Annotated in this window: 82 protein-coding genes and 3 pseudogenes; 42 read left to right on the top strand and 43 right to left on the bottom strand. The window is 64.9% G+C overall.

Annotated features, from left to right (window positions below; all coding sequences use genetic code 11):
• Positions 1–211: hypothetical protein (locus tag QYL93_RS27975; RefSeq protein WP_305746734.1), on the top strand; the 211-nt coding region annotated here is incomplete at its 5' end.
• A gap of 58 nt (positions 212–269) precedes the next feature.
• Here the strand turns inward: QYL93_RS27975 and QYL93_RS27970 are convergent.
• Both QYL93_RS27970 and QYL93_RS27965 read right to left on the bottom strand, forming a co-directional pair.
• The gene (locus QYL93_RS27970) at positions 270–1,913 is read right to left on the bottom strand and encodes a PAS domain-containing methyl-accepting chemotaxis protein (RefSeq protein ID WP_305746733.1); all 1,644 of its coding nucleotides are present in this window, start codon (positions 1,911–1,913) and stop codon (positions 270–272) included.
• A 136-nt stretch (positions 1,914–2,049) separates the two neighbouring features.
• Complete coding sequence (locus QYL93_RS27965; RefSeq protein WP_305746732.1) at positions 2,050–2,349, bottom strand: hypothetical protein; 300 nt, start codon at positions 2,347–2,349, stop codon at positions 2,050–2,052.
• Positions 2,350–2,536: 187 nt separating this feature from the next.
• On the opposite strand from QYL93_RS27965, the gene yjjJ reads away from it, so the two are divergent.
• The 9 genes from yjjJ to pgaD all read left to right on the top strand — a co-directional run bounded on the left by yjjJ (position 2,537) and on the right by pgaD (position 17,590).
• On the top strand, positions 2,537–3,946 hold the full coding sequence (yjjJ, locus tag QYL93_RS27960; RefSeq protein WP_305746731.1) for a type II toxin-antitoxin system HipA family toxin YjjJ: 1,410 nt from the start codon (positions 2,537–2,539) through the stop codon (positions 3,944–3,946).
• A 444-nt stretch (positions 3,947–4,390) separates the two neighbouring features.
• Positions 4,391–4,861 carry a prepilin-type N-terminal cleavage/methylation domain-containing protein gene (locus tag QYL93_RS27955; RefSeq protein WP_305746730.1) on the top strand — a complete coding sequence of 157 codons (471 nt, stop codon included), beginning with the start codon at positions 4,391–4,393 and terminating at the stop codon, positions 4,859–4,861.
• The gene (locus tag QYL93_RS27950; RefSeq protein WP_305746729.1) at positions 4,862–7,501 is read left to right on the top strand and encodes a bifunctional diguanylate cyclase/phosphodiesterase; all 2,640 of its coding nucleotides are present in this window, start codon (positions 4,862–4,864) and stop codon (positions 7,499–7,501) included.
• Between the two features lie 230 nt (positions 7,502–7,731).
• Positions 7,732–9,864 carry a hybrid sensor histidine kinase/response regulator gene (locus QYL93_RS27945; protein WP_305746728.1) on the top strand — a complete coding sequence of 711 codons (2,133 nt, stop codon included), beginning with the start codon at positions 7,732–7,734 and terminating at the stop codon, positions 9,862–9,864.
• Between the two features lie 160 nt (positions 9,865–10,024).
• Positions 10,025–11,050, top strand: a complete 1,026-nt coding sequence (locus tag QYL93_RS27940) for a hypothetical protein (protein WP_305746727.1) — start codon at positions 10,025–10,027, stop codon at positions 11,048–11,050.
• A 212-nt stretch (positions 11,051–11,262) separates the two neighbouring features.
• Entirely contained in the window at positions 11,263–13,722 is a 2,460-nt protein-coding gene (pgaA, locus tag QYL93_RS27935) for a poly-beta-1,6 N-acetyl-D-glucosamine export porin PgaA (protein WP_305746726.1), read from the top strand.
• A gap of 12 nt (positions 13,723–13,734) precedes the next feature.
• A complete protein-coding gene (gene pgaB / locus QYL93_RS27930; protein ID WP_305746725.1) occupies positions 13,735–15,732 on the top strand; it encodes a poly-beta-1,6-N-acetyl-D-glucosamine N-deacetylase PgaB in 1,998 nt (665 codons plus the stop codon).
• Entirely contained in the window at positions 15,732–17,072 is a 1,341-nt protein-coding gene (gene pgaC / locus QYL93_RS27925) for a poly-beta-1,6-N-acetyl-D-glucosamine synthase (RefSeq protein WP_305746738.1), read from the top strand. The genes pgaB and pgaC overlap by 1 nt, the downstream gene beginning before the upstream one ends.
• Positions 17,069–17,590 (top strand): poly-beta-1,6-N-acetyl-D-glucosamine biosynthesis protein PgaD, encoded by a 522-nt coding sequence (pgaD, locus tag QYL93_RS27920; protein ID WP_305746724.1) that lies wholly within the window; start codon positions 17,069–17,071, stop codon positions 17,588–17,590. The genes pgaC and pgaD overlap by 4 nt, the downstream gene beginning before the upstream one ends.
• A gap of 71 nt (positions 17,591–17,661) precedes the next feature.
• On the opposite strand, the gene QYL93_RS27915 is transcribed toward pgaD, so the two are convergent.
• From QYL93_RS27915 to QYL93_RS27900, 4 genes are all read right to left on the bottom strand, one after another.
• Complete coding sequence (locus QYL93_RS27915) at positions 17,662–18,117, bottom strand: hypothetical protein (RefSeq protein WP_305746723.1); 456 nt, start codon at positions 18,115–18,117, stop codon at positions 17,662–17,664.
• Positions 18,114–18,716 carry a hypothetical protein gene (locus tag QYL93_RS27910; protein ID WP_305746722.1) on the bottom strand — a complete coding sequence of 201 codons (603 nt, stop codon included), beginning with the start codon at positions 18,714–18,716 and terminating at the stop codon, positions 18,114–18,116. The genes QYL93_RS27915 and QYL93_RS27910 overlap by 4 nt, the downstream gene beginning before the upstream one ends.
• 605 nt (positions 18,717–19,321) lie before the next feature.
• A complete protein-coding gene (locus QYL93_RS27905) occupies positions 19,322–20,326 on the bottom strand; it encodes a GNAT family N-acetyltransferase (protein ID WP_305746721.1) in 1,005 nt (334 codons plus the stop codon).
• Positions 20,327–20,555: 229 nt separating this feature from the next.
• The gene (locus QYL93_RS27900) at positions 20,556–21,476 is read right to left on the bottom strand and encodes a LysR family transcriptional regulator (RefSeq protein WP_305746720.1); all 921 of its coding nucleotides are present in this window, start codon (positions 21,474–21,476) and stop codon (positions 20,556–20,558) included.
• An 86-nt stretch (positions 21,477–21,562) separates the two neighbouring features.
• Between QYL93_RS27900 and QYL93_RS27895 the strand changes: the two genes are divergently transcribed.
• The 4 genes from QYL93_RS27895 to QYL93_RS27880 all read left to right on the top strand — a co-directional run bounded on the left by QYL93_RS27895 (position 21,563) and on the right by QYL93_RS27880 (position 26,584).
• Positions 21,563–21,943 (top strand): carboxymuconolactone decarboxylase family protein, encoded by a 381-nt coding sequence (locus tag QYL93_RS27895; RefSeq protein ID WP_305746719.1) that lies wholly within the window; start codon positions 21,563–21,565, stop codon positions 21,941–21,943.
• The gene (locus QYL93_RS27890) at positions 21,940–22,761 is read left to right on the top strand and encodes an NHL repeat-containing protein (RefSeq protein ID WP_305746718.1); all 822 of its coding nucleotides are present in this window, start codon (positions 21,940–21,942) and stop codon (positions 22,759–22,761) included. The genes QYL93_RS27895 and QYL93_RS27890 overlap by 4 nt, the downstream gene beginning before the upstream one ends.
• Before the next feature lie 490 nt (positions 22,762–23,251).
• Positions 23,252–24,448, top strand: coding sequence for a hypothetical protein (locus tag QYL93_RS27885; protein WP_305746717.1), 1,197 nt, complete (start codon positions 23,252–23,254; stop codon positions 24,446–24,448).
• Positions 24,449–24,598: 150 nt separating this feature from the next.
• Positions 24,599–26,584: a hypothetical protein gene (locus tag QYL93_RS27880; RefSeq protein WP_305746716.1), complete on the top strand. Its 1,986-nt coding sequence runs from the start codon at positions 24,599–24,601 to the stop codon at positions 26,582–26,584.
• A gap of 462 nt (positions 26,585–27,046) precedes the next feature.
• Here the strand turns inward: QYL93_RS27880 and QYL93_RS27875 are convergent, their stop codons facing one another.
• The 11 genes and pseudogenes from QYL93_RS27875 to QYL93_RS27825 all read right to left on the bottom strand — a co-directional run bounded on the left by QYL93_RS27875 (position 27,047) and on the right by QYL93_RS27825 (position 43,010).
• A complete protein-coding gene (locus QYL93_RS27875) occupies positions 27,047–27,451 on the bottom strand; it encodes a ribonucleotide reductase subunit alpha (RefSeq protein ID WP_305746715.1) in 405 nt (134 codons plus the stop codon).
• Positions 27,452–27,620: 169 nt separating this feature from the next.
• Positions 27,621–28,319, bottom strand: a complete 699-nt coding sequence (locus QYL93_RS27870) for a carbonic anhydrase (RefSeq protein ID WP_305746714.1) — start codon at positions 28,317–28,319, stop codon at positions 27,621–27,623.
• Positions 28,316–29,167: a peptidylprolyl isomerase gene (locus tag QYL93_RS27865; protein ID WP_305746713.1), complete on the bottom strand. Its 852-nt coding sequence runs from the start codon at positions 29,165–29,167 to the stop codon at positions 28,316–28,318. The genes QYL93_RS27870 and QYL93_RS27865 overlap by 4 nt, the downstream gene beginning before the upstream one ends.
• A 24-nt stretch (positions 29,168–29,191) precedes the next feature.
• Positions 29,192–29,923 (bottom strand): respiratory nitrate reductase subunit gamma, encoded by a 732-nt coding sequence (gene narI, locus QYL93_RS27860; protein ID WP_305746712.1) that lies wholly within the window; start codon positions 29,921–29,923, stop codon positions 29,192–29,194.
• Positions 29,920–30,627 carry a nitrate reductase molybdenum cofactor assembly chaperone gene (gene narJ / locus QYL93_RS27855; protein WP_370877053.1) on the bottom strand — a complete coding sequence of 236 codons (708 nt, stop codon included), beginning with the start codon at positions 30,625–30,627 and terminating at the stop codon, positions 29,920–29,922. Before narJ ends, narI begins: the two co-directional genes overlap by 4 nt.
• 7 nt (positions 30,628–30,634) lie before the next feature.
• Positions 30,635–32,167 carry a nitrate reductase subunit beta gene (narH, locus tag QYL93_RS27850; protein WP_305746710.1) on the bottom strand — a complete coding sequence of 511 codons (1,533 nt, stop codon included), beginning with the start codon at positions 32,165–32,167 and terminating at the stop codon, positions 30,635–30,637.
• A gap of 76 nt (positions 32,168–32,243) precedes the next feature.
• A complete protein-coding gene (locus QYL93_RS27845; RefSeq protein WP_305746709.1) occupies positions 32,244–36,062 on the bottom strand; it encodes a nitrate reductase subunit alpha in 3,819 nt (1,272 codons plus the stop codon).
• Positions 36,063–36,106: 44 nt separating this feature from the next.
• Positions 36,107–39,028, bottom strand: a pseudogene (locus tag QYL93_RS27840) (nitrate/nitrite transporter).
• 263 nt (positions 39,029–39,291) lie between these two features.
• Positions 39,292–39,984 carry a response regulator gene (locus tag QYL93_RS27835; protein WP_305746708.1) on the bottom strand — a complete coding sequence of 231 codons (693 nt, stop codon included), beginning with the start codon at positions 39,982–39,984 and terminating at the stop codon, positions 39,292–39,294.
• Positions 39,981–41,915 carry a type IV pili methyl-accepting chemotaxis transducer N-terminal domain-containing protein gene (locus tag QYL93_RS27830; protein ID WP_370877050.1) on the bottom strand — a complete coding sequence of 645 codons (1,935 nt, stop codon included), beginning with the start codon at positions 41,913–41,915 and terminating at the stop codon, positions 39,981–39,983. Before QYL93_RS27830 ends, QYL93_RS27835 begins: the two co-directional genes overlap by 4 nt.
• A gap of 126 nt (positions 41,916–42,041) precedes the next feature.
• A complete protein-coding gene (locus QYL93_RS27825) occupies positions 42,042–43,010 on the bottom strand; it encodes an IS30 family transposase (protein WP_305746707.1) in 969 nt (322 codons plus the stop codon).
• A gap of 536 nt (positions 43,011–43,546) precedes the next feature.
• Between QYL93_RS27825 and QYL93_RS27820 the strand changes: the two genes are divergently transcribed.
• Both QYL93_RS27820 and QYL93_RS27815 read left to right on the top strand, forming a co-directional pair.
• Positions 43,547–44,065 (top strand): DUF2059 domain-containing protein, encoded by a 519-nt coding sequence (locus QYL93_RS27820; RefSeq protein ID WP_305746706.1) that lies wholly within the window; start codon positions 43,547–43,549, stop codon positions 44,063–44,065.
• Between the two features lie 137 nt (positions 44,066–44,202).
• Entirely contained in the window at positions 44,203–44,631 is a 429-nt protein-coding gene (locus QYL93_RS27815) for a hypothetical protein (protein ID WP_305746705.1), read from the top strand.
• A gap of 52 nt (positions 44,632–44,683) precedes the next feature.
• On the opposite strand, the gene QYL93_RS27810 is transcribed toward QYL93_RS27815, so the two are convergent.
• Positions 44,684–44,875 carry a hypothetical protein gene (locus QYL93_RS27810; RefSeq protein ID WP_305746739.1) on the bottom strand — a complete coding sequence of 64 codons (192 nt, stop codon included), beginning with the start codon at positions 44,873–44,875 and terminating at the stop codon, positions 44,684–44,686.
• Positions 44,876–45,000: 125 nt separating this feature from the next.
• Between QYL93_RS27810 and QYL93_RS27805 the strand changes: the two genes are divergently transcribed.
• Both QYL93_RS27805 and QYL93_RS27800 read left to right on the top strand, forming a co-directional pair.
• Positions 45,001–45,282, top strand: a complete 282-nt coding sequence (locus QYL93_RS27805) for a hypothetical protein (protein WP_305746704.1) — start codon at positions 45,001–45,003, stop codon at positions 45,280–45,282.
• A gap of 1,042 nt (positions 45,283–46,324) precedes the next feature.
• Positions 46,325–46,723, top strand: coding sequence for a hypothetical protein (locus QYL93_RS27800; RefSeq protein ID WP_305746703.1), 399 nt, complete (start codon positions 46,325–46,327; stop codon positions 46,721–46,723).
• A 102-nt stretch (positions 46,724–46,825) separates the two neighbouring features.
• Here the strand turns inward: QYL93_RS27800 and QYL93_RS27795 are convergent, their stop codons facing one another.
• Together QYL93_RS27795 and QYL93_RS27790 are read right to left on the bottom strand one after the other, a co-directional pair.
• Entirely contained in the window at positions 46,826–47,245 is a 420-nt protein-coding gene (locus tag QYL93_RS27795) for an SMI1/KNR4 family protein (RefSeq protein ID WP_305746702.1), read from the bottom strand.
• A gap of 200 nt (positions 47,246–47,445) precedes the next feature.
• Positions 47,446–47,706, bottom strand: coding sequence for a hypothetical protein (locus QYL93_RS27790; protein ID WP_305746701.1), 261 nt, complete (start codon positions 47,704–47,706; stop codon positions 47,446–47,448).
• A 124-nt stretch (positions 47,707–47,830) separates the two neighbouring features.
• On the opposite strand from QYL93_RS27790, the gene QYL93_RS27785 reads away from it, so the two are divergent.
• Positions 47,831–48,106 carry a hypothetical protein gene (locus QYL93_RS27785; RefSeq protein WP_305746700.1) on the top strand — a complete coding sequence of 92 codons (276 nt, stop codon included), beginning with the start codon at positions 47,831–47,833 and terminating at the stop codon, positions 48,104–48,106.
• A 66-nt stretch (positions 48,107–48,172) separates the two neighbouring features.
• Here QYL93_RS27785 and QYL93_RS27780 read toward each other — a convergent pair whose 3' ends face one another.
• A complete protein-coding gene (locus QYL93_RS27780) occupies positions 48,173–48,616 on the bottom strand; it encodes a hypothetical protein (protein ID WP_305746699.1) in 444 nt (147 codons plus the stop codon).
• A gap of 131 nt (positions 48,617–48,747) precedes the next feature.
• Here QYL93_RS27780 and QYL93_RS27775 point away from each other — a divergent pair, with 131 nt between their 5' ends.
• A complete protein-coding gene (locus QYL93_RS27775; protein ID WP_305746698.1) occupies positions 48,748–49,008 on the top strand; it encodes a hypothetical protein in 261 nt (86 codons plus the stop codon).
• A gap of 111 nt (positions 49,009–49,119) precedes the next feature.
• On the opposite strand, the gene QYL93_RS27770 is transcribed toward QYL93_RS27775, so the two are convergent.
• From QYL93_RS27770 to QYL93_RS27760, 3 genes are all read right to left on the bottom strand, one after another.
• Complete coding sequence (locus tag QYL93_RS27770) at positions 49,120–49,392, bottom strand: DUF3253 domain-containing protein (RefSeq protein WP_305746697.1); 273 nt, start codon at positions 49,390–49,392, stop codon at positions 49,120–49,122.
• 22 nt (positions 49,393–49,414) lie between these two features.
• On the bottom strand, positions 49,415–50,260 hold the full coding sequence (locus tag QYL93_RS27765; RefSeq protein WP_305746696.1) for a hypothetical protein: 846 nt from the start codon (positions 50,258–50,260) through the stop codon (positions 49,415–49,417).
• A 278-nt stretch (positions 50,261–50,538) separates the two neighbouring features.
• Entirely contained in the window at positions 50,539–50,676 is a 138-nt protein-coding gene (locus tag QYL93_RS27760) for a hypothetical protein (RefSeq protein WP_305746695.1), read from the bottom strand.
• 153 nt (positions 50,677–50,829) lie between these two features.
• Here QYL93_RS27760 and QYL93_RS27755 point away from each other — a divergent pair, with 153 nt between their 5' ends.
• The 4 genes from QYL93_RS27755 to tnpB all read left to right on the top strand — a co-directional run bounded on the left by QYL93_RS27755 (position 50,830) and on the right by tnpB (position 52,264).
• Positions 50,830–51,258, top strand: coding sequence for a DUF1810 domain-containing protein (locus QYL93_RS27755; RefSeq protein ID WP_305746694.1), 429 nt, complete (start codon positions 50,830–50,832; stop codon positions 51,256–51,258).
• A 54-nt stretch (positions 51,259–51,312) separates the two neighbouring features.
• Positions 51,313–51,456, top strand: coding sequence for a hypothetical protein (locus QYL93_RS27750; protein ID WP_305746693.1), 144 nt, complete (start codon positions 51,313–51,315; stop codon positions 51,454–51,456).
• Between the two features lie 286 nt (positions 51,457–51,742).
• Positions 51,743–51,937 (top strand): hypothetical protein, encoded by a 195-nt coding sequence (locus tag QYL93_RS27745; protein ID WP_305746692.1) that lies wholly within the window; start codon positions 51,743–51,745, stop codon positions 51,935–51,937.
• A 111-nt stretch (positions 51,938–52,048) separates the two neighbouring features.
• Entirely contained in the window at positions 52,049–52,264 is a 216-nt protein-coding gene (tnpB, locus tag QYL93_RS32025) for an IS66 family insertion sequence element accessory protein TnpB (RefSeq protein WP_370877049.1), read from the top strand.
• A gap of 113 nt (positions 52,265–52,377) precedes the next feature.
• Here the strand turns inward: tnpB and QYL93_RS27735 are convergent, their stop codons facing one another.
• Both QYL93_RS27735 and QYL93_RS27730 read right to left on the bottom strand, forming a co-directional pair.
• Positions 52,378–53,856, bottom strand: coding sequence for a hypothetical protein (locus QYL93_RS27735; protein ID WP_305746690.1), 1,479 nt, complete (start codon positions 53,854–53,856; stop codon positions 52,378–52,380).
• Between the two features lie 378 nt (positions 53,857–54,234).
• On the bottom strand, positions 54,235–54,372 hold the full coding sequence (locus tag QYL93_RS27730; protein WP_305746689.1) for a hypothetical protein: 138 nt from the start codon (positions 54,370–54,372) through the stop codon (positions 54,235–54,237).
• Positions 54,373–54,523: 151 nt separating this feature from the next.
• On the opposite strand from QYL93_RS27730, the gene QYL93_RS27725 reads away from it, so the two are divergent.
• On the top strand, positions 54,524–55,186 hold the full coding sequence (locus QYL93_RS27725; protein ID WP_305746688.1) for an FMN-dependent NADH-azoreductase: 663 nt from the start codon (positions 54,524–54,526) through the stop codon (positions 55,184–55,186).
• Positions 55,187–55,324: 138 nt separating this feature from the next.
• Here QYL93_RS27725 and QYL93_RS27720 read toward each other — a convergent pair whose 3' ends face one another.
• Entirely contained in the window at positions 55,325–55,663 is a 339-nt protein-coding gene (locus QYL93_RS27720) for a hypothetical protein (protein ID WP_305746687.1), read from the bottom strand.
• A 145-nt stretch (positions 55,664–55,808) separates the two neighbouring features.
• Positions 55,809–56,276: an Lrp/AsnC family transcriptional regulator gene (locus QYL93_RS27715; RefSeq protein ID WP_305746736.1), complete on the bottom strand. Its 468-nt coding sequence runs from the start codon at positions 56,274–56,276 to the stop codon at positions 55,809–55,811.
• 170 nt (positions 56,277–56,446) lie between these two features.
• On the opposite strand from QYL93_RS27715, the gene QYL93_RS27710 reads away from it, so the two are divergent.
• The gene (locus QYL93_RS27710) at positions 56,447–57,541 is read left to right on the top strand and encodes a saccharopine dehydrogenase family protein (protein ID WP_305746686.1); all 1,095 of its coding nucleotides are present in this window, start codon (positions 56,447–56,449) and stop codon (positions 57,539–57,541) included.
• A gap of 102 nt (positions 57,542–57,643) precedes the next feature.
• On the opposite strand, the gene QYL93_RS27705 is transcribed toward QYL93_RS27710, so the two are convergent.
• Positions 57,644–58,294: a GntR family transcriptional regulator gene (locus QYL93_RS27705; protein ID WP_305746735.1), complete on the bottom strand. Its 651-nt coding sequence runs from the start codon at positions 58,292–58,294 to the stop codon at positions 57,644–57,646.
• A 44-nt stretch (positions 58,295–58,338) separates the two neighbouring features.
• Here QYL93_RS27705 and ggt point away from each other — a divergent pair, with 44 nt between their 5' ends.
• Together ggt and QYL93_RS27695 are read left to right on the top strand one after the other, a co-directional pair.
• Positions 58,339–59,931: a gamma-glutamyltransferase gene (ggt, locus tag QYL93_RS27700; protein ID WP_305746685.1), complete on the top strand. Its 1,593-nt coding sequence runs from the start codon at positions 58,339–58,341 to the stop codon at positions 59,929–59,931.
• 130 nt (positions 59,932–60,061) lie between these two features.
• Complete coding sequence (locus QYL93_RS27695; RefSeq protein ID WP_305746684.1) at positions 60,062–61,021, top strand: tripartite tricarboxylate transporter substrate binding protein; 960 nt, start codon at positions 60,062–60,064, stop codon at positions 61,019–61,021.
• Positions 61,022–61,128: 107 nt separating this feature from the next.
• Here QYL93_RS27695 and QYL93_RS27690 read toward each other — a convergent pair whose 3' ends face one another.
• On the bottom strand, positions 61,129–62,037 hold the full coding sequence (locus QYL93_RS27690) for a LysR family transcriptional regulator (protein WP_305746683.1): 909 nt from the start codon (positions 62,035–62,037) through the stop codon (positions 61,129–61,131).
• A 137-nt stretch (positions 62,038–62,174) separates the two neighbouring features.
• On the opposite strand from QYL93_RS27690, the gene QYL93_RS27685 reads away from it, so the two are divergent.
• From QYL93_RS27685 to QYL93_RS27670, 4 genes are all read left to right on the top strand, one after another.
• Positions 62,175–62,366 carry a 4-oxalocrotonate tautomerase family protein gene (locus tag QYL93_RS27685; protein ID WP_305746682.1) on the top strand — a complete coding sequence of 64 codons (192 nt, stop codon included), beginning with the start codon at positions 62,175–62,177 and terminating at the stop codon, positions 62,364–62,366.
• A gap of 36 nt (positions 62,367–62,402) precedes the next feature.
• The gene (locus QYL93_RS27680) at positions 62,403–63,389 is read left to right on the top strand and encodes a zinc-binding alcohol dehydrogenase family protein (RefSeq protein WP_305746681.1); all 987 of its coding nucleotides are present in this window, start codon (positions 62,403–62,405) and stop codon (positions 63,387–63,389) included.
• A gap of 350 nt (positions 63,390–63,739) precedes the next feature.
• Entirely contained in the window at positions 63,740–64,081 is a 342-nt protein-coding gene (locus QYL93_RS27675; protein WP_305746680.1) for a hypothetical protein, read from the top strand.
• Positions 64,042–64,554 (top strand): hypothetical protein, encoded by a 513-nt coding sequence (locus QYL93_RS27670; RefSeq protein ID WP_305746679.1) that lies wholly within the window; start codon positions 64,042–64,044, stop codon positions 64,552–64,554. Before QYL93_RS27675 ends, QYL93_RS27670 begins: the two co-directional genes overlap by 40 nt.
• Positions 64,555–64,702: 148 nt before the next feature.
• On the opposite strand, the gene QYL93_RS27665 is transcribed toward QYL93_RS27670, so the two are convergent.
• Together QYL93_RS27665 and QYL93_RS27660 are read right to left on the bottom strand one after the other, a co-directional pair.
• Complete coding sequence (locus QYL93_RS27665; RefSeq protein ID WP_305746678.1) at positions 64,703–66,394, bottom strand: response regulator; 1,692 nt, start codon at positions 66,392–66,394, stop codon at positions 64,703–64,705.
• Positions 66,391–67,920: an ATPase domain-containing protein gene (locus QYL93_RS27660; protein WP_305746677.1), complete on the bottom strand. Its 1,530-nt coding sequence runs from the start codon at positions 67,918–67,920 to the stop codon at positions 66,391–66,393. The genes QYL93_RS27665 and QYL93_RS27660 overlap by 4 nt, the downstream gene beginning before the upstream one ends.
• A gap of 325 nt (positions 67,921–68,245) precedes the next feature.
• On the opposite strand from QYL93_RS27660, the gene QYL93_RS27655 reads away from it, so the two are divergent.
• Positions 68,246–68,560 (top strand): hypothetical protein, encoded by a 315-nt coding sequence (locus QYL93_RS27655; protein WP_305746676.1) that lies wholly within the window; start codon positions 68,246–68,248, stop codon positions 68,558–68,560.
• 131 nt (positions 68,561–68,691) lie between these two features.
• On the opposite strand, the gene QYL93_RS27650 is transcribed toward QYL93_RS27655, so the two are convergent.
• Positions 68,692–68,907, bottom strand: a complete 216-nt coding sequence (locus tag QYL93_RS27650) for a hypothetical protein (RefSeq protein ID WP_305746675.1) — start codon at positions 68,905–68,907, stop codon at positions 68,692–68,694.
• Between the two features lie 143 nt (positions 68,908–69,050).
• Positions 69,051–69,356, bottom strand: a complete 306-nt coding sequence (locus tag QYL93_RS27645) for a hypothetical protein (RefSeq protein WP_305746674.1) — start codon at positions 69,354–69,356, stop codon at positions 69,051–69,053.
• A 221-nt stretch (positions 69,357–69,577) separates the two neighbouring features.
• Here QYL93_RS27645 and QYL93_RS27640 point away from each other — a divergent pair, with 221 nt between their 5' ends.
• Positions 69,578–69,787 carry a hypothetical protein gene (locus tag QYL93_RS27640; protein ID WP_057202824.1) on the top strand — a complete coding sequence of 70 codons (210 nt, stop codon included), beginning with the start codon at positions 69,578–69,580 and terminating at the stop codon, positions 69,785–69,787.
• A gap of 16 nt (positions 69,788–69,803) precedes the next feature.
• On the opposite strand, the gene QYL93_RS27635 is transcribed toward QYL93_RS27640, so the two are convergent.
• A complete protein-coding gene (locus QYL93_RS27635) occupies positions 69,804–70,178 on the bottom strand; it encodes a MerR family transcriptional regulator (protein ID WP_305746673.1) in 375 nt (124 codons plus the stop codon).
• A gap of 65 nt (positions 70,179–70,243) precedes the next feature.
• Here QYL93_RS27635 and QYL93_RS27630 point away from each other — a divergent pair, with 65 nt between their 5' ends.
• Both QYL93_RS27630 and QYL93_RS27625 read left to right on the top strand, forming a co-directional pair.
• Positions 70,244–70,705 (top strand): SRPBCC family protein, encoded by a 462-nt coding sequence (locus QYL93_RS27630; RefSeq protein WP_305746672.1) that lies wholly within the window; start codon positions 70,244–70,246, stop codon positions 70,703–70,705.
• Between the two features lie 290 nt (positions 70,706–70,995).
• Entirely contained in the window at positions 70,996–72,441 is a 1,446-nt protein-coding gene (locus QYL93_RS27625; RefSeq protein WP_305746671.1) for an IS1182 family transposase, read from the top strand.
• 402 nt (positions 72,442–72,843) lie between these two features.
• Here QYL93_RS27625 and QYL93_RS27620 read toward each other — a convergent pair whose 3' ends face one another.
• The 4 genes from QYL93_RS27620 to QYL93_RS27605 all read right to left on the bottom strand — a co-directional run bounded on the left by QYL93_RS27620 (position 72,844) and on the right by QYL93_RS27605 (position 77,609).
• On the bottom strand, positions 72,844–73,938 hold the full coding sequence (locus QYL93_RS27620; RefSeq protein WP_305746670.1) for an acyltransferase: 1,095 nt from the start codon (positions 73,936–73,938) through the stop codon (positions 72,844–72,846).
• A gap of 264 nt (positions 73,939–74,202) precedes the next feature.
• Positions 74,203–75,357, bottom strand: coding sequence for a hypothetical protein (locus QYL93_RS27615; RefSeq protein WP_305746669.1), 1,155 nt, complete (start codon positions 75,355–75,357; stop codon positions 74,203–74,205).
• Between the two features lie 525 nt (positions 75,358–75,882).
• Positions 75,883–76,488 carry a hypothetical protein gene (locus tag QYL93_RS27610; RefSeq protein ID WP_305746668.1) on the bottom strand — a complete coding sequence of 202 codons (606 nt, stop codon included), beginning with the start codon at positions 76,486–76,488 and terminating at the stop codon, positions 75,883–75,885.
• 167 nt (positions 76,489–76,655) lie between these two features.
• Positions 76,656–77,609, bottom strand: coding sequence for an aromatic alcohol reductase (locus QYL93_RS27605; RefSeq protein ID WP_305746667.1), 954 nt, complete (start codon positions 77,607–77,609; stop codon positions 76,656–76,658).
• 94 nt (positions 77,610–77,703) lie between these two features.
• Here QYL93_RS27605 and QYL93_RS27600 point away from each other — a divergent pair, with 94 nt between their 5' ends.
• Positions 77,704–78,117, top strand: a complete 414-nt coding sequence (locus QYL93_RS27600) for a helix-turn-helix domain-containing protein (protein WP_305746666.1) — start codon at positions 77,704–77,706, stop codon at positions 78,115–78,117.
• A 237-nt stretch (positions 78,118–78,354) separates the two neighbouring features.
• Here QYL93_RS27600 and QYL93_RS27595 read toward each other — a convergent pair.
• From QYL93_RS27595 to QYL93_RS27590, 3 genes and pseudogenes are all read right to left on the bottom strand, one after another.
• Positions 78,355–78,640: pseudogene (locus QYL93_RS27595) on the bottom strand (IS5/IS1182 family transposase); the annotation flags it as partial.
• A complete protein-coding gene (locus QYL93_RS32020; protein ID WP_370877052.1) occupies positions 78,546–79,082 on the bottom strand; it encodes a biliverdin-producing heme oxygenase in 537 nt (178 codons plus the stop codon). The gene QYL93_RS32020 and the pseudogene QYL93_RS27595, both read right to left, overlap by 95 nt.
• A gap of 86 nt (positions 79,083–79,168) precedes the next feature.
• Positions 79,169–79,318: a hypothetical protein gene (locus tag QYL93_RS27590; protein ID WP_305746665.1), complete on the bottom strand. Its 150-nt coding sequence runs from the start codon at positions 79,316–79,318 to the stop codon at positions 79,169–79,171.
• Between the two features lie 277 nt (positions 79,319–79,595).
• Here QYL93_RS27590 and QYL93_RS27585 point away from each other — a divergent pair, with 277 nt between their 5' ends.
• From QYL93_RS27585 to QYL93_RS27565, 5 genes are all read left to right on the top strand, one after another.
• Positions 79,596–81,956, top strand: coding sequence for an ATP-binding protein (locus tag QYL93_RS27585; RefSeq protein WP_305746664.1), 2,361 nt, complete (start codon positions 79,596–79,598; stop codon positions 81,954–81,956).
• Entirely contained in the window at positions 81,956–82,390 is a 435-nt protein-coding gene (locus tag QYL93_RS27580; protein ID WP_305746663.1) for a response regulator, read from the top strand. The genes QYL93_RS27585 and QYL93_RS27580 overlap by 1 nt, the downstream gene beginning before the upstream one ends.
• Before the next feature lie 16 nt (positions 82,391–82,406).
• Positions 82,407–83,975, top strand: a complete 1,569-nt coding sequence (locus QYL93_RS27575; protein ID WP_305746662.1) for an ATP-binding protein — start codon at positions 82,407–82,409, stop codon at positions 83,973–83,975.
• A 12-nt stretch (positions 83,976–83,987) separates the two neighbouring features.
• On the top strand, positions 83,988–84,923 hold the full coding sequence (locus tag QYL93_RS27570; RefSeq protein ID WP_305746661.1) for a response regulator: 936 nt from the start codon (positions 83,988–83,990) through the stop codon (positions 84,921–84,923).
• A gap of 92 nt (positions 84,924–85,015) precedes the next feature.
• The gene (locus QYL93_RS27565; RefSeq protein WP_305746660.1) at positions 85,016–85,732 is read left to right on the top strand and encodes a Crp/Fnr family transcriptional regulator; all 717 of its coding nucleotides are present in this window, start codon (positions 85,016–85,018) and stop codon (positions 85,730–85,732) included.
• Between the two features lie 291 nt (positions 85,733–86,023).
• Here QYL93_RS27565 and QYL93_RS27560 read toward each other — a convergent pair.
• Positions 86,024–86,318 (bottom strand): annotated as a pseudogene (locus QYL93_RS27560) (DDE-type integrase/transposase/recombinase); the annotation flags it as partial.

Genomic DNA, 86,318 nt, shown 5'->3' with positions numbered 1-86,318 from the left:
GGGCCGCCTTCTCTTTGGTGACTTTCTCTTGGCGGCCAAGAGAAAGTTACTGCGCCGCCGGGCGCACACCCCGGCCTCCGCTTTTGGCAAAAGCACGCAGCAACCACACGCACACTCCAGCGAGCAATCAGACACGTTGGCGCGATCTCCGGGTCTCCGCATGTTCGCCGCGCATCAATGTTCACGCCACATGAACATCGCGAAAAAATGAACATCACCGCACTGGCGCACCAGCGGCCGAGGCCCCCATGGAGGCCCGGCCCATCACATCACACCACCCTCAATGCCTTGCCACGCGGCTGCACCACGGGTCTGGCGCTCCGCTGACCCGGTACCGCAGGCCGCGCTGCCGGTGCCAGCACCCCCGCCTCCAGCCGAAACACCTGCACCGAATCCGCCACCGCCCCCGCAGTGCGCGTCAACCCCTGCGCCGCAGCCGCCACCTGCTCCACCAGCGCCGCGTTTTCCTGGGTGATGGTGTCCAGCTGTCCCACGGCGGTATTGACCTCGGAGATGCCAGCCAGCTGCTCCTGGCTGGCGTGGCTGATCTCGCCGACCACAGCGCTCACGCGCTGCACGCCTTCGACCACCTCGACCATGGTGGCCTGGGCCACCCGGGTGCGCTGCTGGCCTTGCTCCACGCGGTGGGCAGACTGGTCGATGAGCTGCTTGATCTCCCGGGCGGCCTCGGCGCTGCGGCCGGCCAAGCTGCGCACCTCGCTGGCCACCACGGCAAAGCCCCGGCCCTGTTCGCCGGCGCGGGCGGCCTCTACCGCCGCGTTCAGCGCCAGGATGTTGGTCTGGAAGGCGATGGAGTCGATCACCTGCGTGATCTCGCCGATGCGATCAGAGTCGCCCTGGATGTCGCGCATGGTCTGGCCCACGCTGTCCACCGCCTCGCGGCTGCGCGTGGCGGCCGCGTTGGCCTGGCCTGCCAGGGCCGTGGCCTGGCGGGCCGCGTCAGCGCTCTGGCGCACGGTGCCGGTGATCTGCTCCATGGAAGCCGCCGTCTGCTCCAGGCTGGCGGCCTGCGACTCGGTGCGTGCCGACAGGTCCAGGTTGCCCTGCGCGATCTCCTGCGCGCCCAGGCGCATGGATTCGCTTTCGTCGCGGGCATCGCGCACGATGGCGCAGAGGTTGAACGAAAGCTGGCCCAGCGCCTGCTCCAGGTCACCCAGTTCATCGTTGCGGCCCCGGCGCACAGTCGCCGTCAGGTCGCCGGCCGCGACCCGGTTGGCCGCCAGGGTCAGCGCCGCGATGGGCCCCACCAGCAGCCGCGCCAGGTACCACCAGGCCGCGCCGAACAGCGCCAGCTGCAGCGCCCCGCCAGCGGCACCGGGCAGCAGCATTCCGGTGGCCAGCGAGGCCGCCAGCAGCGCGAGCAGCACCAGCCCCAGCCGGGCCGACAGGCCCAGTGTGGCCAGCCCGTGCGCCACGCGCCCCACCAGCGTGTGCCGCACCACGCGGCCCGAGCGCAGCACGTGCACGCGCCGCCCGGCCTGCTTTTCTGCGCGCATGGTGGCGTACAGCTGCTCGGCCGCAGCGATCTGCGCGCGCGTGGCCTCGGTGCGCACCGACATGTAGCCCACGGGCCGGCCGTCCTGCATCAGCGGCGTGGCGTTGGCCATCACCCAGTAGTGGTCGCCGTCCTTGCGCCGGTTCTTCACCGGGGCCGACCAGGGCCGGCCCGAGGCGATGGTGGCCCACATGTCGCGAAACGCCTCCTCGGGCATGTCGGGGTGGCGGATCATGTTGTGGGGCTGGCCCACGAGCTCATCGCGCGTGTACCCGCTCACGGCCACGAAGGCCGCGTTGCAGTGGGTGATGCGCCCCTGCGTGTCGGTGGTGGAGACAAGGGTCTGCCCCTTGGGGACAGCATATTCCTGTCCGGTGGTTGGCAGGTTCAGGCGCATGGTGTTGGGCTCCGCTGGACGATGCAGTCGATTGTCTGGACACCACCGCAAGGGCGCCTTGATGAAGGTCAACGTTTGCTTGACGGGGCTCAATCCGGTGGCGCACGCGGCGCTGGGGCGGGGTCAGGTGGTCTTGTCACTGCTTGATCTTCCAAACACTGCACGCCACAAGCCAGTACAGCGGGATGGCCATGAAAGACTGAAACCAATAACTCATGTTGACGTCGCCCTGGTCGGCGCACCACCGCGCTCCAATGCAGGCGCCATGCAAGACCACCTGGACGAATGTAAGGAGGACGCCGGTGACGATGGCAACCCACAATGCACTGCCCCAGATGGACTGGGCCCCGGCTTCGGCGCGGCCATGGCCGTATAGGGCCGCCAGCAGGCAGCCTGCCACAGGAACGGACCATGCCACCGTTGAAGAGAGATCCATGCTGTTTGACCTTGGCGTTCGTTCTGTGGAGTTCGCCCTCGCCAGGGCGGGGCAGGGGCACATTGTGCAGTGCGTGCGCAGGCATGGCGCCATGCCGCCAAGGGGGCAAGCCTCTTGCCCTGCTGATCTCCTAGTTACTATTCAGCTATCTATTCATCAATCTATTCAATTGAACTAAGATGCCTGCATGCCAACCCCCACCCGCCGCCACGCCGACCAGATTCGTGACCTGCTGCGCAGCGGGCTGAAGACTGCGCGAGCATTGGCGGATGCCCTGGGAACAAGCCAGCCCACAGTGTCCCGGGCGCTGCAGGCGCTGGGGCCGGATGTGCTGCGTCTAGGGGCTTCGCGATCTATTCAGTATGCGCTGCGCGATGCCTCGCGGGCGGACCTGGTGGCGCCGATCTACCGGGTGACTGCCGAAGGCCGGTTGCAGGGGCTGGGCACCCTGGTGCCGGTGTACCCCGAAGGCTTCGTGATGGCGCAGGCCGATGGTGCCGTGCACGGTCACACGGATGGCCTGCCGTGGTGGCTTTTCGACATGCGGCCGCAGGGGTACCTGGGGCGGGCCTACAACCAGCGGCATGGGCCCGCGCTGGGGCTGCCAGAGCGGCTGGCCGACTGGAACGACTCGCACGTGATGCGCGCGCTGCTGCGTGAGGGGGGGGATCTGCCCGGCAACCTGCTGGTGGGCGATGCGGCGCAGCAGGCGTTCGTCAACATGGGCGTGCCGGTGCCGATTGCGCTGGCCGGCAAGGCGCGGGCCTATGCGGCGCTGGCGCTGGCCGCAGCGCGCGGTGAGCAGGCGGGGTCGTCGGCGGGGGGCGAGCAGCCCAAGTTCACGGCCTATGCGCAGTGGGGGGGCAGCAGCCGGGGGAGCGCTGCGGCGATGGCTGAGCCTGCACATGTGATCGTCAAGTTCAGCGCTGCGGTGCAAAGCCCGGTGAGCGAGCGCTGGCGCGACCTGTTGCTGGCGGAGCACCTGGCGCTGCGGGTGCTGCGTGCCCATGGCATCGCGGCGGCGCGCACGCAGGTCATCGACCATGGCGGGCAGCGGTTTCTGGAGGTGGAGCGCTTTGACCGGGTGGGCGCGCTGGGGCGGCGCGCGCTGCACTCGTTGACCGCCCTGGATGCAGAGTTTGTCGGCCACAGCGGGCGCTGGCCCGAGATGGTGGCGGCCCTGGCGCGCGAGGGGGTGGTACAGCCCGAGGCGGTGGACGCGGCCAGCCTGCTGTGGGCCTTTGGCTCCCTGATCGGCAACACCGATATGCACAGCGGCAATTTGTCGTTCATGGCCGGGCAGGGCCGGCCGTACCAGTTGGCGCCGGCCTATGACATGACGCCCATGGCCTTTGCGCCCACGGCGGCGGGCGAGGTGCCGGTGCGCCCGCTGGCGCTGGTCATCGGCCCGCAGGTGGCGCCGCACACCTGGCGGCAGGCCCTGGCGCTGGCGCAGGATTTCGTGGGCCGGCTCGCGGGCCTGGGTCGCAAGGGCGACGCAAAGGGCGGTTTCAGCGAGGGCTTTGCTGCATGCATTGGTGCGCTGTCGGCGCATGTGGCGCAGGCCGGGGAGCGGATCGACCGGCTGGGTGCATAGGGTGGCGGGTGAGCGACAAGATGGCGGCGCGGCAGGCGCCGGTGGAGTTCACCGTCGCCATGCCCGGCGGCCAGACGACCACCGCCACGGCCCAGCCCCAGGGCGGCGGCGAGCGGGCCGGCACCGTGACTACCCCAGCGACTTTGGCAACGCCGGCACCCGCGTGGGCGACTACACCTGGGCCGCGCGCGTGGGCGGCAAGGTGGTGCAGACGGGGCGCTTTGCCTACCGGCCGGCGCAGGGTGGGCAACTGCTGTTCGTGCCTGGGTAGCCGATTCGCCGAATCCGTCCTACGCAGGCGAGAACACGGCGTGGAATATCATGCGCCATGAAACAAAATGTTAGCGAGACTGGTGCCTTGGCGCGTCCGGGCACGCCATGCACGGTCTGCGTTGCGGCCCTGTTTCCTGTGTCGGGCACCGCATTTTGCGAAGGTGCCGGGTCATGAGACTGGGCAGCGCCCATCGAAGGGCCCTGCGTGCGCTGGGGGTGACGCTGCTGGAGCTGCTGATCACGGTCACGCTGATCGGGGTGCTTTCGGCAGTGGCCATGCCCAGCTACAAGGCGTACATCGAACGCGCCAAGGTCGCCGCTGCCAAAAAAGACATCCTGGAAATCAGCGCCATGCTGGACCGGTACGTCAACTTCAAGCACGTATTCCCGGCAAGCCTGGCCGATCTGCCCTTTACCCGGCTGGACCCATGGGGCAACCCCTATCGCTACCTGTCGATGGATGGCGCCAAGGTCGGCCAAAAGCGAAAGGACAAGTCGCTGCACCCGCTCAACAGCGACTATGACCTGTACAGCATGGGGCCTGATGGCGCGAGCCAGACGCCGTTGACCGCCAAGGCCAGCCGCGATGACATCATCCGCGCCAACAACGGGAGCTTCATCGGCGTCGCCGAGGATTACTGAATGCGCCTGAGTCCGGCCCATGCCATCCTGCACAGCCGCGTGGGTCGCCAGCTGCTGGCCACGTTCTTCGTGCTGGTGGCGGTGCCGGTGGGGGCCATGACGCTGCTGGCCTACCAGCTCACGGAGTACGTCGTGCAGCAGTCTGCAGCGCAGCTCAGTGGCGAGCTGGCCAAGGCCGTGGGCATCAACCTCATCGACCGGCTGCGCGCCGCAGAAAGCCTGCTGCATGTGCACGGCCTGCCCTCCGGCCAGGGCCCCGGGCCGGTGCCGCTGGACCAGCCGCTCGAGAGCGTCTTTGCCAGTGTGGACCGGCTTTTCCCGGCGGAGCTTGCGCCGATGCCACAGGGCCGCAGCACCTTGCGCGTGGTGGGCGCCCCACAGCCCGGGGTGGCGCCCACCGTGGAATTGATCGTGCCCTTTGCAGGCGCCGTGGTGCGCGGCCGGTTCACCGCAGACTACCTGTGGGAGAACGCGCAGTCGGGCACGCATCGCATCTGCTTTTCGGGCCCGCAGTTGTCTGCACCCTTCTGCCAGGGGGTAGAGGGGCAGGCCGCCAACGAGGTGCGCACGCAGCGCGAGATCTTCTTCACGCCCTATTTCGATGCGCCGGCCTGGACCATCACCACCACCTTGCAGCCGGACGTGCGGCGCTACCTGCCCATTGGCGTGGCGGCCTTGGTGGGCAATGTGGCCGCCATCGCATTTTTGCTCGCGCTGGTGAGCAGCTCGGTGGTACTGCGCAGGCTGACCCGCCCGCTGGATGCGCTCACCTCGGGCACGCGCGCGGTGCTGGAGGGCGATTTCACGCGCAGGGTGCAGATCGCCGGCAGGCGCAACGAATTCACCGACCTGGCCGACTCCTTCAACGCCATGACCGAAGAGGTGGGGCGCGACCTTGCGCTCGTGCGCGTGCTCGCGCAGATGGACCAGGCCATCATCGGGCAGCGCCCGTTCACCGAGGTGGTGCACCTGATGCTCGCGCACCTGAACGCCCAGGCGGGTGGCGCGCCGGTGGGTGTGGTGCAGTGGCCGGCCGGTGCGCCCCGGCCGCTGGTGCTGTCCCTGGCGGCCGATGGAACGCTGGCGCAGCGCGAGGCTGGTGCGCCGCGCGACGCGGGCTTGCTGCAGGCAGGGGAGGGGCTCGACCCGGCGGGGGGCGAAGGGCCCAGGCACGACCTGCCCGTTGCGCACACCGGCACCCAGCGGGTGTGGCTGCGCCTGGAGCGCCCGCCGGCACCCGAGGGGCGCGCCGGGCGCGAGCTGGCCGCACTGGGCCAGCGGCTGGCCGTGGCCCTGCACGCCGAGCAGCACGAGCAGCAACTGCGTGAACGCGCCACGCGCGACAGCCTGACGGGCCTGCTCAACCGCTTCGGGCTGGTCGAGGCTGTTGACCGGCTGGTGCAGGCGCAAGCCGCAACGCCCTTTGCTGTGGTGTACATGGACCTCGATGGTTTCAAGGAGATCAACGATGCCTATGGGCACGACGTGGGGGACTGCGTGCTGCGCGAGGTGGCGGTCCGCCTGCGCAACTGCATAGGCCCCCGCGCACTGGCCGTGGCCCGCCCAGGGGGCGACGAGTTCGTCTTCGTGCTGCCCGCAGACGCGCAGGCTGCGCTGCGCGCCGATATCGAATCGGTCATGCAGGCCGTGCGGGTGCCGTACAGCGTGCCCCCGCGCCTGCTGCCCCTGGCGGCCAGCCTGGGCATGGCGCAGTACCCCGCGCATGGCACCTCGCAGGACGAACTGCTCAAGCACGCCGACCTGGCCATGTACACCGCCAAGGGCACGGGCCGCAATGTGCTGGTGGAGTTCGAGCCCGCGCTGGCCGCAGAGCAGGCCGGGCGGCTGGCGCTGCGCCACGACCTGCGCCACGCGCTGGCCGGGCAGCAGATGTTCGTGGTGTTCCAGCCGCGCGTGCGGGCGAATGACCGCCAGATCGCCTCGGTCGAGGCACTGCTGCGCTGGCGCCACCCCGACAAGGGGCTGGTCTCGCCCGACACCTTCATTGCGCTGGCCGAAGAGTCCGGCTTCATCATCGAGCTGGGCCTGTGGGTGCTGCGCCAGGCGCTGCAGCAGTTTGCGCTGTGGCGTGCCGACCCGCTGGTGCCCGTGCGGCATATGTCGGTCAACCTCTCGCCCGTGCAACTGGCCGACCCGGCGTTTCCCGCAGCGCTGCACGCGCTGCTGCAGGAGTTCGGCATCCGCCCCGGCGAGCTGGAGCTGGAGATCACCGAGGGCGCGCTGATCCAGGACGTGGATGCCGCCGTCACGCGTCTGGCGGCGCTACGCGCCCACGGCGTGGCGATTGCGCTGGACGACTTCGGCGTGGGCTACTCGGCCATGCGCTACCTCAACCGCCTGCCGTTCGATACGCTCAAGATCGACAAGAGCTTCGTGTTTGCCTTTGGCGTCGAGCGCCCCGCATTGGCCATTGCCACCGCCATTGTGGCCCTGGCCAAGGCGCTGGACAAGCGCGTGGTGGCCGAGGGGGTCGAGACGCCCACGCAGGCCGACCTGCTGCAGGGCCTGGGCGTGAACGAGCTGCAGGGCTACCTGTACGGCAAGCCGCAGACGGCTGCAGAACTCGCAAGCCTGTGGGCCCGCGCCGAGAGCGCTGAAAGACCTTCTGGCGCCGCATAGGCTTGTGCCATGCGGGCGGCAAAAATGCGACCTTCAAGTTATTATTCATACCCGCCGGTCGCCATGCGGTACGCAGCAATGTTGGACCAATGGCGCAAGGCAACAGGGATCTGCGTGGCCGATGCACTTTTGCGGCGGCCTCTTGCGCGTGGAGCATGGCGTTGGCGCCGGGCGCATCCACCGGTGGTGAATTTCATGGACCCGATCCCCAGGAACAAGCTATGTGGACAATGAAAAGAGCCAGCAACAAGGGCTCCAAAGAGGCGGCAGAATCGGTGCGCTGGCTTCGCCGGATGGCGGTTCTGAGCGTGGCGGTTCCCCTGGTGATCTATGCCATCTTCGGGGTCGTCGGGTTCCTGCGGGCCACGGACGAAACCGACGCCCGGGTGTCCCGCTCCCTTCGCGTTGCGCACGAGCATGCCTCCAAGGTCATGGCCACGTCCGAGGCGGTCGCGGAAAAGGCCTTCTCGCTGGTCAACGGCAAGAACCCGCTGGCTTTGCGCAGCATCGAGGCCTTCCTGCACGAAGAGCTGCGCAAGCGCAGCGTGGACCAGCCCCAGATCCAGTCCATCCTCATCCTGGATGCGCGAGGCCGCCCCATCGCAAGCAGCCGCCTGTTCCCGTTTCCGCGGGTCGATATGTCCGACGGGGAGTATTTTCAGCACCACCTGCAGGGCCGCACGGGGCCCCATCTGTCCAGGCCGATCGTGACCCGCACGTCCAACGAGCGGGTGCTGAATGTCAGTATCCCCTTCGAGGACGACACTGGCAAGTTTGGCGGGGTCATCAACGTGGCGCTGCTCACTTCCTACTTCCACGATTTCTATGGCGACCTGGTGGCGGACGAGCCGAACCTGGCGGTCACGCTTTTCCGGGATGACGGCTCGGTCTATACCCGCTGGCCCTATAGCGCCACAATGCCTGGCAAGCTGCAGCCCGATGCGCCGGTGATGCAGCGACTGCGTGCCGGCGATGAGGTGGGACGCCTGCAGGGCATATCGACGCTAGACCTCAAGGAACGGGTCATTGCGTTTCGCAAAGTGGGCACCTACCCTTTGTACGTTGCCACGGCGATGCGACTGAATGTGCCGCTGCGCGAGCTCTTTCAACAGTTGGCGCTGCTGTTCGCCATGGGGGCGCTGCCGGTGGCCGCGCTGGTCATCACGGCGAGGACGGCGCTGCAAAGCGCCCTTGCTGCGCACAACACGCTGCAGGACCTGGAGCGTGAGACCGAAAGCCGCCAGCGTGCCGAAGAGGCGCTGCGCCAGGCGCAAAAGCTCGAGGCGCTGGGCCGGTTGACCGGTGGCGTGGCGCACGACTTCAACAACGCGCTGATGGTGATCAGCAACAACCTGCACCTGCTCAAGCGCACGGCGCCAGAGTCGGCCCTGCGGCAGATCGAATCCATTGCCCGGGCCGTGAAGTCGGCCACCAACCTCACCCGCCAGTTGCTGGCCTTCTCGCGGCGCCAGCCCCTGGTGGCCGAGTATGTGCAGCTGCAGCACAAGCTCCCGGCGATCCAGGATCTGCTGGTTCCGGTCATGGGCAGCCGCGTGCAGCTGGATGTCCAGGTGGACCCTTCGACCGCGCCCGTGTTTCTGGACATGAGCGAGCTGGAGCTGGCGCTGCTCAACCTGGGCATCAATGCGCGCGACGCGATGCCCACGGGCGGTGCCCTGTCCATCCACGTGCGCAATGCCGGGCGCCAGCGGGTCGGGGCGCAGGACCAGGAGACCGAGATGGTCGTCATCGAAGTGTCCGACACGGGCAGCGGCATTGCTCCGGACGATCTGGACAAGGTGTTCGAACCCTTCTTCACCACCAAGCCCGTGGGCGAAGGCACAGGCCTTGGCCTGAGCCAGGTGTACGGCTTTTGCCAGGGGGTGGGCGGCTACGCGCAAATAGCCAGCGAGCTGGGCAAGGGCACCACGATCAGCCTGTACCTGCCCAGCACGGCCCCCAGGGCGCCTGGGGACGAGCCCGCCGCAGACACCTCGTTCAAGCCGCTGGGCATGCGCCTGCTGGTGGTGGAAGACAACGACGAGGTGGCCGAGTCGCTGGTGCCCCTGCTGCAGTCGCTGGGCTGCACCGTCACCCGGGTCGACCGCGCCGACAAGGCCATCTACCTGCTGGATGAGGGCCAGCGCCCGGACCTGGTGCTGACCGATGTGATGATGCCCGGCGAGCTCAACGGCGAGGGGCTGGCCAGGCACATCCGCGAGAAGTGGCCTGCGCAGCGGGTGCTGCTGATGACAGGGTATGCCGAGCAACTGGCCAGCATCTCGCAGCTGGGCTTTGACGTGCTGCCCAAGCCCTGCACGCCGCAGATGCTGCATGCCGCCATCGGCAAGGCTGGCGGCTAGCAAAACTCGTGTGGAGTGGTTGGCGCGTCTTGTTGGCCGCTCTTGGCGCCGAGCGCGTGGAGCCCTGACACGCTCTGCGCACGCCGCGCCGGGCTTGCCGCAGGCGGCTGCGTGTGCAAACATGCGTCCCTCCCACCACCACCGATGACGAAGGAGCTCCATGGCGCTATCCAACCTGCGGATCTTTTTTGATGGCCTGGAAGAGGCAACGCCCGGCATGCCGTGCTACGACCCCGAGCAGCCCTGGTTTGCCCACGTCACGGTGGTCAACGCCAATGCCGACACCAAGTGGGACCCCAAGTTGCGCGCGCTCGATCCGCAAAAACCGACGGCAGCGGCGGGGCCGTTCAAGGTGTCATTTCAGGTGTTCCCGGGGCCCACAGCGGCTTCTGCATCGGGGTCTACGCCGTTCACGCTCTACGAGGTTGACGGCTTGGGCGCATACCCGGCCTCGGAAGCGTTCGTCAAGGGCTTCTCGATGCAGCTGCCCAAAGACATCAGCAAGGCGGATCTCGGGGTGAAGCGGGGCTTTCGGTTCAAGGCCGATCCGTACTTCGCCGTGCCAGAGTCCAACGAAGACGACAACAGCTTCGTCTGGGAAAGTGCCCAGGCACCCAACATGGCGCCGCAGTGGCAGGAGGGCGACGCCAGCCCCTTCTCGAACCTGAAGTTCATGGATTTCCGGGCGATTGCGGGCTCCAAACGCGATATCGAGGTGCTGGTGAAGAACCAGGGCAGCGAGACCTCGCTCCAGCTGGAGCTGCGGCTGAACATCATCGGCCCGCCCACGCCCCGCAGCCCGCTGGGCAGCGTGCTGGAGTCGGTCAGCGTCAACTCCACCGCCATCCCTACCGGCGGCTCCGTCTGGGTGCGCTTTACGGCCAAGCGCGATTTTGTGCAGCCGCGCACGGGTCTGCCCGCGCGCGAGCTCAGGCGCCTTCAGGCCGCCAACCCGGCCAGCCGGCGCTTTCGCCAGGTGCAGATGGGCAGCAGCGCCCTGCTGGGCGGCCAGAACATTCCGCGCTACCTGGTGATGGAGAAGGATTTCGACTTCATGCCGCTCAAGCCCTTCACCATCGCTGTGATGAACTCCTCGAGCAGCGAGAAGGTGGCGTTTGGTGAAAACCCCGTGGGTGACGGTAAGAAGCCCGGCGGGGGCGGGCCGATTGCGATACCGCAAAAATAGCCCTGTGCAGCGGGTGCGGGGCCATGGCCTGTTTCCTGACAAGGGTGCGGCCCGCCCAGCTACAGCACCCCATCCCCTCATCGGCCACCATGGCTGATGCTATTCATCTCCCTGCTTTCAGCATGTGCAGCGCGGGCCCCTGTGCCTGCCACGTCTGCGCCTGGCTGCTGCCTCCTTCGATCCCTTCAAGACTTCGCCCCTGAAGCCGGTTGGTGCTAGCCGCTGCGCGCTATGTGCCCGGTCCCGCCGGGATGGCGTTGAAGGCCGCCCTGGCCTCCTGCGCCATTCTTTGTGCGCTGGCGCACGCATCTCCGCTGTTGGACGCCGACTACGACGCCATGGTTCGGCGCGCGCGCGAGGGTGACACGACGCCTGCCCTGGCTTTCCTGCGCGGGCAGCCTGTTCTGGCGGCCGATGGCGCGCGCCGGGTTGCCGACTGGATCGACATCGCCGGCTGGGCCGGGCTCGACGGCGAGGTGGTGCAGGTGTACCGCCAGCATGGCCTGCAGCGCGTGCTGCCGGTGAGCACGCTGGGCACCGTGGCACGCGCCCACCGCAACCTGCGCGAATGGGATGAGGCACTGGCCGTGTACGCCCGCGCGCTGGCCCTGGCGCCGGGCGATGCGCAGCTGCGCATTGGCGAGGTGCAGGTGCTGGCCGACGCGGGGCGCGACGAGCAGGCGCTGGCCCAGGCCCTGGCCCTGGTGGCCGATGCGCCCATGGTGGCGCAGCGCCGCCTGGCCCTGGCCTATGTGCACACCGCCGCGCGCCGCTTTTACGCCGCACTCGCCGAAGTGAGCCGCGCCCGCTCGCTGGCCCCTGACGACAACGCCGTGCAGGTGGCCTATGCCGATGCGCTGCAGTCGGCCGGCCTGCCAACGCAGGCACAGCAGCTGGTGGATGCGCGCCCCGCGCTCATGAACACCGCGCAGCAGCGCCGGCTGCAGGCCGACATCGGGGCCGAGCTGGTGAGGCTGTCATTTTCGCCCACGCGCAGCGAGGGCGAGCGCTTTGCGCTGGCCGACCGGGCGCTGCTGCACTACGAACGCGCGCTGACCACCTGGCGCGCTGACCCCGACGCTGCCCGCGATGTGCAGCGCATGCGTGTGGACCGCATCGGCGCGCTCACCGTGCGCGCCCGCATGGCCGATGCCGTGGCCGAGTACGAGGCCCTGCGGCGCGAAGGCGTGCCCGTGCCCGACTATGCGTTGCGCTGGGCCGCCGGTGCCTACCTGTACCTGCGCCAGGCCGAGGCCGCGCGCCTGCTCTACAGCGAGCTGCTGGCGCGCAGCCAGGCCGACCCGGCCACCCCTGCGGGCAGCGTGATCGATACCACCGGCCTGTTCTACGCACTGGTGGAAACCGAGGCCATGGACCAGGCCGTGGCCCTGGCCGACCGCACGGCGCAGGCACTTGCCCGGCTGCCGGCGGGGCAGGGGGCCTGGCCCGGCGCCGCCATGATGGCGGCGCAGGCGCACAGCTTTGCAGACGACACGCCCGAGGCGCAGCTGCGCTTCGAGCGCATGGTGGCCATGGCCCCCGGCCACCTGGGTGCACGCATCGCTTTGGCGGGCGTGTACCGGGGCCGCGCCTGGCCGCGCCGGGCCGAAGAAGAACTCAAGCTGGTCGAGGCCATGGAGCCTCGCGCGCTGGGGCTCGCGCTGCAGCAGGGCTTTACCGCGCTGGACCTGCAGGAGTGGGGGCAGGCCGATGCGCTGGCCGACGACGTGATGGCGCGCTACCCCGAAAACCGCCAGGCGCAGCGGCTGGACCGCCTGCGCCGCGTCTACCGCATGCCCGAGCTGCGCATCTCGGGCTACCGCGGCCTGTCGTCCAGCCCCAACCCCACCATCGGCAATGGCGACTACGGCATCGACACCGTGGGCTACAGCGCGCCTCTCGCCGACGACTGGCGCCTGTTTGCCGGCCACGGCTTTGGCAGCGGCGACTTTGCCGAGGGGCGCGGCCTGCACCGCAGCCTGCGCGCAGGGGCCGAGTGGCGGGTGCGCGACAACACGCTGGAGGGCGAGCTCTCCACCCACGACATTGGCCACGGCCAGCGCACGGGCCTGCGGTTGGAGGGGCGCCACGATTTCAGCGACCACTGGCAGGTGAGCGGCGCGGCCGAGCGCCTGTCGCGCGACACGCCGCTGCGCGCGCTGCGCAGCGACATTACGGCCAACAGCGCCACGGCAGGCCTGCGCTGGCGCGCCAACGAGCGGCGCGAGTGGAACCTGTCGCTGGGCGCGCTCGACTACTCCGACGGCAACCGCCGCACGGCCGTGGGCGTGGTGGGGCGCGAGCGCCTCTTCACGCGCTACGGCGTGGTTGCCGATGCTGTGCTGGAGCTCTCGCACTCGCGCAACAGCCAGCCCGGCGGGCCGTACTTCGCGCCCGAGTCCGACCTGTTCGTGCTGCCCACGCTGGATGTGTCGCACGTGCTGTACCGCCACTACCAGACCGAATGGCGCCAGCGCCTGCAGCTGGGCGTGGGCGCGTACACGCAGCGCGGCTACGGCACCGGCGACGTGGCCACCGTGGGCTACGGCCAGCGCCTGCGCATGAACGACACCTTCGAGCTGGGGCTGGCCGTGTCCGTCACCCGCCGCCCCTACGACGGGGTGAACGAGCGCATCGTGCGCACCGCGTTCGACCTGCTCTACAAATTCTGAGGTGCTGTTGCCATGATCCCCGTGTTTCTGCGGCTTTTATCCCTGCTCGCCATCGCGGCACTCGTCTCCGCCTGCGCCAGCCAGGCGCCGCCCTTCATGCACCCGCGCGACCGCGCATTGCCCCATGCCGAGCGCCCCTGGCCGGCCAACAGCTTCGTCACCGTGGCCTACCACGACGTGCAGGATGCGGATGTCGATGCCCGCTACCTCGCGGTGCGCACCGAGCGCCTGGTGGCGCACTTCGGCTGGCTGCGCGAGAACGGCTACCAGCCCGTGTCGGTCGACCAGATCCTGGCCGCGCGCGACGGCGGCACGCCCCTGCCGCCCAAGGCCGTGCTGCTGACCTTTGACGACGGCTACCGCAGCTTTTACGACCGGGTGTACCCGCTGCTGCAGGCCACCGGCTGGCCGGCCGTGCTGGCGCCCGTGGGCGCGTGGCTGGATGCCCCCGCCGGGCAGACGGTGGACTTTGGCGGGCAGCCCACGCCGCGCGAGCGCTTTGCCACCTGGGCCCAGGTGGCCGAGATGGCCACATCGGGCCTGGTGGAGGTGGGCGCGCACACCAACGACCTGCACCGGGGCGTGCTGGCCAACCCCCAGGGCAACCTGCAGCCCGCAGCGGCGGCGCGGCAGTACGACTCGGCCAGCGCGACCTACGAGGGCGACGAGGCCTTCACCGCGCGGGTGGACGCCGACGCGGCCGCCATCACCGCGCGCATCCGCCAGGTCACCGGCAAGGCCCCGCGGGTCTGGGTGTGGCCCTATGGCACGGCCAGCGGCACGGCCCTGGCAGTGGTCAAGCGCCATGGCTACCAGATGGCGGTGACGCTGGACGAGGGCCTGGGCCACACCGGTACGCTGTTCAACACGCCGCGCCTGCTGGTGACGGGCGACCCCTCGGTGGACCAGTTTGCCGCCGCCGTGGTGGCCACGCAGGAGCCGCGCGTGCTGCGCGTGGCCCATGTGGACCTCGATTACCTGTACGACGCCGACCCGGCGCAGCAGACGCGCAATTTCGACCACCTGGTGCAGCGCATCTCGGACCTGGGGGTCAACACCGTGTTCCTGCAGGCCTTTGCGGATGTGCAGGGCGATGGCACGGTGCACAGCGTGTACTTTCCCAACCGCTGGCTGCCCATGCGTGCCGACCTGTTCAACCGCGTAGCCTGGCAGCTGCGCACGCGCAGCCGGGTAGCGGTGTATGCGTGGATGCCGGTGCTGGCCTTCGACCTCGACCCGGCTCTGCCGCGCGTGCAGGCGCTGGCGCCCCCGGGGCGGACTGCAGAGCCCGGCCAGTACCGCCGCCTGTCGCCGTTTGATGCCACGGCGCGTGCGCGCATCACCGACATCTACGAAGACCTGGCGCGCAGTGCCTGGTTCGACGGCGTGTTGTTCCACGACGATGCGCTGCTGTCGGACTATGAAGACGCCAGCCCCGCCGCCCTGGCCGCCTACCGCCAGGCCGGGCTGCCCGGCACAGTGGCCGAGCTGCGCGCCGACCCGGCCGTGCACCAGCGCTGGACGCGGTTCAAGACCCGCGCGCTGACCGACTTCACCCTGCACCTGGCCGAGCGCGTGCGCGCCATCCGTGGCCCGCAGGTGAAAACGGCGCGCAACATCTTCGCCATGCCCATGCTGGCGCCCGAGAGCGAGGCCTGGTTCGCGCAGAACCTGGACGACTTTCTGGCCGCCTACGACTGGACGGCCCCCATGGCCATGCCGCTGATGGAGCAGGTGCCCGAGGGCGAGACCGACGCCTGGCTCGACCGCGTGGTGGACACCATCACCCGCCGCCCCGGCGCGGTGGAGCGCACCATCTTCGAGCTGCAGGCCGTGGACTGGCGCACCGGCCAGCCGGTGGCCAGCGAGCGCCTGGCGCACTGGATGCGCCGGCTGCAGGTGCGCGGTGCGCGCAGCTTTGGTTACTACCCCGACAACTTCATCAGCGGGCACCCGGCCATCCCGGCGGTGCGCCCCGTGCTCTCCAACAGTGGGGTCTTGCAGCCATGATCATTCAACGTGCCATTGCGCTCTCGGTGCTGGTGTTCATCATTGCCGGCCCGCTGGCGCTGCAGGCGGCCTTCACCAGCGATGTGATCCTGGACTTCGTGTTTCTGTACCCGCTGTTCATGTCCGGCATCTGGATCGCGGGCGGCCTGTACTACTGGATGCACTGGGAGCGCCACTGGGCCTGGGGGCCCGATGTGCCGGCGCCCGAGCTTGCGGGCCAGCCGCTGGTGTCCATCCTCGTGCCCTGCCACAACGAGGGCGACAACGCCGGCGATGCCCTGCGTGCCGCCCTGGCGCAGCGCTACCCGAACATCGAGGTCATCGCCATCAACGACGGGTCGAGCGACCACACCGGCAAGGTGCTGGACGCGCTGGCCGCCGAGCACCCGCGCCTGCGCGTGGTTCACCTGGCGCAGAACCAGGGCAAGGCCATTGCCCTGCGCATGGGCGCGGCGGCTGCGCGCAGCGAGTACCTGGTGTGCATCGACGGCGATGCGCTGCTCGACCGCGATGCGGTGGCCTACCTGGTGGCGCCGCTGATCGACAACCCGCGCGTGGGCGCCGTCACCGGCAACCCGCGCATCCGCACCCGCTCCACGCTGGTGGGGCGCATCCAGGTGGGGGAGTTCTCGTCCATCATCGGGCTCATCAAGCGCACCCAGCGCGTGTACGGGCAGGTGTTCACGGTGTCGGGCGTGGTGGCGGCGTTTCGCCGGCGCGCGCTCGACGACGTGGGCTACTGGAGCCCGGACATGATCACCGAAGACATCGACATCAGCTGGAAGCTGCAAAAGCGCCACTGGTCGATCTTCTTCGAGCCGCGCGCGCTGTGCTGGATTTTGATGCCCGAAACGCTGCGCGGCCTGTGGCAGCAGCGCCTGCGCTGGTCGCAGGGCGGGGCCGAGGTGTTCCTCAAGAACCTGCGCGGCATGTGGCACTGGCGCAACCGGCGCATGTGGCTGCTGATGCTGGAGTTCTGCATGTCCACCGCATGGGCCTTCATGTTCGGGCTGACCATCATCCTGTACCTGCTGGGCAAGTTCTTCGACATGCCCGAGCACCTGTATGTGCCCACCATCATGCCGCCATCGTTCACCGGGCTGGTGCTGTCGGTCACCTGCCTCATGCAGTTCGCGGTCAGCGTGTCCATCGAGCGGCGCTACGAGCCCACCATCCGCAGCACGCTGCTGTGGATGATCTGGTACCCGGTGGTGTACTGGATGCTGAGCCTCTTCACCACCCTGGTGAGCTTTCCGCTGGTCATGCTCAAGGCGCGCCAGTCGCGCGCCCGCTGGACCAGCCCCGACCGTGGCATCCCCAGGAGCAACAACACCCCATGAAAAACCCATTGATCCGCACCCGCCAGGGCCGCCTGATGCGCGTGATAGACCTGCTGGCCACCCTGCTGGCCTGGACCGGCTTCTTCTACCTGGTGGGCCGCGGCGTCTTCGAGATGGTGCGCTACCAGGGGCCGGGCCTGGCCGCGCGCCTGGAGCCCGTGATCGCCACCGCCGACACACTGGCCGGCTACGTCGCCATTGCCGGGCTGAATGCCTGCGTGCTGGCCGCCTGGGCGCTCTACAACCAGATGCGCCGCCGCGTGGAGCGGCGCGGCAAGATCCCCGCGCTGGACGACGCCGGCCTGTCCGCCAGCTTCGACCTCACGCCGCAGCTGCTGCGCGCACTGCGCTCGGGTCAGATCGTGCAGGTGCGCAACGACGAACATGGCGGCATTGCCGACGTGCTGGCATGGGGCCACCCGGCCATGCCGGGACACCCATCGCCCAGCGGCTATCCGTGGCTGCAGCGGCGTGCTGCGGTGGGGGGTAGGGCGATTGCGACACGTCCGGAAACATGAAGGTGCCATGCATGTCGAAGAAGGCTGCTTGGTAGTTCTCAAGAATGGCCCGTTGTAGCGGGCGCATCGCTTCAGGCGGCCCCAGCGGGCGGATAGCTGGTTATCACTTCATGCCTGACGCCGGACGCCAGCACCCAGCCTGTCATGCCATAGGACGATGAAATCTCGAAGCACTTCGCCTGTTTGCCGCTGAGGTGCGCCAAGGTCTCGTCGAAGCTGCCGCGCCAAAAGAGCGGCCAACCCCATTTCTTTTTGGCTTCGAAGTGGGCGGCATGCTGGGCGAGAAATTCGGCAAGGGGCTCTTCTGTGATCGTGTACACGACGTTGACCCCGAGGTCATTTTCAAGGAAGTAGCCTTCCACGCCGTGGAAGATGATCCATGCGTGTGGGATGTCTGGGTGTGTCCCGTATAGCCATGCGACATGGAGCGTGAGCTGCTGCCGCTGTCCGTCAACCGCATAGCCAGTAAGGTGGTAATCGTGCCAGGAGCGCATGCGGTTGCCGTTGCCGCCGCAGTTGTCACTCATGGCTGGTTGATGGTGTGCTCGACGGCATCCACGATGTCTGCCACATCGATGGTGAAGATGCCGGCCTTACCCTGATCGAAGGCATTTTTCCAGGTCTCATAGCCCTCTCGATAGTTTGGGTTGGGCGCGCTCTTGCCGCGAAGGCGGGTGAGGCTCTTCTTCAGGGTCTCTTGCGAGACCGGAAAGTGGGGCAGGTCGGTCGACAAACCGCCGTCGATGCGCGGGTTCTTCACCTTCACATTTAAGACGCTGATGTGGAAAATCTTGCCGAGTCTGGGACTGGTCTCGACCTTGTTGATGAGCACGCGCGAGTTCTCTTCGCCCTTGCGCGTGTGGTAGCCCCACAGTTGGCCCTCGGCGAAGTCGTCGGCCGAGGCAAGGCCCAGAAATGACAGCAGGGACATGGTCAGTAGAAGTTGCTTCATGGTGGAATACGGCTTGGCGTAATGTAGACCACTCCGGGCCGCAGGCCCTGCTGTCCTGGGGCCTGGGCGGGGGGCGAATAGAACATCGCGCCCTTGACCGGGTGCTTCCATGCCGGGTTGGCACGGCACGATCACCACGACGATTTCCAGGCTGGCAAGCTGGAGATCGAGCACCCCATGCTCATGCGACCGGCGCGCCGCAAATGGTGGTGCCCATCATCGACCTGTCGCGATTCGAGCTGCGCACCTCGGCGGCGATGTCGCCCACGTGAAAATGCTATTCAATGCCATCGGCCAGTTGGGCAGCCATGCTGCCGCCGTGCTGTGCTGGCCAGCCGCTTCGACAATGGCAGCCGAAGCCCAGCCCGATGTGGTGCAAGCGTACGAAGCCACCATGTCGCGGCTCTGCAGGTAGAAGGCCTGACGGCAGCGCCTGCCTGCTTGCGGGCCTTTGGCCAGTGCGGTGGGGCGTGGGGGCGTTCAGGCCACAGATAGGCTCCACAACGCCAGCCCGAGCGCAGTGAGCAGCGCCAGCCCAACCAGTATCTGGCCCGTGGTTGTCACGACCTTGCGGCCATCGCGAGCATACCAAAGGGCTCCAGATGCTCCGTGCATGCGATGGTCCCCGCTCCCAATGTCATCGCACTGGCAGCGGCCCAGCGTTGCACCCCAGACCACGAGTCGCCCAGTCAGGGTGAGTAGAAGTTCGAACGCCATATCCCCGTTTCTCTCTGCAAGCCGTTGGGCCGATGGCACCCATCGTACTCGCTGCCCCGGGGTCAATCGCGGTTGCCCAGTACCAGCGGCTTGCGGTACACGCAGTCGCGCCGATCCACCACAAAGCCGCAGTCTGCGTACACGCGGTTGGCGCCGCTCAGGTTCTGGCTGTCCACGCGCAGGCCTGATTCGGCCATGCCCGCTGCTGCCTGGGCGCGCAGGCTGTGCGAGATGAGGGCACGCGCCAGGCCACGGCGGCGCCAGGGCTCGCCCACGCTGATGAACTCGGTCCAGCCGCGCTGGCGGCCGTTGTTGCGGTTCCACGCGGCGTCGATGTAGGTGCGCACCTGCCCGGCGACCTGGTGGGTCTGCACGTCCCAGGCCACTTGCCACAGGTGGGGCTGGAAGACCGGGCTCGTCAGCCACTTCACGTAGTCGGTCTCATCGGGAGGGCAATGGCCCCAGTGGCTTCGGAAGGCCCGCCAATGCGCGTCCCAGATGGCGCGGTAGTGCTCGGGCTGCACGGGCCGCAGCTCCAGGCCCTGGGGCAGGGGGAAGTCGGCCACGTTGTCGAGCGTGGGGCGCACCATGGCGAAGAAGTAGCGCTCGGGCGTGTAGCCGGCTTTTTCGAGCAGGGCCGCACGCGCAGTCTCACCGTGGGTGATGTAGGCGTGGTGGGCGTGGCGCGGCGCGCCCGGGTGTTCGGCAGCAGCCTGGGTGCGCTGGCGTTGCTCCAGCCAGGCATGCAGCGCCGTACCGATGCCCTGGCGGCGCCATTGGGGCGCGACCACGGCGAATTGCGAATACAACTGAAGCCCGTCGGCCTGCGCCCACGCCCATGAGCGCACGTAGCCCGCGATCTCACTGCCGGCCTGGGCGATCCACACATCGCGCTCGGGCACGCAACTGGTGAAGGCGGCGTAGTCGCGCGCGACCTCTTGCACTGTGCGAACGAAGCCGGTTTCGTCAGCCGCAAAACTCGCGTTGGCGCACGCGACCATGGCCTCGTAGTCGGCAGGTCCCGCAAAGGGCCGGAAGGTCACGTGCGCGGGCGGGCTGGTGGGCATCGGGGTTCTTTCCTTTCCTTGTGGTTGTCCTGGGGCTCAAGTCGCTGCGCATTTCGGCGCTGCGGGACATCCAGCTTGGCTCCGCTGGCATGGAGTTCGGCAGCGCGGACAGCGACCTCTGTAGGTGGCTGACCAGACCTCGTTCTATGGATGCGTTGTTGACTTGCTGGGCGAGTGTCCCGTCCCGCAAATAAAGGCCAATAAAGCCTCGATAGGCGGGGAGATTCTCTCACTGACTCCGTCCAGGAGGAGGCCGCGCCTGCGACCTCGCAAGCTCAAGAAACCGAGTCAAGACGGCTGACGCGTTGCTTTGCGAGTAAGCCATGGCGATGCCGCTGGTCAGCTTCTGTTTCTCTTGCTTGAGCGGTCGAAAGACAACTCCCTGCCGCTTGACGTTCTGCAAGGACGCAGAGATCAGCCCGATGCCTTGTCCTTCGGCGATGAGCCCGAGCAGGATGTGGTGGTCGTCGGGTTCCACAACCGTGCGAGGCTTGAAGTCGATCCTTTCGAAGAACGCCTGGCAGTGGTCGTAGAAGCCCGGATTCAGCCGACGTTCAAACCGGAATACCGATTCTTCGCGCAGGTCATCGAAGCCGATCCTGCGCTTGCGCGCAAGCGCATGCTTGGCGGGCAGGGCAACCATGAGCGGTTCCTCCCGCAGCGTCTCCACCTTGAGGCCCTTGGCCTCGGTGTGCAAGCCGATGAAGGCAACGTCCATCGTTCCATTCTTGATGTCGCGAACGAGGCTGATCGAATGCTTTCCCTTGGTGACGATCCTCCAGTTCGGAAAGCACTTCTTGAGGGGCCCTGAAACATCGGGAATGGCACTTCGGTCGAACACCGTCGTGTAGCCAAGGACGAACTGGCCGCTCTCGGCCGCTCGTGCTGCCTGCGCGGCCGCCACGGCCTTACCGGCCTGAGCCAGGGTCCGCCTGGCCTCCGGCAGGAATGCCGCCCCTGCCTCTGTCAGCGTTACGCCGACCTTGGTGCGTACGAACAACGCGACGCCAAGCTGCTCTTCCAACTGGCGAATCTGCCGGCTCAAGGGAGGTTGGGAAATGTACAGGCGCTGCGCCGCCCGCCCGAAGTTGAGCTCCTCACTGACGGCTACGAAATAGCGGAACTGTCGCAGATCAATCGCTTCATTCATACCGAAAAGGTATCACAAAAAAGGTATTGGGCAGGCCTTCTGGCCACCCATAGAGTCACCTTACCAACTCATGCGAAGGCAAATTTATGAATGACGACAGGTATGTGCGAGGTTGGGCGAAGCTCAAGGAGATCGATGGTCAGGCCGGCGAGAACGTGATCGAAAGCCTGCAAGACATCGCGCCTGACTTTGCGCGGCTGCTGATCGAGTTTCCGTTCGGCGACATCTATTCAAGGCCGGGTCTGGACCTCAAGATGCGGGAACTGGCGGTGGTGGCGGCACTCACCGCCATGGGAAATGCCGCGCCGCAACTCAAGGTGCACATCCACGGCGCCCGCAATGTCGGCTGCTCCCGGCAAGAGATCGTCGAAGTCATCATGCAGATGGCCGTTTACGCCGGCTTCCCCGCGGCGCTCAACGGGCTGTTCGCCGCCAAGGAAATCTTCTCTCAAGAGGGCGCAGCATGAAGAAACTTTGCTACTCCACGTGCCTGGTGCTCCTCATGGCGAGTTCGCTGGACCAGCCTGTCTTCGCCCAACTGCAATCGGCGGGCATGTGGAAGCTGGACCGCACAGCAAGCCATGAAGGACTCAGCTCGCCTGTCGGTATGGCCTACGACGCGGGCGGCAACCTCTACGTGGCCAATTGGTCTGCGGGCACCGTGATGCGCCTGACCCCCAAGGGCGAGCGGACGGTCTTTGCCAGCGGCCTCAGCGGGCCGTCAGGGCTGGCCATCTCGGCCAAAGGAGATGTCTACGTCGCCTCTTACAACGAAGACCTCGTGTGGCGTTTCACGCCGAATGGCGACAAGGCTGTTTTCGTGCGGGGGCTGGCAACACCTGCCGGACTGTCCTTCGATGCGCGCGGTCGCTTGCTGATCGCCAATCGCAGGACCCATCAGATTCTCGCTGCGTCACCAGACGGGAAGGTCGAGATCGCAGCGGAGGGCTTGCAAACACCGGTAGGTGCCGCTGAACTGGCCAATGGCGATTTGCTCGTGAGCAACATCGCAGGTGGTATCTCTCTCGTGTCGGGTGGGAAGAAGGCCAGGACGATCAATACCGAGCTGGGCAGTCCCGGCCCCGGCATCGTTGCCGCCGGGGCGGACGCCGCCTATGTCGTGGACTATGGCGGTACCACGGTCAGCCGCGTCGACCGCCAAGGCGTTCGCACGGTGATTGCGGACGGTCTGAGCAGCCCGGTGGGTCTGGCGGTCGCTCCGGATGGCAGCCTGATGGTGGCGACGTGGGGCGCCAACGCCGCATTCCAGATCCGCCGGCCATGACCTGTGCTGAAAGACCGCATTGGAGCAATCCGTACGGCTGGTGGGCAAGAGCGACCGGCAGCGTTGGGCCCACAGCGGTCTTCGGCCAACCCACCGCCATTGTTCCGCGCGCGCGATCTCCCCGTCCCTCACCTGATCATCTTGCGCACGCTGGCGCGCTTGAGCACGCCGCACGATGCCACGCGCGATGGTTGGGGCAGGGCGCTGCGCTCTGGGGCCGACGCGCAAGGCAACCAGGGGTGCACCCGCTGGCCCCCGTCCCCACGGCGGGGCACTGCAGTGGGACGGCGGCAGTACCCGCGCGGTGGATGAACGGGCCCTGCAGCGGCATGCGGTGGAGCGCCGGGCTCTGGCAAAGGTGGTGACCGGCGTCACGTGCTGTGAGAACCATTCGCATGCACACTGGCCCTCCACACCAACCAGGTGGAGCCAGGGCATGCCATGCATCGGAATGCACCGTGAGCCTCCATCCCATAGAGAGGAGCCTTGCATGTCCGTTCCATCCCTGGCGCCGCGCGCCGCCCCGCGTCCCCTGCCACTGTCTGCCCGGGCTTTGCGGCGCATTGCGCCCCTGGGCCTGAGCCTGGGCCTTACGGCCGCCCTGCTGGGCGGCTGCGGTGGGGGTGGCGGTGACGACCCGGCACCTGCGCCAGCCCCCGCACCGGCACCGGCACCTGCGCCTGCGCCTGCGCCAGCTCCTACACCCGCACCGGCCCCGACGCCTGCGCCTTCACCAGCGCCAGCCCCCACGCCCGACCCGACCTACCAGACGCTGGGCGTGTCGGTCACCGGGCTGGCGGCGGGCCAGAGCGTGGCGCTGCAGAACAACGGGGCGGATGACTTCACCTTGGGCGCCAACGGCATCGTGCGCACGGCGGCCAGCTGGCCGCTGGGCAGCAGCTATGCCGTCACCGTCAAGACCCAGCCCACGGGCCAGCGCTGCACGGTGGCGCTGGGCACGGGCACGCTGGCCGCCAACAACCCCTTGGTGCAGGTCGAATGCGTGCAGCTGCCGGGCGACCGCAACACGCTGGGCGGCACCATCGGCGGTGTGCCGGCCGGTGTCACCGTGGTGCTGACCAGCGGCGGCCAGGACCTGGCCCTCAGCGCGGATGGCGGCTTCACCTTTGCCACGCCACTGGCCGCTGGCGCGGCCTATGCCGTCACGGTCAAGTCCACCCCCGTGGGCACGGGCTGCGTGGTGCGCAATGGCACCGGCGTGGTCGCTGCCGCCGCGGTGGACACGGTGCAGGTGAGCTGCGCAGTCTCTGGCTCGGTCACCGGCTTCTGGGAGCAGGACCAGTGCACCGCAAGGCCGGATGGCATCGGCCTGAAGAACGGCTGGCGCATCACGCAAGGCAGGCCCGTCTTCATCTACGTGGGCGCGGGCGGTGTGAGCTACCGCAATGCGCAGTGGACCGGCGTGGGCACCACCATGGCGGGCCCGCTGGTGGGCGCGTTCACGGTGACGCAGACGCGCCAGGAGATCACCAACGACATTTCGGCCTACTGGGGCGTGCGCGATGGCATGAACTTCCCCACCATGCCGGTGGTGATGGTGCGCAGGGGCACCCATCTGTGCCTGCTTGAGGACACGGCCACCCCCTCGGCCTACCCCGACGGGGCCAGCACGGCAAATGCGATGGCGGCGGCCATCGCCGCGGGCACCTGCTACCAGCCCCGCTGACCCTACGGCCAGGCGCGCGCATCCAGTGCTCCGCGCGCCCGCACGATCCCGCTGCTGTTCGCAGCGGGGCGTGCGTCGCGGCTGCGCCGCTCTCGCAAGCCAGAAGGCTGCAGCCAGGCCCCCAAAATCTCAGCCACTTGATCAAGTCCGATGAATGAAGCCAAAAACAATGCAGGGCTCGCACGTGGCGCGGAGTCGATGAAATCTCACCACGCAACGCAGCGGTTGATGGCCGGCATGCTCTTGTTCCAGACGCTTGGCGCCGGCGCCATGCAAACGGTTGCCCGCGCGTTTGGCGTCACCCCTACAAGGCGTTGGACTTGGCTGACGCTTGGCGTTTGGGCGACACTGCCCGCACTGTCCTTGCTGCCGCTTTGGTCAAACCTGCTGAACCCGGTCCTGCCAGACGCCCACGAGCACGTCCGGTACGCCGTGTTGTCGAGTCACTTTCAGGAGGCGATGGCCGCTGGCATTTGGTATCCGCGCTGGCTACCCGACTTCAATGCCGGATACGGCTATCCCGAGTTCGTCTTTTATCAACCCGGTTATTTCTTCCTCAACAGCTGGCTGGCCGTACTGACTGACGACTTGCTGTGGCGTCAGTTGCTGACACTGGGTGCGCTGTGCCTCATTGGCGGGCTTGGTGTGTACCGACTTGCACGGACTTTTGTGGACCGCCTCTCCGCTCTGGCCCTTGTGGTGTTGTTTCAGGCGGCGCCCTATGTTCACATCAACCTGTATGAGCGCGGTGATTTGAGTGAATGGATGGTCATTCAACTGTTGCCGTGGGTGCTGCACTGGAGTTGGTGCCTGCTGGCGCCAGTGCAGCGCTCAACAATGGGTATGGGGGGACGGGCGCTGTGCTGGAGCGGACTGACGCTGGTGCTTGCGGCAAGCTTTTATAGCCACCCGATGGCAGTACTGTTTTTGCCATTGGTCGTCGCTCTGCTGGGTATGCTGACGCTGGCCGGCACCGAGCACCAGGCACCGCTGGCGGTCAGACTGCGCAGCGTCCTTGAACTGGCAGGTGCCCTGTTGCTGGCATTGGCACTGGCCTCGCCATATTGGCTCCCGGTTGCGCAACTCAAGCCTCTGGTCAATGCGCAGGTCGCTTTGACCGGCGGTTTTGAGGCCTGGCGCAACGTCGCCTCTCTATCTGGCGTGCTGTTCGACCCCCAGGCATTTCTGGCCGCACCCTTTGTGGCTTTGGCATTGTCAGGTGCCTGGCAAGGTCGTGGACACCCTTTCATCCGGGCCGCAGGCCTGGTCTACCTTGTACTTTTTCTCGCCATGCTGCCGACCGGCCGCTGGTTCTGGCATCTTTACCCCTTTTCATTGATGCAGTTTCCCTGGCGGCTGGCGGTGTTTGCGCCCGCGTTACAGGTAGTTTGTACGCTTGGCTATTGGCATGGCAGCAATCGCCACTCGGTCCTGCGGCGGTTGGGCTTGACGCTCGGACTGCTGGCGCTGACCTGGTCGGCATGGAATTATCATGACTTTCGCGCACTGCAAGTGTTGGGCGAGCCCGTTGCCGGTGCGCAACTCGACTGCGTCAAGACCTATCCAAGCCTGGCCCGACCCAACATGGCGTTGGCCACTCTGGATGGTGGGGAATGGTTGCCGGCAAGATTCGCCAAAAATCCGCCCGAAACGGCACGATACACGCCTATCAGTCAAACATGCGAAGCACAACTGGCGCGGCATCGGGCGGCCTTGACTGGACATTTAGGAGTTGACCAATTTTCAAACCGGTCCACATTGAATTGGATGACCAGTGACTCAGCGCATTGGCAGGGGCACCCACAGCCCGGGCATTCGCCGCACGCGCTCAACTACCGCTTCGCAGGCGCGAATCCGGGTGTGGTGGTGATCCAGCAAATCTACCTGCCAGGCTGGTCAGTGCACGTGAATGGTTTGGCGTTGACCGCAACGACCATCGAAGAGCAGTTGTTGCCGGATGGCCGAATGCAGGTTCGATTGGCTGCTGGCGAACACACGATTACTGCTCGCTACGATGGTCCGCCCGGTGCAAAGCAGCGCAACGTAGCAATTGGGTTGGCACTTTTGCTGGCTGCGGCCTATTGGCTGCGGCGGCTGCGCAAGCAGGGCGGGCTCAAATTTGAAGTGGGTTACTAGTGTCCCGAGTTAGAAATTCGTTGAATAAATCTACCGACAATCACCGCCATGCGTCGTTGCAAATGCTCGCCATGCGCCCGGCATGTCTGCGCTTTGCGCCTAGCTTGGCAGCGATTTCGGCAGATTTCTTTCTTCAACGAACTTCCAACTCAGGACACTAGATTTCAGTGAAAGAGGCCGGAGTGCTGCGAGATCCGCTGAGCCCTCTGCGTGCTTCAACTTCAGTCCCTGCAGGACTACCAATTCGGTTTCAAATTGACAGGGGACGTCAGGAATACATGGTATTTCGCGTCCTCGCGGTGCGGCGGCATGGCCCTGACCGAAGGGCTGCATCACGTCACGCACGGCGCTGGCTACGCCCTCGTTCCAACCGCGCACCTGCACATATTGCTGCGGCCGCCAGAACCCATCGCAGGTTAGCCTGGCAGGCTGATAACGGACGACGGCATTGAGCGGCCCATCTCAGTTCAAGACCACGGCATGGCCTTGAGGGTCAAAGGGAATGAACGCGCCCAACCTACCCTGGCGGATCGCCTCCACCATGTCGTGCAGCGGCTGATCGGCCTCGGCACTGCCAGGCTCGCGGCCCGGCTTGCCTGCAAGCGCGGCAGCGAACACCATGCCCCAGGGTTTGCCAAAGGCCTCGGCTTCGTGCACCAGTTGGTCGAAAGATTGGAGTTCGTCCAGTCCCTTGTCCACACATATCTGAGGCACCAGCGCGCCACCTTCACCCCGCTCGAATTCGAGCCGCTGGGCCGGCGTGGCGTCCTGCGGCAGCTCGACACCTGCGAACACGAACAGCAGGCGCTGCGGCAGAGGTTGCATGCGTGCCGCGCTCAACAGGTCGTCAAAATTTTGAATGGTCATCGTGTATCCAGGTTCTGACGGTGAGGGTTTGTAGGGTCTGGCGCGCGTGAATCAGGTCGGCGGTGGCGCGTGAGCACTCGCGCTCCGTCGTATCCGCCGAGAGCACAGCAAGCGACGGTCGAATGCGCAGTGCCGTGTTCATTCGCACGCCCCAGGAGCCTCGGCGGTCTCAAAAACTGATGACTTGTCCATCGTATTCCACATAAGGTTGGTACGGCCCGGTGCCGCTGTTGGTTGCTACCGAGGCTGCGAAGAAATCGCCCTCCTGTGCGTCAAACACATGCACCTCGCCTTCTTCGATCACGTAGTGCCAGCCGTGCAGGGTGAGCCGGCCGGCCTCGACCTCGCGCCGCACCATGGGGTAGCCCATGAGGCGTTCGAGCTGCAGCACCACCGCGCGCTGCTCGGTGCGGCGCATCGATTCTGCGCAAGGCTGCACTGGCAGCAGTGCCTCGTCGACCAGCTTGAGCCACGCGGTGAGGGCTACCGCCTCGTCGGGCGCTCCCTCATAGGCGGTGCGGATCGCGCCACAGTGGCTGTGGCCGCAGATCACGATCCGCTCAACGTGCAGGCTGAGCACGGCGAACTCGATCGCGGCCATCGTTCCATGGAGTCCGTGCGATTGGTCGTGGGGTGGAACCAGCGCGCCCACGTTGCGCACGATGAAGAGTTCGCCCGGGCCAGCCCCGGTGAGCAAGTAGGGCACAAGTCGCGAGTCCGAGCAGCCGATAAACAGCGTCTTGGGGTGCTGGCCTTCGGCTACCAGGTCCTGAAAGCGCTGCTGATGGCGCGGAAAATAGTCGGAGCGGAAATGCCGCAGGCGCAACAGCAGCTCGTCCGCTGATGCGCTTGCGGCGGCCTCACTCATTGAACAAGAGGGGTGTCCGCCCCTTCCAATTCCACGCCTTCAACGTCTGCTTGACCCACCAGCAGCTGCATATACTGGCGCAGCGCCGTGGCCTGCGACTGAAGGGCCAGCCGCGCTCCGATTTGCGCCTGCAGCTCGGCGAACTCGGGCAGGCGCCCCGCCTCGCGTTCGAGCACCTCCACGATGTGCAGGCCGAAGCGGCTGTGCACCAGGCGCGGGTGCAGACCCAGGGCCTGGATGGCGTCGTTCTGCAGGAACAGCGCCTTGGCCAGTTCAGGCGCGCAGTCCTGCGGAGTGATCCAGCCGAGGTCGCCGCCCTGGGCGCTCGACGGGCAGTTGGAGAGCTCGTTCGCAAGCTGCGCAAAACGATCGATTGACACCCCCTGGCGCGATAGCTCCAGCAGCGCGGCTTCGGCGCGCTGGGCCAGCGCGTTCACCGGCACACCCGGCGTGACCGCGAACAGGATATGCCGCACATGCAGTGCCTGGCCCACCACAAAACGCGGCTTGTGGGCCTCGTAGTGGCGCCGGCATTCCTCAAGGCCCGGCTCGGGCGAATGCACCTCGGCTTCGAGCAGGGCCTCGATCGCGCGGCGCATGTCGTCATCCGGCTCGGGCGCGTTCAAACCCGTGAATCGCGGCAGCAGGCCGGCGCTAACCGCCTGCTGGCGTAGCAGCTCGGTGCAGGCGCGTTCGCGCAGGGTCTGCTCGCCCAGCACCTCACCGGCGTCGTGCAGGTGGATGCCGTTGATGCTGGCGATCTCGACCGGGGCCTCAGCGACCTCAGGGGCTTTGCAGGCGCAGGCGCTGCTGCCGCAGCCCGAAGATGTGGAAAGGTCTTGGCTCATGGAAGCTTCCGTGGGTGGGTTGGATCAGCGGGGCTTGGAAGGATGGGCCGGGTTGGTCGGGTTGGCCGGCACGCCCAGGCGGCGGCTGCGCACCACCTGGTAAGGCCGCACCAGGTAGGCAACGCTCGCGAAGCCGCTCCACACATGCACCAGCCGCGAGAACGGGAACAGCAGGAAGATCGTCATGCCCAGCACCAGGTGTACCTTGTAGGGCCAGTCCATGTTGACCAGCGCGGCCGCGTCGGGGCGGAAGGTGACGATGCGCTGCGCCCACTCGGCCAGCACCAGCATGGCGCTGCCATCGGCGTGCGAATAGGAATACGGCAGTGTGATCAGGCCCAGCGTGAGTTGCACCCACAGAATCACCAGAATGGCGATGTCGGTGCGGTGGCTGGTCAGGCGGATGCGCGGGTCGAAGATGCGCCGGTGCAGCAGCATCGACAGGCCCACGAAGCAGATCGCACCGGCGGTACCACCCGCGTAGATGGCCATGCGCTGCTTGAACGCGGCATCCATGAAGCCTTCGTAGAAAAAATGCGGGGTGAGCAAGCCCACGGCGTGGCCGAAGAACAGGAACAGGATGCCGACGTGAAACAGGTTGCTGCCCCAGCGCAGCTGGCCCTTGCGCAGCAGCTGCGAGGAATCGCTTTTCCAGGTGTACTGGTCGCGGTCGAAGCGGGCCAGGCTGCCCATGAGGAAGACCGCCAGGCAGATGTAGGGATAGACGCCGAAAAGGAAGTGGTGCAGTGAGGTCATGCCTGTGCTCCTGGTGGTGGGGGGGTATGACGGCTGGTGGCCGCCTTCACGATGCGGATGGGTTGCGGCTGGCCGGGTCGGGCCTGACCTTCGGTGGAGCAGCCGCCGAACACTGCAGGTTCGGCCCAGCTCTCGTCGATGCCGGGGTCAGCCGCCACCGGCACCGGATCGGCCTTCTCGCCTGCGATCTCGAGCACGGCGGCCAGCACGCTGGCGTACGGGCTCTGGCGCTTGAGCAGCGCGCTGAAGATCACGCGCACGATGTGCGCGCTTTCGCCGAGGAACTCGCGTGCCACCGCGGCGGGCTGGGTGGAGGCGAACTCCAGCAGCACGCTCAGGTGGTCGGGAAGCTCGGCCGGGCCGAAGAAAAGGCCGGCTTTCTCGTAGGTCTGGATCAGGTCGATCATGGCCGGGCCACGCTCGCGCGAGTCCCCGAGCACGTGTTCGAACAGGTGCAGCGCGGTGCTGCGCCCGCGGTCGAACAGTTCGACATAAGCGGCCTCGACGTCGAGCGCCGGCTGCTGGCTCAGGTGCACCAGCAGCGCGTCCAGTTCGACCAGGCGTGTGGCCGGCAAGGCGGCTTCGGCGCGCAATGCGTCGCGCAGTTCACCGGCGTGCTCGCGCAGTTCGGCGCTGGGGTAACGCAGGAGGTGAGCGAGCACGCGCAAGGTGTGCACGACGGGCTTGGGGGTGGTGGAAAACAGGCCCATCTCAAACCCCTGCCTTGATCGGGATGGTGCGCTTCTTCTCGCTGCCAAACAGGCTGGTTTCGGTCTGCCCTTCCGAGCAGCCGTTGCCAAACGTGAAGCCGCAGCCGCCCTTGATGTTGAAGGTGTTCTCGGCGTATTCGCGGTGGGTGGTGGGAATCACGAAACGGTCCTCGTAGTTGGCAATCGCCATGGTCTGGTACATGTCCTCGACCTCGCGCACACTGAGCTGCACCTGGTCGAGCACGTCCTGGTTGATGACGCCGTCCACGTGTTTGGCACGCTGGTAGCTGCGCATGGCCAGCATGCGTTCTAGCGCGCGCACCACCGGCACGGTGTCACCGGCGGTCAGCAGGTTGGCGAGGTACTTCACCGGGATGCGCAGTTGGCTCACGTCCGGGATCTCGCCGTTACCGCCCAGGTGACCAGCGTTGGCCGCGGCGGTGATGGGCGAGAGCGGTGGCACGTACCAGACCATGGGCAGCGTGCGGTACTCCGGGTGCAGTGGCAGCGCCACCTTCCAGTCCACGGCCATCTTGTAGACCGGGCTGTGGCGCGCGGCCTCCAGCCAGTTCTCGGGGATGCCGTCGGCGCGCGCCTGCGCGATCACCGCCGGGTCGTGCGGGTCCAGGAACAGGTCGATCTGCGCCTTGTAGAGGTCCATCTCGTTGGGCACGCTCGCCGCTTCCTGAATGCGGTCCGCGTCGTACAGCAGCACGCCCAGGTAGCGGATGCGGCCCACGCAGGTCTCGCTGCACACGGTGGGCTGGCCGGCCTCGATGCGCGGGTAGCAGAAGATGCACTTCTCGGCCTTGCCGCTCTTCCAGTTGTAGTAAATCTTCTTGTAGGGGCAGCCGCTCACGCACATGCGCCAGCCGCGGCACTTGTCCTGGTCGATCAGCACGATGCCGTCTTCCTCGCGCTTGTAGATCGATCCCGAGGGGCACGAAGCCACGCAGGCCGGGTTCAGGCAGTGCTCGCACAGGCGCGGCAGGTACATCATGAAGGTGTTCTCGAACTCCCCCACCATGGCCTTCTGCGCGGCTTCGAAGCCGTTGAAATTGGCATCCTTGCTGCGTTTGGCAAACTCGCCGCCCAGGATTTCCTCCCAGTTCGGGCCCCACTCGATCTTCTCCATCCGCTTGCCCGTGATAAGGCTGCGCGGGCGGGCGGTCGGCGTGTTCTTCATCTCGGGGGCCGACTGCAGGTGGTCGTAGTCGAAAGTGAACGGTTCGTAGTAGTCGTCGATCTCCGGCATGTGTGGGTTGGCGAAGATCTTCATCAGCAGCTGCCATTTGCCCCCCTGCTTGGGCACGATGGAGCCGTCGGCGCGGCGCGTCCAGCCGCCCTGCCACTTCTCCTGGTTCTCCCACTCCTTCGGGTAGCCGATGCCGGGCTTGGTCTCGACGTTGTTGAACCAGGCGTATTCCACCCCAGGGCGGTTGGTCCAGACGTTCTTGCAGGTGACCGAACAGGTGTGGCAACCGATGCACTTGTCCAGGTTGAGCACCATGCCGATTTGTGCGCGGATCTTCATGATGCCTCCAGCAAAGCTGCCTCAAGGCAGGCATGCGTTCCCATGGGGGGCAGCGAACGAACGTGAGCGTGGGGGTTCATGGATTCTCTCCTTCTGACTGATATGCGCGGATGAGATGGTCGTCGGCCGGTGTGTCGAGCCAGTCCACCTTGTCCATCTTCCGAACCACGACGAACTCGTCGCGGTTGGTGCCGATCGTTCCGTAGTAGTTGAAGCCGTAGCTGAGCTGCGCGTAGCCGCCGATCATGTGGGTCGGCTTGAGCACGATGCGCGTGACCGAGTTGTGGATGCCGCCGCGCACGCCGGTGATCTCCGAGCCCGGGGTGTTGATGATCTTTTCCTGCGAGTGGTACATCATCACCATGCCCGGGTTCACACGCTGGCTCACCACCGCACGCGCGGCCACCGCGCCGTTGATGTTGAACAGCTCGACCCAGTCGTTGTCCTCGATGCCGGCACTCTTGGCGTCGTCTTCGCTGAGCCAGACCACGGTGCCGCCCCGGTTGAGGGTGAGCATCATCAGGTTGTCGCTGTAGGTCGAGTGGATGCCCCACTTCTGGTGCGGCGTGATGAAGTTCAGCACGATCTCCGCGTTGCCGTTGGACTTGATGTTGTGAATGCCGGAGGTCGCCTTCATGTCCACCGGCGGGCGGTAGCTGCCCAGGCCTTCACCAAAGGCAATCATCCAGGGGTGGTCCTGGTAGAACTGCTGGCGGCCGGTGAGGGTGCGCCATGGAATGAGTTCGTGCACATTGGTGTAGCCGGCGTTGTAGCTCACCGTCTCGCTCTCGATGCCGCTCCAGGTGGGGCTGCTGATGATCTTGCGCGGCTGCGCCTGGATGTCGCGAAAGCGGATCTTCTCGTCCTCGCGGTGGATCGCCAGGTGGGTGTGGTCGATGCCGGTCTGTTTGCCAAGCGCTTCCCAGGCCTTCACCGCCACGTGGCCGTTGGTCTCGGGGGCGAGCTGCAGGATGACTTCGCAGGCGTCGATGTCGGTCACGATCTTCGGCATGCCCTTGGTCACGCCTTCGTCCATCGTGGTGCCGTTGAGCTGGCCGAGCTGTTCCACCTCGGTGCCGGTTTTCCAGCCGATGCCCTTGCCGCCATTGCCCAGCTTGTCGAGCAAGGGGCCCAGCGCCGTGAAGCGTTTGAAGGTGTTGGGGTAGTCGCGCTCGACCACGGTGATCTGCGGCGCGGTCTTGCCGGGGATGAGTTCACAGTGGCCCTTGCGCCATTCCTTCACCTCAAACGGCTGCGCGAGTTCGCCGGGGGTGTCGTGCATGATGGGTGTCAGCACCACTTCTTTTTCCACCCCCAGGTGGCCCACGCAGACTTCGCTGAAGGCTTTCGCAAAACCCTTGTAGATCTCCCAGTCGCTGCGGCTTTGCCACACCGGGTCAACCGCCGCCGAGAGCGGGTGGATGAAGGGGTGCATGTCGCTGGTGTTGAGGTCGTTCTTCTCATACCAGCTGGCGGTGGGCAGCACCACGTCGGAGTACATGCAGGTGGTGCTCATGCGAAAGTCGAGCGTGACCAGCAGGTCCAGCTTGCCTTTCGGTGCGTGTTCGTGCCACACCACCTCTTGGGGCTTCGCTTCGTCCTTGCCCAGGTCTTTTCCCTGCACACCGTTCTCGGTGCCCAGCAGGTGCTTGCAGAAATACTCGTGGCCCTTGCCGCTGGAGCCCAGCAGGTTGCTGCGCCACACGAACATGTTGCGCGGCCAGTTCTGCGGCGCGTCCGGGTCTTCGCAGCTCATGGCCAGCGTGCCGTCTTTCAGCGCGCGCACCACGTAGTCCTTGGCATCGAGCCCGGCGGCGGCGGCGTCTTTCACCACCTGCAGCGGGTTGGTCTTGAGCTGCGGGGCAATGGGCAACCAGCCCATGCGCTCGGCGCGGACGTTGAAATCGATCATGCTGCCACTGAACGCGGCCTTGTCGGCCAACGGGCTCACGATCTCCTCCATGCCAAGCTTCTCGTAGCGCCACTGGTCGGTGTGCGCGTAGAAGAAGCTGGTGCTGTTCATCTGGCGTGGCGGGCGTGCCCAGTCGGTGGCAAAGGCCAAGGGCAACCAGCCGGTCTGCGGGCGCAGCTTTTCCTGGCCCACGTAGTGCGCCCAGCCGCCACCGCTCTGGCCGATGCAGCCGCACATCATCAACAGGTTGATCACGCCGCGGTAGTTCATGTCGGCGTGGTACCAGTGGTTCATGGCCGCGCCGATGATCACCATCGACTTGCCACGCGTCTTGTCGGCGTTGTCGGCAAATTGCTGCGCGACGGTGATCACCTGGTCGCGCGGTACGCCGGTGATGCTCTCCTGCCAGGCCGGCGTGTAGGCGGCGTTGTCATCAAAGTTCCTGGCGCCACTGCCCAGACCACGGTCGATGCCGTACTGCGCGACTTGCAGGTCGAACACGGTAGCCACCATGGCGTGGCGCTCTTCGCCGGCCTTGCCCAGGCGCAGGCGCACAGCCGGCACACGTGCGTGGTTGATGCTGCCGTTCTGCGCGTTCGCGGTGAAGTGCGGGGAGGCCTCGCCACCGAAGTAGGGGAAGGCTACGTTCACCACCTCGGTGCCCTGCTCGCCGTCTTCGATCACCGAGAGCTTGAGCTTCACATTTGTGTCGCTGCGTGCTTCCTTGGCCTGTAGATTCCACTTGCCCTCGTCGCTGCGGCCGGCTTCGCCCCAGCGGAAACCGATCGAGCCGTTGGGCAACACGGCCTTGCCATCGGTATCGAAGGCGACGGTTTTCCACTCCGGGTTGTTCTGCTGGCCGAGCTGGCCGTTGAAATCGCTGGCGCGCAGGTAACGGTCGGGCACGAGGGTGGTGGTGCCGTCGGCCAACACGTGTTCCTTGAGCATCACGAGCAGCGGCAGGTCGGTGTAGCGGCGCGCGTAGTCGTCGAAGTAGCTGCTGCGTGGCTTGCCGTCATCGGGGAAATAGAAGTTCTTCAGCACCACGTGGCCCATGGCCATGGCGAGTGCTGCATCTGTACCCTGCTTGGGGTGCAGCCAGAGGTCGGAGAGCTTGGCCACCTCCGAGTAGTCAGGTGTCACTGCCACCGTCTTGGCGCCCTTGTAGCGCACCTCGGTGAAGAAGTGGGCATCGGGTGTGCGCGTCTGCGGTACGTTGGACCCCCAGGCGATGATGAACGAGCTGTTGTACCAGTCGGCCGATTCGGGCACGTCGGTCTGCTCGCCCCAGACCTGCGGGCTGGCCGGCGGCAGGTCGCAGTACCAGTCGTAGAAGCTCATGCACACGCCGCCGATGAGCGAGAGGTAGCGCGAGCCGGCGGCGTAGCTCACCATGCTCATGGCAGGGATGGGGCTGAAGCCAATGATGCGATCGGGTCCGTGCTGCTTGATGGTGTAGACGTTGGCTGCGGCGATCAGCTGGTTGACTTCGTCCCAGGTGCTGCGCACGAAGCCGCCCATGCCACGCACCTGCTGGTAGTCGCGACGGGCTTCGGGGTTCTCGACGATGGTGGCCCAGGCGTCCACCGGGGTCTTGGCCACGCTGAGCGCGGCACGCCAGCGCTCCAGCAGGCGCCCGCGCACCATGGGGTATTTCACGCGGTTGGCGCTGTAGAGGTACCAGCTGTAGGACGCCCCGCGGGCGCAGCCGCGCGGCTCGTGGTTGGGCATGTCCCAGCGTGTGCGCGGGTAGTCGGTCTGCTGGGTTTCCCAGGTGACGATGCCGCCCTTGACGTAGATCTTCCACGAGCAAGAGCCGGTGCAGTTCACGCCGTGGGTGCTGCGCACGATCTTGTCGTGCGCCCAGCGGTTGCGGTAGGCATCTTCCCAGGTGCGGTCTTCACCGGTGGTCTGACCGTGGTTGCCCGAGAAGTTTTCGCGCGGCAGCGAGAAGTAGGAAAGGCGGTCGAGAAAATGGCTCATGAATGTCTCCGGAAATGGGGGCGTGGCATCTGAGGTGCGCGGGGTCAGGGGTTTTTGATCTCTGCGCCCTTGCGCAGGTAGAACCACCAGTTCAAGACCAGGCAGACGGCGTAAAAAATGGCGAAGCCGTACATGGCGAACTGCGGGGTCCCGGCCTTGATCTGCGCGCCGATCACCACCGGGGCGATGAAGGCGCCGTAGGCGGCCACGGCCGAGGTCCAGCCCAGCACGGGGCCGGCCTGCTGGCGGTCGAAAATGACGCCGATGGTGCGGAAGGTCGAGCCGTTGCCGATGCCGCTGGCAAAGAACAGCACGATGAACAGGCCGATGAAGGCGGGGAAGTACTGCTCGGGTGTGGCCGAGGTGTAGGCCTGCATCATCACGTAGCCCACCGCAGCGGAAGCCAGCACCATCACCGCCGAGATGACCTGGGTGACGATGGAGCCGCCGACCTTGTCGGAGATCCAGCCACCGATGGGCCGCACCGCGGCACCGACGAAGGGACCGATCCAGGCATATGTCAGGGCCGAGGGTGCGTTCGGATTTTTCAGCGTGTGTGTCATCACACCGGCGGCGTCCGCCACGTGCTGGAAGCCGAAGATCACCGTGATGGCCAACGGCAGCACCATCGAGAAGCCGATGAAGGAGCCGAAGGTGACGATGTAGAGCGCGGTGAGCGACCAGGTGTGCTTGTTGCGGAAAATGGCGAACTGCTTTGCCACGTTCTCCTTCATGGCACCGAAGGCGGCCACGCGCATCATGAGCAGCGCGAGGATGATGTCCAGCGGGATGGCGATCCACATGTTCAGGACGCCCAGCCCGGTGGGGGCCGGCAGATACAGCCAGAGCATGAAGATGGCAGGGATGAAGGCCAGGGTGTAGAGGTAGGTGACTTTGGCGAACGCGGCGATGGGGTGACCGGCGTCGGGCGACACGGTCTTCAGGTTGTTCATGCCGAACCACGCCAGGATCGACAGTGGCACGAGCGAGATCACCCAGGCGAAGCCAGCGTTCTGGATCCAGGTGGGCGTGCCGGCGGCGATCTTGCCGAAGATCCAGCCGCTGTCCTTCACCAGCGTCATCGACTCACCACCGAAGGCGCCCAGCAAGGGCAGCGTCATCACCAGCGGGATGACGATCTGCATCGTGGTCACGCCGAAGTTGCCCAGGCCGGCGTTCAGACCCAGTGCCGTACCCTGCAGCCGCTTCGGAAAGAAGGTGCTGATGTTGGACATGCTGGAGGCGAAGTTGCCGCCACCCACGCCGGACCACAGCGCCAGCAGCTGGAACGACCACAGCGGCCACTCGGGGTGCTGCAGTGCAAAGCCGGTGCCGATGGCCGGGGCCAGCAGCATCGCCGTGGTGAGGAAGATGGTGTTGCGCCCACCGGCCAGCCGCACCAGGAAGGACGCCGGGATGCGCATGGTGGCGCCCGAGATGCCGGAGATGGCGGTAAGCGTGAACAGCTCGGCCTGGGTGAAGGGAAAGCCCAGGTTGAGCATCTGCACCGTGATGATTCCCCACATGCCCCATACGGCGAAGCCGCACAGCAGGGCCGGCACGGAAATCCAGAGGTTGCGGTAGGCGATGCGCTTGCCGGTGGCGTTCCAGAAGGTCTGGTCTTCCGGGCGCCAATCGACGATGTCAGGTTCGACTTTGGATGTGTTGTTCATGAGAGTGGCAAGCAACGCGGAGCGTCAGTTCTGAAGGGAAAAGGGTTTGGCGTTGGCGCCCATGACTTCGGTCTTGCGCACCTCGGTCCAGTACATCCAGATGAGCGAGACCCACACCACGCCGTACATCAACATGAATGCGCTTGATCGGATGCCGGTGAGGTCCATCAACACGCCGAAAAGGATGGGCAGCACGAAGCCGCCCAGGCCACCGGCCAGTCCCACGATGCCGCTGATGGCGCCGATGTTCTTCGGGTAGTCGTCGCTGATGTACTTGAAGACGCTGGCCTTGCCGAAGGCCCAGGCGATGCCCAGGATGAACATCAGTGCGGTAAAGAGGTACACGTTGAGGCCAATGTGGAAGGTCTTGGGGCCATCCACCGTTGCCACTGTGAAATCGGTCTGCGGGTAAGACAGCAGAAACAGGCAGATCCAGCTCACCCACAGTACCCACCAGGTGACCTTGTGCGCGCCAAACTTGTCCGACATCACGCCGCCCACCGCGCGCAACACGCCACCGGGCAGCGAGAAGCAGGCCGCCAGCAGCGCGGCCACGCGGATGTCCAGACCGAACTCGCCCACGTAGTACTGCACCATCCACAGCGAGAGAGCCACGTAGCCGCCGAAGACGATGCTGTAGTACTGGCAGTACTTGAGCACCTTGGGGTCTTTCAGCGCCGTGAGCTGATCCATGAAGGACACGTTGCTGGGCACCAGGTGGTCGGGGTTGCTGTAGGTGAAGAGCCAGAACAGCACCACCGTGCCCAGCATGATGGCCGCGTACACCTGCGGCACCATGGTCCAGCCGAAGGCGACCAGCAGCACCGGGGCCACGAACTTGTTGACCGCCGCGCCCGAGTTGCCCGCGCCGTACACGCCCATGGCCATGCCCTGGCGGTGCTTGGGGAACCAGCGCGCCACATAGGGAGTGCCGACCGAGAACGAACCGCCCGCGAGACCCACGAACAGGCCGATGGTGAGGAAGTGCCAGTAGGCGGTGGCGTAGCTCATGAGCCAGATTGCCGGCACGGTGATGGCCATGAGCAGGGCCATCACGATGCGGCCACCAAAGCGGTCGGTCCAAATGCCCAGGGGCACTCGCACCAGCGAGCCAGTGAGCACTGGTGTGGCCATGAGCAGGCCGAACTGGGTGGAGTTGAGGTCGAGCGCCTTCTTGATCGGGATGCCTATGACGCCGAACATCATCCAGACCATGAAGCACACGGTGAACGCCAGGGTGCTGACGATCAGCACCGACCAAGCTTTTTTGTCGTTGTTCAATTCAGAGGCCATGTTGTCTTTCTCCACGCGGGGCATGGCAAGACTGTCGGCGATGGGCACGCTGGTGGCTATCCGTCACCTGGGTGGCCAGGGCGGCTCTGAAGAACGATGGTGGAAGGACTCAGGGCGTCCAGAAGAACTACCTCAACCGGTTTGTGGCCACCGGTTGACCTGGATCAATGCGCGAGAGCGTTATTGCCCTGCGCGCTGTCGACATCCACCGCGAGCGAGCTGGGCGGCACTCCTGCACTCGAGAAGGGCAATTGGCGGGCCTGCTATGAAGCGTGTCGGGCGGCGAATACCGCCGCCTGCACACGCGAGGTGAGGTGGAGTTTTCGCAGGATGTGCTGCACGTGTATCTTTACCGTGGTCTCGGCAATGTCGAGCTGACGGGCGATGTGTTTGTTGCTGTCGCCGCGCGCGATCAGGTGCAGGATTTCGAGTTCTCGCACCGACAGCGACGCGAGTTCGACATCCGAATTATTCACGGGTGCCACAATAGAAGTGCCAGGACCGTCGGCGGCGGGCTGCGAGCGCAAGGCCGATACCAGCTTGGTCGTCATCTCCGGGCTCACCACCGATTCACCGTCCATCACCTTGACAATGGCCTCACACAGGTGGTGCGACTCCACCGTCTTCAGCAAATACCCGTCGGCGCCGGCTTTGAGCGCGGCCACCAGGTCGGCCTCGTTTTCGCTCACAGTGAGCATGAGCACGCGGCTGCCAGGCGCGGCCTCGCGCAGCGCGGGGATGGCGTCCACGCCCAACACACCGGGGAGGTGGTTGTCGAGCAGGATCACGTCAGGTCGCTGGCGCGCAACGCAGCGCAGTGCCTCGCCCACGTCACCCGCTTCGCAAGTCACCTCGAAGCGTGTGTCCTGCGAAAGCAGGGCCATGAGCCCGCGACGGAACAGGGAGTGGTCGTCCACCACGAGTAGCTGTATCGGGTGGGTGGGTGTGACGTTCATGGAAGGGGGTGTTCGGTGGTGATTGCTGCAATAGGGCTGGCCGCCACAGGGTGGGGTGGCAGCGTCAGGGTCACGGTGGTGCCGTCGCCGGGCTCGGAGCTTACGTCGACCCGCGCGCCAATGAGCGCGGCGCGCTCGCGCATGATCTTCAGGCCCACGTGGGAATCATCGGGCGTGTCCAGCACGTCGAATCCCGCACCGTCGTCGCGCACACGAAAGCGCCAGCGCGCGCCCTTGATCACATCAAGCTGAATGTGGCGCGCCCCCGCGTGCTTGCGCACGTTGGAGAGCGACTCCTGCAACACGTGCAGCACCTGCACCTGCACATCGGCAGGCAGAGGAAGGCCGTGGCCTTCGACGTGCAACTTGGCTGGCAAGCCCGTCTGGTGCTGAAACTTCTGCAGCGTCTCCTGCAGGGCGCGTTCGATGTCGTCGGTGTTGGTGCGGGTGCGAAAGTGCACCAGCAGTTCGCGCACGTCGTTGATGCTCTCGCGCAGACCTTCGTCGAGTTCGTCGAGCGTGCTCATCACTCGCGCGTCTTGGCCTTTGGTTGCCGCAGTGCGCAGCAGTTGCACCTGGATCTTTAGAAAGGCCAGCGACTGCGCGATGGAGTCATGCAGCTCGCGAGCAATCAATGCCCGTTCCTCGCCCACCGCAGCCTCGCGTTCCAGCGCGGCCGCGCGCAGGCTCTCCAGCGCATTGGCAAGGTGGCTTGCCAGGGCATCCAACAGCTCGGACTCGCCTGCGCTCAGGTTGGTCTGCGACCGGTAGAACAGGTTGATCTCGCCGATGAGGCGCTGCTGCAGGCGCACCGGCACGCTCACCAGCGTCTCGAAACCGGCGCGCACGCAGTGCCGTACCTCCAGCTCGTCGTGGCTGCGGATGGGGATCACCCGGGTGCGGGCATCGGGCTGCAGGTTGCCGCAAGCACACGCTCCCGCCAGCAGACTGCGCTCGGCTTCCACCATGTCCTGCGGAAAGCAGTCGGTGGCCAGCATCAGGTAGCGCTGGCTGGCTTCATCGCTCCAGCGCACCGCCACTGCGTCCGCCTTCACCACTGCGCGCACGCGCTGGGAAAAGCCGCGAGAAAGTTCTTCGATGCTGCCAGCCTGGGCCATGAAGGCGCTGACCTCATACAGCGTCTCCAGCCGCGCGCGCTGCGCTTCGATGTGGCGCGTCTTGGCCTCTACCTGGCTCTCTAGGCCAGCGTACATCGTCTGCAGCGTGGAGGCCATGCGGTTGAAACCCCCCGCCACCTGACCAAATTCGTCGAGTGTGTCGACCTCTACGCGCGCCTTGAAGTCGCCCGATTCCAGCCGGCGCAAGCTCTCGCGCAGGTGGGCCAGCGGGTTGATGACGTACATGTAGCCTGTGTAGAGCATCACCACCGCGCCGAGGATGGCCAGCGCCATCATGAGGAACTGGAACAGGTTAAGGATGGCAGTCAAACCCGATAGCTGGTGCTCGATGGCGAGCACCAGTGCGTCGATGGCATCGACGAAGGCGTCGGCCGCGGCCAGGGCTTGTGTCGGATCGGGCGGCGACCCTTGTGACCACAGCGGGCGCTGGCTTTGCCACAGCGCCTCCACTGTGGCGAATTTAGTGGCAACCGTTTCGTCCCAGGGCACGAAGAGCGGCCGGCCAGCGTCGCCCCGGCGCAGCAACTCCAAGCTCTGGTCGAACTGCTGCACCAGCGCCGCCACCTCGGTCGGCGCCTGATCGGACTGCGCCACGCTGTTGATCCGCCAGGTTTGCATGCGCATTCGTCCGGCCTCGTTCACCGCTGCGGCTCCACCTTCGAGCTGCCAGGTCACCCATAGCGTGAGACCGATGGAAGCGAGCGCGACGAGCAGCAAGCCCGCGCCGATGCGTACCAGCTTGGTTGACAGGGATGCGGTGGAGGCCATCACGTGGTGGTTACCGGGTTTCAAGGTTTGCAAATACCTGCTTGCGACAGGCTGCTGTCTCAGGCAGTTGTGCCTGGCTGAGAAAATAATGCACTTGCAGTCCCATTTCATGTGATGCGGATTCAAAAGCGATGCGCAACACCCTGGATTTCAATGAACAAGAGTGGAGTGCTGCGGGTTGTTGATCAGCAACTCGCGGTACACCGCCAACGGTGATCGTACCCCCAGCCCCTTTCTGGGGCGGTCGTTGATCTCATCGGCTATCGCATCGAGTTGCTGCTGGCTGTAGATGCTCAGGTCCTTCCCCTTGGGCAGGTACTGGCGCATCAGGCCATTCATGTTCTCGCTGAAGCCCCCCTGGTCGTACGTCATGCTCAGGCGCATCGGTTGGGCAATGCCCAGCAGCTTGTCCGTGAAGCCCTGCAAGACGTTGGCAGCACTGGCCGGCTTGAACTCGGGGAGCTTGACCAGCATGACCAGTCGGCTGGTGCGCTCCACCAAGGTCCCCACCGCACTGGCATTGGCCTCGCCTTTGATCAGGTCACCTTCCCAGTGCCCGGGGAACTGGCGGTCTTCGATCTCTGGAGGGCGCACATGGATGCTCAGCATGTCCGGGATCTGGCCCCTGCGGTCCTTGCCTTTGCTGCGCGGCACTCGCTTGTTGTGGGCGTGGCGCAAGGTGGCGATCAGTTCTTTGCGCAGCTCGCCCACGGGCATGGCATAGATGCAGTTGTAGATGGTCTCGTATGACACGCGGTGCTCATGGCCTGGTGGATGCAAGCGTGCCAGTGTCAGGGCAATCTGCTCGGGCGACCAGTGAAGCCGCAGCAAATGGCTCACCAGGCCCCACAGGATGGAGTCAGGATGCAGCTTGACTGCGGGCCTGCCACAGCGCCTGCGCTGCAGGCAAAGGCGCTGCGCCTTGACGCTGCCATAGTCCGATGGATGGCCCGATGGGTGAGCATTGCGCACCAGCTCCCGGCTGATGGTGGCGGGTGAGCGCAGCAGTTGCCTTGCGATGGCCCGCACGCTGTAGTTCTGCTGCTTCAGGCTGGCAATGGTGACTCGGTCTTCGGGCTGCAGCTGGCTGTAGTGGCTGGAACGGGAGGGGTTGTGCATCTGCGGACCTTACAGGTTGGCAGGTGTTGCACTTCAGATTTGAATCCGCCGTACTTAAAACATAGCTCGCATCGAGATCGTGCGCTATGGGCCGATCTGAGCGGTCGATGTCTGAGTCGACTGGCAGGTCAAGGGCGCAACGCGCGTGTTCACACAGCTTCGGCCGATAGCGGAAGTCTGGCTTGCCGCGCCTGTACCCTGAATCACCCAAGAAGGCGACTCAGCGAAACTCAGGTGAAGCCTTTGCGCAGCGGCTCGGGCGTGTCCATGAGAGCCGATCCGGATGTCCAGCTCCCGACGTTCTTGCTGTCCAAGAAAACCGAGCTCGGTGTCCAGCAGCGACCTGAATAGGCAGGTCGCTGCAGTGCTGCGGATGGGTGCCGGGGGGGCGCGGGCCTTGGGCATGTTGCCGCAGCGCATGCGGAGCAGCCTCACCCATTCGGGGGGTGGGCGCGACCCGAATCGGTCCGGTTGGCGGGATACATTAGTTCGGCTTCCACCGGGGCGCCGCAGGTATGTACCACCAAGAGAGACCCATGCACCACCACCATCGCCTTGCCCACTTCGCCATTGCGGCCCTCATCTGCGCCAGCGCGCCAGCGGCCTTTGCCCAGGAAACCCGGCAGGAGCTGGTGCAAAAGATCGCGGTGGCGCAGGGTCTGCAGGACCAGTTCGAGCAGCAGCTGGCGGATCAGCGCGAGTCCGTGAAGGGCTATGGCGCCAAGATGCTGGCCGATGTAGTGGCCGAGAACGGTGGCAAGGCCACCGCCCGGGAGAAAGCCGCTTTCGACAAATTCCTGGCCCGCAGCGCGCAGATGTTCTCTGCCAAGGAGCTGGCGGCGAAGTGGGTGGCTAGCTATGGCGCCGATCTGTCCGTCAGCGACCTGCGCGAGATCCTCAAGCACTACGAGTCGCCCATCGGCAAGAAAGAGGTGGCCGCCAACAAGGCGGCCATGGCGACGTTCTCGGTGTGGATGAACCGCGAGGCGCAGTCCCGGGCCGAAGTGCTGATCGCCGGGCTCATGAAGGACCTGCAGCCGCCGGCAAAGCGCTGAACCGCCGGCCATTGCGGGCACGGGTGCCCTGCCGTGAATCCGCCGCGCAAGGGGCTGTGCCGAGCGCGGCGCGGTCACTGGCAGGCTCGTCACTGGCAACGGCAAGCGATAAAAAAGATAAAGAGAGGGAAGCACCCATGGAACTGACTGTCGACCCGGCCCAGCCGCCGCTGTACTCCCCCCGCCAGGTGTTCTGGGCGGGCTTTTGCGGCGGGCCTTTTGCCCTGGTCTATCTGCTGTCGCGCAACTTCCAAAGCCTGGGCCAGGCCGAAGAAGAGCGCCGCTACCTGCTGATCGGGCTGGCGCTGAGCCTCATCATCCTGGTCGTGCTGGTGATGGTGCCCGCCAGGCTGAGCACGGGCGTGTTCATCGGGGGCGCTTTTGCCGGCAGCACGCTTGCGCGGCAACAGCATTTCGGAGGCGAGAAGGTGCCGCCGCAAGGCACGCCGCTGCACTCCAACTGGCGCGTGTTCTTCAACACCCTTGCCTCTTTCGCGGCATGGGCGGCGGCCGTTGTGTCGCTGATGCTGCTGCTCCCCGCCGTGGGGGTCCGGCTGCCGGGATGAATGGGCCGGAACTGCGCACCTGTCAACATTGCAGTGCGGGCCCGTACCAAGCTCAATCCCGCAGCCGCCCGTCGCTGCCGATCACACCGATGTCTACATAGCGGCTGCCCACATTGCCTTTGGAAAAATCCACCCGGAAGCCGCCGAAGTCGATCTCGCCCATCGAGGTGAGTGGGGCGGCCAGGCTGGCAAGCGTGGTGCCGCGGTGATGAGCCTGATTCAGAGCGCCAGGCTCAATGGTCACGACCAGGACCGCTTTGTAGATGTCGCGACCGGCAGGTATGGGCCCGAAGCCGACGTTTCGTTCATCTGATAGCTGTCATTCGTTCGCACCAGAGCTATGCTCTCCGTAAACTCTAGAACGCACAAATGCCTCAAGACCTCGACAAGCTCCTCGGTCGTGTAAATGACGAAGAATCGTTCCGGACGTTCGTCGACGCTTTGGCTGTTGACTTCGCGGAGGCACGAGAAATTGAGGCAATCACGCCGAGCAAGCCATATGGCGCTGGTGCATTAGGCTGGGAACACAGCACTGTAGACGGATTTCTTGGTGCGGCAGCTGCTTGTGGGGTGGCTGTTGTAGAGGGGGACTTGAACAACCCCTGGCTTCGTTGCGCTGCCATTTTGTATGGCGGCAAGTTCTACGAGTAGCTACGCAATCGAATGGCCGGTCCTGGCCGATGGCAGCCATCGTACCAGCGGCAGCCACGGGCCCAAAGCGAGCACCTTCCTATTCTTCTGCGTGTCCGCATACAGGGCATTTTTTTAGGCCAAGGACCCATGAGAGCCATGCTCCGGCTGGCTGCGTGCGAATGGCCAGCCAAAATAGTTTCAGCCCGCATTGCGAGCACCGCACCGTCAGCAGAGCAACAACAAAAACTGCCACGATAAAAAGTGGTGTCGCTAGCACTATTGCCGTGCGCGATGTGCTGAAGAGCGTGGAAAAAAATCCCGGCGCGAGATATACACCGCCAGCGAACAGAAGCAGTACGCCAAGGCAAATCAGCAGCCAACGTTGGCGGTAAATCAAGCTCTTGGGTTCGCTATACATGCTTATTGATACCTCGCTTTCAGACAATGAGTGTCTGCTCTTGGCCGATGGCAGCCATCGTAGCAGCGGCAGCCACGGGCCCGAAACAGCCAGTCGCTCCGAACCAATCATGTGGCCAGGAAATGAGCGCGGTAGATAGAGGCTCTCTCCGCTTGGTTCAATGCCTTTGCGGCGCGTTCCATATTTCGCCAAAACCCACCTCGTGGAGATTCATTGAGACCACATGTCGCAAGCAGGTCCATGCAAGCGACGAGCTTTTCTACGGACAGAATCTGCTCAACCTCGGAAAGGTCGACGGTGTCATGGGGCACGTTCCACTGTGGAGACGAGGATAGATGCGGTCTGGCAAATCGCAAATAAGCGTGCGCCGACGCCAGCTGGATAGCTCGGGGCGGATAGCTCATTATTCATTCCGGTTGAACTTGAACGACGGCTCTTGGCCGATGGCAGCCATCGTAGCAGCGGCAGCCAGGGGCCCACAGCCGACAATGAGCCGGCCCTCCCAAAAGCAGTCATTGATTCAAAACACATTGATCGGCGCTCTAAGCATTCAGTTGGCGGACTCGGTTCGGCTACGGGCACGCTATAAATGCAATCTCATCTTGTATTGCAGCCGTTCCTGGTCAGCTGAATTCAATCGTTATGACTCGTGACATACCACGCCGCTATCTCAGTTTCGCCGAAGCACATGCTGCACTTTGCCGTGGCAAGGCCGTCGAAGTGTTTCTCGGGGGGTGTTCGCGCTCGGATTCTCAGGGCATTCGCTGGGTGCAGATTCGAGGTCTGCCGAATGGGTGTGAACTGCGTCTGTATGAGACGGCGGACCTCGGGTCTGAGGACTATACCGACGTGTATGAGTTTGGTCCGCTGGACCCGGAACTGGAGCAAGAAGAAGCTGATGAAGTGCGGGCCTTTTCGAGCTTTGAAGAGTGCGTGAAAACGCTCGAAACTCGCTGGCCTGGCGCCCTATCGCGATTGACAAATGAGTCCATGGTCCAAGATGAGTACGCCGACTATTTGCGGAGAGGTCGCGATGCATAACCTGTCACTTAAGCGTTGAACGTCCGCTTTCACCTGCCGCCATAGACTGCTCCTGGCCGAAAGCTGCGATTCCATCTGCTGGATAGTTGATCTTAAAAACCGTCAAGAAGGAGTTGAAGACAAGAGCTCGCAGAACTCACCAAACGAATCGCTGATGCGCTCGTAAGACGGAGCGTCCTCTACCGAATTCTCGTTGCTCCAGAGGAAAACTGCCGAAGACTTTGAACTGCAGTCGAAGCAAAGTGCGTCGTTGTTTCCAAGCACTGCGAATGGCAAAAGCTTCCCGAGGCGGTCATCAAGAGCCGACCAGAAGACGTTTGCATGGAAAAAGGCCAGGCTACGATCCGTCAGGCTTGAGAGCTGCGCATAGTGTAGAAAGCGCTCAATCGGAGGAGCCAGGAGCCCAGAGGGAGCGCGAAAATACTTCGTGACGGGCTCGCCGCCATTGCATCGTTGCAAAAGATGAACGTATTCGGGGTCAAAGCGAAAGCCAAGATAGTCGTTCTGAATCATGGATTTCATTCGGTCCAGCTCAGCGGGCGAGACAGGACCTACGCATGAGGAATCGACGAATTGCAGTGACATGAACCTTGCTCGCTTCAATGATCTGGAATGGCCGCTTCTGGCCGGTAGCCGCCATGGTAGGCGCGTCCGCTCCTGGCCGAATTCTGCTGATGCGACTGGATACGCATGCCCGCAGCAGTCAGCCATGCAGTCATCGCTTATCGCCCCATGAAAATGAACGAGCAGAAAACCAAAGCAATGCAAAAGAGTCCGCCAACGACTGCGGCGGCCCGGTCGGTGAAGACCAGTTGCCCATGGCGCACAAAAGTCATTGCTCCCGCCGCTCCGTGAATTCGGCCTTCGTCTCCACGCTCGCCACGCCATCGCCCCAAGGTCAGCGAATAGATCACCAGCTTGCCTGTCAAGACGAAAACAAGGTCCACCAGTATCCAGACAACAATTCCTCCAATTGCTTCCATCAATGCCCATGCTCCTGTTGCAGATGTACGAGGCGACCAGGGGCCGCTCCTGGCCTAAAGCAGAAGTCTAGCGTGCCGCGCCCGTACCCTGAATCACCCAAGAAGGCGACCCAGCGAAACTCAGATGCAACCTTTCCGCAGCGGCCTGGGCGTGTCCATGAGAGCCGATGCGGATGCTCGGTTTCCGCCGTTCCCGCTGTCTCAGAAAATCCAACTGGGTGTGCAGCAGCAACCGAAATACACAGGCCGCTACAGGCTTGTCATCGGCAAGGAAGAGCTGGCCGCGAACAAGGCGGCCATGGCGAACTTTTCGGTGTGGATGAACCGCGAGGCGCAGGCCCGGGCGGATGTGCTGATTGCCGGGCTGCTGAAGTATCTGCCGCCGCCGGCAAAGCGCTGAGCCACCTGCTTGCACCGACGTCCCGACTGGCTTCACCGCGCGAGGGGCGGTGCCGGGCGGGGGCGGTCACTTGCCCGGGCACACCTCTTTGGGTTCTCCACGCACATAGTTCTCCCAGGCGTCCAGGACTATGTGGTTGCGGCCCACCCAGGTCTGCACCTTGAGCGTGGCGGTGCTGCCCGTGGGGGCGGGCTGGATGGCCACGATACCGAGCACGATGTTAGAGCGTCCCATGCCCATCCCCTTATCTGCATAGATGTTGCAGGTCATGGAGCCATCGGCGCTTTGCTGGCCACAGTCAGGTATGCCCAGGGTAGAGCCCCAGAAGGCCGTGCCTTTGCGGCAATGCCGCAGGCTTTCACGGAAGTTGGTCGAAGCCTCTTGGGCGGGCACGGCCAGTGCCACCTTGCGGATGTTGAAGTCCGACTCCTTGAGCTTGTCCGGCGCCGTGCCGCACCCGGCCAGTGCGGCTGCAATTGCCAATGCCACTGCCCATCCCGTTGCTGCCATTCTTCGCATGCCTTGACCCCTCCTTTGTTGTGTGCCGGGAATGGTAGCGTGCGCAATGGGTCGCGCTTACGATCAAGGGGGAGGGGGCCGCTGCGCCAGTGGACCCGTTCACCGATGGGAGATACGCACCAATGCCTTCATGGCTGCACGACCTGATCGACAGCGACATGCCCACTGCGCACGGCCGCGACCGGTACCTGGGTTTTGCCAGCAGCGTCATGGCCGGGCACCACGGCGAGCTGGAGATCACCGGCAACGCATTCAACGTCCACTTCTCGCAAGCGGGTGTGCGAGTGCAGTGCCTTTGGGATGAAAGCCGCAGCCCCGAGTGCATGGGTCTGCCTGCGTTCATCCAGGCGCTGACAGCCCCGCCGGGCTCCCGAATGCCCTGACCCGGGTGCAAGGCCGCAGATGGTTGTCCATGGTGCCAAGCCCGCGCACAGGCTCCATCTGCATTGCCAGGGGCGAAGATGGATGCCCTGTGCAGGCCGTAGCCTGGCGGGTCACGTGGCGCTGGGCGGGGAGGGCCTGGCCAGGCGGATCGGCCCCACCGCCTGCACCGCCGAGGCCACTGCATGGCCGCTCTGCAGGACCTGCAGGCGGCCTTCGCTGGCCAGCCGGTCCGCAGCGCTGCGCACGGCGGGCATCATCGGGCGCCACTGCGCGTCGTTGTCCTGCGCCAGTGCACGCGCCACTTCGGATGGACAGATGGTCTTGCCCGGCGCGCGCTCGGCCAGCAGGGCCAGGATGGCTTGTTCGATGGCTGCGTCGCGCATGGCGGGCCTGGACGCTATCCGGTCACTCCGCCTGCAGGTAGCACTGGCCGGACCGGATCCCGCTGGCCACTGCGCTTTCCACCTGGTCCATCGTGGGGAACTGGGCCCAGAAATGGTCCACGTTCCAGCACATGGTGGGGCCCGAGCGCGAAAACACGGCGCGGGTGGGGCGGTCGCTGCTCACGGTGTAGTTCCAGTTGCCCCACCAGGCGGTGATCGCGCCCCAGGTCTCCTTGCGGTCCACCTCGAAGCGCGCGTAGTCCCTTTCGGTCAACACCTTGCCGGTGCCCGTGCATTGGGCGTTGTCGTAGACCATGGTCCCCTGCGTGACGGTGACATGGGTCTCGTCCTGGCGCGTCAGGCGAAACAGGCTGCGACCGATTTGGCCGGGAGCGGTGCCGACGGGGCCGCAGGCTTCGCGCACCCAAAGGCCCTCGGGCAGGCCCCACACGGCGGGGGCGCAGGCCACCTGCACCGACTCGACCGCAGCACTTGGCACGGCACCGCTGCCCTGGGCCACGCTGCAGGTCTGCCCTGCGGGCTGCGACTGGGTGCGCACTGCATAGGCGCTGCCGGCCGCCAGCGGCGTGGCAAAGCCGAAGCGGCCATTGGCCGTGATGCTCAGGTCGTCGCCCTCGTTGTTCTGCAGAACGAGCCTGGGGGGGCTGGTGCTGCTGCCTGCGCCGGGTGCCACCAGCCCGCTCACCGTGCCGCCGATGGTGAAGCGATCTACCGGCGAGGGGCCAGGCGCTTCATCGCCGCCACCGCCGCCGCAGGCCGCCAGCGATGCCGCCAAGGCCAGGCAGGCGAGGGCGATGCAGCGCGTTGGCGCTGCCGGCGAAGGGGTCGGTGGTGTGGAGTTGGTCATGGCAAAAATGGCAAATTATGGTTGCCACCACCACGCCAGTTAACCCCTCAACAGCAGCAGGGCGTGACGGGCGTCACCTGCAGTGCGCCGCGCCCCAACGCCCATCCGCCAATGGTGCACGTGGTCGGCATCAACGCCTGCCACTGCGCCTTTTGCCGGCAACGCCCGCGCCATGTCGCCAGGCTCCGTGGGCTTGCCTGGCGCGCAATCACCCAGCACCGCCTCAATGGTGTGCTGGGTGCGCAGGCCGGCGTGGCTGGCCTGCTTTCGCGCGGTGCTCAGGGCCTTGCCGAAGGCGTGGTGGTGGCGCCCGTTGCAGCCCCCCTGCCGGTTGCGTTGGGGGTGTTGGCGGCGTTGTGGGCCTTGTATTTCTTCCACAGGAATCCGGCAATGGCCATCAGGATCATCTTGCGCATCAGTGTTCTCCAGGTTGGTGGGTGTGCGCATAGCATCGACGGCGATGCAGCTGCGTTCTGTAGGAGGCTGGGTCAAGAGCGTGTCGGCAAGCGGTCAGTGCAAGGGCGCGGGCGGCAGTGGGCTTGCCGCGATAGCGCTCATACAATGGCGGCATGCCTTTACCACCCGTTCTGGACCGATTCCTGGGCGCACAGGAGCCCGTGTGGGCGCGCGTGCTTGCCGAACTCAAGGCGGGCAAGAAGCGCTCGCACTGGATGTGGTTCGTGTTTCCCCAGCTCAAGGGCCTGGGGCACAGCGACATGGCGGTGCGCTACGCCATACAGTCCCGCGCCGAGGCCCAGGCGTATCTGGACCACCCCGTGCTTGGCAGCCGGCTGCGCGAGTGCTGCCAGTTGCTGCTCGCGCTGCCAACGGCATCTGCCCGCGACGTGCTGGGCACCCCCGACGACCTGAAGCTGTGCTCCAGCATGACGCTGTTTGGCGAGGTGTCGGCAACGGACAGCGTGTTCCAGGCCGTGCTGCAGCAGTATTTCGATGGCGTGAAGGACGCCCGCACGCTCGAACTGCTGGGCCCGGGCTGAACAGGCCTTCTCGGTGACCAGACAGGCCACCAACACTATCGTTTGACCGTCCCGATGACGAATGACCTCAGCGAAAAGAAACGGCTTTCACTGGTTGCGCTGTACCAGCAGATGCCCATGGAGGAGTTGGAGCGCCGCATAGCCGCAGGGCTGCTGGCGGCACCGGCGCAGGCCATTGCGCAGGACGTGCTGAACTAGCGGCTGGAGCAGGGGGACAAGCCACCTGAGCCCGGCAGCCCATCGCCAGGCGGTGCTCCCCAAGGTTCGGTATGGGGGACGGCGATGTTGCTGGTACTGGGGGCGGGGTTGAGCTGGCTGGTGCTGCCCGGGCACATGGCTTCGCTGGTGAGGCTGGTGGCCGTGTGCTGGGTGGTGCCCGCGCTGGGCAAGGCCTTCCCGCTGGCCGGTCTGGCCATGGGCATTTGTTTTCGACATACTGCCCGTGGGGCTCTCGCTATGGGCATGGAGGGCCGGCGCGCTGGTGATGCGGGGCGGTGACTACAAGCCCCTGGGCGCCCTGTTGACGTGGGGGGTTCTGGTCGTTGCCTTCGTGCTGTTCTGGTCCCTGGCCAGCATGCTTATCGTCGGCTCCCGGCACAAGGGCCCCTGGGGCGACCTGTACAACAAGCTCAAAACAAGTCGCGACCAACAGATGGAGGCCATCACCCGGCGGCGCTGATGGGCACTGAAGGTGCCATGGAGCTTGCGCGTGCCGGCGCCGACCGCCTGATCGCCAGCGCGGTGCAAGTCTTCGGCGCCGCGCAAGCCCACCACGCCTACCTCTTTGCCGATGCGCGGCACGCGGATGAAGCTGGTGGTGTGCGATGGCTTTGGCGTGTGGTGCGCAACGCGCCGCCTGAACCAGCGACGCTTTGCCTGGCCCAGCGATGGGGCGCTGCTGCAGCAACTGCACTCACACAGCCCCAGTTCGATGCCCTCATTGTGGGCCTGCCGCGGCAGCGGCTTGCACACATGCAGACCATCACGCGCGTGTGATGGTGTGTGATCGATAGCCCCGCGCGCCGGTGAGGATCGCGCACGGGGCAATTCGAGAATGCCCCGATGACATCCATCGCCCACCTGTACGGGCGGGCGTTGCCTTGGGGTGTACCGGCTTATTTATTGCATGTCGTAGACCCGCTTGTAGCGATAGCTGTTGAGCATTTCAGCCAGGCTCTCGGTGGTGGTCGCACCCAGTCCGTAGCCGACGAAAAAGGCGGTGCCTGACAGGTGGGTCAGGTCCTGGTTCGCCAACAGGAGGGAGGATGTGTTTTGCAGGCGGTCGGCCCAGGCCAGCGGATTGAGGGGATTCAGGCGGTCAAAAATGGGCGCCGAGTAGGTGAACATGGTTCCGTCGGGAGTGATCGCTATGAGGAAAGGATTGCCTTTGGCCCCACTGGCGAGGTGCTCGGGTTTGATCTGTACGTGCGCGGACAGCGTCAGGCGGGTCAGGGTGCCGGTGGCCACCATGGTGCCCAGCCCCGGTGAATCCGCGCCTTCGAACACCACGGGCAGCGGCGACAGTTGCGATTGCCCCACCGGCCCCACACCCAATTGCCCAAGGTCGTTGCGACCCCAGGCCAGGAGCGTGCCGTTGGTGGTAAGAGCCAGGGAGTGCTGGCCGGATGCCGCGACCTGTGCATACCCGGTTCCAAGGGGCTGCGGGGTTTCAGTATCCGTGTGGGTGGCATTGCCCAGCTGGCCTTGTGTATTGGAGCCCCAGGCCCAGGCCGTGCCATCGGCCTTCAGCGCCAGCGTGTGGTGGGAACCTTTGGCGACCTGGCGATAGCCGCCGCCCACCAGCACGGGGGCATCGCGCTCTTTCCATTGCCAGAGGGTTCCATCATCCTTCACGCCCGCGGCCGAGCGGGCGCCCAAGTCCACCTGCACGAAACCCCGGTCCACCGGGCCGGCGTTGCCGTAGCCGCCCTCCCAGCCCGGGTTAATGAACAGGTCCCCGGGGTACACGTCCAAATAAACAGACCGTATGGCGCCGTCTCCCAGCACGAACAACGCGTTGTTGCGGCCATTGACCATCTGCCGGTAGCCGGGTGGCATCCGGTCCAGCATGCCATCGCTACCGGCATTCCCGTTGAAGAGATTTTTCATATGGCCCCAGTACCAGATGGATCCATCTGTCTTGCTGGCGGTGTCCGAGGTCATCAACTGCGCAAAGCCACTGCCCACCTGCACCGGCCGGGTTTCGTTCAGGTCCTGGGCTCTCGACGTCCCCACTTTGCCCCACATCCACAATGTGCCATTGGTCTTGAGGCCCACCATGTGAATACTGCCCACAGCAACCTGGGCGAAACCGCTGCCGATCTGCACGGGCTTGTCTGCACTGACCGTGGAGCCATTGCCCAACTGCCCGTTCCGGTTGTCGCCCCAGGTCCACAGCGATCCGTCGCTGAGCACCGCTGCGGAGTTATTTGAGTCCGTGGCCATGTGCACCACCGTGGCGGCGTGCACGCTGCCCATGCCAGCCGCCAGGGCGAACATCAGCCAGATTTTGAAGGCCACAGGCGCCAGGTGGCGGGAGGCGATGGATCGCAAGCGATGCCTGGCAAAAGTCGAAAAGAATCTCATCAGAAAACCCATCTTTGGAAGTATTGGTGAAACCTGCCGAAGCCCACATCGGCCTCTTCAGAAAGTGCGTGCGCAACGAACGAACGAGCGATCGATGGACACGCCACGGTGACAGCCTCCCCTCCCTGAAATCTGGCGAATTTTTTTGCGATCAGCAGGGGTGCCTCTCAAGTGCCATGGTATTGCCGAGACTCGCGAAAAGCGGTGACTCGCATCACCACACCCGGGCGGCCAAACAAAGCGTTACGAAATCAGTTCAGCGACGCCATTTTTTCAGCCGCATCCCTGCCTTGGCAATCCAGATCCAGGCTGGCTTCACAGGTCCATGGTCTGCGATCAAGATGAGATGACCAATGCATTTTTCGGATCAGCTCTGACCCGATTGCCAAGTCAAACTGCCGCCGCGTCAGCATGGAGTCGCTGGTTGCTTGCGGTCTGGCCTGCGGGCTGCGACTGCACCTGCACCGCATAGGCGTGGCCCACCGAGATCGGCACGGCGAAGGTGAACGGGCCATTGGTCCCCAGCATAAGGGGGCGCCTGCCGCCTGGCGTAACCCTACCGAGGTAGGGCGCGTGCGGTGGCCCTGGCAGCCACGCCTGCGGGTACGGCTCGGCCACTGCCGTATCAGGCGAGCCTGCGGCCGGTGATGCCGTACACCATGGGGACATCAAGGCCCTGGTGGTCCATGTAGAACCTGCCCGGCTCTCGCTCCAACTCCTCGTTGTCGAGACCAGCCCGCGCGGCGCCCAGTCCGTCTCGCGCCAGATGACCCAGCACTTTCTTGCGGCCTGGCGCACCGCCCATCCGGGCGGCCATGTCGTGCACCGCGATCTGGCCGATGCCGCGCCCCCATTCGTCACGGCGCCCTGGCTGCATGCCTACTTCACGCCGCCCGCGAACCAATCGCAGGCGATGCGGGACGAACTGCGGCTGTCGGACGAGATGGTCGTCGAGGTGCTCGCGGCCGGGCACCTGGTCATCTCGACCCCGGTCTACAACTACAACGTCCCCGCGTCGCTCAAGGCCTGGGTGGACCATATCGTGCGCAAGGGCGCGACACTCGGCCTGGACGGCCAGGGCCTGGTCAAAGGCAATAAGGCGACCCTGCTTATGGCCTCGGGCGGCGTCTACACCGAGGGATCGCCCATCCGTGATCGCGACATCGCCACGCAGTATCTGCGGCGCATCCTGGGCGTCATTGGTATCGAGGACGTGACCGTGGTGGCAGGCGGCGGTGCCAAGGCCGTCGATCTGCAGGCCCAGACCATGGATGGCTTCCTGGCCCCGCTGCAAGCGCAGATCGAGCGCGCTGCGGGCGCTGGCATTGCGCACCGGGCATGAGGCCGCAGGGGCGGGCGCCTCGGGCGGCGCCAATGCCCCCTGCCCAAGGCGCTCTCGATCAGCCCGTCGGCCTTGGGCGTGACGAGCCCGTGCAACTGCGCCAGAGCACCAAATCGCGTCAAGTGTCAGCGCGGGCAGTCAAGCCATACTGAAATGCGCTTGCAGCAGCTGCTCTTGCGGCGACGGCAATGCCTTGTCGGCCTGAACTTCCAGCGCCACCGTAGCGCCGCCATGCCAGGCCAGCGCGCCCCGTCTGGTGTCGAACCACAGGCTGGCTTCTTCAAACTCGCGCTGCTGGCGGGGCTCGGTGGCTGCCATGCTGATAAAGCGCAGCGGTATTACTTGGGCCGTGCTGATCCATGCCCACTGGTAAACCTGATCCTTGGGCGCATCGGCGGCCATGCTGAGCCGTTTGACTTCGGTCAGCCAGCCGTGGGGGGAGACGAACAGGTAGAGAATTTTGAAGTGAGGGGACATGCCGTGATTGTCTGCGCCACCCGGCTGTGGCCATGCGCATGCGCCTTCAGTTCCCCTGCGGACGGGCGCTGGCCCCATGCCAATCCACACCACCGGCGAGCCTCGCTCGTGGTGCTGACTGACGAAGAGAAGTGCAGCTTGAGGCCTAGCCACCTCTGTCGATGCGAAGGGCGAGAATCACCGAAGTGTTTGTCCTGGTGACTCCCTCGATCTCCCCGATTTGATCCAGCAGCACGTCAAGCCGCGCCGTGTTGTCTGCTCGAAGGGTGGCCATATAGTCAAACTCGCCGCTTACCGATGCGAGCTGCAGCAACTCGGGAAACTTCGTCAGCTCCCTGATGACTTCCCTGCCGGCCTTGGGCTGCACCACGATCCCCACAAATGCCTGTACGCCCCGTGCGACGGCTTCGCCTCCGAGGCGCACGGAGTAGCCGCCGATGAGGCCGTTGGCCTCGAGTTTTGCAAGGCGTGCCACGACCGTTGTTCTGGCCACGCCGAGCCTGCGGGCCAGGTTGGCAGTGCTTTCGCGCGCGTTGGCCTGCAGCAGCGCAATGAGCTCCCGATCGAACTTGTCGCGGAGCAGTGTTTCGGGAAGGTTTGTCGGCGCGTTCATGGTGAGGGACGAAAGCCAAAAAAGAATGACAAGGTGACGATTCGGCAGCATTGTCTGCCATTGCGGCGAAAATCTGTGCCATTTCGTCGAACTCATGCTTTTTTTCGTCAGGGGGTTTCGGAACACTGGGTGGGTCTCCACACCCCAGTCCCGTTCTGAAGGAAATTCGCATGAAAGTAGCTCTTCTCGGCGCAGGCCACATCGGCCAGACCATTGCCCAACTGCTGCACGCCAGTGGCGACTTTGCATTGACGGTCTTCGACCGCGACCAGGCAGCATTGGATCGGCTGGCCCAGAAGGGCATCCGGACAACGTGCATCGACACATCAAGTGCCGAAGAACTCACGAATGCCCTGGACGGGCACACCGCAGTGGTCAATGCGCTCCCGTACCACCTGGCGATTTCTGCTGCCCAGGCGGCCTTGCGAGCCCGTTGCCACTACTTCGATCTGACAGAGGACGTGGCGGCAACCAAGGAAATCAAGCGTCTCGCACAGGACGCTGAAACTGCGTTCATGCCGCAGTGCGGCCTTGCCCCGGGCTTCATCGGGATAGTGGCCCATCACCTTGCCAGCGGCTTTGAGGCTCTGCACGACGTGAAGATGCGTGTGGGCGCGCTGCCGGCGTTTCCCACGAATGCGCTCAAGTACAACCTGACGTGGAGCGTGGATGGCCTGATCAATGAGTACTGCCATCCGTGCGAGGCGATACACGATGGTCGGGTGATCTCGGCCCTGCCGCTGGAGGGGCTGGAGCACTTTTCCCTGGACGGGGTGGAGTACGAAGCCTTCAACACGTCTGGTGGCCTGGGAACCTTGTGCGAGACGTGGGACGGAAAGCTGCGCAACCTCGACTACAAGACGGTGCGCTACCCAGGGCATCGCGCGTTGATGCAATTTCTGCTGGACGAGCTGCAACTCAAGAGCGACCAGGACACGCTCAAGACCGTTCTTCGGCGCAGCATGCCCGCCACCATGCAGGACGTGGTGCTGGTGTTCGTCACCGTCTCAGGCACCAAGAACGGCTCGCTGGTGCAGGAGGTATTTGCGCGCAAGATCTTTGCCGAGCGAGATGGTGCGTACCCGTTGTCCGCCATCCAGATCACAACCGCTGCGGGGATCTGTGCGGCCCTGGACCTGTTTCGGGAGCAGAAGCTGCCTCAGCGCGGGTTCATTCGCCAGGAGCAAGTGGCCCTCCCGGACTTCCTGGCCAATCGCTTTGGCCGGGCGTACCAGCAGTACCGCCAGGTTGAATCGATTGGTTGAGTAGGGCGGGGCAGCGGCCTTGGCGGAAGCCATCGGCCCCTTCAGATGCTTACGGCAACAAGCCGAAAATGTAAGACTGTATCCAGTTGACTGCCAGCCTGGTCAAGGATGCATGAGCTTCGCTAGCGTTACCAGCGTGCTGCTGACGTGCTCGCGGACCACCGCTTCGATCAATTCCGGGCGCTTGCGGCGCAGCGCGTCGATGATGAAGCCGTGCTCCTCGCGGCTTGGCCTGGGCTTGTAGGTCGACTGCAGCCATAGCCGCATATGGGGCTCGATGCACACGTGCAGCGCCGCAATCTGTGCCACCAGCCGCGGACGGGCGCTCAAGCCGCACAAGTACAGGTGGAAGTCACGGTGCTCGGTGACCCACGCGGAAAGATCTTCTGCGCATCGGTCCATGGCGTCCAGCCGTCGCTCCAGTTCATCGATGTCTGCGGGGCCGATCCGATCCAGAGCGGCTGTTGCTGCCAAACCTTCGAGCACCGCACGCATTTCGAACACCTCGATCGCCTCTTGGTGGTTCAGGCCGCGCACTACCGCACCCCGGTTGGGGCGGATGGTCAGCAGTTCTTGCGTTGCAAGGCGCCGGAACGCCTCGCGCACCGGCATTCGACTCATCCCCAGTTGCGACGCAATCTCCTCGGGCACGATGCGGTCGCCCGCCTTGAACTGGCCCATGCGGATTCCGTTGAGAAGGAAGCGATAGGCTTCTTCCTCGGCCGTTGCGGGGCTGGAGAAGGGTGTGAGCATGATGGCCATTCACTTTGATTGGATACACGAATATACTTTGAGGCATGCAGCCCCTTGACTGGTCGTTCCCCTACACCTCGCAAAAGATGCCACTGCTCGCGGCGAACGCCGTGAGTGCCAGCCAGCCTTTGGCGGCGCAGGCAGGATTGAGCATGTTGTACCAGGGCGGTAACGCCATCGATAGCGCGCTTGCCTGCGCGATTGCGCTGACGGTGGTCGAACCCGTCATGAACGGGATTGGCGGCGACATGTTCGTGCTGGTGTGGCATGAAGGCAAGTTGCATGGTTTGAACTCCAGCGGAGGCGCGCCCTCGCTCTGGACGCCGCAGTATTTCGACAGGCACGAAAAGATGCCGGAGATGGGCTGGGGTTCGGTGACTGTGCCGGGCCAGGTTGCGGGTTGGAAAGCGCTGTCGGATCGCTTTGGCAAACTGCCCTTTGCGCGCCTGTTCGAACCGGCCATTCGGTATGCGCAGGAGGGCTTCATGGTGTCGCCGCAAATTGCGAGGCAGTGGGCCAACCAGGTTCCACGGTATATCGACCAACCGGGCTTTCGCGACGCGTTCACATGGGAAGGGCGTGCTCCGCGCGCCGGTGAGCTTTGGCGCTTTCCGGCACAAGCCAGGACGCTGGAGCAGATTGCCGAGAGCGGCGGCGAGAGCTTCTACCGGGGCGATCTTGCCGAGAAGATCGAAGCATTTGCCAGGCAGTGCGGCGGTGCACTGCGCGCAACCGATCTTGCGGCGCACCGGGCCGAATGGGTCGAGCCCATTGAGCAGTCGTTTCGCGGCTATACGCTGCACGAGATTCCGCCCAATGGCCAAGGGATCGCGGCACTGATGGCGTTGGGAATTCTGGACCACTTCGACCTGGCAGGTATGGGGGTAGACAGTGCCGACTATTACCACGTTGGCCTGGAGGCGATGAAGCTGGCCTTCGCCGACCTCAGCAAGTATGCCGCTGATGCCCCTGCCATGTCGCCCGTCTCTGCTGCGCACTTGCTCGACGCTGCCTATCTGGCAGAGCGCGCGAAGCTCATCGACATGAAGCGCGCGGCCAATCCAGGCCCCGGCATGCCAAAGACCGGCGGCACGGTCTATCTCGCGTCAGCCGATGCGGCAGGCACCATGGTCTCTTACATCCAGTCGAATTACCACGGCTTTGGCTCCGGCGTGGTCGTCCCAGGCACCGGCATCAGTTTGCACAATCGCGGCGAAGACTTCAGCCTGGTCCCGGGGCATCCGAATATCGTCGCTCCAGGCAAGCGGCCGCTGCACACCATCATCCCGGGGTTTATTACGCGCGATGGCTCACCCGTGATGGCGATGGGCGTCATGGGCGGCTCGATGCAGGCACAGGGGCATGTGCAGATGGTGACGCGGCTCGCCAGCTTTGGACAAAACCCGCAAGCGATGAGTGATGCTCCACGGTTTCGCGTGGAGCCAGGCCCCACGGTCACGCTGGAATCGCATGTGCCTGGCGATGTGCCGGACTCGCTGCGCGCCCGCGGACACAAGGTCACCGTCGCGCAGCGTCAAAGCCTGGACTTCGGATCGGCCCAGCTGATCTACAAGGCGGAGCACGGGTATGTCGCGGCATCCGACTCGCGTCGGGACGGACAGGCCGTTGGCTTTTAGCGTGAGCGGCCAAGGTGCAGCACCCTTGCTGGCAAATCTGTCCTGATCGACGACGCCATGGCGTCTCCTTACGCACTGAAATTCCCTTCCCCTCAACTGCAACAGCGCAACAAGCCAGGAGACAACCACAATGAAGCGACGAATCTTTTCCGCAGCAGCGGCAGCCTCAGCACTCTCATTGGGTTTGCCAGTATCTGGGCAAGACCGAACACTGAAGCTCATTGTCGGGTTTGCGCCCGGAGGCTCATCCGACCAACTGACAAGAATTCTTGCCGACAAACTGCGCTCTTTGCTGGGGCAAAACGTCGTCGTTGAGAACAAGCCGGGGGCATCAGGACGGGTGTCCATGGCGGAGCTCAAGCGGTTGCCGCCGGATGGGCAGACACTGGTCATGGCCACCAGTGGCACGCTGGTGGTGGCTCCCTGGCTTTATCCCAATCTGCCGTACGATTCCGTGAAGGACTTCACGCCGATCGCGCGCGCCGCGAGCTTCGACTTTGCGCTCACCATTGGCCCTGCAGGTCCCCAACGCGATATCAAACATGTGTTGGCCTGGATGAAAGCGAACCCCGACAAGGCGAACTTTGCCACTTCGGGCGCCGGCACACTGGGCCACTTTACGGGCGTGCTGCTTTCGCAGACCACTGGCGTCAATCTCACGCACATACCCTACAAAGGGGGCGCACCCGCGGCGCAAGACCTGGTAGCCGGGCTGCTGCCCATGATGGTGGACACAGCTTCTGAAACCCTGGAGCATCACAAGGCGGGCAGGGTGCGGATTGTCGCGGTGACTGGACAAGAGCGCTCCAGCGCTTTGCCCGACGTGCCCACCTTGAAGGAAGCGGGCATCAACATGACTGCGGATGGGTACTTCGCTCTGTACGGCCCTGCGGGGATGCAGCCGGCAGTCGTGCAGCGTATCGAACGGGCCGTAGCCGAAGCGCTTCGCGCGCAGGATGCGCGGGACAAGATTTCCGCGCTGGGGCTGGTGCCCGACTACCTGGATTCATCTGGGCTCAAGAAGCTGCAAGCCGAGCAGCTCAAACGCTGGGAACAGCCGGTGAAGGCCTCTGGCTTCAAGCCAGACTGAGCGCAGGCTTCGGTCCGGGGGGGCCAAACACCCCCGTCGTGGTACTGAAGCATTGAACGTGGGGCGGCTTTGCAGATGCTTGCGTTGCTGGTTCCCATGCACACGAATCAATTGAATCGCCCTTGCGCAGCGCAGGCCACCAGCCCGTCGACGATGTAGCGCACGCGGGGGCTGAGGTGGGCGCGTTGGGGCCAGATGGCGTGGATGTCGATCTGGCTGCCGGCGTACTGGTGCAGCACCAGGCGCAGGCGGCCGTCACCCACCTGGTCGCGCACCATCGATATGGGCAACTGGGCCAGCCCCAGCCCTTGCAGGGCGGCATCGACCATGGCCTCGCCGTCGCTGATTTGGTGGGTGGCCGGGGGGGTGATGCGCTTTTCCACCCCCTGGTCCCTGACGAACCAGACCATGGGCGGCCCGCGCAGGGCGCCGACGACGCAGCGGTGCCCGGCAATCTCGGCAAGGTGGGTGGGCTCGCCATGCTCGCGCAGGTAGCCTGGCGAGGCGCAGATCACACGCGGTTGGGTGGCCAGCCGGCGTGCGACCAGGTGGCCCGTGTCCTTCAGGGCGCCAAAGCGGATGGCGATGTCCACGTCGTCTGCCAGCAGGTCGCTGGTGGCGTCGGTGAAGGTCAGGCTCAGCTGCAGGCCGGGGTGGGGGCGGGCGATCTGCACCAGGGCCGGCAGCACCACGCGGCGCCCGAAGGCGACCGGCATGTCGATGTGCACCCGGCCCTTGAGCACCGGGTTGCCCGATGACAGCGTTGCCTGCGCGGCGGTGATCTCTTGCATGGCCGAGGTGCAGGCCGCAAGATAGGCCTCGCCATCGGCCGTGAGGCGTGTCAGCCGGGTGGTGCGGTGGAACAGCCTGGCGCCCAGGCGGTCCTCCAGCCGGGCGATGGACTTGCCCACCGCGGATTTGGTGAGGCCCAGGCGATCGGCAGCCTGCGTGAAGTTGTCGCTGTGGGCGGTGGTGACGAAAACCGTGATGCCGGCCAGGGGGTCGAGGTCTTGCATAGTAGATTGGGGTTCTACTCTGAGGGTAGAACGGGGTGACAATGGCGAAGTGGTTCTACTTTAGCATTGGGTCAGCAGTCTGAAGCGCCGCTCTTGGCCTTGAGGTTTTGCATTGAATCGATGTGAAGGAGCGGCACATGCCCGTCGTACGAGTGAGCTGGTTTGAAGGCAAGGACCACGCGCAAAAGCAGAAGGTGGCAGCGGAGATCACGGAGAGCATCGTGCGCAACACGGCCACCGACCCGAACGACATCTATGTGATCTTTGAAGACGTGAAGCCTGCGGACTGGGCCGGCGCAGGCAAGCTGTTCGGCACCACTGCTGGTTGAATGCAGCGGTGAAAGCCAGACCTTGAAGGAGCTGCCATGGCGACAGGGATGATGAAGGCGGTGGTCATGCATGCACCGGGCGGGCCAGAGGTGCTGCGGGTGGAGCAGCGCCCCATCCCGCAAGCGGGCCCAGGCCAGGTGCTGGTGCGCGTAGAAGCCTTCGGGCTGAACCGCTCGGAGCTGTTTACCCGGCAGGGGCACTCGCCGGGGGTTCAGTTCCCGCGTGTGCTGGGCATCGAGGCCGTTGGCACCGTGGCGCAGGCACCCGGGGGCGAGTTTGCGCAGGGGCAGATGGTGGCCACCGTCATGGGCGGCATGGGCCGGGCATTCGACGGGGGCTACGCGCAGTACACCGTGGTGCCAGCGGGCCAGGTGCGGGCGTTCACGTCGCCGCTGCCATGGGACACGCTGGGCGCGCTGCCGGAAATGCTGCAGACCGCCTGGGGTGCGCTGCTCCGCGGCCTGCGGCTGCGCGAGGGAGACCGGCTGCTGATTCGTGGCGGCACGACGTCGGTGGGCCTGGCAGCGGCTGCCATCGCCCGCGCCCACGGTGCACAGGTGGCATCGACATCACGGCACGAACAATCCAGGGCCCTGGTCGAAGCGGCCGGGGCGCAGCATTTCATCGTGGACGACGGCGCCATCGCCGGCCAGGTGCAGGCCCTGTGGCCGGGCGGCGCCGACAAGGTGCTCGAACTGGTGGGCACCAGCACATTGAAAGACTCCCTGCGCGCAACCCGCGAGCCGGGCACCGTGTGCATGGCGGGCATGGTGGGCGACCAATGGTCGTTGGCCGACTTTGCGCCCATGGATGCCATTCCCACCGGCGTATCCCTGACCACGTATTCGGGCAACGTCTCGGACTTCATGGGCATGCCACTGCAAAAGCTTCTTGATGGCGTGGCCGCCGGCACGCTGCCGGTGTCGATTGGGCGCGTGTTCAGCATCGACCAGATCGCTGAAGCCCACCGCGTGATGCAAGCCAACGAGGCGCGGGGCAAGATTGTCGTGCTGACGCGCTGAGAGCGTCTGACAAAACTCTTTTGGCGTTCTGGCTGCGTCTTGTCGTTCTGCCTGCGATGCAAGGCCTTTTCTTTTTCGCTGCAAGGTCGGCGAAAAGAGCCTTTCAAGCCTCCAGCGCAGTAGTGCCCATCCAGCAACGCCTGGCATCCAGTCAGGTGACAGGCGTCACGTGCGGCATGCAAAAAAAGCAGCACGGCCGAAGGGTCCACTGCGAGAATAAATCCGGGCAGGCAATCCGCGATCACCGTGGGTTGCCCGACCGCGCGATCGGTGCAGTGGCCACTGCGGCTGCTACAGACGATGCATACCATCCTCGACAACTGCGAACCATACAACAAGGAGAAGATCGCATGTACTGGACACAACGAATTACGCCACTGAAGGCGCTCAAGGCCCTCGTAGCCTCTGCCACGCTCATGGGCCTCGCCGCCTGTGGCGGCGGTGGCGGTGACGACCCCATCGCTACGCCCTACGCCCTGGGCGGCACGGTGAGCGGCGTGCCCAGCGGCAAGCCTGTGGTGCTGAGCAGCGGCAGCGGTGAGGACCTGACCGTGGCCGCCGATGGCAGCTTCACCTTCACCAAGCAGCTGGCCGATGGCGCGAAGTATTCCGTCGCCGTCAAGACGGCACCCCAGAGGGTTCGGGCTGTGTGGTGCGCAACGGCTCCGGCACCGTGGCCGGCGCTGCGGTGAACACCGTGGCGGTGCGCTGCGTGCCCCTGGCCACCCTGTCGGACGGCGCATGGGAGCAGGACCGGTGCCAGCCCCCGGCCAGTGGCAGCAGCGGCGTGCGCGATCTGTGGAACCTGTCGACCAACGCGACCAGCGGCCAGCTGACGGTCGGCGTGGGCACCGTGACCTACGGCAACGTGCAATGCGATGGCGTGGGTGTCGCGGCCACGGGTGCCTTGGGCCGCACGTTCTGGTTCCAGCAGGAACGCACCGAGGCAGGCACCGGCCTCGCGGCCTTCTGGGGCAAGCGCCAGACCTTCCCGGGTGGCCTGTTGAACCCGGCGGTCTTCACCCCCGTGGTGCTGGTGCGCAAGGCCAATCAACTGTGCCTTCTGGAAGACACCGCCGTGCCATCGGCCTTCCCCAACGCCGCCAGCCTGGAGCCTGCAGCCAGCGCGGCGATAGCTGCCGGGCAGTGCTACACCCCGCGCTAAGGTAGAACGCGCGTGTGCTTGCTGGCCGTGGGTGCCGGCAGGTGCACCTCGCGGTATGGATAAGGCCCTGCGTGTGCATGCGCACGCAGGGCCTTTTTCAGAACCTGCAGGCGCATATGTCTGCCCCCCGGCTGCCAGGGCACTCGCATCAGGCCTGTAGCCGCGCCCGCGCCAGTTCGTTGCCCACTGCAGCGTTCAGCGTTTCCAGATCGAAAGGCTTCTTGAGCACCGATTGCACGCCCACGAGTTTCTCGACCTCGGCCATGTCGGCGTAGCCCGTGGCCATCAGCACCGGGATGCCGGGGTAGATTTGCCGCGCGGCGGTGATGAACTCGGCGCCGTTCATGCCGGGCATGAGGTAGTCGGCCATCAGCAGGTCGGGCATGCGCCGGCGCAGCTCGCGCAGGCCGCTCTCGCCGTCGCTGGCTTCGCGCACGCTGTAGCTCAGCAGTCGCAGCCCTTCGGCGATGCCCTGCCTTACGGCGTCGTCGTCTTCCACCACCAGCACCTCGGTGCGGGCCTTGGTGTACGCAGGGCCGCTGCGGTCGGCGGCTGCGGTGCTGCCGTTGTCGTCGCCCGAGGCGTCGTGGGCCTGCGCGAAGCGCAGCGTGAGGGTGGTGCCTTCGCCCTCGGTGCTGTGCATCTCCACGCTGCCGCCGGACTGGTTGGCAAAGCCGTAGACCTGGCTGAGCCCCAGGCCTGTGCCTTCGCCTTCGCCCTTGGTGGTGAAGAAGGGGTCGAACACCTTGGTCTGCAGGGCCTCGGGGATGCCGCAGCCGGTGTCCTGCACGCTGATGTGCACCTGGCGGCTGCCATCTGCCGCGCAGGGCAGGGCAGTGCGGATGGTCAGGGTGCCGCCGTCGGGCATGGCATCGCGTGAGTTGACGGCCATGTTCAGCAGGGCCATTTCGAGCTGTGCGCCGTCGAGCAGGGCCCAGGCCTGGCCATCGCAGATGTCGATGCGGACCTGCACCTTGGAGCCCACCGACACCTCGATCAGTTCGCGCAGGTTGAGCACCATGGCGTTCACGTCGTGCAGCCGGGGCAGCAGGCTTTGCGCGCGCGCAAACGACAGCAGCTGGGCGGTCAGGCGTGCGCCGCGGTCCACCGAATCCTTGGCGCGGCGTGCGTAGTCGGCCAGGCGCTTTTCGGTGGCCAGGCGCATGATGAACTGCAGGTTCAGGCTGACCGCGTGCAGCAGGTTGTTGAAGTCGTGCGCAATGCCGCCGGTGAGCCGGCCAATGGCTTCGAGCTTTTGGCCCTGCACCACCTTGGACTGCATGCGTTCGCGGTCGGCGATCTCCCGCATCAGCCGGTCGTTGGCATTCGCCAGGTCGCTGGTGCGCGCGGCGATGCGGCTTTCGAGCCCGGCGTTGAGCCGCTCCACCGTCTGTTTCGCGGTCTCCAGGTCGGACAGGTGCCGCCGCGTGGCGTACTGCCGTGTGCGCGCCCGCAGTGCCGAGCGCACTGCGCTCACCAGCGTCTCGGGGTTGACCGGGCGCTCCAGGATGACCAGGTTGCCCAGCTCGTGCAGCGAGGCGGTGGCGCGCAGCGACCGGCGGCTGGCCTGGCGCGTGGCCAGCACGACGAACGGAAAATCCGCCCACGCGTGCTGGCGCACCAGGTACTGCCGCAGCGATTCACCGAGGCCGCCCGCGAGCACTTCCTCGGTGAGGATGGCGGCGGCCGCTGCGACCTCCAGCTCGGCCAGCAGCGCTGCCGCGTCGGGGCAGACCACGCATTGCACGCCATCGCCGCACACCACCGATGCGATGACCTTGGCGTCGCGCCCGTGGGGCGCCAGAATGAGGACACGGCTCTCCATGCGCTGCCCGGTCATGCGCCCGAAGGGGCGTTGTCGCGGTCGCCCAGCAGGGGCTGGCGGCCCGTGTACTGCGCGGCGCCGACCAGGATGCCGTGGAAGTCGGACAGGGGCTTGCCAATCTCGACCCCGTTGGGGCCCAGGCGGAACTCGCGGATGGTGGTCTGGTGCGCCGTGGTGCGGCTCTTGATGACCGAGATGGCCTTGAGCACCTCGCCGCGTGCTTCAAAGAAGCGGTACTGCACCATGGCATCGCTCAGGTAGCTCAGGTCGATGTCGGAGCGTATCTCGCCCACGGTGCCGTGCAGCGACAGGATGATGAGCGTGACCACGCCCTTGAGGTTCAGGTACGACAGCAGTTCGTGCATCTGCAGCAGCAGGTACTGCCCGCCGGGCATGGCCTGCATGTAGGAGTTCAGGCTATCGAGCACCACCATCTTCACCCCGTCGACTTCGACCGCATTGCGCACCGCTTGGGCAAACTGGCCGGGCGAGACCTCGGCCGGGTCGAACGAGCGGATCAGCAGCTGGCCCGATGCGATGAAGGGGTCGATATCAAGCCCCAGGGCGAGCGAGCGCTGGCGCAGGGATTTGAGGCCTTCGTCGAAGTGGTAGAAAGCCACCTTGTCGCCGCGCCGCATGGCGGCCACCGCACAGCTGGTGGCGGTGGTGGTCTTGCCCACGCCGGCCGGGCCGGCCAGCAGCAGGTTGCTGCCGGGCGACAGGCCGCCGCCCAGCATTTCGTCGAAGGCCGCCGTGCCGGTGGGGATGGGCGCGTCGTCGAAGCTGCCGCCATGCTCGCCCGCAGACAGGCGCGGAAAAACCACCAGGCCCCCCCGGTCCAGATCAAAGTCGTGGTCGCCGCTGCGAAACCGCACCCCGCGCAGCTTGACCACGCGCAGCTGGCGCTTGTCGGGCCCATAGGTGTTGGTGTTCTGGTTCAAATGCACCACGCCATGCGCAATGCTGTGCAGCTGCTGGTCGCCTTCGCCTGAGGTCTTGTCGTCGAGCATGAGCACGGTGCAGCCCATCTGCGCGAAGAAGCGCTTCAGGGCGAGTATCTGGCGCCGGTAGCGCAGGGGGCTCTGGGCCAGCAGGCGCAGCTCGGACAGGCTGTCGAAGGCCACGCGCTGGGGCTTGAGCTCACCCACCAGTTTCATCACCTCGCGGGTGGTCTCGCCCAGCTCGAACTCCGAGGGGTGCAGGATGGTCTGCTCGGCGTCTTCGCTCAGCCCTTCGTCACTCACCAGGTCGAAGACCTTGATGCCGTCGAGCGACCAGCCGTGGGATTGGGCGACCTGCTCCAGCTCTTCCGAGGTTTCCGACAGGGTGACGTACAGCCCCCGCTCGCCTTGCTCGCGCCCCTCGATCAGGAACTGCAGCGCCAGCGTGGTCTTGCCGGTGCCGGGGCTGCCTTCGACCAGGTAGAGGTGCCGCGTGGGCAGGCCACCGGCCAGCACGTCGTCGAGCCCGGCAATGCCGGTGCGTGCGATGCCTTGTGTGGCGGGTGCGGTTGCGATAGGGGTGCTGAGGGTGCTTGTCAAATGGATCCTTTCTGTGGCCTGCCCCCGCTGGGGGTGGGGCCCGTGCTGCGCATGCATCCCCTGTGGGACCAGGCCGCTTGCGGTATTGCGCGGCCTTTGCGCTGGCTGTATCCAATTTTGAATGGGTGGTGTCGAAACGAAAGTCAGCCCACTTCGGCAGGCCAAGGAAGGGTGCGTCCTACAAGGCCCCATGCGTTGCGGTTGTACCGCGCACTGTGTGTGGACACAGGTAACAGCGGTGTTCACGAACGGTTGGCCAGCGGGTTCTCCTACAGGCGGCCATCGGGACTGCCTGGAAACTGTATGCACCGTTTCAGGCTGACCGATGATCTACCGCTTTCACATTGCACCCATCGACGCGCCCGATGCCTCGTCTCCTGACGAAAGGCCGCCATGCCCTGGCGAAGTGCTGCAGGCGTACAGCCGCCTGAGCGATGCGCTCGGGCAGTTTCTTCAATCCGTGCCGCGCATGGGCATGTCACTCACCGCAGTCAGGCATGGCGATCAGGGCCTGGAGATCTGGCTGGAAAGCCAGCTCGACGCCCAGAGCGTTCACAACCTCGTGGCATCGTTTCTGCGGGACATGAACCGTGCCACACCGGGTCTGCAGCTCGCCTTGCGGCAGCGCGTGACACAGTGAGCCGGAATTGGGTGGCAGAGCGCGCTCCAGTCCACTACCCGTTCGTTGCAGTTCGTTGCAAACCCCGCCGCCACAGGTGGTGCACAAACAGCACGAGCTGAGGGAAGTGCGCGGCCGGCGCAGGCTGTTGGTTAGCCCGTGCGGCGCTGCTTTTGCGCCAGGAATATCCGCCCATACGGCGTGACAGAGTCGACGACGACATGCGGCTCGGGGCTGGCACAAGCCACCACCTTGCCCTCGACCAGATTCGCCTGCGCGAGGGCTTTGTAGGCCTCGATGTCGGATCGTTCAACAAGCCGCAGGGGCATGCATTCAAGGGTCAGCCGTCGCAGAAAGATCAGGTCCATGCGGTGTCGGGGTGCGCGCAGCAATGCGCCAGAGTGTCTACTCCCTACAGGGTAAGCGCGTTGGCCGGTTTGGCAAGTGCTGGCATGTAAGGTGCCGTTACACCAGGCTGGCGGTGGTCAGCACCACCGCCATGCAGCCGCCGTTACCCCAGCCGCACCTCGAACCGGCTGCCGTCGCGCACGGCCAGCCCCCGGTAGCCCGCCAGGCGCGCCACAGAAAGTGCCCGCACCCAGCGCTGCAGGGCGACCAGATCGTGGGCCGACACATCCTCGGGCTCCACGCGCTCCAATGCGTCGATGGTGTGCATGGTGGCGGCAATGTCGTCGGGGCTGCCGAACTGGTGCTCCAGGGCCACGGCAAAGCGCACCTCTGCAGCGGTGCGTTGGGCCTGCGCAAGGCCGGGGTAGTCGCACAGGGCGACGGTGTAGGTGGCGTCCAGAACATCCATGGTCAATCTCCAAAATACTGTATGAATTTACAGTATTTCTGAGGCGCGCGGGCAGAAGATTGGTGCGGCGGGGCGCAATAGTGACTGTGCTGGCGGGGCTGCTATGGATTTGCGAGCGCGGGTCGCTCGGGCGGGCGTTGGAGCCAATGCCCCCTCGTGCCGCGCGCGCCCCTGGCATCCCTCGGAGCGAAGAGAATGGTGCTTTAGACAATGAGGTCCCTGTGAGCCCAACCCATCCCCATGCCGAACTCATTGCCTGTTTCAAAAGGGCGCAGGCAGATGCTGCGCACAAGTTCGGGCTCATCCAAGCGGCTGCGAAGAAAGGGCCTGGCGCTATTCAAGCAGCTGCAGACACCGCAGCCAAGGCCGCGAAGCGCCGAGATTCGTACGCGCAGAAGCTCAAAGCCCTGGGGGTGGACCTGCAGGATTGAGTTTTCTGAGCCACTGCTATTCCTTTGGCGGCCCGTACCGCGCGGCACGCTCTTGCAGGCGCTGCTGTTCGCGCAGTAGCACCTTACTCACCTTGCGCAGGTTGGCGATCTGGGCCTCGATCGCCGTGCGCTTGTCGGCCATCAGGCGGGCGCCCTTGGCGCAATCGATGCTTTTGGCGCGCATGGCATCCAGCACCTGGCGAATCTCCTGCAGCGAGAAGCCCAGCGACTGCAGTTGCTGCAGCAGCGCCGCGTCCCTGGCGGCCGACTCGGGATAGTCGCGGTAGTTGTTCTGGCCGCGTTGCACGCCGACGAGTAGCCCCTCGCGTTCATAAAAGCGCAGCGCGTGGCGGCCCAGGCCGGTGCGGCTTTCCAGCTCTGATATGCGCATCAAAATTCCCTTGACTGTAGACCTCGCTCTACAGATTAGCATGGCTTTCTTGAAGAGGGCACACCATGCACCTGATGGTTGAAAAGACGGTCTCCATCCACCGGCCAGTGCAGGCGGTGTTTGGCTACATATCGAACATGGAGCAGTTTGGCGAATGGTTCCCGGGCGTCCTCTCGATCGAATCGCTCGGCGCGCTTGCCCATGGGCAGCCGGGCAAGGAGTACCTTGAAACCGTGGTCGTGCCACTCAGGGGGCGCCGGCAGGTCACGCTGCAGGTGCGCGAAGCCAGGGCCCCCGGGTTCTTTGCCACAGAGGGGCGGTTTCTGCCGCTGCTGCCGCGCATGGAGATCTCGCTGCACGCCACGGCGCCGCATTCGTGCGAACTCACCTGGCGCATGTTCAGCCGAAGCCGCAGCCTTGCCGTGCGCTGCCTGCTGCTCCCGCTGGCCAGGCGGGTCATGCGGCAGCGGGCAGACCAGGGCCTTGCGGCGCTGAAGGTGCGCATGGAGTGGGGTGCCGGTACCTGAAAGCAGGTGGAATCCGTGCGCTGCGTATTCGATCACTTCTGGGCAGTTGGATCGAATTCAGTGGTACGGCGGGGCCGGGGTGAATCGGACACAAATATCGGCGCTCGTGGACATTCCAAGTTCGCCGACGATGGGCACTTTTCAGCTTCGCTGAGTCGCCTTCTTGGGTGATACAGGGCAGGGGCGCTGACAGCTAGACTTCTGGTATCGGCCGAGGCTGTGTGAAAACCCTTCCTCCAACCCGCTACCCAAATCTAAAATAACGGCACCCGATTCAAGCGAGGTGCCCCATGAAGCGATTCATCGAAGGCGAAGACCGACAACAGGTCACCATGCTACCGGAGTGCCTGGACGACTACATCACAGAGGACAACCCGGTGCGCGTTGTCGATGTGTTTGTCGAAGAGCTGGATCTTCGGGCACTCGGTTTCGATGGGATCAATCCGGCAGTCACTGGCCGACCTGCGTACCACCCAGCCGTACTGCTCAAGCTATACATCTACGGGTACCTGAACCGCATCCAGTCAAGCCGCCGGCTGGAGCGCGAAGCCCAGCGCAATGTCGAGCTGATGTGGCTGACGGGGCGCCTTGCACCTGACTTCAAGACCATTGCGGACTTCCGTCGACACAACGGCGCTGGCATCCGCAACGTCTGCAAGCGCTTCATCGCCATGTGCCGACAGTTGAACCTCTTCTCGCAGGCCATCGTGGCGATTGATGGCAGCAAGTTCAAGGCCGTGAACAGCCGCGACCGCAACTTCACGCCTGGCAAGATCGAGGCCCGCCAGCAGCAGATCGAGCAGAGCATCCAGCGTTACCTGGACGCGCTGGAGACCGCAGACCGCACGCAGCCCGCTGAGGTCGAAGCCAAGACAGAACGACTGCAGGAGAAGCTTCAAAAGCTGCGCGAACAGATGCGGCAACTTGACGGTCTCAAGGAGCAATTGAAGAACCTGCCCGATGGCCAGGTCTCACTCACCGACCCCGATGCACGTTCGATGGCCACCCAGGCCAAGGGATCGGGCCTGGTGGGCTACAACGTGCAGACCGCTGTCGATGCCAGGCACCACCTGATCGTTGCGCACGAGGTCACGAACCTCGGCAATGACCGTGCACAACTGCACAACATGGCCTGCGCTGCTGACCAGGCCATGGGAAGCGAGAACCTGCAGGCCTTCGCTGATAGGGGCTACTTCAGTGGCCCGCAGCTCAAGGCCTGCGAAGACGCTGGCATCACGACCTTCGTGCCCAAGCCGATGACATCCAACGCCAAGGCCCAGGGGCGCTTCGACAAAGGCGACTTCATCTACATCGCCAAGGACGACGAGTACCAATGCCCTGCAGGCGAGCGTGCAATCCATCGGTTCAAAACGCTCGAGAAGGGCTTGAGCCTGAGCATCTATTGGTCAAGCGCCTGTCCGCACTGCCCGCTGCGCGAGCAATGCACGACCAGCAAATACCGACGTGTCCGGCGATGGGAACACGAAGAAGTGCTGGAGCGCGTTCAGCAACGGCTGGACGGCAATCCCGAGGCGATGACATTGCGCAGATCCACCGTGGAGCATGTCTTCGGAACGCTCAAGCACTGGATGGGCTCGACGCACTTCCTGATGAAGACCCTCAAGCACGTGGGCACCGAGATGAGCCTGCATGTGCTGGCCTACAACCTCAAGCGGGTGATGGGCGTGATGGGGATCGCGCAGATGATGCAGGCGATGCGGATGGCGAAGGCGTGAGGCCTTTGTTGGCTTTTTACAGGCCGAGAAAGGCTTCAGGAAGGCGTCAAAAGGCCCCAGGTGCGCCAAAACCGGCTGTGCAACAGCACTGATGGAAAATGCGGCTCAGTGCGGCGGGATGGGGCCGGCTCGCATGCTTGTTGAGCGTTTCCACACAGCCTCGGCCCAAAGCCGTCGTTGGAAATGCCTCACCAAAGCGATCACTCGGTCACAGCCCGGCTTCGCAGGCCGAAAGGTACCGGTAGACCAAGGGCTCGCTACGAGCGGCGATGGACAGATGAGGCAGCTTGGAGCGGCTAACAAAGCTCTTCTGGCGTCGTTACAGCGTCTTGCCGTACTGCTCGCACTGCCCGCGACGCAGCGCTTGGCCAGAACCGCTTCGCTGAGTTTTGTTGGCCGCTCTCATGCCAAGGTGCCGGCGGGCATGCGAGTGGTGACCGTACTCCGAAAGCGTTTGCCAAACTCGATCATGGGTTGCTCCACTGTGTAATACAGCCCGATGCTCAGCAGCAGGGTGGCAACAATGACGGCGATGTGGGCATCCGCACCGGTCCACTGCAGATTGACATAGACGACAACCATTACCTTTGCGTGGACGAGGTACAGCGAGTAGGAGATCTTGCCGATGTAGCGCAACAGCGCGTCCTGAACAGGCGGCAGCTTGAGCAACAGGATGAACACGCCGGCCAAGCCCACTGCGGCGAGTGGCTGCGGCGCAAAGCCAACTAACCCCTGCCACGGTGACCACAGCACGATAAGCAGCAGCGTTGCAGGCCACAGGATGCCGCTAGGGATGCGCCGGAGCACCCGCTCGTACCGGTAGATCACCGTGCCCAGCACGAAGAAGTACAGATAGCCCACGATGTTGGACTTGATCAGCGCGAGCTGCAGCGCAGGTGAGAACTCCACGCCGACGCTACGCGCCTGGCCAAGGTACAGGAAATCCAGCGCCCCGGCGTTGGCAGCCTTGATCCAGCCGATGGACAGCAGCGTGGTGAAGGCAAGCACAGCGAGCCAGAAATGCCGCCAGCGCACACGGTGTGCCACCACAGCCAAAACAATCACGATGCCATACCAGAAGAGCTCCACCGTGAGTGTCCACCCGACGTGCACACGATCGAAAAACAGGCTGCTCAGCAGGGACAGCTGCTGCAGGTTCAGCAGGTTCAACAGGAAATGCGGGTACTCATTGAACATCAACTGGCGGAACCCCGGCACCACCGCCATCTCGATGAGCACGATGCCCCCCAGGGCGACCCAGTACACCGGGAAGATGCGAAAGAACCGTGCTTTGGCATAGTCGGCCAGGCTGTTGCGCTCGGCGCTCTGGATGATGAGGTAGCCAGAGATCAGGAAGAACAGCTGCACACCAATACCACCGCCGTGGCGACCGAACAGCGGCACCGCAATGCCGGAGTAAATCGAGAAGTGGTGCAGGGCGACCGAAAGGATGGCGCAGGCGCGCAGGACGTCGATGTTGTTGTCGTGTTTTACCAATTAGAGTGCTCTTCAATGCATGAAGAATTCATGCTTAGTGGAAGTGTCTTCTTCGCGCTTGCGTGGTGTGCGAACGTCCGGCTTAGGCCGGCTACCGCCATGGTCGCAGTGGACCGGTGTGGCCCGAAGCGGAAGTAGCTCTCTCTGGACAGCAGACGTGAAGCTACAGCGTCCGCGGGCAGGCACCAGCCGGGCAGCGTGCGCCGGCCGGCAGCCGGCCAGCGCACGCCGGGCTGGCCCCCGCCGTGCCTTATCCCCGGCGCCTCAGTTGGGCGACTTCAAATAGCAAACCTTCGCCTGGATGGACTCGTCCGTGTCCTGCTCCACACTGGCGATGGTCGGGTAGTCCTTGACGGGGTCGGGCTGGTCGAACGTCTTGCGCGGCAGCAGGCACAGGTACGGGCCCTTGCGCGCCCACACCACACGTTTGGTGCCCGTGCTGCTGGTCTGCGTGCCCCAGAAGGCGGTGAGGGAGCCGCGGGTTTCCTGCCGGTCGAACTCGACGCGTACCGCTGGCCGGCCGGTCAGCGCCTCGCTGCCGGGGCTGCAGAACAGGCCCCACCTGGTTACCGATCCCTGGGTAGCGATGGCACGCAAATCTCCTTCACGCACAATGTTCAAATACTCGCGCGTGCTGACGTCGAAGCCCGAGGAGCAATACTCGGAAGCCCAGGCGCCCTCTGGCGCGGCCTGGGGCAGGCCGGTGCAGGTGACCTGCACCGAGCGCACGTCGCTGCTGGCGCCCACCGTGCCGCTGGCGTTGGCCACGCTGCAGGTCTGGCCGGCCGGCTGCGTCTGCACCTGCACCGCGTAGGTGGCGCCGCTGGCGACCGCCGTGTTGAAGAAAAAGCGCCCATCGGCCTTGACGGTCAGGTTGTCGCCCTGGTTGTTCTGCAGCACCAGCGGGCTGCGCGGCACCAGGCCCGTGACCACGCCGCTCAGGTTGCGGGTGCCAGCGGGCAGGCTCGCGCAGCTCACGGACACGTCGGTCACATTGGCCTCGTTCACCACCTGCCTTGGCTGCGCCACGCTGCAGCGCTGGCCCTCGGGGTGCGAGGCAATGGTGACGACTGCAATGCTGAACCTCTCGAAGCGGCGCCCCATCACGAAGCTGCCGTTGGCGGCAACCGTCAGGTCGTCTGCGCCCTGCACCTGCAGTACCAGGTTGCGCCCCTCGCCCAGGCCTGCGACGGTACCTCCCACGGTGTAGCCGGTGACGGGCGGCGTGACGGGCGGCGGGGTCACCGGCTCCGCATCGCCATCACCGCCACCGCATGCCACCAATAGCACCAGCGGCAGTGCCGCCAGCGCCAGGCGGGCCGCAGGTGCGCGGCCACTGCGGGGGGGCTGTTGCCGCTGGCGCGGGGCGCGCGAAGGGCTGGGCAATTGGGGCGGGGTGGTGGTAGTCGTCACTGGCATGGTCGAAACCCTCTCGGTTCAAATGATAAAAAAGACAGCCCACCTTGTGCAGCGCGCGCAGCGGTGCGGTGCTGTGCGCACGTAACGGGGGTAAACCAATCTTTGTCGAACAGCGGTGATCCGTCTGTGTCGGGTGTCACAAAGGTAGCGCGCGCACCCATTTGGGTGAGGCTGGGCGATGGGTGGGGCAGGCCCGTGCGGCGGCCGTGGTGTGTACGATCTTCGGGCGACTTTTTTCGGGGCCGCCCCCTGCGGTGCCATGAGGCGGTCACGGCGGTACCCGTCGTCCACACCCGTCCCATCCAGCCACCATCGCGATAACCATGGCGCACTGAATCCCCCGCTCGTCACTGCATGGCGTTTCAACGCGCGATGGTTTAGCCGGCCATTTACTGACCTCTGCTCGCGGTGCCGACCCCGATGTCCAGCACGGCCGAAATACGCATGTGCCCTGTGCGCGATGCGAAACAGGCGCGGGCGCAACTGGCGCGTGTCGGTGCGGTGCCAGCCAGAGCGTGCCTGCGGCTACACAGGGATGCCGTTGTTCACGAGGTAGCCCCCGGTGAAACGTGGGTCGCCGGTCACCTCGCGGGTGGCAAAGTCCGGCCCCGGGAACGCGGCCAGGAGTTCTGGGGTGTCGAACTCGGCCTCGGCCAGCAGCAGCCCCGCGAGTTCGCCCAGGAACTCGTCGACGACCACGAACACGCCGTCCACCGGCACGAGCCGGTGCCGCAGCTTTCTGATGCGGCGCCCCGGCAGGGAGGTGGCGAGCACGGCAAACTCTTCCTCGGGCAGGTAGATGGAGGTGATCAGCCGGGTGTGGATGTCCACGTCCCCCTTGCGCGTGAGCCGCAGCATGGGGGCGCCACCGCCGACCGGGCGGGCCTCGCGAAGCCGCAGCCGCGCGCCGGTCACATAGAGGTCGGTGATCGCCTCCGTGCGGTGAATGCGTTCGCGCGGCACTTCGCTGCACAGCCAGCGCCGTTCGCGTTCGATGGCCATGTAGTGCTGCTTGGGGAAGCCCAGGCGTTCTGCGGTCTCTTGGTCGATGCGGTTCACCTGCTTGCGCTCCTCGTGGCGCCCCGTGGGGTGGGGCAGGGTGCCAGCGTAACCCGAAGGGTCACCACGCACTTGCGATGCTCGGAAAATTTTGGCACCCAGTGCGGCTGTCGTCGATGCCGTTTGCCCAGGAGCCTGTCGGACTCGGAAATCGTCGGCTGCAAATCCGGCAAAAACTGTCCTCGCTGAGGCCGATTTTCGCTTTCGACGCTCCAAGTCCTAGATGGCCAGACCCATAACTACTCGCTGCGAAGCGAAATCAGGTTTGTATTGATCCACGATGCTACGTCGGTGACCGGAATGGCGCGGTGTTGATTGAACGTCCCGCTCTTGTCCCACGCGACACCCCGCCCTTGCGCAAAAGCCGCACGATACTTTCGCATCATGTTTTCCGGGTCTTGCGCAAGCTCATCGAGCAAATACTGCTCGCTCCACTCGGAACGGCTGAAGGGGCGGCCAAGGGCCGCTTGCAGTTTGTCGGCGACCTCCCCGTAAGTCACGGTATCGCCGGCGAGATACACGATCTCGTTGCGGATGCGCGGTTTGACGAAGACGATAGCGGCAGTCAACGCTCCAATATCTTCGGGCGTCGTCAGCGTCACAGCGGTGTCGAGGCTGCCCAGGGCGTGGACTGCATCGTTCTGAAGGTCAACAACACCGAAGTCCGGCTCAAACAGGTAGCTCATGAACATGCCGGTCGAGATGATGACCCACTCAGTCTGGTTCTGACTGCGCAGCAATTCGCGCACGTCCAGCTGTGCGTCAAAGATGTCCTGGGGGCTGCCGCGGCCGATCACGTCGAAATCGACCCCGAACTGCCATGGGAAGTACCTCGGGATGCGCGCCTGCAAGGCGGCCCGCGCCAACTTCATCGGCGTGTCGATTCCTGCCGCGTAGCCCGCGCAACCGATCACCGTGTCATACCGCGCAAACACCAAAGCGAGCTCATCGATGGAGCTCTTCACAAGATCGCCTATGACGATCTCGATCCCAAGGTCTCGGATTTCCTTGACGTCCCTTCGTTTGCCCGGTGCACTGGACTCAACCGCACTCGCGCGCAGCAGCACGCTGATCTTCGCGCCATCCACGTCCTTCGCCCGGCGCGCAAGATTGCGCAGCACCGGGAGGCCGAGTTCGCCGGCACCGAGCACGAGAATGTTCTGAGATGTAGCGTTAGGATCGGTTGGGTTCATCGTATAGCCTGCTAAAGAAAAAGTAGCGGCAGTCTAGCGACGCATGGGCGTGAATGTAAGAAGGCACACGCGTGATACCGGGAGCTAAATATCCATGAATCGAGACGAAATTCTTCAGTATTCGCAGACCGTGTGCGACGGCCTGAGAGACGATGATGATGGGCTGCGGCGAGAGGTGCTCGCACATGCTGGAAGCCGTTGGTCACTCGGTATAGTCCACACGCTCGGCGTGTATGGCAGGCTGCGCCATGCAGAGATAGGCAGGCGCATGCACGGGGTTACTCAACGTATGTTGACGCACACCTTGCGACAGCTCGAGCGTGACGGCCTGGTGCTTCGTCATGATTTTGAAGAGGTGCCCCCCAAAGTCGAGTACGAGTTGTCCGAGACGGGCATGGAACTGCTCGTTCGAATGGTCCCGATGTGGACCTGGATCGTCGAGAATGCGGACCGCTTCAGAGAAGCGAGGCAGAGTTTTGACAGACAGCACCGTGACGCAAACTCTTAGGGAAGATCTGCACAAAGCGCTGCACGGCAGGATAGCAACTTGATTTGATCCAAGACAGGCTACCGGGGCTCAGATCCACAGGTCCTGGCGGTCGCTCGGCCCGCAATGGGCTTTGATTTGCAGGCAATCGCGCCGCATTTGCCTGTTTCAGGCGCACCCAAACCTGCCCTCTCAACAGTTTGCTGCGCACCATCCACAGGTTGGACAGTGCAGACACCGTGAACAGCTGGGTCGTGTCAGCGTGGCATCGACCACCGTGCCCGCGCGCAGCAATAGGCCCTTGGCCTGCAGCAATTCGTTGATGGTCGCCAGGATCTGGGGCGCCAGCTTGTGCTCTTCGAGCAGGTGGCGCGGGCATGGCTTCGACGCCAAACGGTGGCCTTCCCCGCCGGCCTTCTGGCAGGTAGGGGCCAATCAACGCGACAAGATCACCCCAAGGAACGACGCGTTCCATCACGCCCAGGAACTCGCACTTGCGCGTGCGTTTGCTCGACGAACCCAGTCCCAGGCTTTGCTGTTTCATGCCGGCATCGCCTCAGCAGACGCGGCCGCTGACAAGCACAGGCCGGCGACTCAGGAGGTGACCTGCAACCCGCCTCGATGAAGTCCCTGCCCGGCGTTGTGACGGAACCCGGGAAAAGCCATTCGCTGAAGACGTCGAACGTCAGGTTCGCGCTACAAAGCATGGCCTCCGCGCCGCCATGAGAGTCGACATCTTCTCCTGGCACTGCAGCACAAAACGCCTTCCATCGCGAACCGGTCTGCGCGCCATAGCCGTCGAAGAACGACGCGCCTGAGGCTACAGTCAACCCAAGATTGAGACTCAGGTTCTTGATGATCATCGGGCCGCCCAGTGTGGCGCCTTCGATGACGTAGAGGCAGCCCCAAAGCAGCGCTGGGTTCGTCAACGGCGGCAGGTCAGCGCAACGCGGCAAGGCCCCGATGCTTGCGTCGGTATCACCCAGGTCTGAAGGTCATGCCGCAGGCGCGGCGTCTTGCGCCGCTGCACGTAATCGATGCCCTCGATTTCCCAACAGGGCAGCGCCAGCAGTCAGGTTGCCAACGGCTCGTAGAAGCCGAACAAGCGTTGAGCGAAGTGGCGGTAGGTGGTGCGGGAAAGGCTGGCATCGAGCAGCGGCAATCGCCGTTCCAACGCCGCATGCCGCGTGCTCGTGGCGGTTTTCAGACATTTCAGCATCATCGAAGCCCAGTAGCCGGGTACGCCGCATGCCATCGAACGCCGCACTGGTCGTGATTCCCCCCCCGGATGCGCTCGGCGCGCCCCGCGAAATTGGCGACTCGCAGCGCCACGCTATGTTCGGTAGCGAACATACGAACGGTCCAGAGGCTGGCATAGTCTAGACTCGATCTCTGTTGCGCCGACAGCTGTTGCCCCAGCGTGATAACGGATCGATCACCGGTTCTCCCGCCACCCAGCCTTCGGCTCCATTCGCCGTACCGATAAACAGTTCTGCACCATGAGCCAGCCCCCGGGGAACCCGACGCTGCCCTGGGGCTCCGGCCCCTACAGCATAAAGAGACACGGCACCACGCTGGCCACCTGCGACAGCGAGCCGGTGCAAACTCCAGGCTGCATCCAGGCGCACGGCGCCCTGCTGGTGCTGCGCCTGGGAGACCTGCAGATCCTCCAGGCCAGTGAAAACACGCTTCAGCACCTGGGTGAAGAAGCAAGCTCGCTGCTCGGTCAGCCAGTTGCGCGCGTGATCGGTACGGGGCATGCGGCGCGGCTTCACGAAATGCTGGCGCGCGACATCCTGGACCGAGGCGCAGCCTATGCCTTCACCTTGCCGGCGCGCTCGGGCATGGCAGCCCTTGACGTCTGCCTTCACACCAGCGGGGGGGTCGCGGTGCTGGAGTTCGAAGGCACCGGCCGCACCGAATACCGTGCCGACGACGACTTCTTCATGCTGGTCAAAAGCGCTGTCGGCCGACTTCAGGCGCCGGTCAGCGTGCGCGACTTCTGCCAGCAGGTGACCGAAGAGGTTCGTGCCATCACCGGGCTTGACCGCGTGATGGCTTATCGCTTCCATGCCGACCACCATGGCGAAGTCATCGCCGAGAGCAAGCGCGACACACTCGACCCCTGGCTGGGGCTGCACTATCCGGCCACCGACATCCCGCAACCTGCCCGCGAGATCTTCAAGCGCATCTGGATCCGGCCGCTGCCCGATGCCGCCGGCCCGCTGGTGGAAATGGTGCCGCTGGCCAACCCCGAAACAGGCCTGGCGCTGGACATGACGCATTGCGCCTTGAGAGGCGCTTCGGTGATGTATTCCGAGTACCTGGCGAACATGGGCGTGGCCGCGTCGCTGACGATGCCGATCATGCGCGACGGCGAACTCTGGGGCTTGATCGCTTGCCACCACTACACCACCACGCAGTTCTCGTACGAAGTGCGCGCCGCCTGCGAGCTGCTGTCGCAGGTGGCCTCGCTGAAACTGAGATCGGCCGAGCAGGCAGAGCAACTGGCCTACCGCCTGAAGCTCGAAGACGTGCATCAGTTGCTCGTGGTCCGAGCTGCGCGTGAAGGTGATCTGCTGGCGCTGACCGCGTACGAACCGTCGCTGCTGGACGCCATCGACGCCGGCGGTGCTGCGCTCCACCACCTGAACCGCTGGTGGTGCGTCGGCAACGTGCCCGACGAGCTCAAGCTCGACCAACTGGCCGCGTGGTTGTACGACAGGCCCGAGTTCAGCTCGCCCACGCGGCCGGTGTTCTTTTCCGACGCGCTGGCCAGCGTGTGTCCGGCGGCCATCGGGCTGGAAAACCTGGCCAGCGGCTTGCTCGCCATCGCGTTTTCGCGCCAGCGCGGCGGGCTCCTGGTGTGGTTCAGGCCCCAGACGATGCAGACGGTGACGTGGGCGGGCAACCCGAACGACAAACCACTGACGGCCGGACCCCACGGCCTGCGCCTGAGCCCGCGCCTGTCGTTCGAGACCTTCAGCGAATCGGTGCGCGGGCGCTCGCTGCCGTGGTCGGGGGTCGAGGTGGACGCGGCGCTGCGCCTGCGAGTGCTGGTGCTGGAACTCCTCATCACCCGCAATGAACGGCTGGCCGACCTGAATGCCGACCTGACCCGCAGCAATGAAGAGCTGGACGCCTTTGCCTATGTGGCGTCGCACGACCTGAAAGAGCCCCTGCGCGGCATCCACCGCTATGCCTACCAGTTGCTGGAGAGCGCGCAGGCCAACAGCGGCGACCCAGAAGTCAACCGTCAGCGCGTCGCCAGCCTGATGAGATTGACCGTGCGCATGGACAGCCTGCTGGATTCCTTGCTGCATTTCTCGCAGGTGGGCCGCATGGAGCTGGAGTTCCAAGCCGCTGACCTGAACGCTGTGGTGGCCGACGCCATCGAGATGACCGGCGCGCGCCGCACCGACAGCCATTGCAGCATCGACATCCCCCGTTCGATGCCCACCGTACAGTGCGACTCGGTTCGAGTCTGCGAGATCTACAGCAACTTGCTGGCCAACGCACTGAAGTACAGGCGGGAAGCGCAAGCGCACATCGAGCTGGGCTACATCGGCGCCGATGAAGCCACCGAACGCCTGAATGCGCCCGCGGTCAGCGCCGGGCAATGCATCTTCTACGTGCGCGACCAAGGCATCGGCATCGAACAGCGGCACCATGAGCAGGTGTTCCGATTGTTCAAGCGCATGCACGGCCGCGACGACTATGGCGGCGGCGTCGGCGCCGGTCTGACCATCGTGCAGAAGCTGGTGCAACGCCACGGCGGACGCGTGTGGATCGACTCCGCCCTGGGTCTGGGCACGACTTTCTACTTCACGCTGCCCGGCACGAAGGCAGGGGCCATCTGATGCGCCTGCAGCAGATCGTGGTGGTCGAAGACACCGACGAGGACTTCGACACCATCCAGGATGCGGCGCGGCTCTGCGGCGTCGTGCACCCGATCGTGCGCGCGAATTCAGGGACCGAGTGCCTGCGCCTGTTGCGCAGCGGCGAAGGCAGCCGCTACAGGCAGACGATGCTGGTGCTGCTGGACCTGAACACCCCCGGCGACGACGGCCGCGAAGTGCTGCGCCAGGTGCGCTGCGACGATGCCTTGTGCCTTTTGCCGGTGGTCGTGCTCAGCGCGTCGGCCGACGCGCGCGACCTGCAGTTCTGCTATGCCAACGGTGCCAACGCCTACCACGTCAAACCCGTGGACCACGCCTTGCATCTGAAAGTGCTGCAGAGCATCTTTGCCTACTGGCTGGGCAGCGTGGTGCTGCCCGTCCGAAGCACCAGCTAACCACCCGGACGGCCCGATGGAAAAACCGCCCTGGCACATCTTGTTGATGGAAGACAACGCAGAGGATCGCGCGGACTTGCGCCAGATGCTGTTGCGCGGCGGCACCCGCCGCTTTCGGTTCAGCGAGGCCAGCACCGGCGCCCAAGGGGTGCGCAAGGTGCTGGCGCTGGAAGAAGGGCCCTTCGATTGCCTGCTGCTGGATTACCGTCTGCCCGACATGGACGCGATGGAAGTGCTGGCTGCCCTGCGCAACGGCGCCGACATGCCGCCCTGCCCTGTGGTGGTGATCACCGGCGCGGCCGTCGAAGAAGGACAGCAACTGTTGAGTGCCGGTGCGCAGGATTTCATCGGCAAGCGCTGGACCGGTGCCGACAGCCTGAACCGCGCGGTCGAGAACGCCGTCGATCGTTATGCGCTGCAGCGTGAACGCCTCCGCGCCGAGGACGCGCTACGCGCCTCCGAGGAACGTTACCGGGCCCTGTTCAACTCGATCGATGCCGGCTACGCGGTGGTCGAAGTGATGTTCGGCGAGAACGGTACGGCCGTCGACGCGCGCTACCTCGAGGTCAACCCGTCGTTCGCGCGGCAGACCGGCCTGGTCGGCGCTGAGGGCCAGACCCTGCATGCCCTGGTGCCCGGGATCGAAACCCTGTGGGTCGAGACCTTCGGGACCGTGGCCCTGACGGGCGTGCCGGTGCGCCTGGAGCGGTTCTCCGCTGTGATGGACCGCTGGTTCGACGTCTACGCTTTTCGCCTGGGAAACGCTCCGTCACCTCAGGTGGCTGTATTGTTCCACGACACCACAGAACGCAAGAGCACAGAATTCGCGCTCATCGCGGCCAAGGCCGAGGCCGAAGCCGCCAACCGCGCGAAGTCGCAATTCCTGCTGAACATGAGCCATGAATTGCGTTCACCGTTGAGCTCCATCCTCGGCTTCACGCAGTTGATCGAAAGCAGCAAGCCGAGGCCCACGCCGGCGCAGCAAGACAGCGTCGAGCAGATCCTGCTTGCCGGCTGGTACCTGTCGGGCCTGATCAACGAACTGCTCGACTTCAGCACCATCGAGTCGGGCAAGATGGTGCTCACCTCACGCGCCGTGTCCATTGCCGATGTGCTGGACGACTGCCGGGCCCTGATCGAACCGCAGGCTCAGCGCAGCGGCATCCAGATCGAGTTTCCGGTCCTGGCCGAATCCTTCCTTGTGAAGGCCGACCCGGTGCGGACCAAGCAGGTGCTCATCAACCTGCTGACCAATGCCATCAAATACAACCGAGCTTCCGGGCGGGTCGACGTGCGCTGCACAGCAGCCCCTGGACAGCCCGTGCGCGTCAGCGTCGAAGACACCGGCCAGGGCCTGACACCGGCACAGTTGGCGCAGCTGTTCGATCCCTTCAACCGCCTGGGTCAAGAAGGCAGCGCCGAGCCCGGAACGGGCATCGGACTGGTCATCTGCCAGCGACTCGTCGAACAGATGGGCGGTCGCATCGGCGTCGAAAGCCGCCCCGGCTTGGGCAGTTGCTTCTGGTTCGAATTGCAATTGGCCCCTGTACCCCACCCCAGCGCAGACCAGCGCACCACCGACTAAGGACACTTGTCTATGCTGCCTCCTGCCAATACGTCTGCCCCTGCCCCTGCCTCTGCCACTCCCGAGAGCCCGCCCGACAGCGACGGCCGCCCCAGCGCCGGCACCGATGCGCAAGCCGAAGCCGCCCTCCTGAATTCCAGAATACTGGTCGTCGACGACCAGGCGGCGCATGTGCACTTGCTGGAACGCCTGCTGCACGAAGCCGGCTACCTGAACGTCAGCGCCACGATGGACGCTCGCCAGGTCGCTGCGCTGCACCGCCAGCACGACTACGACCTGATCCTGCTGGACCTGAAAATGCCCGGTATGGACGGCTTCGGCGTGATGGAAGCGCTGCGGGCCGACACCGGAAATGCCTGCCTGCCCGTGATCGTGCTGACCGCGCAGCCGGTGCACAAGCTGCGGGCCTTGCAGGCCGGGGCCCGCGACTTCATCAACAAGCCTTTCGAAACGGTTGAAGTTACCATCCGCATTCACCACATGCTCGAAGTGCGCCTGCTGCAAAAGCAATTGGAAGCGCACAACCGCAACCTCGAACGCCTGGTGCGGGAGCGCACGGCAGAGTTACAGGAAAGCGAGGCTCGCTATCGCAGCCTGACCGAACTGGCCGTCGACTGGTATTGGGAGCAGAACGACGCTGGCACCTTGACCAAGGCGTCGGGCCTGGTGACGGAACTTCTGGGTCAGACTGAACCCGCATCAGGCGATGGCGACGTGCCCGAGAGCAGCAACGCCGATCACGGCGTGGACCCATGGGACGCCGCGGAGCGCCAGACCCTGAGGGACAACATCACAGCGCGTCGGCCCTTTCTCGACCTGCTGATGCACCGCCGGCGCCCCGACGGTACACAGCAGCAGTTCAAGATCAGCGGCGAACCGATGCTCGATAGCCATTGCCGCTTCATCGGTTACCGAGGACTGGGCGTTGAAGATTGCGGATATCGATAAGCCATGGTCCTCTTCGCTCCGATGAATGCCGCCCAGGACGTTTCGTATGCTCTCAGATTCACGCCGTCTCAGAACAGGCGCGGGGCATCAAGGTGAAAGATGCGCAGAACAATCAATTGATAGCAGCACTTCCTGACGACGTCTACTCCCACTGGCTCGGTCAGTGGGAAACGGTGGAGATGCCGCTGGGGGATGTGTTGCACGCTTCGGGCCGCAGCATCAGCCATGTGTATTTCCCCACAACCAGCATCGTTTCGCTGCTGCACACTCTTGAAAGTGGCGCCTCGGCAGAGGTGGCCGTGGTGGGCAACGAGGGGATCGTGGGCATCTCGTCCTTCATGGGCGGCAGCTCGACTCCCTACCAATCGGTGGTGCGCAGTGCCGGTAGCGGTTTACGGCTGCCCGTGTCTGCCTTGATGCGCGCGTTCGAACAGGTTGGCCCGGTGGCGCAACTGCTATTGCGCTATACCCAAGCACTAATAACGCAGGTGTCCCAGATTGCTGTGTGCAACCGTCACCACAGTGTGGACCAGCAACTGTGCCGATGGTTGCTGTTCAACCTGGACCGGCTGCGCAGTAACGAGATGTGGACAACCCAGGAACTGATCGCCAACATGCTGGGGGTGCGCCGGGAAGGTGTGACCGAGGCCGCAGGCCGGCTGCAGAAGGAGGGCGTGATCCGGTACGCGCGGGGCCGCATTACCGTGATGGACCGCCCGGCGCTGGAACGACGAAGTTGCGAGTGCTATTTGGTCGTGAAAGTCGAGTACGGCCGCCCGCTCCAGGGCCAACAGGCTTTCGAGCCCTGAATGGCTCAAACCGCGGGAAAAAAATCGCAGCCGGTGGTGCCGCCGTCCTGCCTGTTGATCTGGTTGCGCAGTGTCGGCCTGCGCTGCGGCGGGCCAATCCACTCAGCAAACCCACAATTGCGGACATCACACCTTCAGCCGACGGTGGCCGCGAATTCATAGCCGGCACCGGCTGTCGTCCGACAGTCGCGAGAAGAGCGATGAGAACGAGTGCAGAGGCGACGCGACCAGGCGCACGTCGAGACATGATGCATTGGAAGAAAGAACTCGACGCAGGCCTGCGTCCCGGACGCGCTCCTTGCTGGCAAACAGGCGGTCTGTGAACTCCTTGCCGTTGTCGGTCAGCAGCTTGTTGATCCTGATTGGGCAGGCCTTGTGCAATGCCTTCAGGAAGGCCTGTGCACTGGCAGCCGTCTTGTTGGCCTTGAGACGCACGAACACCCATCGCGTTGCCCTGTCGATGGCCACGAACAGATAGCGCCGGCTGCTCTCGTCTTGCGTCTGCGGCAGGTACTTCACATCCATGTGCAGATAGCCTGGCTCGTAGCTCTTGAAGGCCTTGTAGGCCACCGTGGGCTCCTGGGGT

Origin of the sequence: Acidovorax sp. A1169 (assembly GCF_030704685.1) — a bacterium.
GTDB lineage: Bacteria > Pseudomonadota > Gammaproteobacteria > Burkholderiales > Burkholderiaceae_C > Acidovorax.
The sequence above is the reverse complement of the archived record's forward strand: the minus strand, read 5'-3'. Positions and strand labels throughout refer to the sequence as shown.

What these genes read in the sequence shown, in the direction of transcription:
- tnpB (WP_370877049.1), top strand. Translation starts at nt 52,049, where the DNA reads ATGCGCGGCACGCGGATGAAGCTGGTGGTGTGCGATGGCTTTGGCGTG.
- QYL93_RS27690 (WP_305746683.1), bottom strand. Translation starts at nt 62,037, where the DNA reads ATGCAAGACCTCGACCCCCTGGCCGGCATCACGGTTTTCGTCACCACC.
- QYL93_RS27695 (WP_305746684.1), top strand. Translation starts at nt 60,062, where the DNA reads ATGAAGCGACGAATCTTTTCCGCAGCAGCGGCAGCCTCAGCACTCTCA.
- pgaB (WP_305746725.1), top strand. Translation starts at nt 13,735, where the DNA reads ATGATCCCCGTGTTTCTGCGGCTTTTATCCCTGCTCGCCATCGCGGCA.
- QYL93_RS27650 (WP_305746675.1), bottom strand. Translation starts at nt 68,907, where the DNA reads ATGGACCTGATCTTTCTGCGACGGCTGACCCTTGAATGCATGCCCCTG.
- QYL93_RS27685 (WP_305746682.1), top strand. Translation starts at nt 62,175, where the DNA reads ATGCCCGTCGTACGAGTGAGCTGGTTTGAAGGCAAGGACCACGCGCAA.
- QYL93_RS27755 (WP_305746694.1), top strand. Translation starts at nt 50,830, where the DNA reads ATGCCTTTACCACCCGTTCTGGACCGATTCCTGGGCGCACAGGAGCCC.
- QYL93_RS27750 (WP_305746693.1), top strand. Translation starts at nt 51,313, where the DNA reads ATGACGAATGACCTCAGCGAAAAGAAACGGCTTTCACTGGTTGCGCTG.
- QYL93_RS27780 (WP_305746699.1), bottom strand. Translation starts at nt 48,616, where the DNA reads ATGGCAGCAACGGGATGGGCAGTGGCATTGGCAATTGCAGCCGCACTG.
- QYL93_RS27915 (WP_305746723.1), bottom strand. Translation starts at nt 18,117, where the DNA reads ATGAGTGACAACTGCGGCGGCAACGGCAACCGCATGCGCTCCTGGCAC.
- QYL93_RS27760 (WP_305746695.1), bottom strand. Translation starts at nt 50,676, where the DNA reads ATGCGCAAGATGATCCTGATGGCCATTGCCGGATTCCTGTGGAAGAAA.
- QYL93_RS27895 (WP_305746719.1), top strand. Translation starts at nt 21,563, where the DNA reads ATGAATGACGACAGGTATGTGCGAGGTTGGGCGAAGCTCAAGGAGATC.
- QYL93_RS27800 (WP_305746703.1), top strand. Translation starts at nt 46,325, where the DNA reads ATGACTCGTGACATACCACGCCGCTATCTCAGTTTCGCCGAAGCACAT.
- QYL93_RS27845 (WP_305746709.1), bottom strand. Translation starts at nt 36,062, where the DNA reads ATGAGCCATTTTCTCGACCGCCTTTCCTACTTCTCGCTGCCGCGCGAA.
- QYL93_RS27775 (WP_305746698.1), top strand. Translation starts at nt 48,748, where the DNA reads ATGCCTTCATGGCTGCACGACCTGATCGACAGCGACATGCCCACTGCG.
- narI (WP_305746712.1), bottom strand. Translation starts at nt 29,923, where the DNA reads ATGACCTCACTGCACCACTTCCTTTTCGGCGTCTATCCCTACATCTGC.
- QYL93_RS27835 (WP_305746708.1), bottom strand. Translation starts at nt 39,984, where the DNA reads ATGAACGTCACACCCACCCACCCGATACAGCTACTCGTGGTGGACGAC.
- QYL93_RS27575 (WP_305746662.1), top strand. Translation starts at nt 82,407, where the DNA reads ATGGAAAAACCGCCCTGGCACATCTTGTTGATGGAAGACAACGCAGAG.
- QYL93_RS27795 (WP_305746702.1), bottom strand. Translation starts at nt 47,245, where the DNA reads ATGAAATCCATGATTCAGAACGACTATCTTGGCTTTCGCTTTGACCCC.
- QYL93_RS27680 (WP_305746681.1), top strand. Translation starts at nt 62,403, where the DNA reads ATGGCGACAGGGATGATGAAGGCGGTGGTCATGCATGCACCGGGCGGG.
- narH (WP_305746710.1), bottom strand. Translation starts at nt 32,167, where the DNA reads ATGAAGATCCGCGCACAAATCGGCATGGTGCTCAACCTGGACAAGTGC.
- QYL93_RS27665 (WP_305746678.1), bottom strand. Translation starts at nt 66,394, where the DNA reads ATGACCGGGCAGCGCATGGAGAGCCGTGTCCTCATTCTGGCGCCCCAC.
- QYL93_RS27745 (WP_305746692.1), top strand. Translation starts at nt 51,743, where the DNA reads ATGCGGGGCGGTGACTACAAGCCCCTGGGCGCCCTGTTGACGTGGGGG.
- QYL93_RS27825 (WP_305746707.1), bottom strand. Translation starts at nt 43,010, where the DNA reads ATGCACAACCCCTCCCGTTCCAGCCACTACAGCCAGCTGCAGCCCGAA.
- QYL93_RS27820 (WP_305746706.1), top strand. Translation starts at nt 43,547, where the DNA reads ATGCACCACCACCATCGCCTTGCCCACTTCGCCATTGCGGCCCTCATC.
- ggt (WP_305746685.1), top strand. Translation starts at nt 58,339, where the DNA reads ATGCAGCCCCTTGACTGGTCGTTCCCCTACACCTCGCAAAAGATGCCA.
- QYL93_RS27730 (WP_305746689.1), bottom strand. Translation starts at nt 54,372, where the DNA reads ATGCTGGGGACCAATGGCCCGTTCACCTTCGCCGTGCCGATCTCGGTG.
- QYL93_RS27805 (WP_305746704.1), top strand. Translation starts at nt 45,001, where the DNA reads ATGCCTCAAGACCTCGACAAGCTCCTCGGTCGTGTAAATGACGAAGAA.
- QYL93_RS27900 (WP_305746720.1), bottom strand. Translation starts at nt 21,476, where the DNA reads ATGAATGAAGCGATTGATCTGCGACAGTTCCGCTATTTCGTAGCCGTC.
- QYL93_RS27580 (WP_305746663.1), top strand. Translation starts at nt 81,956, where the DNA reads ATGCGCCTGCAGCAGATCGTGGTGGTCGAAGACACCGACGAGGACTTC.
- QYL93_RS27645 (WP_305746674.1), bottom strand. Translation starts at nt 69,356, where the DNA reads ATGGATGTTCTGGACGCCACCTACACCGTCGCCCTGTGCGACTACCCC.
- QYL93_RS27970 (WP_305746733.1), bottom strand. Translation starts at nt 1,913, where the DNA reads ATGCGCCTGAACCTGCCAACCACCGGACAGGAATATGCTGTCCCCAAG.
- QYL93_RS27720 (WP_305746687.1), bottom strand. Translation starts at nt 55,663, where the DNA reads ATGTCCCCTCACTTCAAAATTCTCTACCTGTTCGTCTCCCCCCACGGC.
- yjjJ (WP_305746731.1), top strand. Translation starts at nt 2,537, where the DNA reads ATGCCAACCCCCACCCGCCGCCACGCCGACCAGATTCGTGACCTGCTG.
- QYL93_RS27615 (WP_305746669.1), bottom strand. Translation starts at nt 75,357, where the DNA reads ATGCCAGTGACGACTACCACCACCCCGCCCCAATTGCCCAGCCCTTCG.
- QYL93_RS27625 (WP_305746671.1), top strand. Translation starts at nt 70,996, where the DNA reads ATGAAGCGATTCATCGAAGGCGAAGACCGACAACAGGTCACCATGCTA.
- QYL93_RS27965 (WP_305746732.1), bottom strand. Translation starts at nt 2,349, where the DNA reads ATGGATCTCTCTTCAACGGTGGCATGGTCCGTTCCTGTGGCAGGCTGC.
- QYL93_RS27735 (WP_305746690.1), bottom strand. Translation starts at nt 53,856, where the DNA reads ATGGGTTTTCTGATGAGATTCTTTTCGACTTTTGCCAGGCATCGCTTG.
- QYL93_RS27705 (WP_305746735.1), bottom strand. Translation starts at nt 58,294, where the DNA reads ATGCTCACACCCTTCTCCAGCCCCGCAACGGCCGAGGAAGAAGCCTAT.
- QYL93_RS27950 (WP_305746729.1), top strand. Translation starts at nt 4,862, where the DNA reads ATGCGCCTGAGTCCGGCCCATGCCATCCTGCACAGCCGCGTGGGTCGC.
- QYL93_RS27590 (WP_305746665.1), bottom strand. Translation starts at nt 79,318, where the DNA reads ATGATGCTGAAATGTCTGAAAACCGCCACGAGCACGCGGCATGCGGCG.
- QYL93_RS27815 (WP_305746705.1), top strand. Translation starts at nt 44,203, where the DNA reads ATGGAACTGACTGTCGACCCGGCCCAGCCGCCGCTGTACTCCCCCCGC.
- QYL93_RS27875 (WP_305746715.1), bottom strand. Translation starts at nt 27,451, where the DNA reads ATGACCATTCAAAATTTTGACGACCTGTTGAGCGCGGCACGCATGCAA.
- QYL93_RS27865 (WP_305746713.1), bottom strand. Translation starts at nt 29,167, where the DNA reads ATGAGCCAAGACCTTTCCACATCTTCGGGCTGCGGCAGCAGCGCCTGC.
- QYL93_RS27585 (WP_305746664.1), top strand. Translation starts at nt 79,596, where the DNA reads ATGAGCCAGCCCCCGGGGAACCCGACGCTGCCCTGGGGCTCCGGCCCC.
- QYL93_RS27635 (WP_305746673.1), bottom strand. Translation starts at nt 70,178, where the DNA reads ATGCGCATATCAGAGCTGGAAAGCCGCACCGGCCTGGGCCGCCACGCG.
- QYL93_RS27880 (WP_305746716.1), top strand. Translation starts at nt 24,599, where the DNA reads ATGAATGAAGCCAAAAACAATGCAGGGCTCGCACGTGGCGCGGAGTCG.
- QYL93_RS27945 (WP_305746728.1), top strand. Translation starts at nt 7,732, where the DNA reads ATGAAAAGAGCCAGCAACAAGGGCTCCAAAGAGGCGGCAGAATCGGTG.
- QYL93_RS27605 (WP_305746667.1), bottom strand. Translation starts at nt 77,609, where the DNA reads ATGAACCCAACCGATCCTAACGCTACATCTCAGAACATTCTCGTGCTC.
- QYL93_RS27940 (WP_305746727.1), top strand. Translation starts at nt 10,025, where the DNA reads ATGGCGCTATCCAACCTGCGGATCTTTTTTGATGGCCTGGAAGAGGCA.
- QYL93_RS27675 (WP_305746680.1), top strand. Translation starts at nt 63,740, where the DNA reads ATGTACTGGACACAACGAATTACGCCACTGAAGGCGCTCAAGGCCCTC.
- QYL93_RS27770 (WP_305746697.1), bottom strand. Translation starts at nt 49,392, where the DNA reads ATGCGCGACGCAGCCATCGAACAAGCCATCCTGGCCCTGCTGGCCGAG.
- QYL93_RS27785 (WP_305746700.1), top strand. Translation starts at nt 47,831, where the DNA reads ATGCAACCTTTCCGCAGCGGCCTGGGCGTGTCCATGAGAGCCGATGCG.
- QYL93_RS27790 (WP_305746701.1), bottom strand. Translation starts at nt 47,706, where the DNA reads ATGGAAGCAATTGGAGGAATTGTTGTCTGGATACTGGTGGACCTTGTT.
- pgaD (WP_305746724.1), top strand. Translation starts at nt 17,069, where the DNA reads ATGAAAAACCCATTGATCCGCACCCGCCAGGGCCGCCTGATGCGCGTG.
- QYL93_RS27600 (WP_305746666.1), top strand. Translation starts at nt 77,704, where the DNA reads ATGAATCGAGACGAAATTCTTCAGTATTCGCAGACCGTGTGCGACGGC.
- QYL93_RS27870 (WP_305746714.1), bottom strand. Translation starts at nt 28,319, where the DNA reads ATGAGTGAGGCCGCCGCAAGCGCATCAGCGGACGAGCTGCTGTTGCGC.
- QYL93_RS27885 (WP_305746717.1), top strand. Translation starts at nt 23,252, where the DNA reads ATGTCCGTTCCATCCCTGGCGCCGCGCGCCGCCCCGCGTCCCCTGCCA.
- QYL93_RS27905 (WP_305746721.1), bottom strand. Translation starts at nt 20,326, where the DNA reads ATGCCCACCAGCCCGCCCGCGCACGTGACCTTCCGGCCCTTTGCGGGA.
- QYL93_RS27890 (WP_305746718.1), top strand. Translation starts at nt 21,940, where the DNA reads ATGAAGAAACTTTGCTACTCCACGTGCCTGGTGCTCCTCATGGCGAGT.
- QYL93_RS27715 (WP_305746736.1), bottom strand. Translation starts at nt 56,276, where the DNA reads ATGAACGCGCCGACAAACCTTCCCGAAACACTGCTCCGCGACAAGTTC.
- QYL93_RS27955 (WP_305746730.1), top strand. Translation starts at nt 4,391, where the DNA reads ATGAGACTGGGCAGCGCCCATCGAAGGGCCCTGCGTGCGCTGGGGGTG.
- QYL93_RS27655 (WP_305746676.1), top strand. Translation starts at nt 68,246, where the DNA reads ATGATCTACCGCTTTCACATTGCACCCATCGACGCGCCCGATGCCTCG.
- QYL93_RS27570 (WP_305746661.1), top strand. Translation starts at nt 83,988, where the DNA reads ATGCTGCCTCCTGCCAATACGTCTGCCCCTGCCCCTGCCTCTGCCACT.
- QYL93_RS27765 (WP_305746696.1), bottom strand. Translation starts at nt 50,260, where the DNA reads ATGACCAACTCCACACCACCGACCCCTTCGCCGGCAGCGCCAACGCGC.
- QYL93_RS27630 (WP_305746672.1), top strand. Translation starts at nt 70,244, where the DNA reads ATGCACCTGATGGTTGAAAAGACGGTCTCCATCCACCGGCCAGTGCAG.
- QYL93_RS27710 (WP_305746686.1), top strand. Translation starts at nt 56,447, where the DNA reads ATGAAAGTAGCTCTTCTCGGCGCAGGCCACATCGGCCAGACCATTGCC.